The sequence below is a fragment of the Bacillus cereus group sp. MYBK139-1 genome (assembly GCF_051916915.1).
Classification (GTDB): domain Bacteria; phylum Bacillota; class Bacilli; order Bacillales; family Bacillaceae_G; genus Bacillus_A; species Bacillus_A pacificus.
Genome location: NZ_JBQAHO010000005.1, coordinates 57,672 through 173,014 on the forward strand (window position 1 = coordinate 57,672; position 115,343 = coordinate 173,014).

Below are 115,343 nucleotides of genomic sequence, written 5' to 3' on the forward strand. Positions count from 1 at the left end.
TTGAATATTTAGTCCAGTTGCTAGAAGAGAAGTGGGATTGGATTCAGGCAACACGTAAGGAAATGGCGGAGCGAGCGCGTGGACCACAGGAAAAGGATTATGATCAAGGAGAAGGCTTTTTGTATTTAGGAAGTACGTATCCGATACAAATTTCTCAAGATACAAATATTACGCAAGACAATGCAGTGTTTGAAGGAGATAAGCTACATATTTATGTGAAAGATCTTAAAGATGAGAAAATACAGCAAGCTTTAAAACGATTTTACTATAAGCAGTGTAAGTCATTAGTAGAGAAGAGTATTAAAGCGCATCAAAGTAACTTTAAAACAAAACCACGTTCTATTCGTATTACAGATAGTAGTCGCACGTGGGGTACTTGTGATTCGAATTTACAACTAACCTTCAATTGGAAGCTAGCGATGGCACCACAGCGAGTAATTGATTATGTAGTTGTTCATGAAATGTGTCATATGGTTCATTTAAATCATGATCGCTCTTTTTGGCGTCTTGTCGGGAAAATCATGCCTGATTATAAGGAAATGGAGAACTGGTTAGCGTTATCTAGTTGGAAGATGACGGTTTAGTGATGCACTTATTGTCAATCTTTGTCGGTAAGTCGATATATTTGGAAAACCGCTGATATATTTGGGGTTGCGGTCGATATGTTCAAGGAAGAGAAAGCAAAAGGAGATGTTACAGCAGACATCTCCTTTTTTCTGGTGTAGCAATTATCTTCCAAACTTCACAACAAAATCTCCATCCACCTTCTCCATTTCATACCCACGATACCCTTCCGAAAGCAACGCCTGTTGTCCACCAGCATTGTTCATTGGAATGCTCTTAATATCGGTCCAATCCCTTTCATTGTCCCCACACAATTCCTTCACAAAAACATACCGCATACTACCACCATACTTCTCCTTCAGTGCAGCAATCTCCATCCCTTGTGAGAACTTATCTTTTAAACTTGGAATGTTAAAAGGTGCAACAGTGCAGCACACATAATCATATTTGCCGTTTTCTTTTTGTAATTCGTCCATGATGACTGTCGCTAATATTTTTTGCATCCCATTTCCGCGGCAGTTCGGATGAACGTTTGAGATTTCTTGATAGATGACGCGGTGTAGTTCACTTTCTGGTAAGCCGATATCAAGTCCTAAATGTTCATCGTCGATAGGAGGGACGAGTAGGGCGCGAAATGCGATGAGTTCGTTTTTGATAAAAGCACCGATCATCATGCCATTTCCTTCTAGAATGTATTGAAATTCTTCTAACGATAGTGGTTGTAAGCGACTTTTATCCTCAAGCGTCTCAACTACAACGTTTTGTAGTGATAAGATTTGTTCGATGTTCTCTAGTGTGAGTAATGTAACGTGAAATTGCTCATTATTTTGTTTTAATCTGCCTTCGTATAGAACTGTCATGCGTTAGTCCTCCTTTAGCGTACAACGTCTTGAAAGACGGTAAGTTCTTGCAGGATATCCTCATTTATTTCAATGCCGAGTCCTGGCTTTTCGTTTAAGCGAATAAATGGTACGTCGTAATGTAAGTTTCCGATGTCTTTCGTGAACTTTAATGGACCTGTTAGCTCGACGCTCGTAATGATTTTTTTCGAGAAAGCGACATGGAATCCTGCGGAAGAGGCAACGGATGATTCGACCATAGATCCAACTTGGCATTCAATGCCTGCCATTTCAGCTTGATGAGCGAGTTTTACAGCGGGATATATGCCGCCGCATTTCATTAGTTTTATGTTTACTTTATCAGCAGCGTCTAATTTAATGATTTGGCGCATTTCACGAGAACCTTTTAATCCTTCATCAATCATAAGCGGAAGGTCTGTTTTCGAACGAATGTGAGCCATTGCGTCAATATCGTCTGCGACAACAGGCTGTTCAATCCAGTCGATGTTTACATGACCTAATGAACGAAGTGCTGTTAATGTGTTGGCGCTATTTTTCCACCCTTGGTTTACATCAACGCGAATCGCAATATCATTTCCTACACGTTCACGTACCGCTTCAATTCTTTTTACATCTTCTTTTACATTTGTACCGACTTTCATTTTGAAAGATTGGTAACCTTTTTGAATCATAGAGGCAGCTTCTTCAGCCATTTCTTCTGGATTTGCGATACTTAAGACGTGAGTGACAGGAAATTCTTCATGGTAGCGTCCGCCAATTAATTGATATATAGGTTGATTTAGTTTTTTGCCCATTATATCAAAACAAGCAATATCTATTGCAGCTTTTGCAGTAGGAACACCGTAAATTGTATTGTCCATCATATCGTGTATTTTCTCGATATTCATTGGATTTTGCCCGATAAGAGCAGGAGCTAGTGTATGCTTTAAAGTATGGAAAGTACTTTCCCACGATTCGCCTGTAACGTGATCATCAGCGACGCCTTCACCATAACCGATAATGCCTTCGTCTGTTTCCATTTTGACAATAATAGAAGGCATATCAGAATAAGAACCGTAACTAATAACAAACGGATCGCGAAGCGGTAAACGAATTGCATAAAGGTGAATAGCTGTAATTTTCATTGAATAAAGACCCCTTCCTGTTTACAATGGTTTTGTACATTTGATATAGTTGACGTTAAATAGTCGTTAATTAATGATAAGGAGTTAGAGAAATGATGATAAAAATTGCAGTTGTCGGTTCAAAAGAGTTTATGGAGACACTTTTACCTATTGCTCATAAAATAGAAGAAATAGAAATTGATCCATATATTTACCTTCATCCAGCAGAATCTTCTGAACTATTAAAGCGTTTAAAGCCTTGTGATTTCATCTTTTTCTCAGGTGCTTTACCTTATTATATGGCAAAAGAAATAAGAGAACAATTACGAATTCCGAGTACGTACTTACAGCAAGACGAGACAACCATCGCATCTTCCATTCTTTCTGTCATGTATCACCAAGGTATTCAACCACATCAAATCTCAATTGATTTAGTAGACCGCTCATTTATTGTAAATGTGCTCGAGGATATCGGTATAAAAGAAAGTCCACAAGTGTTTGATTATGAAAATATGCTGTGGAGTAAAGATGAAATAAATAGAGTTATTGATTTTCATGTAGCTAAATATCAATCTGGAGAAGCTCATTTAGCTTTAACTAGTATTCATGCTGTCTATGATGAACTTCAAAAAATAGGTATTCCTTCAGAACGTATGATAGATCCAAAGCAATCTATTATACATGGGTTAAAAGATGCAAAAATAAAAGCTGAGTTAGCAAGAAGCCATTCAGCTACTGTTGGTGCTTGTATTATTTCTTCTTTAGAATTACGAGATGTTTTGCTTGAGCAATTAAATGTCATTTCAAAAGAACTACGTGGTTCATTTAAAACAATTGATGAAATGACGTTCATTTTGTATACAACTCGTGGTGATATTGAATCCATTATAAAAACAAATATGATAAATAATTTATTTGCGAGTATAGAAGGAACGATAGCTATTGGATTTGGTTACGGAAAAACTGTGAAAGAAGCGGAGCAAAATGCTAAAATCGCCCAAGGTTTCGCGAAGAATAATCCAATAGACCACTGTTTTTATATACTAACAAGTGATAAAGAACTATTTGGTCCGTTCCCGAAAGAACAGAGAGTACAAAGTTTGAAGAACGACAACCCGGAACTAATGAAAATAGCGAAGGAAACGAAACTTAGCCCAGCAAATTTATCAAAGATTATTCAATTTAGTCAATCACATCCGTCATTGAAGTTTACAGCAGCAGATCTTTCTGAATACTTACAAGTGACTCGACGATCAACTGAAAGGTTATTAAAGAAACTAGTTGATTATGGGTATGTTCATATTTGCGGCGAGGAAATGCCTTATCAACAAGGGCGTCCTCGCGCAATATACGAACTGAATTTACCGTTATCTTTAAGCTTCTAATTGAGCTTTTTGTTTTTTTAGTAGTTCCGCTTTTTCAATGTCAGATAGTTTCGTAATTGTGAGACCAGTTATACCGTAAATAATCGAGATAATAGGTACGATGAAATTCAATATAGCATAAGGAGCATATTCGAAAGCACCTACGCCGAGTGTTGCGAGTATAAATACACCGCATGTATTCCAAGGTACAAAAACAGAAGTTAATGTTCCGCCATCTTCTAATGCTCTGGATAAATTTTTAGAATGTAGTCCTTTTTCTGTGTATGCATTCGCGTACATTCTTGAAGGAACAACAATCGAGATATATTGTTCAGAGCAAGTAAGGTTTGTTGCAAAGCAAGATGCGATAGTTGAAGCGATAAGTCCTTTTGCTGATGTCGCTAATTTTAAAATTTGATTTACAATGGAGCGAAGAATACCTGTATGTTCTAATACTCCTCCGAAAGTCATAGCGACAATGGTCATAGAGACGGTATTCATCATAGAGCTTAAACCACCACGATTAAATAGCTCGTCTACTAGCTTGTTGCCAGTGTCTATGACAAATCCACTTTGGAGTGCAGCAACAGCTGATGAGACAGAACCACCTTGAATAAAGACTTGTGATAAAAATCCTAAAATAATACCTACGAGAATAGCTGGTATAGCAGGAACTTTTTTAGCAACTAACACCATAACGACTACAGGTATGATTAGTAGGAAAGGCGAGATAACAAAGTTTTGCTGCAATACTTGTAACGTTTGCTCGATACTTTTTGCATCAATATTGTTAGCGCCGAAGCTTCTTCCTAAGAACGCATAAACGATAAGCGTAATAATTAAACCTGGAATTGTAGTAAATAACATATGACGAATATGTGTGAATAAATCTGTATTTGTTAATCCTGCGGCTAAGTTTGTTGTGTCTGAAAGCGGTGACATTTTATCGCCGAAATAAGAACCGGAAATGATAGCACCGGCAACCATTGGAGCTGGGATTCCCATACTAAGGCCAATGCCCATTCCTGCAACACCAATTGTTCCCATTGTAGACCAAGAGCTACCAATAGCTAATGCAACAATAGAACAAATAATTGTAATTGAAACTAAAAATAGTGATGGAGTTAATAGATTTAAACCGTAATAAATCATTGTTGCGACGATTCCACCACCAATCCAAGCACCGATCGTTAAACCTACTAGGATAATGATAACGATAGCGGGTAATGCGAGGCGAATTCCTTTATACATTGCTTCTTCAATGTCGTTCCATTTGTAACCGTAACGCCAAGCAACGATAGAAGCAACGGTTGTACCGATAATAAGTGGGACGTGAGGGCTTTGTTTTAATACAACAATTGTAACCATCATAACTGCAACTGTAATGATGATAGGGATCATGGCTACACCAAAAGGTATTTCTTTTTTCATAAATGTCCTCCTTGTTATATATTTTTGTTTGTATTTTTAGAATTGTCGTAAAATAGACGTTTATTAGGTTATGATAACTAAAAATATATGTAAGCGTCAACACAAAAGACAGAAAATAAGTAATATTCTAGTTGTTTGTTTAGTTTGTAATATAGATGTAGAGTAAGCTTTTTCAGTGTTTAAAAATAAATAATTGACTTTTTTCTTAAAATTCAATATGTTCATAAAAACATCTGTTTTTCATAAGTATAATTAACCTAAATGGTTTTGGAATTTGGGAAGGAGAATGTAGCTTTGAAAACATTAGAACTACAAGAGCGTTTAACTGAAATTTTTCAGCATTTACATGAAAACCCTGAAGTGAGTTGGAAAGAGTATGAAACGACAGCGTATATTACTAACTTTTTAAAAGAAGAAGGAATTTCATATAAAATATTTGATGATTGCCCAGGCGTGATTGCTGAAATTGGAAGCGGAAATCCTGTTATTGCGATTCGCGCTGATATGGATGCACTTTGGCAAGAAGTGAATGGAGAATTTAAAGCGAATCATTCGTGTGGTCACGATGCTCATATGACGATTGTAATGGGACTTATTTTACAATTAAAGAATATGAGATGGAAAAGTGGTACAGTTAGATTTATTTTTCAGCCAGCAGAAGAGAAAGGGAATGGTGCTTTAAAAATGGTAGAGAAAGGTGCTGTGGATGATGCGGATTTCCTATTCGGTGTTCATTTGCGCCCGATTGAAGAACTATCTTTGAAACAGGCTGCCCCATCAATTCGTCACGGAGCAGCAGGATTTTTAGAGGGTACGATTCACGGAGAAGATGCACATGGAGCACGCCCACATCAAGGGATAAATGCAATTGATGTTATTTCCATGATTAATATCGGTTTGAAAAACATATGGCTACCACCGCAAAGTTCCTATTCAGTAAAGATGACGAGGTGCCAAGCTGGTGCTGATAATTTAAATATTATTCCGGGTAACGGGCATTTTAGCTTAGATGTCAGAGCGGAGAGTAATACATTATTAGAAGAATTGAAGAAAAAAATAGAGCATGTCATAGAATCAGCTGCATCGATGGGATCGAAAACTTCATATGAGTGGATTGATCTCGCGCCAGGAGCTGAAGTTTCAGAAGAAGCTGAGCGATTTATGCGTAAAGGTATTCTTGAAGTGTATGGGGAAGATAAATGTACGGGGCCGCTTTATACGACAGGAAGCGATGATTTCCATTACTACACAGTGAAGAGACCACATTTAAAAGCTGTCATGCTTGGATTAGGAGCAGACCTACAACCTGGATTACACCATCCGTATATGAAGTTCGATCATAGTTGTATTATGGATGGGGTAGAAATATTAAAACAAACTGTATTGAAAGTGTTAGAAGACAGGGGCTAGGAAGCTCCTGTTTTTTTGTAGGAATTTGTCGTTAAGTCGATATATTGAGAAAATCGTCGATATAATTTCACGTACCTATTGACTTGATGAAAAATGAGTCTCCAGTACATGGTGTATAATAATAAGTACCATTTCTTAATAGGAGAAGTCGAATGAACGAACAATATTATGATGCAGTTTTAAATATAAAAACAGTCGGTGAGCAAAAAGGATTTAACAAGTCTATGCATTATCATCGTTATGAACCGACGCCGTATAGCGGATTAGATGAGTTATTGAATCAATATGAAATAAGAAGTAGTGACCAGATTGTAGACTTTGGATGTGGAAAAGGACGATTGAACTTTTATATGCACCATAAGTGCGGTGCTTCAGCGATTGGAATTGAAATGAATGAAGAGTTTTATAAAGAAGCGTTGGATAATCTTGATCGTTATGCACGCAAGGTAAGAAACAGTAAAGATAAAATTGGGTTTGAATGCTGTTTAGCGCAGGAATATGAGATTGATCCGCGTGATAACCGATTTTATTTCTTCAACCCATTTTCTGTACAAGTATTTATGAACGTAGTAAATAACATTTTACTTTCTGTAGAAGAAATGGGGAGAGAAGTGGATATTATTTTATATTATCCTTCTGAGGACTATATTTTCTTCTTAGAAAATCAGACTGCGTTTGAGCTGAAGAGGGAAGTAAGATTGCCTGGGGCTTATGAGAAGAATGGGAATGAGAGGTTTTTAGTGTATAGATTGGAGTGTTAATGTATGGGTGCTTGGGGAGTAGCAATATTATCAGACGATATTGCTGAAGATATTAAGTTACTATATAAGGATTTGTTAGCAAATGAATATTCAAATGAGGAAGCAAGTAGGATTGTAATTGAGGAGTACAAGAATGAATTAGATGATGAAGAAACTATTGCCTTTTGGTTAGTATTTGCTTCCATACAATGGAGGTTAGGGAGACTTCAAGAGAATGTTAAGCAGGAGGCATTGCAAATAATAGAGAGTGGTACAGATTTAGCTCGCTGGGAAGAAGAACCTAAATTACAGAAGAAACGTGAAGTAGTTTTAAATAAATTAAGAGAACAGTTAAATTCTCCGCAGCCAGAAGCGAAAAAAGTACCGAAGAGATTTATAGCTAATACTTCTTTAAAAGCAGGTGATGCTGTTAGTTATGAATTAGTATCGGGGAATTATATTATCCTTAAAGTCATTGAGATTGTTGAGGAATGGCATGGAGATCGATATCCTCTGTTCGAAATGTGTGATTGGGAAGGAAAAGAGATTCCTTCAAAAGAAGAAATAGACCAATTAGAATTGAAAATAAAGATTTATGAGGGTGGAAAACAGGAAGTTGTAAAAATTGCTATTTATCCGGCCGGAAAAAGAGACAGCACATTAAAAAGAATCAAAGTAGTGGCAGAGGATGTAAAAGTAGTATTGGATATAGGGTCGCCGTATACAATACTATGTTGGAAGGATTTTGACGACTACGTAGATACATTGTAATAAAAAAGACGCATTACCTAATTGGTAATGCGTCTTTTACTCACGTCTATATTAGTTACGGATTAAGTAATCAAATGCACCTAAAGCTGCGTTTGCACCTGAACCCATAGAGATGATGATTTGTTTGTACGGATTATTTGTACAGTCACCTGCAGCAAACACTCCTGGTACGTTTGTAGCGCCGTGCTTGTCTGTTACGATTTCACCGCGAACGCGTTCAACTGTTTCGCCTAACCAGTCTGTGTTTGGAACAAGACCGATTTGTACGAATACACCTTGTAATTCAACGTGATGAACTTCTTCAGTTTCACGATCGATGTAAGAAATACCGTTTACTTTATCAGTACCAGTAATTTCTTTCGTTTGAACGTTTTTCAGAACAGTTACGTTTGGTAAGCTGTTAAGACGTTCTTGTAATACAGCATCAGCTTTTAATTCTGGCATGAATTCAAGAACAGTTACGTGATTAACAATACCTGCTAAGTCGATAGCTGCTTCAATACCAGAGTTACCTCCGCCAATAACTGCTACGTCTTTTCCAGTGAATAATGGACCGTCACAGTGTGGGCAGTATGCTACACCTTTATTTTTGAACTCAGCTTCACCTGGTACGCCAACATTACGCCAGCGAGCACCTGTTGAAACGATTACGCTCTTACTTTTCAGAATAGCGCCGTTTTCAAGTTCCACTTCAATAAGTTCTTTTTTCTCTAAACGTTTCGCACGTTGTAGATTCATTACATCGATGTCGTATTCTTTAACGTGCTCTTCAAGACTTGCTACTAGCTTAGGACCTTCAGTGCGTTTTACGCTGATGAAGTTCTCAATACCCATAGTATCCATTACTTGACCACCGAAGCGTTCAGCAACGATACCAGTGCGGATTCCTTTACGTGCTGCATAAATTGCTGCACTTGCACCAGCAGGGCCGCCACCAACAACAAGAACATCGTATGGATCTTTATCAGAAAGCTCTGATGCATCTGGACCGTTACCCATTTTAGCTAAAATTTCTTCAAGTGTCATACGACCGCTTCCGAAAGATTCGCCGTTTAGGAAAACTGTTGGTACTGCCATGATGTCTTTGCTTTCTACTTCCTCTTTGAATGCAGCGCCATCAATCATAGTATGTGTAATACCAGAGTTAAGAACGCTCATTACGTTAAGAGCTTGTACAACATCAGGACAGTTATGACAACTTAGGCTGATATAAGATTCAAAATGATATTCGCCTTGAATGTTTTTAATTTGATCGATTAATTTTTGTTCAACTTTTGGAGCGCGTCCACTTACTTGTAGTAAAGCTAACACTAATGAAGTAAATTCGTGTCCTAATGGAATACCAGCGAATACGACACCAGTGTCTTCACCAGGGCGGTTTACGCTAAAGCTTGGTGTTCTCTCTAATTCAACTTTTTCTACTGTAATCTTAGATGACATAGTAGCTAATTCGTCTACTAGAGCTAACATATCTTTAGATACGTCATCGTCTCCTGCGCTTACTTTAAGTAAAATATCGTTCTCCATTAATTGAAGATATTGGGATAGTTGTGTTTTTATATCTGCATCTAGTATCATTTTGATCGAACTCCTTAGATTTTGCCTACAAGGTCAAGGCTTGGTTTAAGTGTTGCAGAACCCTCTTGCCATTTAGCTGGGCAAACTTCACCTGGGTTGTTACGTACGTATTGAGCTGCTTTAATTTTGTTAACAAGAATGCTTGCGTCACGGCCGATACCGTCAGCATTGATTTCCATAGATTGGATAACGCCGTCTGGATCGATGATGAATGTACCACGAGCAGCAAGACCTTCTTCTTCCATTAAAACGTTGAAGTTTGTAGTGATTGTGCGAGTTGGGTCACCAATCATGATGTACTCGATTTTACCGATAGTTTCTGAGCTATCATGCCATGCTTTGTGAGTGAAGTGAGTGTCTGTAGATACAGAGTATACTTCAACGCCTAACTCTTTAAGAGTTGCATATTGGTTTTGTAAGTCTTCAAGTTCAGTTGGGCAAACGAATGTGAAGTCAGCTGGGTAGAAACAAACTACACTCCATTTTCCTTTTAAACTTTCGTCAGTAACTTGGATAAATTCTCCATTATGGTAAGCGTTAGCTTTAAACGGTTTTACTTCTGTGCCGATTAATAACATATTAAAATTCCTCCTAAATGTTGGTTTTGAGCATCAAAAAATAGTGTGCTCATAAAATATATTTTTTAATTAACTATAATAATTCTAATTCGATATTAATTATCATATAGAAGTGGTTATTTTGTCAAGAGAATAAACGAACTTTATATCAATTTAATTAATATTTATTCTCAATTAAGGATAACAGGGAATTGAAAGGTAACTTTAAGTTTATAAATTTTCAATGATTGTTTGAAAGAGTAGTGTGTATGTTAGAGATATGGTGTAAGTGTAAATTGTTAGGAAGGAAATATTTCTTAGAAGTTGTCTTTTTGAAAAGGAACTGCTTATTTCTATTTTACAAAGAATTGTGTGATAAATAAAATAAAATGAACTAGAATCTTTTTGAACAATTTTTGTCCTCTCAAATATATAATTAGGAAGCATATTGCAATGATATAGAAACATTGACTCAAGATATTAACAAGATATAATAAAACCTAGATATACCTTTCAAAAAGAAGAAGATATAATATAGGATGAAAAAATTTCACCCTATTATTTTTTATAGTTTTTAGAAAACGCTTACAATTAGTGTGGAGGGGAAACCATGTCTAAGTTCACGAAGTATTTTTTAATGGAAGCTAATGATGTGATTGTATATGTGAAAGAGAAATTATGTAAGTTTGAGGATGCAAAGAGGTTACAGTGTAAAGAAATAGGTGATGGATTGGTTACAATCGACAATGGTAGAGGTCATTGATTTATTTAAGAAGAAGTTTTTAGACGCTTGGGATATTCATGTGACAGAGATTATGGCGAAGGAAGAAGGCTTTAACGAAATCTATTTACAATCTGTATTAGAGGATACAGCTGCGGTGACGGGTCTTGAGTTAATTCGTCGTATTGTTGGGCTAGCGAAAGTACAAGACATTACTTGTATTGAGAATGAGGAAGCACGTGCTAGAGCGGAACGTATTTGTCTTCAAGTTGCAAAGAAATTTATTTTACGAGCGAATCAATATAAAACAGGTACAAGCTTTGTAGAAACGTTAAAAGAACAGTCAATGCACTACGCGAAGTAAGGGGAGAAGATGATGGAAGAGCAATTAATACCAATCCAGTGGAAAGATGATGCTTTAGTTTTATTAGATCAAACATTATTACCGAATGAAGTTATCTATGAATCTTTTAAAACAGCTGAAAGTGTGTGGGATGCCATTCAAGTAATGAAAGTACGAGGAGCACCAGCGATTGGTGTTTCAGCAGCTTATGGTGTGTATTTAGGGGTAAAGGAATTTGTTGAAAGTACGGAAGCTGAATTTATTGATGAAGTAAAACGGGTATGTGCATATTTGGCCACATCACGACCGACAGCAGTAAACTTATTTTGGGCACTTGAAAGAATGGAGGCAGTAGCGCTAGAAAACGCTCACTTATCAATCGCACAGTTGAAAGATAGATTACTAGAAGAGGCAAAAGAGATTCATAGAGAAGATGAAGAAATTAATCGTCAAATTGGAGAACATGCTTTAACGTTATTCCATGACGGAATGGGAGTATTAACACATTGTAATGCTGGTGCGTTAGCGACGACTAAGTATGGTACTGCGACAGCCCCAATGTACTTAGCGAAAGAAAAAGGATGGGACTTAAAAATCTATTCCGATGAAACGCGCCCTAGATTACAAGGTTCAACGTTAACAGCATTAGAATTGCAGCGAGCGGGAATTGACGTCACTGTCATTACAGATAATATGGCAGCTATGGTCATGTCACAAGGGAAGATTGATGCGGTAATCGTTGGATGCGACCGTGTGGCAGCAAACGGTGATGTAGCAAATAAAATTGGAACATTAGGCGTATCTATTTTAGCGAAATACTACAACATTCCGTTTTATGTAGCGGCACCAACACCGACAATCGACTTGAAAACACCGACAGGAGAAGCAATTCCAATCGAGGAAAGAGATGCTTCTGAAGTGATCAATCGCTTCGGTCAATATTCTGCTCCGAAAGAAAGTAAAGTATATAATCCAGCATTTGATGTAACGCCACATGAAAATGTAACAGCGATTATTACGGAAAAAGGGATTGTAAAAGCACCGTTTACGGAGAACTTAAAAAAGCTATTTCAATAAGTATCTAGAGTTAAAAAGTCAGTCATCATAAGCTTCATACTTAGGGGGATGTATATGTTATTACAAAAAGAAAGAGAAGAAATTGTAGCGTATGGAAAGAAAATGATTTCTAGCGGTTTAACAAAGGGGACAGGCGGTAATATTAGTATTTTCAATCGCGAGCAAGGTCTTGTTGCCATTAGCCCAAGTGGTTTAGATTATTATGAAACGAAGCCTGAAGATGTAGTTATATTAAACTTAGATGGCGATGTAGTAGAGGGAGAGAGAAAACCATCGAGCGAACTCGATATGCACCTTATTTATTATAGAAAGCGTGAAGATATAAATGCGCTTGTGCATACACATTCTCCTTATGCGAAGACGATTGCATCATTAGGATGGGAACTGCCCGCAGTATCGTATTTAATTGCTTTCGCAGGCCCTAATGTTCGCTGTGCACCGTATGAAACATTTGGTACGAAGCAATTAGCAGAGGCAGCTTTCGAAGGGATGATTGATCGCCGTGCTGTTTTACTTGCGAATCACGGTTTAATTGCAGGTGCAAATAATATCAAAATGGCATTTACTGTTGCAGAAGAAATTGAGTTTTGTGCACAAATTTATTATCAAACGAAAAGCGTCGGAGAGCCTAAGTTATTGCCAGAAGATGAGATGGAGAATTTGGCGAAGAAGTTTGAAGGGTATGGACAGCAATAGAATGAAACAAGAAAGACCCTCAAGATTTGACTCTTGAGGGTCTTTCTATGCCTTCTTAAGCAACAAATACATAAAGTAAGGAGCACCAATTAAAGCGACAACAATACCTGCCGGAATACCGTTAGGCTCAACGATATTTCGTCCGATTGTGTCTGCTAATAGTAATAGCCATCCGCCAATTAAAAGGGCGATAGGCATGAAGATTTGATGCCTTGGACCTACTAAAGATTTTGCGATGTGAGGAGCCATTAGTCCAATAAAGCTAATTCCTCCTGTTACGGAAACAGCTGCAGCTGCAAGCGCAACGGCCGCCACTAATAAGTATCTGCGTTCTTTTTCAATTTCAATTCCAACGCCAATTGCGACCGGTTCGTTTAATGCTAGAATGTTTAATCGGTTTGCCTTATAGAAAACAAACGGAATGAATACGATTAACCATGGAAGCATTGCTAAAACAAAGATCCAGTCATCTCCCCAAATGTTACCGGCAATCCATTTGGCGATAAAGTCCACTTTCATACGATCTGCGGATGAAATAAGGACAATCATCATTCCGGATAATGCAAATGCAAAACCGATACCGGTTAATGTTAATCGCACCGGCTGAAGTCCAGTTGATTTACTATATGAAAATACGTAGATTAGAACAGCTGTTAGAAATGCTCCGATAAATCCAACGACAGGTAGTAAGTAAAGAAATGAACCTACATCTATTGGAAAGTATAAGAAGAAAATAGCAACAGCAACACCGGCCCCAGAGTTGATTCCGAGAATACCAGGTTCAGCTAAATCATTTCGGGTAAGTCCTTGCAGAATAGCTCCTGATAAAGCGAGAGCCATACCAGCTAATAATGTAATGACAATTCTAGGGAGTCTTAATGAGTATAAAACGAACTCCTCTTTAAAAGTTCCTTGTCCCATTAATGTTGGGAGTAGTCGATCATAAGATAAAGATGCTGAACCGAGCCCCATTCCAATTACAATAGTTGTAATGGTTAGGATAAGTAAAGCGAGTATAATAAGACGTTGTTTTCTTAGAATAGATGGGATCATGAGAACATTTTTCCTCCTTTACGTACAATGAATAGGAAGAATGGTAATCCTACAATTGCGACAATAGCAGCAACTGGTGTTTCGTACGGAGCATTAATGGTACGTCCGATTGTATCTGCAAGTAGCATAAAGGAAGCCCCAGCAATTGCTGACATCGGTATAACAAATCGGTAATCTGGACCGACAATTGGGCGTACCATGTGAGGTACCATTAAACCGATAAATGCCATATTTCCGACAAGTGCTACAGACGCACCTGCAAGTAAGATAATAATGATAAATAGAATGGTTTTAATAACAATAATTTTTTGACCTAGTCCAATAGCTACTTCTTCACTGAAACTAAGAACTGTCAATTTTTTTGCTAGTAAGATAGCGATAAAGATACTAATTGAAATGACTGGAATAATAATTTTTAATTGTCCCCAAGTTGTTCCAATTACGCCCCCAGCAGTCCAAAGTGATACCTCTTGTGAAATTTTAAAATAAATGCCGACACCTTCTGAAATTGCAAGCAAAAATGCTGAAACGGCAGCACCAGCTAATACAATTCGAAGAGGGGAGAGTCCACCTTTTTTCACCATGCCAATGCCAAATACCATAATTGCGCCAATTGCAGCACCGATAAAGCAAGCAAATGTTAAGTAAAGATAGCTGATGGAAGGGTTGAAGGCTAGCGTTAACGCAAGTGCAGCATTTGCTCCACCAGATAATCCTAATAATCCAGGGTCTGCAAGTGGATTTCGTGTTAATCCTTGCATAATTGCTCCAGAAACAGCAAGTCCAGCCCCTACAAAAATAGCAGCAACTTCACGGGGCAAACGTATTTCGCGAATAATAGATATTTTATCCCCTTTAGCGGAGGAAGTGAGTGCTAACCATACGTCTTTTATTGAAGTATCTGCAGCACCTAATACCATTGCCACCATAAAAATAAGAAAGAATGCAATTATGCTTAAAATTAATTTGTATGTAAAAGCTATAGAACGTGTATTGTCATGTTCTTTTGTCATTCGTTTCACATCTTTTCTTTTCATAGAATAAAGGAAGAGGAATTCTTAATTTAAGAATTCCTCATGTTTGTATTATTTACCAAGAAAGCTCTTCTTGAAGAAGTCCAGTTGGAAATCTAATGTAAGTGGATCATTGAAATAGAATTCCATCATGTTTGCTTCGTATACGCGATTATTTTTTACCGCTGGGATGTTTTTATATGATTCTGTCTCTTGGAATGAGTTATCAGTATCTTTGTTTTTACTTACGATTAAGTAATCACCAGCAAACTCAGGTAATACCTCAGTAGATAATGCGTAATAACCTTCTTTTAATGCTTTTTCTTTTACCTTTTCAGGCATTTTTAATTTCATTTCTTGGTACAGAATTTCTGTTCCACGGCCCCAGTTCTCGCCGTATACATAAAGCTGCTTGTTGAAGTTTTCTACAACAGAAACTGTAGCATCTTCACCGATTTTTGCTTTAATTTCTTTACCAGCTTCTTGTGCACGTTTCTTGAAGTCATCAACCCAAGTTTTTGCTTCTTTTTCTTTGTTTAATAACTTACCAATTTCTAAATGCTGTGTTAAGTAATCAACTTTTCCGTAAGTGTATGTTACAGTAGGAGCGATTTTCTTTAACTTATCAACATTTTTAATATTTGATAAACCGATGATTAAATCTGGATTTAGTTCAGCGATTTTTTCAACATTTTCATCTGATACTTCAGCAACATCTTTAAGTTTGCTATCAAAACGTGGGTTTTGTTTAGACCATGAATCTACCCCAACAAGATTTACACCTAATGACATTACGTTACCAGCGAATGATGATAAAACAACAACGCGTTTTGGATTTGCAGGAACTTCTACTTTACCATTTTCAGATTGGTATGTAATTGTTTCTGATTTACTACCTTTTGCATCATTCTTTTTGTCTGTAGAGCCATTGCTACAAGCGCTCATAACAAGGACGAAAAGAACGGTTAGTGAAATAAATAACTTTTTCATCGTCTGTCTCCTTTAAATAGATGATATGTGTATACAATAATTTGTTTAACTGCAATTTTTTTGAAAGAGTAGTGGTAATACAAAATGTTTATTAAAAATTTTGAATGTGAGATGTCACAATATAGTATTAACCATACTAATAAAAGAAGATGTAATCTCAAATTTTCTAATTATTAACAAATTGATAATGATTATCACTATTGATTCATTAAATAATATAATTTTATCTAGTTGTATTGTCAATAGTAATTTTAATTGTAAATTTTGCGGAAACAGGTTATATTTTATTGAGAATGATAATCAATGATTAGTAGCTGAGGAGTGAGCACGAATGAATCGAGAAGAATTGTTTGATGTAACTGTGATAGGCGGAGGACCTGCAGGGCTTTATTCAGCTTTTTATAGTGGACTCAGAGAAATGAAAACGAAAATAATAGAATTTCAACCACAGCTAGGTGGAAAAATACATGTTTATCCAGAGAAGATGATTTGGGATGTAGGTGGACTATTACCAGTTACAGGTGATAAATTAATTGAGCAACTTGTACAACAAGGGTTAACATTTCAGCCAGAAGTTGTATTAAATACAAAAGTAGAATCGATTATTCGTAATAAAGATGGCACTTTTACGTTAAAAGCAAACGATGGAAAAGAACACTTTTCAAAAACAGTTATTGTGGCAACTGGAAGTGGTATATTGAAACCACAAAAGTTATCAATTGAAGGTGCTGAGCGATTTGAAGTATCGAATTTAAATTATACAGTGAAATCTTTAAAGCGTTTCAAAGATAAAACGATCATTATTTCCGGCGGAGGAAATTCTGCCGTTGATTGGGCAAATGAATTAGAACCAATCGCGAAAAAAGTATATGTAACATATAGAAAAGAAGAATTATCTGGTCATGAAGCACAAGTGAAGCAACTGCTGAACAGCTCAGCTGAGTGTTTCTTTCATACATCGATTACAAAATTAATTGCTGGTGATAGTCATGAAGCGATTGAATATGTAGAATTAACGAATCATGAGACAGGTGAAGTTTCTCATTTACTTATTGATGAAGTTATTATTAATCATGGATATGAACGTGACATTACATTATTAGAAAATAGTGAGTTAGACGTTGCGATTATAGATAATTTTTATATTGCAGGGAATGCAAACAGTGAGTCTTCAGTAGACGGATTATATGCCGCTGGGGATATTTTAAAGCATGAAGGAAAATTACACTTAATTGCGGGAGCATTCCAAGATGCTGGAAATGCTGTAAATAAAGCGAAACAATTTATTCAGCCAAATGCAAGTGAGTATGGAATGGTTTCTTCGCATAATGAAGTATTTAAGAAGAGAAATCGTGAATTGATTAAGCAGATGATGAAATAGTAAAGGAACAAGTATACCCCCATTTACTTCTCTATTCGAATGACGAGAGAGGTAAATGGGGGTTTTCCTGTTTACTATATTTTCAATCATTATAATGACACCGGTTTCATCAGTTCATGTGAAATGAACGTTTTATTTGTAAATCCTCCTATAAAACAATGAATCTATGTTTTGCTGACGCAGAACAGTATTACATTATGCTGTTCCTTTAGCTCGTTCGTTAGGAAATGGCATGTTTAATATAGAAGCAATGTACTGTTTTCCATGCATTCGAGCTAATGATTCTAATATTTGGCGAACACGTTTTGTAAGATGACCTTGTTTTTTTATTTCCTCACAATATGCGTCATAGAAAACGTATTTAGCCCAAAGGAAATCATCTTGTTGGAATAAGAAATGATTTTTGTACCATTCTCCAATTGTATGGTAACAATTGTTTTCCTGTATTGCTACGCTTTGAGAAAGAATACGATCAGATAAAGATGCAGTCAAATGAGAAATTGTGTTTTCTGTTTCAATTTGTAATGTTTTTTCTAACATTGTAATGATGTGACGAGTAGCCATATGTTAACTCTCCTTTGTGTAAATGGGTAATACCATTCTATATTTAAAAAATTCTTACTATATACTATTATACAATATATGGAATGCATCTACCTGCTTTTTAGGTTGCATTTACAAAATCTTTTTTATTTGTTTACAAAAATAAAGTAAGATACAGTATATAGGAAAAAATAATAAAGGAATGAACGAGTTGTATATAACAGTAGAAGAAGCTGCGGAGTATTTGAATTTACCAAAGTCGTATATTGAAGAGTTAATTCAGCAAAAGAAAATTCGTGCACTATTTGATGGAGAGCAATATTTATTAAATAAAGAACAATTCAATACACATTTAGAACAAATGGAGAAATATAAGCAATTAGTGGAAGAAATATTGAACGAACCCATTCCAGAAGATATGGATGTTAAAGACGAAGATTAAACTATGGGAAATCCCTTATGAAGATATGCAGAAATGTATCTTCATAAGGGATTTTTTGTTTAAAGATATTAAAGCATAAGGAGTTGTTAGCCTTTCTTCAAATTTTGATAGGTAATAGTCTACCATGTTAAAAGCATATTTTTTTCTAGCTAGGACAAACATAGAGAACGTAACCTGTACAGATACATATACTATCAGTGCAAAAGCTTATAAATTAATGGAAGGGGTTTTCTCGTGAGTTTATTTCATTGTGATTTCTTGGAAGATTTAATTGGATCTTTTGTGAGAGTAAACAGGGGTGGTCCAGAATCTCAAAAAGGAACAATAGTCGCAGTATGTTCGGATTACTTTGTATTAAAGAATGAAAAAGGAGAGCTCTATTACTATCAGATTCGTCATCTGAAAAGCATTACAAAAAATGTGAAAGATTGTAAAGCAGATGATTGTGGATGGTTGGAATGTGAGTGTGAAGGTGACTTTGAAAAGCTACTTCAAAGCTTCAAATATCGTTGGGTGAAAATTAATCGTGGTGGCCCAGAGAAAGTTGAAGGTATCTTACAAGATGTTTCTTGTGAGTTTGTGACATTAATTGTAAAAGAAGAAGTTATATTAGTTGCAGTACCTCATATTAAGAGTGTCACAGTAGCGTGCGAAGAGAGCGAAGAAAGTAATAATGAAAGCTGTTGTTCAGGTCGAGAGCGCGCACAAAGACCATCAAGTAGAGGAAGATAATAAGAAAGGAGGATATGAATTTGGAGAGTGTATTATGCTGTGAGCAAATTAAGTGCTTAGTTGGTGAGACTGTAAAAGTAAATCTTCGTGGCCCAGAGAGTCGAGTGGGGGTACTTGTATCGTTAGGAAGAGATTACCTTACATTACAACTCCCTCTTGGTGAATTAGTATATTACCAATTGAAACACGTGAAGAGTCTAGTTAAGAAAGTGAAAGAAAGTAAATGTGACGATTGCTATGTTTCATGTTTCTGCTCTGATGATGATACTTTTGTCGATGTATTATGTGACTTGAAGTATAAGTGGGTAAAGATTAATCGTGGCGGCCCAGAGTGTGTAGAAGGCTTACTAAGTGAAGTGCATGAGGAATGTATTACACTAGTAAACTGTGATGAGGTCATTTATATCATTAATTATCATATTAAGAGTGTGAGTCAAGTAGTTAAATGTAAAAAGAATGAAGATGAATAATGTTTAATAAATAAGAGGGGCATTATGAGGGAAAGAGAAGAACAATTTCTTATTTCGATAGTATGAAAAGGAATTACTTACTATTAAGACAGAACTTTGCCCTGATTATTTTTTTACCGAAGACAGGAAAGAAGAAATTTATAGGAAGGAGGATATAGATGAATGAGTTGAATAAAAATATTGGAGAAAATATATATATTAAATTAATCGGTGAAAAAAGATTTAAAGGTGTATTAATAGACGTAGGAAATGATATCGTTGTTCTTTACAATGGACAAGACTACGTATATATATCTTTATATCATGTACAACATTATAAAATTTTACGACCACATGATGAAGAAGTAGCAAAACCAGATGTTGATTCTGTCATTAAGAGAGAATCTCCTTCAATTTCTTTGAGGAAAGTATTAAGTACCTCTAAAGGGATTTTTACAGAAATTTATGTAGCTGGAAATGCTCCAATACATGGATATGTTACAAGTGTAATGAACGATTATATCGTTTTTTATAGCCCGGTTTATAAAACAGTGTATATATCTTTAAAGCATTTGAAATGGTTAATTCCGTATAAAGAAAATCAAGTGCCTTATGCCCTCAATAAAAATGAACTCCCCGTGAATCCATTAAATATTACGTTAGCTCGAACTTTTGAAGAACAGCTTATTAAAATGGCTGGCAAAATCATGGTGTTCGATTTAGGTGAGGAATCTAATAAAATCGGAAAGATGGCAAAAATTGATGAAGGTCATATTGAAATATTAAAGGCGCGTGATGCGAAAATGTATGTAAATATTCAACATGTAAAATCTGTCCATTGTCCGTAAGTTAATTGAAAGGGCTGGCTTTTTCTTTTATATGTAGAAGAAAAGGTCGAGCCTATTTGTTTAGGTCGATTTGAATATGAGGGAAAAAATGAATTGAATATAAATATGTTAGTATGACTGTTGAAGAGGAAATTTTGTGCGAAATTATAAAGAATATGTACGAGCTATCTTTTGATGTATTCAATTTATTTTTTTGAGGGAGAACTGCTTAACTAATATATTAAAGGGGTTTTGTTGGTGGAGCAGTTTCCAAATTCGTTATCGATTACATTACTTGGCAGTGCTGGTGGAGCAGCAAAAGCAGTTTTAGCGATTTTAAATCAAGCGATAGTAAATGAAAAAGACCCGATTTATGAAGTCATAAAGAATGTTACATTTTATTTGGTTGATATAAAACAAAAAGATAGGACGTATTATGACGAGTTGTTTCCAAATTTGAAAGATCAATTGTTTTTATCCGAAATAGACCTCCAAGATGTAGTGACATTTAAAAAGCATTTAAAAGAAAGTAGTACGAGCGTTGTTATTGATGTTTCGGGGGCAGATACGATCAGAGTATTAAGCTGTTGTAATGAACTTGGAATTTGTTATATTAATTCAGCTTTGGAAAACGAGGCAGTAGATCAGGACGATAGTTTAATCGGCTTTCAGCTTACGGAAAGATATACGAGATTTGAGAAGGAAAAAGAGAAATTTACAAATACAAAAGCAATTATAGGCTCAGGTATGAATCCAGGTGTCGTTCAATGGATGGTTGTTGAACTTATGAAGGAACGCCCGAATGAAAAGCCAAGAGCATGCTATATAGTAGAACATGATACGTCATTTTTGAATGATACAGCACTGATAAAGCCTCATACACTGTATGCTTCATGGGCAGTAGAGCGATTTCTAGATGAAGCGATATGGAGTTATCCGATGTATATGAGTCATCATCGTCCTCTTTACTTTTATGAAGATGTATATGCTTCAGAGTATAAAGTAAAGTTGGGAGAGAAAGAGTTTTACGGTTGTTTGATGCCGCATGAGGAAGTTTTAATTTTAGGGAAAAACTTTAACATGGAAGTAGGGTTTCTTTACCGAATTAACGAGTATACAACAAATATAATTAGACAGAATTTAGATAAGGTAGAAGATCTATGGAATTGGAATCGTAAAGTATTTAATCCAGCCGAAGAAGAGATTGCGGGCGAGGATCTAGTCGGTGTATTACTCGTTTATGAAAATAGCGAGACCTATATGTATAACGTGATGAATAGCAGTCAAGTTTTTCATAAATATAAAACGAATGCGACATACTTCCAAGTAGGATGTGGCATTTATGCTGGCTTGTGTAGTTTACTGTTCGATAACTTTAAACAAGGTGCCTATTATGTAGAGGAATTATTATTAAATACAGAAAGTAAGTACGGAGAATATTTGAATTTATATATGAATGATTTTGTAGTTGGTGGAAATGACTTTACGGATGGATTGCTACATGATCGGGTAAGATGGATATAAGTTGTGACGAAAAGGAAGGGGAAATCTCCTTCCTTTTCCCGTTATAAGGTTACAGATTGCTCTGAAAGTAATTTCATACTTATAATTTAATGAGATAATATGTAGAGTTTTTGTATTGATCATGAGGAGTAGCAAGGAAGTATTGCGATTCAAAGTAGCGGAGAGCTAGGAATGAAAGTGGAGATTTTTTTACTGATAGTATAATGTGCTAGAAGAAAATATTTTTCAGAAAAGTGTTCTTGTTGCGTAAATATAAACATTTTATAAAATGTTTCGAGAAGGGTTTTTTTTATAAAATACTTCGTTTATAATGGAGGAAAATATCGACATGAGATTTGTTATTCATGTAACGGTTCGGTAGTGTTAGAAAAAGAAGGGGTGCACGCGCATCCTTTTTTCTATGCAGATATTATGAAAGAGGTGGTATGATGGAATTAACATTAAATTCGACTGTATGCTTGCACACAATTCAATTTCGAAAAGAGCAAAAGAATTATATTGTAAAAGATACAATTACAGGAGAAAAATATGAAATGCCGCCACTTTGGATTGATGCATTGGCAATGATGCGTGACGGTTTTTTATTAGGGGAAATTGAGGAGAAATTAAAAGAAGAGTATCCGGAAGAAGAAATAAATATGTTAGCATTTACGAGGCAACTGTTAGAGCTAGAGCTTGTCGGAATGGTCGATGGGGAAGAAATAGCTTGTACAAAGAAGAAAGAGAAAGATTATTTAGCTTGGTTACGTCCTCGCGTTGAGCAATTCTTTCTTAGTTTAAATAAAAGAAATAGAAGCAAAGGTCAATGATGATCTTTGCTTTTTTGTATAGTTTGTTTAAAAAATTACAGCGAATGCTCTTGCGAAAGCACCGTCGCTATTTTTAATTTTTAAAGGTGCTGCTGAGAAAAAGAAACGTTTCGCATTAATGGCATCTAAGTTTGTTAAGTTTTCGATTAAATAAATATTATTCCCAAGTAGTATGTGATGAATCGGTGATGTTTCTGTCGTTACCTCGTCGGGAGAAATGAAATCTAAACCGACAGATTTTACTTTTAATTGAACTAATTCTTCAGCTAATTCTTCGGAAAGATAAAAGGCTTCTTGTTCATACGCTTCTGTATTCCATTTATTAGATAGGTTGGAATGGAAAATGACAATATCACCTTCTTTTATGTCAGCATTGTGTAACACTTCTTTAGGTAGTTTTCGTTCTTGTACATGAGTTACATCAATAAGAACAGCTTCACCTACAAATTGATCTAGGGGCAATTGATCAATGGTCGTTGCGCCTGAAATGAAATGAGCAGGAGCATCACAATGTGTACCAACATGAACGACAGAATGAAAATCTGTAACTTGATATCCTGTCTCTTCAACACTTGTAATGGCTTCTAAATTGATTTTTGGTGTTCCAGGAAATTGAGACATATTGTTTTCAAATGTTTGGGATAGGTCAATTACTTTCACTTTAAATACCTCCAAGTATATATTTTGAAATATAAAAAACTCACCTTTCATAATCAAGAAAGATGAGTTTTGCACACAATAGTTACGTTTTATCTTTCAAAATGCAATGCATTTTGCAGGAATTAGCACCTATTCAGTTTGTATAAACTGAGGTTGCTGGGCTTCAAAGGGCCGGTCCCTCTGCCTCTCTTGATAAAGGTATATTCAATTTAAAGTTCGGAATTTTCGTGATAATAAAATTGTAATTCATTTCCTTTTTCTATGCAACACAAAATAGGTATTCACCCAAATAAAGTTGCTCGCATATTGTAGCTTATGTAAATAGAATGCTGCGAAGGAGTGAGTGCAGTGACAGGGAATGTATTGAATTATTATGCTGGTGGAAATACAGCTAGAGGATTTCATAATTTATATGAAGAGAATTTAAAAGGACTAAACAGATTATTTATTTTAAAGGGTGGACCTGGAACGGGAAAATCTTCTTTAATTAAGGCAATAGGTCGTGAATGGGTTGAAAAGGGATATGATATTGAATTTTTACACTGTTCTTCTGATAATAAATCGGTTGATGGTGTCATTATCCCGAAGTTAAAAGTAGGAATTGTTGATGGAACATCACCGCATGTTATTGAGCCAAAAATGCCAGGAGTTGTCGAGGAGTATATTAATTTAGGAATTGCTTGGGATTCAGATAAGTTAAGAAAGCAGAAAGTGGAAATTGAACGATTTGTTTCAGAAGCAAGCAAAGCTTTTCAAGCTGCTTACGCTCGTTTTAACGAGGCATTAGTTATACATGATGAGTGGGAGAAAATATATATTAGTAATATTGATTTTAATAAAGCGAATGAACTAACCGAGCAGCTCATTCAGAAATTATTTACAGATAAAGTTGGGAAACAATCGCTTGTGAAACATCGGTTTTTAGGAGCGGCTACACCGAAAGGAGCAGTTGATTTTGTTCCTAACTTAACAGAAGGATTGCCACATCGTTATTTTATAAAAGGACGCCCAGGTTCTGGAAAATCAACAATGCTCAAAAAATTAGCTAAGGCAGCAGAAGAAAAAGGGTTTGAAGTTGAAGTATATCATTGTGGGTTTGATCCAAATAGTCTTGATATGGTTATCGTAAGAGAATTAGGGTTTGCGATTTTCGATAGCACCGCACCACATGAATATTTTCCAAGCCGCGAAGGTGATGAAATTATAGATATGTATGCCCTTATTGTGACACCAGGGACGGATGAGAAGTATGCGGAGGAAATTCGTGACGTCTCTATTCAATATAAAGCAAAAATGAATGAGGCGATGTCTTTCTTAGCAAAGGCGAAATCAGTTCGTGATAAATTAGAACGAATTTATATTGCTGCTATGGATTTTTCAAAAGTAGATGCATACAAAGAGGAGATTCAAAAAGAGTTTGAACGAATTGCGGTTAGTGTAACTGAAAAGAACAAGTAAAAAATAACGAATTTTGACAGGCTGTCGGAAATTTTCTGACAGCTATTTTAGTATGTAGTAAACTTAGTAATATATTTGTCGAATTTCCAAGGAAATAATCAAAAAATGGAGAGGGTATGAAATGAGAGAGAAAATTAAGTTGGAGTTAGAACGAATTGAGAAAGAAAATGATGTGAAAATTTTATTCGCTGTGGAGTCAGGGAGTCGTGCATGGGGATTTCCATCAAAAGATAGTGATTATGATGTTAGATTCGTTTATATGCACCCGGTAGAATGGTATTTATCCATTCATGATAAACGAGATGTAATTGAGTATCCGATTAGTGATGATTTAGATATAAGCGGATGGGATATTAAAAAAGCGTTACAACTATTTGCAAAGTCAAACCCAGCTTTGCTCGAATGGATTCGATCACCCATTTTTTATTCGAAAAACTCTAATTTTCCAGAAAAGCTTCAGCAAATGAGTGAAAAGAATTTTGATCCAAAAGCAACGATATACCATTACCTACATATGGCTTCAAAAAATTATCGTGAATTTTTGCAAGGTGAGAATGTAAAATTGAAAAAGTACTTTTATGTATTGCGTCCTATTTTGGCTTGTAAGTGGCTAGAGGAGAAAACAACTTTGCCTCCTGTAGAATTCGATCGATTAATTACAGAATTATCAATAGAGCGTAGCGTATTAGATGAAATTGAACGGTTGTTAATAAAGAAAAAGGCAGGTACTGAATTAGATGTTGGATTGAAAATTGAGGTGTTGAATCAATTTTTAGAAGAACAAATTCATTACTATCAGCAATACGTAAAAGGAATTGAAAAGGGACCAGGGATCGATATTGAGAGTTTAAATACATTGTTTCGAGATATGTTGTTTGCGGTATACGAAAAAGAGCACAAGTAAGTTTGTGCTCTTTTTATTTTGTAGGAATAAAGAAAACAGATATAGCTGCAAGAAGACCTGCAAATGAGAATAAGTAAAAATTCCATGCTAAGTCATATTGCATTGTCATAATAATACCGACAAGAATAGGACCAGTAATTGCGCCAACTCGGCCAAGTCCAAGTCCCCAGCCTAAGGAAGTAGCTCGGATATGTGATGGGAAGTATTGTGTTACATATGCATTTAATATTTGAGTAATGCCAACTGACCCAATTCCAGCAAGACCAATTAAAAGATAGATGATTGTAACAGATGGTTTAATTGTTAATAGTCCAATACATATAGCTGCCATAAGATAGGAGATGCTAATAACAATTTTAGCTCCTATACGATCGGCGATTGCTCCAGCAAATAATGCACCGATAGCGGCAGTAATATTTAGCATAAGTAGGAATGATAGACTAGATCCAAGAGGGTATCCTGCCTGTCGCATCATCTGAGGTAACCAAGTATTTAAACCATATATTAAAAACATACCCATTATATAAGTGATCCAAAAAAGCAGCGTTGCTTTTCTGTATTCTTTTGAGAATAAAGTAAGAAATCCATTTCTCTTTCGCATATTAGATGAGGGTTGATGAGTTTCATCTTTCACATAGAATTCAATTTGAAAACGATTAAGGATTTGGTTAACTTCTTTTTGGCGATTACGTGATAATAAAAATTGAATGGATTCAGGTAAATAACGAATAATGAAAGGAATAAGGAGTAGTGGAATCATTCCGATGCCAAACATAGTTCTCCATCCGAAACCTTCTAACATAAACATAGACAAAATAGCGCCTAACACGATCCCTAAAGGATAGCCAGTAAACATAAGAGCATAAATAAAAGATTGTCGCTTTTTTGGTGAATATTCAACAGTAAGTGCTGAAGCTGTTGGAATAACACCACCTAATCCGATTCCTCCGATAAACCGAGATAAACCAAATAATTCGGGAGAAGGAGCAAGTGCAGCTAGGCCCATTGTGATAGAAAAAAGTGCTAAACAGCATATAAGCGTCCATTTCCGTCCAATTAGATCTGTAATGGTTCCAACTAGAATAGCGCCAATAAACATACCAAATAAAGCATAGCTAGCAATTGTACCAGCATGTGCCGGCGAAAGTGCCCAGCTTTTGTCTTCTAGGAGCTTTGGCAGAACGGCACCGTAAATACCTAAATCATATCCATCAGCTAGAATAGCTAGCCAACAAATAAAAACAACAAGTTTTGTAATAGAGCTCGAAAAGATAGTTTCTGTAGATTCTAGATGAGGTGGAGCTGAAGGTTGCATAGTATTCACCCCTTTTATTTGTAGATGAATATATTATTTTATTCCATGTTAATATTTCCCTCCTTGTGTCGAAATTTATCCCGCTTTAATGGGCAGTAAGACCCCCACCTCAAAATTCAGCGAAAGCAAAGAAGTTAGGTGGGGGCTGATTAAAGTTTCACTTTATCTGAAAAGGTTTTATAACAAATAAAGAAGCTCAACAGTCATTCTGTTGAACTTCTTTATTTGTTTACTCATTATCAACTCGTTTTAACGGTTGATCTGCCGGACCTTCAATAACATCTCCCTCAATTGAAAAGCGTGAACCGTGGCAAGGACAGTCCCAAGTACAATCACCATTATTCCATTCAACTTCGCAGCCGAGATGTGTACAAGTTGTATCGACAATATGTAATTTTCCATCTTTGTCCTTATAAGCACCTGCTCGTTTCCCGTTAACATGTACGACAGATCCTTCACCAACTTCGAGGTCTTCTGGTTTACGTAATGCAGTTTCAATCTTTCCTTCAATTAAATGTTTCGCAACATCAAGGTTTTGGGAGAGGAACGTTTTTATATCTGGATTTGCATGGAAGCGTGATGGTGCATACAGTTCTTTATATGGACTGTCTACTTTTAGAATGGAATCCTTCAGTAAATGAGCGGCAGCAGTTCCAGTTGTCATTCCCCATTTACGATATCCAGTTGCAACAAATATATTTGGATTGCTCTCGTTAATATGTCCGATATAAGGGAGCTTATCTAGTGTAATTAAATCTTGTGCTGACCATCTATAAGGAACTTCATCTATTCCAAACGTTGCTTCCGCAAAAGAATAAAGTGCTTCGTAATGAAGCATCGTGTTTATTCCTTGTCCTGTTTTATGACTTTCTCCGCCAATTAAAATTAATTTTTCCCCATTGCTTGTTGTGTAGCGTAAGGAGCGTTTTGGGTCATCAATACTTAAATACATGCCACCTGGATAATCTGTTTTTGCTTTAATAGCAAGAGCATAAGAGCGTTCTGCGTACATTCGCGTAAAGAAAAAGCTATTTGCATCATAAAAAGGAAAGTGTGAACAAGAGACAACATATTCACAAGTGATGCGATGTCCGCCCTTTGTAATGACTTGTGGAGAATCTCCTTTTTCTACATCCATAGCAGTCGTTTGTTCGTAAACTTTTCCGCCCATTTCCACAAACTTTTCTAAAAGTGTTTTCAAATAAAGAAGGGGATGAAACTGGGCTTGATTTTTCATGACAAGTGCAGATTGTACTGGAATTGGAATCGATAGAGATTGAACATAGTCACAAGGTATATTTAATTTTTGATAGGCTTCATATTCTTTCGATAAACTTCTTAATCCCTTATCGGTAGTTGTATATAAATATGAATCTTCATTTGAGAAATTACAGTCGATTTTATATGTTTGCACAGTTTCATTAATAAATTGTAGAGCATGATTATTTGATTCATAGTAAAGCCCGGCCTTTTCCATACCGAAATGATTGATTAATTCATCATAAATAAGATTATGTTGCGCTGTTATCTTTGCTGTTGTATGCCCAGTCGTCCCGTTTAAAATAAGCCCAGAATCAATTAACACAACATCGATGCCTTCTTTTGCAAGTAAATAGGCAGTAGTAATACCTGTAATACCAGCACCGATAACAGCAACTTTTGTCTTTATATTTTCAGATAAAGGGGGAAAAGTTGGGATTTGGGTAGATTCAATCCAATAAGATGATGGGAATTGTGGAAACGTATCGCTTGTCATTAAGGAAACCTCCTGATTTAGAACAATTTTCCTTTTAATATTTCCATATGATATGAAATTCATGTGTGTTGTTTTAGAGGTAGGCTATTTTTATCTCACTTTAATGGACAGTAAGACCCCCACCTCAAAATTCAGCGAAAGTAAAGAAGTTAGGTGGGGGGCGGGCTACCCATAAAAGTCCGATTGGTGAGGGCTAATAATCAGCGGGAGATGAAGCCCCCCACTGATTAAAGTTTCACTTTATTTAAAAGAAAGATAAAATTATCTCGATATAATTATTGGACGTTGTCGGTATGAAGAGGTAGGAGTTGTGTAAAGCTAGATTTAGATGAGTATATTTGTTGTTTAAACAGAGAGTTCTTGAATAAGATAGAGTCTATAGCATGGCAAAGTACGTATATGTATAATGAATGAAACCTTATAAAATCTATGTTTTTTCTTTAGTGAAATAAAGTATAATTATAAAAATATAACCAACTTTTATTACTAGGTCATAAAAGTTGTTGACAATGTGGAAATTCTATTGATATGATTCATCATGTGGAAAGGTTGATAGAGAGTAAAAAGATAAATGTTTTTCATTGATAATAAAAGCGAAAAATAAGTGACGATAGAGTGAGTATATTTTCCTTATAACAGATGCTTTTTAATCACCTAGTAAAATCAATCTGGAAGCAAGAATTGATATATGTAAGTTGCGCAAGGCGCGGCATAAGAAAGGGGCAAAAGGATGAAGGAGCTTCATACGTTTGGGTGGTATGCAGCACGTGTATCACCACATTTGCCGAAAAAAGCATTTAAACCAGTTCCTACTCGTTTATTTGGCGGACTGGCTTATTTACTTGTGGCATTGGCGGGGTTAATATCGATTGGTGTATTTGAATTGAATGTGTGGGCTAATCTAGGAATTGCGATCGTTCTTGGATTATGTTTTGCTTCACTTGGGTTTTTAGGGCATGAAATTTTACATGGAACTGTTGTAAGAAAGGCATGGCTTCGTGATTTCTTAGGAGCGATTGCATTTATGCCATTATCAACAGGTCCTAAACTTTGGCGAAAGTGGCATAATGCAACGCATCACGTTCATACACAACATGAAGAGAATGATCCAGATGCATGGCCTACACTTGAGAAGCTTAAAAAGAGTAAGTTTTTGAGCTGGGTATATCGCATGCCTCTTCATGTACGTTCATTCTTTAGTTTTCTGTCACTAACAATTCAATTTACATTGCATTCGACTCGAATGTTCTTTCATTTTATAAAAGAGTTTAAGTCATCCAATCAAAAATCTGTATGGCTTCAACTTCTTTTGCCTTGGACTGTTTGGATTAGTTTATTGTTTATTATGGGGCCTGGAAAATGGTTATTTGCATATGTGATTCCATTGTTAATTGCTAACTTTATTGTAATGGCATATATCGCAACAAATCACCGCTTAAATCCAATTGTTCCAGTAAATGATCCGTTAGCAAACTGTTTATCAGTAACAGTGCCGCGTTGGGTAGACATTTTACATTTCAATTTCTCATATCATACAGAACATCATTTGTTCCCTGCTATGAGCTCTAAATACTACCCGTTAGTAAAAGAGAAAATTAAAGAAATGTGGCCGGAACGCTATCATGAGATGCCGATGACAAAAGCTTTGGCAGCGCTATGGAATACACCACGTGTGTATTATCAAGGAAGTGAATTAGTGGATCCGCATAGAGAGCATTTCTATGGTTCTTTAGGAAATGGGCTAGATCCTCATAATATTTCATATCGTGAGGAACATATAGAGGAAGAAGAGAGTATTAAAAAAGTAAATCCGTAAAAATTGATATATGTTGCAGTGAAAAAGCAAGCCATCTCAGGCTTGCTTTTTCTTATAAAGAGACTTCCTTTTTGTTCTTTGTATGGAATTGGACGGAGTTAGTTTCTTTTCGTTGTAGTCGTTTTTCTAAAAGGTTAACAAGGTACGTGAATAGGAGAACAAGAACAAGATAATATAAACCAACAATTATGTATGTATCTAATTGTTGGAAGTTACCTGCAGCAATGGATAAACCTGATCCCCATAATTCGGACAATCCTACATATGCAACGAGGGAAGAGTCCTTTAATCCAATAATAAACTGATTTCCTAAAGGAGGAATAGATTGACGGAATGCTTGCGGTAATACAATACGGCGCATCGCTAAAGGATACGGCATACCTAGAGAGCGAGCAGCTTCCATTTGCCCACGATCGACAGATTGGATAGAGCCTCGGAAAATTTCAGTAATATATGCACCGTTATGAATTGCTAAAGCAATGGCTCCTGCCCAAAAAGGAGTAAAAACAACAACGGATGTAATCCCAAAATAGAGAATGGCGATTTGAACAATTAAAGGTGTACCACGAATAATGGCGATGTATATGTGAGCAATACTATTTAAAACTTTATTGTTAGAGATTCGAAAGAAAGCGAATAGTAATCCAATTAGTGAACCGAGTAATAGGGATGTTAGTGTTAATTGTAATGTGACAATAGTAGCTTTTAAGAGTGTGGGATAGGTAGAGATAAAAATTTCAAACATGCGTTTCACCTCATATTATATAGATTTTAGTAGAGAATGAAATGCCCCACACAAAGTGGGGCATAATTTATGGAAACTTTGAAGGGCTAAATTACTTCGTTTTTTCCTCTTCACCAAGAATATTACGCCCAAACCATTTTTTACTGATCTTTTCATACGTACCATCTTTAATAATTTCATCTAAAGCTTTATTTACTTTCTCGACCATTTCTTTATCATCTTTACGAATAGCAATTCCCATTTCATCAAGGTTTAGTGGTTTTCCAGCTTCTTTTATATTTGATTTACCTTCTTTGATCATGCGTAAACCAACCATTTGATCTGTAATTACTGCGTCAATACGTCCAGGCTCTAAGTCCATAAGTGCAGTAATATCGCTATCGTATTCTGTAATTTGATCTGTATGTTTTGCAACGAGGTCTTTAAAGGTACTAGCTTTTACAACACCAATTTTCTTACCCTTTAAATCTTCTGGAGAAGAGATAGATGTATTCTTTTTAGCTACAAAAATTTGGGCACCAGAACGATAATAAGGATTTGAGAAATTAACAGCTTTTAAGCGTTCTTCTGTAATTGCCATACTGCCCAGTATTACATCATACTTTTTCGCTTTGAGACCTTGGATTAGCGTTTCCCATGGATTTGTAATAGGGGTTGGTTTCATATTCATTTTTTTCGCGAGTGCTTCACCTAGTTCTACATCAAAACCGACAAGTTTTCCGTCATTTTCTTTATAGTTAAAAGGTTTATATAAGCCACTCATCGCATAACGAAATTCTTTTTCACCATTTGAAGAAGTAGTAGCACTTTCCTTACTACAGGCTCCTAGTATAAAGGATGTGCATAATGTAATACTCGCAACAATGGTTAATAGTTTTCTTTTCATAAAACCCCTCCTATATATTGATCATACGGATGGTTTTAAGTATGTTATTGAAATATTTTATTTAGGTGATTAGTTGTGCACCGTATGAATGTATTTCTTTTCGTTTGAGACAGAAGTTATATTATAAAACGTTGCGTAAAAATTGTTTCGCTCGTTCATGTGATGGAGCTGAAAAGAATTGTGCTGGCGGAGCATCTTCTACAATTTTTCCATCATCCATAAATATGACGCGATCAGCTACATCTCTTGCGAAATTCATTTCATGAGTAACAATAACCATGGTCATTCCTTCTTCAGCAAGTTCTTTCATAACTTGCAATACTTCTCCAACAAGTTCAGGGTCTAAAGCTGAGGTAGGTTCATCAAATAGCATAATTTTAGGATTCATAGCAAGAGCTCGTGCAATAGCAATACGCTGTTTTTGACCACCTGATAGGAGATGGGGCGTTACATCTGCTTTATCTTGTAGGCCGACTTTTTGCAGAAGCTGATTTCCGATTTTTTTTGCATTTGCTGCTTCTAATTTTTTTACATGAATAGGTGCTTCTATGATGTTTTCTAGTGAGGTCATATGAGGAAAGAGGTTAAAGTGCTGAAAAACCATACCGACATTTTCGCGGACTTTGTTTAAATTTGAATGCTTTGGATCAATTCGTTCACCTTGTAAGTGAATTTCACCTTCATCGTACATTTCTAAAAAGTTAAGACAGCGAAGTAATGTACTTTTACCGGAACCACTGGCACCAATTAAAACGACAACTTCTTTTTCTTGTACTTCTAAATCAATTCCTTTTAAAACGTCAAGTGAGCCAAATGATTTTACTAGATTTCGAACCTGAATCATACAAAACCCCCAGTCAAAAATATATTTTACAAATGTTGCCCCTTATTTCTGTTATTAGTCACAAATTGTCAGAATCCTTTATTTTTTTCGTGGATTTGATATTAAAGGAAATAATAATTTTTTGAAATCTCTATATCCTTCTATAATGAAAATATGGATAATAATATATAGGTAGTACTTATATTACTTATACAAAGGGGGAAAGAAGAGATGGAAAAAGAAAGGAAGACATTTTCCTTTGGCTTACGTACACAACTTATGCTATTCACTACAGTTTTAGCTTTAATTACATATTCAACAAGTATATTTTTTATTTATGTGATATATGATTATTTTCAAAGTTATGTAAGTCAAACTGCATATAATATTATCGTTATGTTATTAGGGGTAGTATGGTCTGGAATTTTAGCATATGGAGCAGCCATATTTTTAATTAAACCGCTTCGAAAGTTAGAGGAGGCGGCGAGAAAAGCGGCTGAAGGAGACATTCGTGAAGATGTTCCGTTACCGAAGACTGATGATGAAATTAAATCTTTAAGTGTTGCATTTAATATGATGCTAGGGAACTTAAGGGGCATGGTAAAAAATATTGATACAACATTTTCGTATACAAACAATCAAGTACAGCAAATTAGAAAACAAACAGGCGAAGCAACGAAACAAGCACAAGGTGTTTCTGAAACACTTGCAGAGATTTCTTCTGGCGCTGAACAATCAGCGGCATCCATTCAGGCAATTGTTTCTGCTGTTGATACAACAACTTCTATTGCAAGTGAAGTAGAAGAGAAAGCGAAACAGTCTGATGAGTTGTCTTCAGAAATGGTTCAAGCTTTAGGGCATAGTACTCGTGTCTTTACGTCTTTAATTCAAGGTATTCAAACATTGGCGAAAGAAAATGAAGATTCAATGCAAAATGTACAGAAGTTAGAGGAAAGAATGAAACAAGTAGAACACATTGTATCTGTTGTGAGTGAGATTGCTAGCCAAACTAATTTATTAGCACTAAACGCTTCTATTGAGGCTGCTCGTGCAGGAGAGCATGGAAGAGGCTTTGCGGTTGTTGCGGAAGAAGTACGAAAACTTGCTGATGAAAGTGATCATTCTGCAAGAAACATATCGCAGTTATTACGAAATATGCAAGAGGAAGTACAACAAGTTGCAATGAAAATGACAGAACAAGTGAAAATAGCTAAAGAAGAGGCGAAACGTGGGGAGGCTACGGAATTAATTTTAAAAGAAATGTCATCAAGTGTTATGGAAGTAGCGGATGCAACCAAGCAAATTAGTGGTTATATGAATGAACAAGTGAACCACATTCATCAAACAGGAGCACAAACAAAGGCCGTAGCAGCAATTGCTGAAGAAACGTCAGCTGGTTCACAAGAAGTAGCACGTGTGACGTTGCAACAATCTAAAAATATGATAGCAATCGATCAATTATTAAAGGATCTAGAGAAACAAGCAACAGAATTGAAACAAACAATTAAACGATTTTCAATGTAAAAGAGAAGAACAGAATACTGTTCTTCTCTTTTTTTAGCTAGATTTAATATCTATAGTTAAAAGATATAAACTATGAACGTTTCCGCAACATTCTTTTCTGTCCCTTTCGGATGAAATTTATAGCGAGCTATAATATTAAAAGGGGTGTCTTTTATGAAAAAAGAAAAAAGACAACGATTAATTAAACAATTTGTAAAAGAGTATGAAATAGAGAAGCAAGAAAGATTAGTAGAATTGTTAGCAAAAAAAGATGTATTAGTAACACAAGCTACGGTTTCTCGAGATATTCGTGAGTTAAACTTAACGAAGGTACCTTCTCAAGAAGGATTGATGATATATAAAATTTTCTCAGAAGAGCATTTACAAACTGATATAAAATTAAAGAAAAAATTACGAGAGGTTGTTGTGAAAATTGATTGTGTAGATCAATTAATGGTTATTAAAACATTACCTGGAAATGCACATGTTATTGGTGTTTTGTTTGATGAGTTAGATTGGAAAGAAAAAATAGGATGTATATGTGGAAATGATACATGCCTTATAATTTCTCAGTCGAAATCAGATAGGGAGATTTTAGAAGAACGATTAAATTTAATTCTTTAGATGCAAAATCCTGTTTTTAATTTTTATTAAAAACAGGATTTTTGTGTAAATACGGAAGTTAAATATTCAACATATATGCGTAATATATGTATTTTTTATTAAAAAATCGGGATGGATTATTATAAAAATACAAATTAATATGATTTTAAAAAAATAACTTGTTTAATATTTCACAATGATAATGTGGATGATTTCACAAAGGTGAAAGCGTGTAGCATTTATTATGTACTTGTAAGACATCAAACATATTTAAAAGGAGGTACAACAAATGAAGCATCCGATACATGTTACTTCAGAAATTGGGGAATTACAAACGGTTTTATTAAAACGACCGGGTAAAGAAGTGGAAAACTTAACACCAGATTATTTACAGCAATTATTATTTGACGATATTCCATACTTACCAATTATTCAAAAAGAGCATGATTATTTTGCACAAACGTTACGCAATCGGGGTGTTGAAGTTCTTTATTTAGAAAAACTAGCCGCTGAGGCGTTAGTAGATAAAAAACTTCGAGAAGAATTTGTTGATCGTATTTTAAAAGAAGGACAGGCCGACGTAAATGTTGCACATCAAACTTTAAAAGAATATTTACTTTCCTTTTCAAATGAAGAATTAATTCAAAAAATTATGGGCGGTGTACGGAAAAACGAAATTGAAACAAGTAAGAAGACACATTTATATGAATTAATGGAAGATCACTATCCGTTTTACTTAGATCCAATGCCTAATTTATATTTTACTCGTGATCCAGCAGCTAGCGTGGGCGATGGCTTAACGATAAATAAGATGAGAGAACCAGCGCGTAGACGTGAATCATTATTCATGGAGTACATCATTAAATATCATCCAAGATTTGAAAAACATAATGTACCAATCTGGTTAGATCGTGATTATAAATTTCCAATTGAAGGTGGCGACGAGCTAATTTTAAATGAAGAAACAATTGCGATTGGAGTATCTGCTCGTACTTCAGCTAAAGCAATTGAACGTTTAGCAAAAAATCTCTTTAGCCGACAAAATAAAATTAAGAAAGTGTTAGCAATAGAAATTCCAAAATGCCGAGCATTTATGCATTTAGATACAGTATTTACAATGGTTGATTATGACAAGTTTACAATTCACCCAGCTATTCAAGGGCCAAAAGGGAATATGAATATTTATATTTTAGAAAAAGGATCAGATGAGGAAACTCTTAAAATTACACATCGTACTTCTTTAATGGAAGCATTAAAAGAGGTATTAGGCTTAAGTGAATTAGTTCTTATTCCATGTGGAGGAGGAGATGTAATTGCTTCTGCTCGTGAACAATGGAATGATGGCTCGAACACATTAGCAATCGCGCCAGGTGTAGTTGTTACATATGATCGCAACTATGTATCCAATACGTTATTACGGGAACACGGTATAGAAGTGATTGAGGTGCTAAGTTCAGAATTATCTCGTGGTCGTGGGGGTCCACGTTGCATGAGTATGCCAATTGTTCGTAAAGATATTTAGTATAAATAACGGAGAAAGTAGGGATGAAGTATGTTAATGACTAGACCAAATTTAAAAGGAAGAAGCTTTCTAGCAGAAAAAGATTTTACACAAGAAGAATTGTTATATTTTCTAGATTTGGCAGCAGAATTAAAAGAGAAAAAGAAAAATGGTATCCCGCATCATTATTTAGAAGGTAAAAATGTAGCGCTCTTATTTGAAAAAACTTCTACTCGTACGCGTTGTGCATTTACAGTAGCATGTACAGATTTAGGGGCAAATCCTGAATATTTAGGGAAAGGTGATATTCAGCTTGGGAAAAAAGAATCTGTAGAGGATACAGCAAAAGTGTTAGGGCGTATGTTTGACGGAATTGAGTTTCGTGGATTTAATCATGAAACTGTAGAATCTTTAGCACAAAATTCTGGTGTGCCGGTTTGGAATGGATTAACAGATATGTGGCATCCAACACAAACACTAGCAGATTTATTAACAATTAGAGAACATGTAGGGAAACTGAAAAATGTGAAGCTCGTTTACGTTGGAGATGGACGAAATAATGTTGCTAATAGCTTACTAGTTGGTGGCGCAATCGTTGGAATGGATGTACGTATTTGTACACCGGAAACTTTATGGCCTGCACAAGAAGTAATAGATTTAGCAAAAAAATATAATGAACAGGTAATGATAACAAGTAATGTGGAAGAAGCAGTTGCGAATGCAGATGTAATTTATACAGATGTATGGGTGTCTATGGGGGAAGAAGAAAAATTTGCTGAACGTGTCAAGTTATTGAAACCTTATCAAGTAAATATGAAAATGATTAAAGAAACAGGAAATGAAAACGTGATTTTCTTACATTGTTTACCTGCATTTCATGATGTCGAAACGATGTATGGCGAAGAAGTTTATGAGAAATATGGGTTGAAAGAAATGGAGGTAACTGACGAAGTATTCCGCAGTAAACATTCAAAAGTATTTGATCAAGCTGAAAATAGAATGCATACAATTAAAGCGGTTATGGCAGCTACTTTAGGAAACATGGAGTAAAGAAGAAAGGGAGTCTTCCTTTCTTCTTTCTCCTCCTTTAGACACTATCATTCACTATTGCTTTTGTATTGTTATTGCAATTAAAGAGAGGTGAGTGGAATGGGTGAAGATAAGAAACTAGGGTTGTTTACATTAACGGCTCTTGTAGTGGGGTCTATGATTGGCGGTGGAGCCTTTAATTTAGCGAGTGATATGGCAAAAGGTGCTGGTGCTGGAGCCATTATTATTGGCTGGGTTATAACAGGAATTGGGATGATTGCACTTGGATTATCTTTTCAAAATCTAACTGTAAAACGGCCAGATTTAGATGGTGGTATTTTTAGCTATGCAAAAGCAGGGTTTGGTAATTTTATGGGGTTTAATAGTGCGTGGGGATACTGGCTATCTGCTTGGCTTGGGAATGTAGCTTACGGCACATTATTGTTTTCTTCATTAGGATATTTCTTCCCGATCTTTGAAGGCGGGCAAAACGTAGCGTCCATTGTTGGTGCAAGCGTATTATTATGGTGTGTTCACATGTTAATTTTACGTGGAGTTCAATCAGCGGCACTTGTGAATTTAGTAACTACAATCGCAAAATTAGTACCTGTATTTGTATTTATTGTCATAGGAATCTTCGCGTTTCATATTGATACGTTTTTAGATGGATTTTGGGGGCAAACTGGTTCTTTTTCATGGGGAGCAGTTGGCAGCCAAGTTAAAAGTACAATGCTTGTAACTTTATGGGTATTTATTGGGGTAGAAGGTGCTGTTGTTTTATCCAGTCGAGCAAAAAATAGAAGTGATGTAGGGAAAGCAACGGTTATTGGCTTAATTGGTACACTCATCATTTACATTTTAATCACATTATTGTCTCTTGGACTTATGCAACAAGCAGATATTGCTGGTTTGAAAAATCCGGCTATGGCTTATTTATTTGAAAGTGTTGTTGGAAAATGGGGTGCTATCTTTATTAATTTAGGTTTAGTCATCTCAGTATTAGGTGCTTGGTTAGGGTGGACTTTGCTCGCTTCTGAAATTCCATATTTAGCGGCTAAAGATGGAGTATTTCCAAAATGGTTCGCAAAAGAAAATAAAAATAAGGCTCCAGTAAATTCATTATGGATAACAAATGGTTTAATTCAAATGTTCTTGTTAACATTCGTCGTTTCTGATCAGGCGTATAACTTTGCATTCTCTTTAGCATCTTCAGCTATTTTAATTCCATATGCTTTTTCAGCATTTTATCAACTGAAGCATAGCTTAAAGTCTGAGGAAGTAGATCGAAATAAAAATATAGTAATTGGCTTGATAGCAAGTATTTATGGCGTTTGGTTAGTTTATGCAGCTGGTTTAGAGTATCTATTATTAACAATGACTTTATATGCGCCAGGTATTTTTATTTTTTACAATGTTCAAAAGCAAAAGAGTTCGAAGCAAATATTTACTCGAGTGGAATTAGCATCATCCGTAGCAATTGGTGCTTTAGCATTTTTTGCGATTTATGGATTAATTACAGGCAGCATTACTTTATAGAGCTCTGTGAAAACGAAATGAACTGGAGGGCTGAAATATGGCACGAAGAAAAATTGTAGTTGCACTAGGGGGAAATGCGATACAGTCTGGAAAAGCTACTGCGGGGGCGCAGCAAGAAGCGTTGGAAAAAACGGCGGAACAACTTGTGAAAATAATGGAAAATGATGTAGATATAGTAATTGCACATGGAAATGGCCCACAAGTGGGGAATATTTTATTGCAGCAAAAAGCTGCAGAAACGGAAAAGACACCTGCAATGCCATTAGATACTTGTGGGGCAATGAGTCAAGGAATGATTGGATATTGGATGGAAAATGCGATTGAAAAGGCATTGAAAAAACGGAATATAAAAAAAGATGTAGCAACGGTTATAACACGCGTTGTTGTGGATAAAAAAGATGAGGCATTTAAAAATCCAACTAAACCAATTGGTCCTTTTTATACAGAAGAAGAGGCCAGAAGATTAATGGACGAAACAAAAGCAGTGTTTAAAGAAGATGCGGGTAGAGGGTGGAGACGTGTTGTTCCATCACCGAAGCCTGTAAGTATTCATGAACATAAAGTGATTAATTCTTTGGTCGAAGATGGAAATATAGTGATAGCTGTTGGCGGTGGTGGAATTCCAGTAATTGATTCTGAAGAAGGGCTAAAAGGAACTGAAGCGGTTATCGATAAAGATTTCGCTGCGCAGAAATTAGCAGAATTAGTAGATGCCGATACGCTTGTTATTTTAACTGCAGTTGATCATGTGTATGTAAATTATAATCAACCGAATCAAAAAAAATTAGAGCATGTCACAGTGAATCAATTAGAAGAATACATTGAGGAACAGCAATTTGCTGCGGGAAGCATGCTTCCAAAAATTGAAGCTGCTATTAATTTTGTTAATACAAATACAAAAAGAAAAACAATTATTACGTCTTTAGAAAAAGTATATGAAGCACTAGAAGAAAAAGCCGGTACTATTATTTCAAAACAAAATGTATGCATGTATGTTTAAATACATTATGTACGCTACTTATTATTGAAAAAAGAATGAAGTTAGTAACTTCATTCTTTTTATTGATTCATATTTTTTGTACGTATTGTTCATAAAGTTTTCATGATGAAATCTGAATATATAAGTTAGTTATGATAAAATTCAAATTGAATACGCTTTCTTGATTTTTCGCTCCAACATACAGCAAGAGAGAGGGAATTTTATGAATAGACGGAACGTAGTTAAGGATTTAAAGCAGTTCGAATTATTTGCTCATTTAACAGAAAAGAAATTGAAAGGTTTGACGGAGTTTGTCTATTGGCGAACTTATAAAAAGGGTCAATTTTTATTTTTAGAAGGGGATTCAAGAGAAAGAATTTACTTCATGTTAGATGGATTTGTAAAGTTAGAGCGGGTAAATCAAAGTGGGAATTTATTATATGATGACTATGTAAAGAGGTATTCTATTTTTCCTTATGGTGGTATGTTTACAGACAGAGGATATAACTATACGGCAGAAGCGATGACAGATGTAGAGGTCTATTATATTCCGACAGTAATTTTCGAAGATATGGTGAAATCTAGTAGGACACAATTAATGTATGTTGTTCAGCAATTATCATCGATATTAAAGCTAAACGAAAATCGAGTACAAAATATTACAATTCCTAATGCACAAGATCGGGTCATTCAAACATTAAATTATTTAATGCAGGATTTAGGAGAACAGAGTGGCGAAACGATTGTAATTTCCTGCCCACTTACAACCATTGAAATATCGAAAATATCTGGTACGTCTCGAGAGACGGTTAGTAGCGTATTAAAACAATTAAAAAATGATAGTATTGTTACAATTTTAGATAAAAAAATTACAATACATAATCCAACATATTTTGAGGAAATCTCTATGTGAAAATTGTAGATTGATTTTTTAATTCATATTGTATATTAATAAGGTTCTTTATATATTTATAAGGAACTTTTTTACGTTATCCTCTATAAAAAGATTGTATAGTATAGTAATAATAGCTAAAATCGATAATAAAAACAAAGTGAAGGGGAGAAGGAATGATTCGCATTGAGTATGATCGATTAGTAGCTATTTTTTACAGTATAGGGGTTTTATTATTATTAAAAATTCCAAATGATAATGAATTAATAGGGGAAGAGCTATTTAATCTCTATAAGGTTCCGATACATACGGATATTTATATGAATTACAAAGTTTCAAATATATTGATTGTTTCTTTCGTACTACATGTAATTGCATTTATATTATTTTTGAAATGGCTAGGAAAAAAGGAGTCTAGTACATTTAGAAAAATGAATAAGATAAAAGTAGTAGGTATTAGTATTTTGATTTTAATGATGCCGTTTATTTTAAATAACATCCTTCATACATTGAATAAAACATGGTACTACGCAGGAAAAACAGGCGTAGAAGCAATAGAATATAAAAAAGATGATAGCCAGTGTAGGATGGAGAAAAATGGAGAGGATATCGAACGAAAGTGCATCGTTACTTTAAAAAATTATCGTAATCATTCACAAGCATTAAAAGTTGTTTTATATGAGGATTCAAAAAGTTATCCAATACCAAATCCAATCTATTTACAAAAACATGAGACAAAGCAAGTCGAATTTCAAATTCCTGTTGTTTATAGTAGCGGTATTGAAAAAGATGAAGTTCCAAATATTAAAATACATTCACTGCATGAAGATGATACGAAATAAAATTAATCCGTAAGTAAAAGTTTATGAGTAGGAGCAATAATTTGAAACGATATAGAAAATCAACTTGAATCATCCAACATGCTGCGAGGTAATAGCATATTGGATGATTTTTTATTGTATCCCTTTTCTTACGTATGAAAAGGAGGGATACTTTGTTGAAAACGAAAAACATTGCAAGGATCATATATGGTTTTCACTTTACGTAATCTTTGAAAGTTAGGGCCATAATAACTAGTTTGCCAATTTTTAATGTCGATATCGGGCCAATTGACATAGTCACCTAGTGTATAAGGGTCTAAGCTTTCTCGTAAATCTTTAACCCAGCGTATATTTCGATTTTCTTCACCATCACATTTCCAAGAGGTAATGTATTCTTGCGCAATAATTGCTTTGCGATGGAAATAAGCTGTTTCAGTAGGCGGAATATTTTCAACAGCACCTACGAGCGATTGGTGCCAAATACTCGCATCCTTATTTGGTGCATGTGAAAGAAAATACTGCATGATTTGAATTCCTTTAAGAGGAATAGGTTTATATACGTAGGAACCGGAGCGCTTGAAGTTTTCAGGGATGTTACCACTGTTAAAAAATTCAACAGCCTTTATATAAGGAACTTCATCTATAAAGAGAGAGGGGGTACCAGTTTCAAGAAGAGGAGATAATAAGGAATGGAGTTCAGAGGGAGAGCCAACAAATTCACCTTGTGCTTCAATTTTGTTTTGTTGTTTTGTGAATAATTCAATTGATGAAGTGAGACGTTCGTCTACATAAGGCGCCCAGTTTTGCCAAGCTTGAAAGGCAGCAATAAAATCTTCCCATTCCCATGTAATGGAGAAGATTGATACATTTTTTATAGGGTGTACGCGAAAAGTCAAAGAAGTAATAATTCCGAAGTTTCCACCACCACCACCGCGGCATGCCCAAAACAAGTTATGGTTTTCATGTTCGCTTGCACGAATGATTTTTGCTCCAAATTTACCACATGCTTGTACCATTTCAACTTCTATTAATTGATCACATGTTAATCCAAATAAGCGTGAAAGCATACCGATGCCCCCGCCAAGTGTTAATCCAACAATTCCAACGCTTGCACTTGTACCAGCCGGTATTGTCACACCATAATTCCAAAGCTCTTTATAAACAGTGCCAAGGTTTGCACCAGCTTCAATTGTTGCTGTTAATTTATCTGTATGAACAGTAATGCGATGCATTTCACTCACATCAATAATAAGTCCTCTATTTAAAAGAGAAAAATTTTCATAGCTATGACGTCCGCTTCTTAAGCGAAATGGTACATGACGCTCGCGTGCCCATTTTAAGGCGTTACATACATCAGTTTTATTTTGGCAAAAAACAATAATACAAGGGAGTTTTGGAATACTTAAATTTAAGTTCATTCGGGCTATGTCATAGTCAGGATCTGAAGGAACAACGATACGACCTGTTAATTTTGTTTGTTTCAATTTATCACTCCTTTCTAAAATAAGTAGTGCTTTTTATTAATATATGAAAAGCATATGTAACGTGCGTGGACAAGAGCAGATGAGGAATGAGATTTGCTCTTGTGAGAAATAAATAAAGCATAAGAATAAGGAATCTACATAGAGTTCAATGAAAACAGTTGCAAACTATTCATATTTTGTTATGATAGTGTTACGAAAACGTTTGCATAAAATTTCCGATGGGATGCAAAAGGAGAGAATGACTATGAATAAAACATGGTGGAAAGAAGCGGTTGCTTATCAAATTTATCCACGTAGCTTTATGGATTCAAATGGTGATGGTATTGGGGATTTACAAGGTATTATTGCAAAACTGGATTATTTAAAAGATTTAGGTATAGATGTAATTTGGATTTGTCCAATGTATAAGTCACCTAATGATGATAATGGTTATGACATTAGTGATTATCAAGATATTATGGATGAGTTTGGTACGATGGAAGACTTTGATGCTTTACTAGATGAAGTTCATAAGCGTGATATGAAGCTTATTATTGATTTAGTTATTAATCATACAAGTGATGAACATCCATGGTTTATTGAGTCTCGTTCATCTAAAGACAATCCGAAGCGTGATTGGTATATTTGGCATGATGGTAAAGATGGTGCGGAACCAAACAACTGGGAAAGTATTTTTAATGGTTCGGCATGGGAATACGATGAAGTAACAGGACAATATTATTTACACTTATTCTCACGTAAACAACCAGATTTAAACTGGGAGAATAAAGAAGTTCGCGAAGTGTTATACGATACAGTTAATTGGTGGCTTGATAAAGGAATTGATGGTTTCCGTGTGGATGCGATCAGCCATATTAAAAAAGAAGATGGCTTTAAAGATATGCCAAATCCAAAAGAACTAAAGTATGTACCATCTTTTGATAAACATATGAATGTGGATGGTATTCAACCTTTATTAGAAGAGTTAAAAGAAAATACATTTTCTAAGTACGATATTATGACTGTCGGTGAAGCGAATGGTGTTAAGATTGAAGATGCTGAGCTTTGGGTTGGAGAAGAACAAGGTAAGTTCAATATGGTATTCCAATTCGAACATTTAAGCTTATGGGATGCAGAAAAGAAGAAAGATCTTGATGTTGTAGGGTTGAAAAAAGTATTAACGAAATGGCAAAAAGGTCTAGAAAATAAAGGATGGAATGCTTTATATATTGAGAATCACGATAAGCCACGTATCGTTTCAACTTGGGGAGATGATAAACAATATTGGCGTGAAAGTGCAACAGCTCTAGGGGCAATGTATTTCTTTATGCATGGTACACCATTCATTTACCAAGGACAAGAAATTGGGATGACAAATGTTCAGTTCCCAAATATTGAAGATTACGATGATGTAGCAATTAAAAATTTATATCGCGAGAAAATTGCAGAGGGCGTATCACATCAAGATATGATGGAAATTATATGGGCGTCTTGCCGCGATAATTCACGTACACCTATGCAGTGGAACGATGAGATGAATGCTGGCTTCACAACAGGTACAACTTGGTTTGGGATGAATCCAAACTACAAAGAAATTAATGTTGAAAAGCAAAAGAATGAAGAGAACTCTATTTTCAATTTCTATAAGAAAATGATTGCCTTGAAAAAAGAGCACGATGTACTGAATTACGGTACGTACGATTTAATTTTAGAAGATGATCCGCAAATTTATGCATATACTCGTACTTTAAACGATGAAAAAATCATTGTAATTAGTAATATCTCAAAAGAGGAAGCTGTATATAATAAGGAGTCATTCGGACTAGAACGCAAACGTTTGCTTTTAAATAACTATGAAGTTGCGGAACATGAACAAGTAACTACAATCACGTTAAAGCCTTATGAAACAAGGGTTTATCGTATTTCATAATAAAAAAGGATGCTCTTAGAGCATCTTTTTTTATGAAAAAAAATAAATTTCTATTGCAAAGTGAAAACGCTTTTATTAAAATAGATTTATGAAAACGGTTGCGTAAAGGGATAAAAACAAATTAAAATGAGGAATCGTTTTCATAAAGGGAATAGAAATTATAATTTAAATCATTATGTTGTTATAAATAAAGGGGAGGAAGAACAGATGAAAATTACGTCTTTTGATTTTTGGCAAAAGTTCGGGAAAGCGTTATTAGTTGTTGTAGCTGTAATGCCAGCAGCTGGTTTAATGATTTCTATCGGTAAGTTAATTGGGATGTCTGCTGGGGATATTAACGCAGTTCATACGATCGCTCGCGTAATGGAAGACATCGGTTGGGCAATTATTACAAATCTGCACATTTTATTCGCGGTAGCAATTGGGGGATCTTGGGCAAAGGATCGCGCAGGTGGTGCATTTGCAGCGCTATTAGCATTTGTCTTAACGAATAGAATTACAGGAGCTATATTTGGCGTAAACGCTGAAATGTTAGCGGATTCAAAAGCGAAAGTTTCTTCAGTATTAGCAGGAGATTTAATTGTAAAAGATTACTTTACTTCTGTACTTGGTGCACCAGCATTAAACATGGGAGTTTTCGTAGGGATTATCACAGGTTTCTTAGGAGCTACTTTATATAACAAATATTATAACTATAACAAATTGCCACAGGCATTAGCATTCTTTAACGGAAAACGATTCGTACCATTCGTTGTAATTGTTTGGTCTACAGTAACTGCAATTGTATTATCACTTTTATGGCCATTCATTCAAAGTGGATTAAATGAATTTGGTCGCTGGATTGCAGCTTCAAAAGATAGTGCACCAGTTGTTGCACCATTTGTATATGGAACGTTAGAGCGTTTACTATTACCATTCGGTTTACACCATATGTTAACGATTCCGATGAACTACACAGAGCTGGGCGGAACATATACGATGTTAACTGGCTCAAAAATTGGACAAGTTGTAGCAGGACAAGATCCTTTATGGCTTGCATGGATTACAGATTTAAATAACTTATTAGCAAATGGAGATACAAAAGCATATAACGATCTACTAAATAATGTTGTACCAGCTCGTTTCAAAGCTGGACAAGTTATCGGTTCATCAGCAGCGTTAATGGGTATTGCATTCGCAATGTTCCGTAATGTTGATAAAGAAAAACGCGCAAAATATAAACCAATGTTCTTATCAGCAGCGTTAGCAGTATTCTTAACAGGTGTAACAGAACCAATTGAATTCATGTTCATGTTTATTGCTCCAGTATTATATGTTGTATATGCAATTACAACAGGACTTGCATTCGCATTAGCAGACTTAATTAACTTACGTGTTCACGCATTCGGATTTATTGAGCTAATCACTCGTACACCGATGATGGTGAATGCAGGACTAACTAGAGATTTAATCAATTTCGTTATCGTTTCATTAGTATTCTTCGGTCTGAACTTTACACTATTCAATTTCTTAATTAAAAAGTTCAACTTACCAACACCAGGACGTGCAGGTAACTATATTGATAACGAAGATGAGTCATCAGAAGGAACAGGAAATGTACAAGATGGTTCATTAGCAACAAAGGTTATTGATTTATTAGGTGGAAAAGAAAATATTGCTGACGTAGACGCTTGTATGACACGTTTACGTGTAACAGTAAAAGATTTAGATATTGTTGCACCAGAAGCACAGTGGAAACAAAATGGTGCTTTAGGACTTATCGTAAAAGATAAAGGTGTACAAGCTGTATATGGTCCGAAAGCTGACGTATTAAAGTCAGACATTCAAGATATGTTAGGTGCGTAATAATATGAAATTGCTAACTTTAAACTGTCACTCTTGGCAAGAAGAAAATCAAATAGAAAAGATAAAATATCTTGCTAAAGTCATTCAAGAAGAAGAGTACGATGTCATCGCATTGCAAGAAGTAAGTCAGTCGATAGGGGCTAAAAATGTATGCGGTAACAAGAAAGAAGATAATTTTGGACTTTTACTATTAGAAGAGTTAAAAGCGTTACATGTAAAAGATTACAATATTACTTGGGATTTCTCTCATATTGGTTATGATGTGTATGAAGAAGGATTAGCGATTATAACGAAGCATAATGTTGTAAAAGAAGATACGTTCTTTATTTCAGAAAATAAGGATACAACGTATTGGAAAACACGCAAAATTGTAAGTGCAACAATTGTTTATAATGGTAAGAACATCACGTTTTACTCTTGCCACCTCGGTTGGTGGGATGATGAAGAAGAATCATTTAAAGATCAAGTGAATCGTTTGATGGAGCGTGTAGATAGCAATGAACTTTCCTTCTTAATGGGTGATTTTAATAATAACGCTCGTTTGCAAGGGGAGGGTTATGAATATATGATGCAAAAAGGTTTGCACGACACATATGAACTAGCAATAGAGAAGGATGAAGGAACAACTGTTCAAGGTGAGATTGCTGGTTGGGATGAAAATAAACATAATTTGCGAATCGATCTAATATTGTGTAACCGAAGTGAAAAAGTTCGTTCTTCAAAAGTTATTTTTAATGGTACAAACCGAAATGTAATTTCAGATCATTTCGGTGTAGAAGTACAAGTAGATATATAATAGAAGAAATCCTCACAGATGATAAAAAGCTGTGAGGGTTTTTTTAGGAATACAAGTATTTCCAAGAGAAAATACTTGTATTTTTTATGACATTTCCTATATATTTGTTATTATTGAATGTAAAACCGATTTGGTCATTTTGTATTCATACTTTGACTGACTTCGTTATATAATGTAGTAAGTCAAAGTTAATGGGAAAAAATAGTTCGTTTTTGGTTAATCCACGATGTAGAAAGTGATATAATTGCAAAATGTATGTATCATTTTCTAAAGAAGGAAAAATATATAATTAGGTGATAACTTCTATGAAACAAATTTGGCGTATTTATAAGACAGATTTACGGAATGTAGCGAAACATTGGGCTGCAATTGTTATTGTTGTAGGGTTAATGATTTTACCATCGTTATATGCATGGTTTAACATTAAAGCTTCCTGGGATCCATACGGAAATACAAAAGAAGTTCCCATTGCAGTTTCTAACCAAGATGCAGGCTCTAATTTAAGAGGAAAAGATATCAATATCGGGAACGAGATTGTAGATTCTCTGAAGAAAAATAAAAATCTTGGCTGGAAATTTGTAGATGAAAAACAAGCAATTTACGGAGTTGAACGCGGGGATTACTATGCAAGCATTACAATCCCAAAAGATTTCTCTGAAAAGATTGCAACTGTTCTGGATGAAAATCCACAGAAACCAGAACTTGATTACTATGTAAATGAAAAGGTAAATGCGATTGCACCGAAAATTACAGCAAAAGGTGCATCAGGTATTACAGAAGAAATTAGTAAAAACTTTGTTAAAACAGCGAACGGTGAGATTTTTAAAATCTTCAATGACCTTGGAATCGATTTAGAAACAAACTTACCAAGTATCGAGAAAGTAAAAGATCTTGTATTTAAACTAGAAGCGCAGTTCCCAGAAATGAATACACTTATGGATAAGGCGTTAGATGATGCGACTCGAGCAGAGGATGTTGTGAAAGTAGCGCAGAAAGAATTGCCGGTTGTAGAGAGTGTTATTAATGATGGGCAGGATACACTTAAGAGTTTAGATGCGTTCTTTGCGAGAAATGATGAAACATTGAATCGTGCTCCGGGAACTATTAAGAATAATCTAATTGCAATGCAAACAGGTTTGAATGGTGCGGCGGCGATTACGGATTTCTTAAAAAATCCATCTGTTGATTTCAATCTGGTGCTTCCAGATCCGGCTACATTCCCGGTGTTGCCTGATATAACTATTCCACAGATACCAGAACTACCGCAGGTGAATGGTCAATTGTATAAAGATATTGCTAAAAATATTGATCAAACTGTAAATAATGTATTCGGCTCAATACGTGTTGGAACAACTTATGCACAAGGAGTTATAAACGGGTTACAAAATGGTAATTTTGACCCGGAAAAAGCGAAACAAGATCTTAATAAGGTTTCTGAGAATCTTCAAGGTCGTGTGGATAGTGTTTCATATTTAATTGATGTCTTTACTAAATTTAAAGAATCTGCACCAACTGATTCTGGAAAAGACTTCTTCCAAAAACGAATAGATAAATTAACGAATCTTAAATCAGCTATAGAAAATGCAAATGGCGGCGTTAAAGATATCGCTAATATTATAGGTACAGGGCAAGAAGTGAAACAAGATGTAAGGGATGCTACTAATAAAAAGTTAGATGCAATAAATAATTTGGTAAACCAAGCGGAGGCAGATTATAATGCAACGTTCGTAGCAGATTTTGAAAAAGCGGTAAGTACGGCTGAACAATTAAAAGATAAGGTTGGAAATGCGCAACAGAATTTAAATCAAGAAATAAACAAAACTAATCAGATATTAGACAATGGTAGAGAAAAATATGATAAGGCTGTAAATGATTACAGCAGATTAAAAACGGAGCTTGGAAAAGCGAGAGAAGACTTAAATAATAAAGGTGTCAACGGACTAGATTCGACAAAAGTAGCTTTAAATGATTTAAATGGGCAGTTCAAAGCGGGGCGAAATTTAGTTAACGATATGATTCCCGTTATGGAAAATGCGAATAAAGTTTTAGCAGATGCAAATAGTGATAAGAACATGAACAACATGATTTCTAAATTGAATAAAGTAAAAGATGGTTTTCAAAAAGGAATCGATTTAACAGATAAAGGAATTGACGCTATTAATAAAGGTCAAAAACCAGCGGCAGATGTTATTGAGAGTATTAATGAAGTATCTAAGAGCGTTTCGGGTCAAATTGGTGACATTTTAGCTAAATATGATTCAGAAATCACTCCAAATTTCAATGCGGCTATTGCTCGTACGAAAGAGATGTCTAAAAACACATCTCAAATTTTAAAAGAAGCAGACAAAAAGCTTCCGGATGTTAAAAAAATACTAGAAGATTCATCAAAAGGCTTAGTAGATGGTAAAAAGAAATTAGCAGATATTAAAGCTGAAATGCCAGCTACTGAGAAAAAGATTAAAGAATTGGCAGATAAAATTCGTGATTTTGAATCTGAAGAGGATTTAAAAGATATCATACGCTTATTGAAAAACGATGTTGAGAAGCAAAGTGATTACTTCGCGAATCCAGTCAATTTAAAAGAGAATAAGTTATTTGCGATGCCAAACTACGGTTCAGCGATGTCACCATTCTATACAGTGCTTGCATTATGGGTAGGCGCATTATTAATGGTTTCATTATTAACAGTAGAAGTACACGAAGAAGGCGCGAATTATAAGAGCCATGAAATTTACTTCGGACGTTTATTAACATTCTTAACGATAGGTCTTTCACAAGCGTTTATCGTATCAATGGGAGATATATTCTTACTCGGTACGTACGTAGTCGATAAGTTCTGGTTTGTATTATTTAGTTTATTTATTGGTGGAGTCTTCGTTTGTATCGTATACTCACTCGTTTCTATTTTCGGAAACGTTGGGAAATCGATGGCGATTATTTTACTTGTACTGCAAGTAGCAGGATCGGGCGGAACATTCCCAATTCAAATGACACCAGCGTTCTTCCAAGCAATTTATCCGTTCTTACCGTTCACATACGCAATTAGTGCAATTCGTGAAACAGTAGGCGGAATGCTTTGGGATATCGTAACGCGAGATTTACTTGTGTTAAGTGCTTTCGTAGTAGTTATGATTGTTGCTGCGTTATTATTGAAAACACCAATTAACAAATCAAGTGAAAAATTTGTTGAGAATGCAAAAGGAAGTAAAATTATTCATTAATAATAAAAGGTTCCTACCGATAGAGGTAGGAACCTTTTTTATTTAATCAAATTTTAATTTTTTTAATGCTTCTGCGAATGGGTTATTTAATGGTTCTTCTTCTTTTTTCTGCTGTTTCATATATTTTTGAACGTCGCGCTTATCAGCTTTGTTTCCAGATTCCTTTTTACGTCTCTCTTGGAATGTCGATAATTTCTCGCGATAGCCACATTTACATGCGAAGATTTGTCCAGCACCTTCACCACGTAATTCTAATTTTTTCTTACATTGCGGACAACGAGCGTTTGTTGTACGAGATACATTTTTACGATGACCACATTCACGGTCTTGGCAAACGAGCATCTTTCCTTTTTTGCCGTTTACCTCTAGCATTGGTTTACCGCAATCTGGACAAGACTTTGTTGAAATATTGTCATGTTTATATTTTTTATCACTCGATTTAATTTCAGAAACAATTTCTTTCGTATAGTTTTTCATTTCGGAAATGAATACTTCTTTTTTCAGTTTACCCTTTGCAATTGCCTCTAGCTTTTGTTCCCACTCACCAGTTAATGTAGGTGATTTTAACTCTTCTGGTACTAAATCAAGTAACTGACGGCCTTTTGATGTAATGTGAATATCTTTACCGCGTTTTTCAATTAAGAACGAATTGAATAGCTTGTCAATAATATCAGCACGCGTTGCTACAGTACCTAATCCACCAGTCGATTTTAACGTATCAGCAAGTTGTTTATTTTGCGTATCCATATATTTTGTAGGATTCTCCATTGCTGAAAGTAAAGTTGCTTCATTAAAGCGTGCAGGTGCTTTCGTTTGGCCTGATGTTTGCATAAGTAACTTTACAGTTAATGTATCGCCCTTTTCAATGTGAGGTAGAATCTGCTCTTTTACGTCATCAGTTACATCATCATCTTCAAAGCGATTTTCATATACTTCCTTCCAACCGGCATGTAAAATTGTTTTACCGCGTGCAATGAACGTTTCATGGCCGACTTTTGTGCGTAATGTTAGTTGTTCGTATTCGAATGCCGGGAATAAAACAGCTAAGAAACGTTTTACAACTAAATCATAAATTTTACGTTCTTTATCTGTGAAGGCGGAGAAGTTAACGTATCCTTCTGTCGGAATAATTGCGTGATGATCACTTACTTTACTATCATCAACAAATGATTTATTAGCCTTGATAGGCTTTTGTAATACTTTATGTGCTAAGGAACGGTACTCTCCAACACCGCATGCTTTTAGACGTTCTGGAAGTGTTCCAACGATATCAGATGAAATATAGCGTGAATCTGTACGAGGGTATGTTAGCACTTTATGTTGTTCATACAATTTCTGCATAATGTTTAATGTTTCTTTCGCAGAGTAACCGAACTTTTTATTGGCATCACGTTGTAATTCAGTTAAATCGTAAAGACCAGGAGAGAATGATTTCTTCTGTTTTTTATCAATTTCCATAACAGTAGCATTATGTTTATCTAAACCTTTTACAATACCATCAATTTTTTCTTTATTAAAACTGCGGCTATTGCCATTTGCATCTTGCCACGTTAGTTTTAATTGATTTGTTGTTTGAGCTTCAATGCCGTAGTAAGTTTGAGCTTTGAAGTTCTTTATTTCATCTTCGCGATTAGCAATCATAGCGACAGTAGGTGTTTGCACACGGCCGCAATTCAGCTGGGCATTAAAGCGAGTTGTTAAAGCGCGAGTCGCGTTAAGACCGATATACCAGTCAGCTTCTGAACGTGCAACTGCTGAAGCGTATAAATTGTCATATGCTTTACCTGGTTTTAAATTTGCGAAACCATCTTTAATTGCTTTATCAGTAACAGATGAAATCCATAGACGTTTAATTGGTTTGTTAATTCGAACCTTATCAATAATCCAACGAGCGACTAATTCTCCTTCACGCCCAGCGTCTGTTGCTACAATAATTTCATTTACATCTTTTCTAAGTAGCTGACTTTTTACAGCATTAAATTGTTTCCCTGTTTGTTTAATAACAGTTAATTTCAAACGCTCAGGTAGCATAGGTAAATCTTCTAAATTCCACTTTTTATATTTCACATCATAGCTTTCTGGATCTGCTAATGTAACAAGATGACCTAAAGCCCAAGTTACAATATATTTACTACCTTCAAGGTAGCCATTTCCTTTTTTATCACACTTAAGTACACGTGCAATATCTCGTGCAACGGAAGGCTTTTCAGCGATTACAACGCTTTTTGACATATTTAAAACATCCTTTCAAATTTCCATACGTTAACTATAGCATACATCTTCTTGAGATTCAGTTTCGCTCCAGATTTGAACGTTTTTTAATGGGATAACATCTGTTTGAAAGTGAATGATCGTGACAGAACATAATATGCACCATGATGAGACTGTGAGAAATAGATAGTTATTATGCGTATTGTTTTATTAGTTGCTTCTATATTAAATAGAAAAGTAAAGAACTTGTTATTTTACTAGAATAAGAGTAGACTTTGAAGTAGAAGAATACTAAACACATGGGAGTTTGTGGATACAAACTGAGAGTATGACTAGTCCGTCATTGACCATTTGAACCTGTTGGATAATGCCAGCGTAGGGAGAGTGTAAAAGCACATGTTCAGGCACTTTGCGTACGCGCAAAGTGCCTTTTTGTGTATCTCCCATAACTATAGTTAGGAGATGAGAAGGATGAATATGAAAGAAATTAGTAAAGTAGTGGATTTGGTGAGAGAATCTAATCCGCTCGTTCATAATATTACAAATGTTGTTGTAACAAATTTTACAGCTAACGGTTTGTTAGCGTTAGGGGCATCGCCTGTAATGGCGTATGCAAAAGAAGAAGTGGCAGAAATGGCTAGCATTGCTGGAGCGTTAGTATTAAATATGGGGACGCTTCGTCCTGAAGAAGTAGAAGCGATGTTACTTGCTGGTAAATCAGCAAATGTGAACAATGTACCAGTACTGTTTGATCCAGTTGGCGCAGGAGCAACGTCGTATCGAACAGAAGTTGCGAGACATATTCCGGCTGAAATCGAATTAGCAATTATTCGCGGAAATGCAGCTGAAATAGCGAACGTTATTAATGAGAGATGGGAAATTAAAGGGGTAGACGCTGGTGCTGGAAATGGTAATGTCGTAAGTATTGCAAAGCAGGCAGCGGATGAATTGAATACAGTTGCAGTAATTACTGGAGAAGAAGATGTTGTTACAGATGGAGAGCGAACGATTGTTATTCAAAATGGTCACTCTATTTTAACGAAAGTTACGGGAACTGGTTGTTTGCTAACTTCTGTAATAGGAGCATTTGTAGCGGTAGAAAAGGATTATGTAAAGGCAGCGGTAGCGGCATTAACGTTTTATGGTGTAGCCGCGGAACTAGCAGCTGCTAAGACAGTAGAAAAAGGACCTGGTAGTTTCCAAATTGAATTTTTAAATCAGTTAGCGAATACCACTTCGGGTGATATAGAGAAGTATGGGAAGATTGAGGTTATATAGTAAGGAGGGAAAATAAATGTCGCGTATTTCAAAGGCAGAAATGTCTAGGTTGTTATCCGTATATTTTATTATGGGAAGTAACAATTGTACGAAGGATCCACTACAAATATTGAGAGATGCACTTGAAGGCGGTATAACAATTTTTCAATTTCGTGAAAAGGGGGAAGGCGCTTTAACGGGAGAGAAACGTATTTGTTTCGCAAAAGAACTACAAGTAATTTGTAAGGAGTATGGTGTACCATTCATCGTAAATGATGATGTGGAATTAGCTCTCGAGTTAGATGCAGATGGCGTGCATGTTGGACAAGATGATGAAGGAATTACTTCTGTTCGTGAAAAAATGGGGGATAAAATTGTTGGTGTATCTACACATACAATTGAAGAAGCACACTGGGCAATTGAAAATGGAGCGGATTATTTAGGTGTTGGCCCTATTTTCCCAACGAGTACGAAAAAAGATACGAAAGCGGTGCAAGGAACGAAAGGTTTAGCTCATTTTAGAGAACAAGGAATTACAATACCGATTGTCGGGATAGGTGGCATTTCAATTGAAAATACCGCTTCGGTTATAGAAGCAGGTGCGGACGGTATTTCTGTTATTTCTGCGATTAGTTTAGCGGAATCTGCGTATGAAAGTACGAAGAAGTTAGTTGAGGAAGTAAATAAGAGTTTGTAGGAAAAAGAAACTTCACAAAAATAGTAAAGAACATAATGGAAGAATGGACAGTTAAAAATATTTAAACAAACGTTTGATTAAAAAAGCACAAACCCTTTAAAACTTTGGGTTTGTGCTTTTTCTTTAAAACATAATTGATATTAAGAGCATTCCAATTCCGATAGAAGTGAATGTTGCGATTAGGCCTGGAATCATAAAGCTATGATTTAAAACATATTTACCAATGCCAGTTGTACCAGTACGATCAAAGTTAATGGCAGCAACGATTGTTCCGTAGTTTGGAATGAAGAAGTATCCATTTACTGCAGGGAACATCGCGATTAGTAGTGCTGGTGGAATACCGAGTGATAATCCAAGGGGCATTAAAGCGCGTACTGTTGCAGCTTGGCTATATAGTAAAATAGATAGAATGAATAATGCGATGGCAAATAGCCATGGTGCACTTGTTACTAGGTGCTGAATGGATCCTTGAATCATATTTAAGTTTCCGTTAAAGAAAGTATCTCCCATCCAAGCGATCCCGAAAATAGCAACAACTGCTGTTGCCCCTGCTTTAAAGACGTTACCAGACACGATGCTTTCTACATTTGGTTTACAGAAAATAATAATAAGAGCTGCAATCGTTAACATAACCATTTCAATTGTGTTTGGCATGGAAAGACGGGCTAACTTCCCATCAACTATCCATCCTGGACGAAGTGCTTCAAATGAACCGAGAAGTACGACAAGAAAAGTTCCTACTAGGAAAAGGATAACTGATAATTTAGCGCCTTTTACACCAACAAATTCTTTTTTCTCTTCAATCTTAGGGATCATTCCTTCTTTTAATCGTTTTAAGTACTCAGGGTCTTCATTTAATTCTTTCCCCATTTTGCTAGCAACAAATGCAGCTACCATACAAGCGATGAAAGTAGAAGGGATACTTACTTTTAAAATATCTAATAAGGTGATTTTATAGTCAGCTAACATTGCTAAAAGTGCAACTGTTGCAGCTGAGATAGGACTAGCTGTAATTGCTTGTTGGGAAGCAATTACGGCGATTGACATTGGTCGTTCTGGTCTAATCCCAGATTCGCGAGAGACTTCTGCGATAACAGGAAGTACAGAATAAGCAACGTGACCAGTTCCTGCACAAAGTGTAAATAAATAAGTAACAATTGGAGCAAAGAATGTAATGCGTTTTGGATTTTTTCGTAATGCTTTCTCAGCCAGATGAACAAGGTAGTCCATTCCTCCAGCGGCTTGGAGTGCACCAGCAGCTGTAATTACAGCTAAAATCATAAGCATTACATCAATAGGAGGAGCTGTAGGTTGTAAGTGGAAGACGAAAACAAGTATTGCCATACCAACGCCACCCATTACCCCTAGACCAACTCCGCCTAGGCGTGCGCCAATAAAAATGCAGAGTAGTAACGTAAGAAATTGTAGCCAAAACATGATAAACTACCTCCGAAATTCATTAGTTAAGATATATTCGAATAATTTAATTTAAATGAAAATTAAAATAAATACTCAAAACAATCCTTGTATTATATACATTTTTTATTATATAACACAAGAAATGTAACATTCACGTACTTTGTTAAATTATTTCGAAAAAATAATACATTAAAACTTTGCATTTGCATCTCTAAATAGGTGGACATTTTAATTTTTATGTTGTAATCTTTGATAGAGAATAATGTAATTCTCATAGAACTCCCATATCGTTCAACTCGTTCAGCGAGAAAGGCAAACTGGTGGAAACATTAGGACGCAAAACTACAGGAGCTAAGGCCGAAAGGCTACGCTAGCCAGTTACCGGACGGATAGGGTTGGTCTTGACCAATGCTTTTTCATTGGTCTTTTTTTTATTTGCGAATAAATGAGAAACCTTATCAGCTGTTGATAAGGTTTCTATTTTAATAGTTTTCCTTTATATTAAGTTAATTAAGAAAGGTGATGTTGATGAAAAAATATTGGCACAAGCTATCATTTCTTCAAAAGAATGTATTGTTAACTGTGCTAGTTATTTTGACGCTTGTTGGTACTATGGGAGCGTTAAGTTTTAACATGTTTCAAAATAGCATGATGTCTATATTTGAAAGGCATTCTTTTGAAACAGGAGATACGGTATTACATAAATTAGACGAAGAAATAGTGAGAGATGTTACAAAGGATCCAGTGGCACAAAGAGAAAAGAGAGAGAAGTTAACAGAGAAATTAGATGAAGCAACGGAAGAATTGAATAGCGTTGGACAAATCTATATTGTTGGAGCAAAAGAAAACGAAAAAGGTGAGTTACTAATCGTCGATTTGTCTACAGAGTTAGCAAATGTTGTTGAAGTAAGGCCGGGAGAATATTATAAACAACCAGATCTTTGGATGAAAGCATACGATAAGGTAATGAGCACGAAAAAGGCAAATATGACAGTAGTATATGAAGATCTATTAGGATCATGGGTAACGATATTAGAGCCAATTAAAGATGGAGACGGAAATATTGTGGCAATTGTTGCAGCCGATGTAGATGCTTCTATTGTTCCTATTACAAAGGAAAAGTTCATTATACAAGGTTTAATGTTTATTTGTATTTCTGTTTTAATTGCAACTGTTATTCAATTCTTAATCGTACGTAACGCACTTGCTCCATTGCGGGATTTACGTGAAGGATTGCGCAGAGTTGGTGAAGGTGATTTAAGTATTAAATTAGAGGAAAGACCAGATGATATTGGTATTATTAATGCGTATTTTAATAATACCATCGAGAAGTTTAAAGGAATTATAGATAAAGTGAAGCAGACGGCAGAACAGGTTTCCTCATCTTCACAAGAATTGTCAGTGAGTACGAAAGAAAATAGCATGGCAGTCCAAGGAATCGTAAGTTCTATAGTTGAGTTAAGGGCTGGCGTTCAATTGCAAGAAACGTCAGTACCAAAGTATTTAGATATTGTATATGAAATGGAAGATAGGATGGAAGAGATAAATAATATTGCAAAACAAATGACGAAAGAGTCTGAAGGTACAAAGCATCATTCAGAAAAAGGAAATGGTATTATTGACCAGACGATGAATCAAATGAACATAATACAAAATGCAGTACAAGATTTATCTTCTATCATTTATTCTTTGGAAGTAAGATCAAAAGAAATTAGTGATATTGTAACTGTAATTACAAGTATTTCAAATCAAGCGAATTCGCTAGCTTTACATGCTACTATTGAAGCTTCACGTGCTGAGGAAACTGGAGAGGGATTTGCTGTTGTTGCTGATGAAGTGCGTAAATTAGCAGAGCAGACGGAAGCATCAGCAAAAGATATAGCAAAATTAATAGGGGAAACACAAGCCGGAACGGAAGAAGCTGTTGTTTCAATGCAAAAAACCTCAAAAGAAGTAGAGTCTGGAATGAAACTTGTTGAAAGTAGTGGTGCTTTCTTTGAAAAAATTTCGAAATCAGCACAAACTGTTACCAATCAAGTTGGAGTTGTTTCTAGCAATTCAAATAATATATTGCAAAATAGCCAAAATATTGTTCGTGTTGTAAATGAACTATCAATTATTGCAAATAAGTATGCGAATAGTAGTAGTAATGTTGAAGAAAGTATGAAAGAACAGGAAATGTCTGTACAGGATATTGCTGAATTAGCCAGTTCTTTAAGCTGGCTCTCACAGGAGCTACAAGAGTTAATTGGGGAATTCAAAAGTTAAATGAAATGATTATACATGCTTTTGTTTGTTCAATAAAATAAATCATGCTACAATGAAAACGAATTAAGGACCGGGGAGCCAATTGGCTGAGAGGATGTGAGCAAACATCGACCCTCAACCTGATCTGGATAATGCCAGCGTAGGGAGTTACTTAAAGTGATGTAGCATATGTTATTCTATAATAACTTGCATACAAGGCTTTCCTACGTAGTAGGAAAGCCTTTTCTTGTTTTAAAATTTAATTTCATAAGGGGGATTTTACTATGTCACAACAAGTTACAATTTCGTTTTCAGTAGTACCACAGGCAAAGAACAAAGATGTGTATTCTGTTGTTGATAAAGCAATTGAGGTTGTACAACAATCGGGAGTTCGTTATGAAGTAGGGGCAATGGAAACAACGCTGGAAGGAGAATTAGATGTACTTCTTGATATCATTAAACGTGCACAACAAGCTTGTGTGGATGCTGGAGCAGAAGAAGTGATTACTTCTATTAAAATCCATTATCGTCCAAGCACTGGTGTAACGATAGATGAAAAAGTTTGGAAGTACCGTGATGAATATGCAAAACCAGAAGCAATCTAAAATAATTACAGCAATTTGGCTTATCCTTCTCATTGTGATATGGGAAGGATCTGTTTCATTATTTAAAATTGAACCGTGGATTTTACCGAAGCCTTCTGCCATTGTTCAAGAATTAATTGGAATGAAAGATTTACTATTACCGAATACGCTGCAGACGTTGCAGGAGGTTATAATTGGACTTTTCTTTGCGATTTTAATTGGAACAAGCATTGCAATTCTTATGGACGTTATCCCTTTATTTCGTATTTTAATAAATCCGTTGCTTGTTATTTCACAAACGATTCCAATCGTTGTACTTGCACCGTTATTTATTATTTGGTTTGGATATGGAATGCTACCGAAAGTAATGGTAGTCATACTCGTTTGTTTCTTCCCGATTGCGCTTAGCATTTTAGAAGGTTTTCAAACGGTAGATAAAAATATGTTGAAGTTGTTGCAAACGATGAAGGCAACGAAATGGCAAGTTTACCAGAAAGTAAAGTTTCCAGCAGTGCTTCCATACTTTTTCTCCGGTTTGAAAATTGCAGTTACATATAGCGTAATGGGAGCGATTATTGGAGAATGGCTCGGTGCCAGTGAAGGATTAGGAGTTATGCTTACAAGGGCTACGAAATCCTTTTTAACAGCCCGAGTATTTGGTGTTGCAGCAATTATTGTTATGGTGACATTATGTCTGTATTTTATCGTAGAGTTTATGGCAAGAATAACAGCACCATGGATATATAGAAAGGACGGCAGGAAATGAAAAAAGGTTTAAAAGTTATGTTGGCTGCCTTATTAGCGGTAAGTGTGGCTGGATGTAATCCGGCGAAGAAAGAAGAAAGTGTAAGTAAAGATCAAAAAGTAAAAGTCGTATTAGATTGGTTTCCGAATACGAATCATACTGGCTTATATGTAGCGCAAGCGAAAGATTATTATAAAAAGCAAGGCTTAGATGTAGAAATTATTCAGCCTGGTGATAATGTGACAGCGGAGCAAATGATAGCTTCAGGAAAAGCTGACTTCGCAATAAGTGCACAAGAAAATGTAACATTGGCTCGTGTGGAAGGTATTCCCGTTGTATCGGTAGGAGCGATTATTCAGCATAACACTTCAGCTTTTGCATCGCTTAAGAAAGATAACATGATTTCACCGAAAGATTTTGAAGGTAAACGTTATGGAGGCTGGGGAGGACCAGCAGAAGAAGCTACATTAAAGACAATTATGGAGAAACATCAAGCTGATTTTAATAAAGTTGAAAAAATTATCTTAGGACAAACAGATTTCTTTAAATCAATTGGTCGTGATGCAGACTTTGAATGGATTTATTACGGATGGGATGGAATTGAAGCGAAGCGCCAAGGAAAAGAGTTAAATACGATTATGGTGAAAGACTTAGACCCAGCGCTTGATTTCTATAGTCCTGTTATTATTACGAGTGAAAAACATACGAAGCAAGATAAAGACTTTGTGAAAAAGTTTATGAGTGCAACGACAGAGGGGTATAATTTTGCAATTAAAGAACCAAAAGAAGCTGCTGATATTTTAATTAAGGCTGTTCCAGATGTAAATAAAGAGTTAGTACAAGAAAGTCAAAAATGGTTAAGTACGAAGTATCAAGATGATGCAAAAGCGTGGGGAGTACAGAAGGAAGAAGTTTGGACGAATTACATGAATTTCTTATATGATAACAAAGTTATTAAGAAGAAAATTGATGTGAAAGATGCCTTTACAAATGAGTTCCTTCCAAGTGAAAAATGAGTGGATTACAAATAAAAGATATTGTGAAATCTTTCGATGGAAAGAATGTATTAGCAAATATTAGTGCTTCTATACGAGAGGGAGAGTTCGTTTCTTTTGTAGGACCGAGTGGTTGCGGGAAAAGTACACTATTAAATATGATTGCAAATGTTGAAAATCCAACAAGTGGAAATGTAACGTATAACGATAAGCAAATACAAGAGCAAGATGTTGTAAGTTATATGCCGCAGCAGGATTTATTACTACCGTGGCGATCAGCTTTGCAAAATATCGTTCTTCCGTTAGAAATTGAAGGAAAGCCAAAAAAACAAAGGCTGACAGAAGGAATGGAAGCATTAAAGCAGTTTGAACTAGATGAATATGCAGATCATTATCCAGATGAATTGTCTGGTGGTATGCGTCAAAGAATTAGTTTTCTGCGCACATATTTATGTGAAAAGCCAATTATGTTACTTGATGAGCCTTTTGGTAAATTAGATGCTTTTACAAAAATGGAAGTACATAGCTGGCTTTTAAACTCTTGGCACCAAGAGAAGCAAACAATCGTTATGGTTACACACGACTTAGATGAGGCAATCTTGCTTTCGGATCGCGTATTTATTTTATCTCAAAGACCAGCATCAATAGTTGGTGAGGTACAAGTGAAATTACCTAGGCCGAGAACGATGGATATGTTAACATCACTTGAGTTAAAGAAGGATAAGGAAGAAATTTTGAGAGTATTAGCACCTTATATGAAAAAATAGAAAAAGTCTTTTAACAGTTTTTAGTATAATTACTGTTAAGAGGCTTTTTTATATAGGGGGAGAAAGATGAAATCTATAGAGCAAATAGTGGATGAATTAACAGCAGATAATCTCGAAGAAGGAAAATCTTTATTAAAAAATCATATTTTATTAATGAAGTATGGTATGGAACATCATGAATTAAACGAAGAAGAAATGACAGAAATTTTAAAGTGGGTTCAAGGCCGGGATCAATTGAGAAAAGATGTTCCGGAATTACGTGATTTACATTTAATTAAAAAGTTTCAAGCGGTATTAGATGAATTTATTCATTCAATAATTTTAAATGGTTATGTAGAAGACGCGGTAGAAATTCTAGAGAGTGTATTAAAAGGTATGGGGGCAGTCGCTCATATTGTAAAAATTATGTTTGTTGGCAAAATGAAAGTTAATAGAAATTTTTTAGAAATGGTAGAAGAGTTAAAACGAGAGTGCTACAACTTAATGGAACAGCGTGCTGCTGTCGGGTTGCATGCTCAAATCTTTCACGTTTTAGGTTTCATTCATTCGATTCAGTTTGATTTAGAAGAAAGGTCACAGGAACATGGGCGAAGTGTAATAGGATTTTTAACAGATTTTAAAACGAATGAATTGAAGTCTGTGCAACAATTTCAAACTGAAGATCATATCCCAGAAGTGAAAAATATAGTGAGTAAAGAGTATGGGATAGAATTACAAAGAAGAATTTATATGTGGAAATCGTTAACAATTATCTTTACAAGTCCATATGCATTAGAAAAGATGTATAAAGAAATTTATGCAGAGAACGATAAAACGGAGAAGGAACAAAAAGAACAATAGAGAATAGAATATAAAAGAGTAGTTTATACTCTTAATATAACGAATGTTAAAGGAGTGAAAGGATAAAATGACTTTATCAACTGTTCTTCAAATGGTTTTAGCTTGATAAGGGAGAAGTCTGCCCATTTTTATCGATTAAGCTAAATTGAAGACAGCAGGTAAAGAACCTTAATCCTTTTTTACGATAATATGTAATGGGTAAGGTGTATTCACCTTACCCATTTTTTATATGTACAATTAAATAAGGCTTTATACTGTTGCTCTCTCTATTTAGCTTATGAACCATAAGTAAAGGAGAGAAAATAATGAGTATATTAACAGTAGAAAATGTAAGTCATTCGTACGGTGAGAAAACCATTTTATATAATGCATGTTTTCGATTATTGAAGGGCGAGCATGTTGGGTTAGTAGGGGAAAATGGAATTGGAAAATCAACATTGTTAAAGATTTTAACAGGAGAACTTATACATGATGAGGGGGATATTGAATGGTTTCCTCATATGAAGGTAGGTTTTTTACAGCAGCATATAGATTTACAAGAAGGGATGACAATTGAGGGATACTTGCAAAGTGCATTTGCTGATTTGTATGCGATTGAATGTGAGATGTTAAAAATTGCTGAAGAAATGAATGGAGCAGGAGAAGTAGAAAAACTGTTAGTAAAGTATGGAGAATTACAAACTATATTGGAAAGCTCTAATTTCTATCACATTCATACAGAAGTTGAAGAAGTAGCAATCGGTTTAGGTTTATTTGAAATAGGGTTAAAAAAGGATGTATCGAAGTTAAGTGGGGGACAGCGAACAAAGTTATTACTTGGGAAGCTTCTTTTAGAAAAAGCTGATGTTTTATTACTAGATGAACCAACAAATTATTTAGACACAGCCCATATAGAATGGTTGCAATCGTATTTGAGACTATATGAAAAAGCTTATGTAATCATTTCACATGACGAATTATTTTTGAACAGTATTACAAATGTTATTTTTCATCTAGAAGGAGGGAAAGTGAAGCGATACGTAGGAAACTATGAAAAGTTTGTACAAAGTTATCAAGTGCAAAAGAAACAATTACAATCGGCGTATGTGAAACAACAAAAGGAAATCTCTCAGTTAGAAACATTTATTCAAAAAAATAAAATTCGTAAAGCGAAACAGGCTAAAAGTCGAGAGAAAGTATTGGAGAAAATGCAAAGGATTGAAAAGATTCATCCTGTACCTCGATCCCGTTTTGATTTCAATGTTTATGAGGAGCCGGTGAGTCGTATATTGCAAGCTGAGAAACTAAGGATAGGTTATAGTGATCCGTTATGTCCAGAGTTGAATTTACAAGTGAAAAAAGGAGAAAAGATAGCGATTGTTGGTCATAATGGAATTGGAAAAACGACGATGTTAAAAACTTTATTAGGTCAAATAAAGCCGCTAAGTGGTTTCATTTCTGTTGGAGAACGAGTAAATCCTGCGTATTTTGCCCAGGAAGAGTTTGCTTCAGAAACAACACCGTTAGAGAAAGTTTGGGCAGAGCGACCAGATATGACAAAGAAAGAAGTGCGCCAAGCGTTAGCAAAGTGTGGATTAAAAGAAGAACACGTATTGAAACCTATTCGTTTATTAAGCGGTGGAGAACAAACGAAAGTGCGTTTATGTGAACTTATCGTAACGAAAAGCAATGTTTTAATTTTAGATGAACCGACTAATCATTTGGATATAGAAACAAAGAAGTCTTTGCAGGAAGCGTTACAACAATATACAGGAACAGTTTTACTTGTCTCACATGAGCCTTCTTTCTATGAAGCGTGGATCACAAAAGTATGGAATATAGAAGAATGGAACGCTGAACAATATGAATAAAGAAAAGGCATTAGCTTATATAAGCTAATGCCTTTTCTTTGTGATTAACATGATTTTCGAGAACTCTTACATGAGAATTGTATGAAGAAGCACTCTTATGGTGCGCTTATAAGCGTGCTTTTTCTTTTGTTATGTTTATATTTATAATAATACTAGATGCCTTTCCCTAATAGGCGACTATCTTTCTTTATATATATAGATAGTTTGAAATGGAATAAAAATAATTCCTATATGTAAAGGATAATGTGATTAGTATAGGAAGACAATAGAGCTTAAAGGAAATTCATGTAAAATTCAGATGAACTTCACACGAACTTCATATTGTAAACTAAATATAATTATAATAGGTTATTATAATGTTTATTTGTGATTTTTCATAAAATTAAAAGTTTGAATTTAGGAGAGAGGAATCAAACCTAAATTCAAACTTTAGTGAAATAATTAGTGGAAGTTACGTTTAGTTTTCGCTAATGGATGCATTTGTAAGTTCAGCAGGAGTGCCTGTTCCTGCTCCTCCGATTGTAATCGATCCACCAGGAGGAATTTGACCATTCCATCCTGCATTCGTAATTACGTAATGATTATTTATTTTACTACTAATTTTAGAATCCCAAACTTGTGTTAAATTGCCGTTATAATCAAATTCTAATTTCCAGTTTTTAATAGGGGTCGTTCCACTATTTTTAATTACAATCGAGAAGTTGTAACCACTTCCCCAATTTGAAGTGACTGAAAAGGTAGCATTGTTATTTCCACCAGGAGGTGTTGTGCTAGCATCGTCTGTTTTTACAATAATAGAAGTAGGCTGTGATTTATTCCCAGCGGCATCTTTTGCTATTATTGAAAATTTGTATTCTGTATTAGATTTTAAGTTTTTAATTGTAATGCTATTTGTTGTTGTACTCCATTTCTCTTCCCCAGCAGTAATTTCATATTCCGTAACTCCTACGTTATCAGTAGATGCAGTCCAGTTTAATTGAACTGAGTTTGAATTTTTATTTGTAACAGCAATATTTTTTACGTTTGTTGGTGGCTCAGTATCTTTTTGAGTAATAGGTCCACCTAGTAATTCTTTTACTAACGTATCAAGTAATTTTGGCCCACTACAACTATATTTTGGACTTGTACGGCAATCTCCGCTAAGCTCCCAAAACATTGCGCCACTTAAACCTTTTGTTTTTATATAGTCTGTTTTATATTTCATAGATTCATTATCATCGTAGCTAATAAATGTACCTGTAGTCGCATTATATAAATAAGGTACTTTCGCTATATCGTTCCATCCGCGAACAAAACCATTTTTATTAACATAATTAGCCGCTAAATCACCATAATCGTATACACCTGTATCACCGGTAGAATAATCATCCCAAGTACCTTTAGAAGCGAGTTTTCCATCACTACCTGGCTTACAAGGTTGGTATTGGCCGTTATTTTCTTTTCCGCAACTTTTCCATCCACGTCCGTAAAAAGGTACACCTAATACGAGTTTATCTGCTGGAACCCCTTCATTTGTATAAATGTCTATCGCACCATCTACGTAAAATTTCGTATCCGCTGCTGGGTCATTTGGATCTTTGTATAGAGCTGCATTATGGTTAGAAGTAGCTTCCCATCCACCATGGAAATCATATGTCATAATATTAATCCAATCCAGTATTTGAGAGATTTTCTTTAGCTCTGTATGATCGGCATAACGTTGGCTTGCACCTGATGCGATTGTTAGTAAATATTGTTTGCCATCTTCTGCACCAGCTTTCGTTAATGCATTTCGAACTTCTTGAAGGAGTAGGGTGAAGTTTTGCTTATCTTCAGGACGATAACTACCACCAGGAATCGTTTCTACGCCCGGATATTCCCAATCTAAATCAACGCCGTCAAATCCATATTCGCGTAGGAAATCGACTGTAGATTCAGCGAATACTTTTCTTGTTTTTTCATCAGCGGCCATGTCAGAAAAGCGGTTAGACCAAGTCCAGCCACCAACAGAAATAATTGTTTTTAAGTGAGGATACTTAGCTTTTAATCGTTTCAGTTCGCCGAAATTTCCGCAGCGTGCGTATTTATCACAATCTTCCCAAGTTGTACCTGAGCCAGGATAAGATTTTGTGACATCGGCCCATGGTTCACCGAGTACGAGAGTACCATTAGGGACTTCTTTATTTTGCAGTGGTACACCAGATTCTTTACAGTTCCACGTTTGTTTATTTGGGTTATCGGGGTGAGTAGAAGGGTTTCCATGTTTTCCATTCCAGCAAATATCAGCGAAAGCGTAGTTTAAATGAGTTAGCTTTGATGCATCAATGTCTGCAACTTGATAATTACGTCCGTAAATGCCCCATGAAGGAAAATACCCAACAACTTTTTGACCTTGCTTTGGTGAATCTGCTAATGCGAAATTTGGAGTAATAAAGTTTGTGAGAAAAAGAGGTAAGAAGAGTAGTAGGGATAGTAATAGCAGTGTGAACTTTTTTGATTTCATAGTCATTTCTCCTTTCAAAATAAAAAATATATTTAAAGGCATGCGCCAATAAACCAAAATGAATCTAGACGTATGAAACGTCTAGATAGAAAATGATCAGACATCACGAAGTCTATACAAGGGAGCTGGGGGTGATTAAATCGTAGCAAATGTAAGATTTGGTGTAAACGCTTTATTGGACTCGAAAAGACTTTCTCAATATGAAGTGGCTCTAATACGGATTACACATGAAAATAAAATATTGATTAGGGGGGAAAAGGCTTCTTGTAATTAAATTTGAGAAAAAATTGTATGAAGTCAATTTGTAATAGCGTAGCGAGATGAGAAAATATCATGTAAAATAATAGTAAAAATATGTAAAGGAGCGAGTGGTGTGGATGTCTTTTTGAACATTGCTGAAGAAAAAATTCGACAAGCAATACGGAATGGAGACCTTGATCATATTCCAGGAAAAGGAAAACCACTACAATTAGAAGACCTTTCAATGGTACCTCCAGAACTTAGAATGAGTTATAAAATTTTAAAAAATGCGGGTATGATTCCACCAGAAATGGAACTACAAAAAGATATATTAAAAATAGAAGACTTAATTGCGTGCTGTTATGATGAAGCAGAGAGAAAAGAATTACAAGAAGAGTTAACAGCAAAAATGCTTCGTTTTCAGCAGGTAATGGAAAAGAGAAAGATTAAAGATAGTTCAGCTTTTCGTATGTATCAAGATAAAGTATTTCGTAAATTACGCTAAGAGAGATAAGATGAATACATTTGAAACGATAGAAGAATTAGCGACATATATTGAAGAACAACAATTAGTACTTCTGTTTATTAAAACAGAAAATTGTGGTGTTTGTGATGTTATGTTAAGGAAAGTAAATTACGTATTAGAGAATTATGATTACGTAGAGAAAATAGAGATATTGCTACAAGACATGCAAGAGATTGCGGGGCGATATGCTGTATTTACAGGTCCAACAGTTTTATTATTTTATAATGGAAAAGAAATTCTTCGTGAATCACGCTTCATTTCGCTTGAAAATCTAGAGAGAACCATTCAATTATTCGAGGAATAAGGGAGGCTTTTATATGGAATTTATTATTTTCATACTATTATTTGTTGTAGTTGGAACAATCTTAACAGCAGTTCGATCAAACAAAAAGAAGGTAAATCTTACAAAACAAAATAACATTCATAACTCATCTAACAACTCATCACCATTATTTTTCTTTGCGGGATCTGATAATGATAGCTCGCATGGAGGTTCACATGATTGTGGAGGATCTTTCGGTGGAGATAGCGGAGGCAGCGGTGATTGATGAGAATACGCCCTATAAGGGGCGTATTTCTTTTTAAACAAACGTTTGATTAGTTGGTTTACATATGCATAAAAACAGTTAAACAAATGTTTGTTTAACTGTTTTTAATATACTAAGGGGAATGGAAATGGAACCGAAAGTGAAAAATAAGGGGAAAGTAATGTTATTTTTATTAGCTGCGGGAGGCGTATTTCTTGTTAAATTAGGATGTGAACTACCCACCACTTAGTATCTCTTACGAGCTTACCCCAAAGTGGGGGCTTCTCGGTTTATCGCTACTTTTGATAGCTAACGAATTTGTCCCAGGACAGCCGAGCTAACTCCCTTGTTCCAAAGGTTATTTTGTTACTATTTATGCCAACGCTAGTAAGCGTATGGCTTCTTTTTTGATATTGATAGCTGCGTTATAATCACGGCCGATTGTGAGTCCACACGAACACGCATACATGCGTTCACATAATGGCATTTCTTTTTTATTTCTACAACGACTACACATCTTTGTAGAAGGAAACCATTTATCTATTTTTACAAGCTGTTTTCCTTGTTCTTGTAGCTTATATGCTAAAAATGTCGTGAACATCCTCCAACCGTTGTCCGCTACACTTTTACCAAAGCGAAGTGCTCGTGACATACCTTTCATATGTAAGTCTTCGATTGCTACAACGTCAAAACTCGTAGCTAATTCTTTAGACTTGTGATGAAGGAAATTTTTACGTTGATTGGCGACCTTTTCATGTAATTTCGCTACACGAATGCGTTGTTTATTCCAGCGCTCTGAACCTTTCATACGTCGTGCTAATACCCGTTGTGCTTTTGCTAATTTGTCTAACATCTGACGATAAAAGCGAGGATAATTGGCTTTCTCATCATCGCTACTCACGTACAATTCAGCCATTGCGAAGTCTAATCCAACTACATGTTCTACTTCTTTTGGAGTGATTTCTTTTTCATATTCGGTCAAAATAGACACGTAATACTTACCAGTTGGTGTCATCGAAATCGTACATGATTTGATGATATGATTTGGTGGGATCTCTCTATGTTGCTTCAGTTTCACCATTTTCAATTTTGGTAATTTGATATAACCATGAAATGACATAATATTTCCGTTTACTCGATTCGTTGTATAGGATTTTCTACTCTTTTTATTTTTGAATGTAGGAAACTCACTTTGACCACAAAAAAAATTCTTATACGCAGTTTGCAAGTTTAATTGAGCGTTGGCCAATGCCAATGAATCAACTTCTTTCAACCATTCATACTCTACTTTGTATTTCGCAGGAGTAGGGAATTTTTGTTTCTTTAGTTCTTCCTTGTTCTCTTTGTATGTTTCATATAGTTCTTTCCGCTCAGCCAGCATTTTATTATACACAAAGCGTACACATCCGAACGTTTTACGTATGAGATGCGCTTGTTCTTCTGTTGGATACAGGCGAAATTTGTACGCCTTATTATGCTTTGCCATATCCATTCACCTCATTTTTCGCTTTATTTCCCATAAGCTATGACGGTGATCATACAATCTGAACACTACAAGATTATTATCTACTTTCATTATTATACCAAACTTTACTTTCTATAAGACTGATTATATCAGAGGTGAAATAAGTAGGAAAATCAAATGTTTGGCTACGCCGAACCGAAATGCATCTTCCACCTATCGCTAGACTATCGTCTTTCACATGCTAGGGGAAGGAGGCTTTTTTTGGATAATACATTAAATTAGGAACAATACACATGATTCGAACGTGGTTTGAAAGTACGTTTTCTTAAATAAGGAGTATAGCCTCTTGCGATAGAGGTTTTTTATTTGTTATTATTAGACTGAACGGTCGGTTTAAAGAGGTGTGAATATGAGAAGAAGTGCAGAAGAGATAAAGAAAGAAATTGCATATAAAGCAGAAAGTTTGTTTTCACAGCAGGGCTATGCAGCTACATCTATGGAAGAGATTTGTGAAATTACAGAGCGAAGTAAAGGAAGCATTTATTATCACTTTAAAAGTAAAGAAGAATTATTTTTATTTGTAGTAAAACAGCATACGTATGATTGGCTTGAAAAATGGAATGAAAAAGAGAAGTCGTATAGTACGAATACTGAAAAATTATATGGTCTCGCGGAATATCATGTAGAGGACATACAGCAACCAATTTCAAATGCAATAGAGGAATTCTCTATGAGCCAAGTTGTAAGTAAAGAGATTTTGGATGAACTATTAGCTTTAACTAGAGAATCGTATGTTATGTTTGAGAAACTAATTGAAGCAGGCATACAGTCTGGAGAGTTTCGTGAAGATAATACGCGCGATCTTATGTATATTGTGAATGGGTTATTGTCAGGGCTTGGAGTACTTTACTACGAGTTAGATTATAAAGAGCTGAAACGTATTTATAAAAAGGCAATAGATGTATTGTTAAAAGGAATGGCAGCTGAATAATAAGTCAGTTGCTTTTCTATAAAAAAAATTAGACCGAACGGTCGGTTTATGAAAGGGGAATGAAAATGAACGCTTTATTTAAAAACCGAGCATTTATGCTCGTTATGGCGTCTGATATTTTACAACAATTTGCAATTTGGATTAGAAATATGGCTCTTTTGTATTTCATAATGGAGCGAACGAATAATGATCCGGTTTCTGTTTCGTTGTTATCAGTTATGGAATATGCACCTATTTTTATTTTCTCGTTTATCGGTGGTGCGCTAGCTGATCGCTGGAATCCGAAAAGAACAATGGTCGCTGGAGATGTATTAAGTGTCCTGTCTATTATAGGAATTGTCCTGTTGTTAAAACTGGATTATTGGCAGGCTATATTTTTTGCAACACTCATTTCTGCGATTGTAGGTCAGTTTTCTCAGCCATCATCTTCGCGTATATTTAAGCGCTATGTAAAAGAAGAACAGGTAGCAAATGCGATTGCATTTAACCAAACATTACAGTCATTATTTCTGATTTTTGGACCAGTGGTAGGATCGCTTGTGTATACACAACTTGGTTTAATTACGTCGCTATATAGTTTAATCATTTTATTTTTGTTATCTGCTATCGCCCTTTCATTCTTACCAAAATGGGTTGAAAAAGAGCAAGTGGCGAGAGAGTCATTAAAAAATGATATAAAAGAAGGGTGGAAATATGTTCTTCATACGAAAAATTTACGTATGATTACGATCACTTTCACCATTATAGGCTTAGCTGTTGGATTAACAACTCCATTAGAGGTATTCCTTGTAATAGAACGCCTTGGAATGGAAAAGGAAGCAGTTCAATATTTAGCTGCAGCTGATGGAATAGGTATGTTAATTGGTGGTATTGTTGCTGCGATTTTCGCTTCAAAAGTGAACCCGAAAAAGATGTTCGTATTCGGTATGGGCATATTAGCGATATCGTTTTTAGTAGAAGGGGTATCTACATCATTTTGGATTACTAGTTTCATGAGATTTGGAACAGGTATTTGTTTAGCCTGTGTTAATATCGTTGTCGGTACGCTTATGATTCAACTTGTACCAGAAAATATGATTGGAAGAGTAAATGGAACAATTTTACCACTGTTTATGGGGGCAATGTTAATCGGAACTTCACTAGCGGGAGGATTGAAGGAGATGACCTCATTAGTTACTGTATTTTGTATAGCGATGGCACTTATTTTATTTGCGATAGGGCCAGTTCTACGCATGCAAATAAATAAAGAAGATGTCGCCAATAAAGAGGAACTAACAAATTCATTAGCCTCGAAATAACCATTGTAAGGGAGCAGAATAGCTCCCTTTTCTTGTGACAGTCTTTTGACAATGAAATGTACCGACTATATACTAATGTTGTAAAAACGATTTTACATGTTAGGAGAAAAGATGTGAAAAATCAAATTTATGAATTACGCACTGAGAATAATATTTCACAAGGTGCATTAGCTGATAAGTGTAAAGTTTCAAGACAGACGATAAATGCAATTGAGAATAATAAATATGATCCAAGCTTAGCATTAGCTTTTCGTTTAGCGGAAGTATTAGGAACAACTGTTGATAAACTATTTTTGTACAAGCAGTAGGGGGAGTAGTTGTTGGGGGAAGAGAAAATAAGCTTTTTCGTTACGGTATTAGTAGCTATAAGTACGTTAGTGTTCGCACTTTATTATTGGTTAACTGAACTTCAAGTAAACTGGTATGCACTATTCATTTGTAGCATCGCTTTACATTATCTATTTAAAAGTTTGGCATCACATAGTGTTGAAGGGGATACTGAGGAGAAAGAGGATTTAGAAAAACATGTATTAAAAACAAGTGCCAATGTTACATATTATGTACTCGTTGTATTAATTTTTGGCTTGTTTTTCGCATCGGTAGGGTTTAATAGATGGATTGATTTTCATAACATACCGCTTTTGTTTGCGTTATGCGCTGCGATCGTTGTAAAGCCAGCTGTTGAGTTTTTAATTGTAAGACGTTATCGATAAAAAAGATCCTCTTCTTGCATGAAGAGGATCTTTTTCTTATAGCGTTTTAGTTTTCGGATTAGGTGGTGTAACAGATGTATTATTTTCAGGGACCTTAGTTAATAAAAATCCACCGATAATAAACAATACAATAATACTAAGGACACCAGCGTTTGTTTTTCCTGTTAATTGCGTTGTAACACCGACTAATACTGGACCCATAATCGCGGCAAACTTGCCAAATATATTATAAAATCCGAAGAATTCATTCGCAGATTCTTTAGGTACTAGTTTTGCAAAATAGGAACGACTAAGTGCTTGAATACCACCTTGAGAAGTGGCAACTAACATTGCTAAAATCCAGAAATCGAGTGTCGTTTTTAAGAAATAAGCATATGTGCAGATAATGATATAAATAATAATACCGACATATAGCATTTTTTTACCTGTAAATGTTTCTGATAATTTTCCGTATAATAAAGCGAATGGACAAGCAACAATTTGTGTGACAAATAAGATGATTAATAGATTCGTTGCACTAATACCGAGGTCTGTTCCGTAAGCGGTGGACATAGTAATAATTGTATCGACCCCATCAATATAGAAAAAGTAAGCGATTAAGAACATAAAGACTGTTTTATATTCTTTAATATTTTTAAAAGTATCAGCAAGGCGTTTGAAGCTCATTGTAATTGGTCTTGGGTGACGTTCAATATAGTGCGTTTGTTCTACGTTTTTTAGCATTGGAATTGTGAATAATCCCCACCAAAGAGCTGTGATCGCAAATGAAATTTGACTAGCAATGCCAACTGATAAAGGGATAGTTCCTTTTTGAGCAAGAATGATAAGAGCGATACAACCGATAAATGGAATAGTACTCCCAATATAGCCTAAAGCGAAACCTCTCGTAGAAATTCGATCCATTCTATCTTCAGAAGTGACATCTACTAAAAATGCATCATAAAAAATGTTTGCTCCAGCAAAACCGACTAATGCGAGCATATAGCATCCTAGTAATAAGTACCACTGAGATGTTGGGACGACTGCTAGCATACTTGTAAAGACGATACCAAGTCCAAAGAAGAATGTGAAAAATCGTTTTTTAAATCCTTTATAATCAGCAACTGTGCCGAGAATAGGAGCAAGTATAGAAATTAAAAGTGTTGCGAACGAGTTTGCATATCCCCAATATGCTGTTGAAGTTGCACCAGATAACCCGGCTTCCTTTGCAGCTGCTTTAAAGTAAATTGGGAATAATGCGGTTGTAATGACGAGCGAATATACGGAGTTCGCCCAATCGTATAATATCCAGCTTTTTTCTTGTCTGGACATTTTTTTCATATAATGTTCCCCCTCAAATTTGTTCTACTAACAGTGTACAAAAATAAAAATTATAAAAAGAGAAACAATGATGAATTTTACATAACTTTTACATATATACACAGTTCTTTACAATTGGAGTAAATCCTCTACAATTGATCCGTCTGTTTCACCTAAGTGTAAACCGAGTAGTCTAGCGATAGTTGGGCCTTCATCAATAAGTCTCATATACGGTATGGTAATGCCGCTTTGTACCCCTTTCCCGGCAGCTATAAAAATTGTTTCATAGTTAGGTTTTGTCGGAGAGTATCCATGCGTACCAAATGTATACTTTTTACTAGGCGTAACATCTTTTTCAGTAATTTCTTTTATAAAATCTCCTGTATAGTTTTCAGTGAAATAATACCCTTCTCGTGCTTCCAACATAAATAAACAATTGCCATCTGCACCGCATTCCTTCGCATCCTCATCATGAAGTATAAATTCAATTCCGTTTTGTTTATTTTGAAGTAGTTCTTCAAGGAGTAGTTGTACTTCTCGAATCGTATCTGTATCGTTTTTGTCTTTCACATATACATAGGCGGACCCATCGCAACTTTGGCAATAAGCATTCCAGTCTACTAATTTTCCTTTTGAATTTATAGAGATAAGCCCTTTTTGATGAAATAGTACATTTAATTGAATAGCTTTGTTTTCACTTAAAGCGCTATGATCACCAAGAGCGATAATGGTGCTCTCTTCGTATAGTCTACTGTCTTTTAAAGCTTGAATAATTTTCCCTAGTCGCTCATCATGTCTATGAATTGCCGCTATTGTTTCTTTTGATTCAAAGCCGTGATAGTGTCTTTGGGTGTCTAAATCGGTGAAATGTACAAACATGACATTAGGCTTTTTCGTCTGGATTGTATGCACAGCAGAAGCAAGTACGAAATCATCGAGTTCAGGTTGTGACAATCCATTTCGTATATGGCCGAAACGACGATTTAAATCTAATTGGTATAGCGGACTACCGCTAAATAATGAAACTAAAACTTGATTTTGCCACGGTCTATTTGGAAAGATTTCTGGTAAATTGTAATCAATATTTGCTCTGCCGGTAACAGGCCATAGAAGGGCAGCTGTCGTTAAATTTGCTTTATGTGCTTCATCATATAATGTTGTTCCTTGTATTGATTTTCGGTACCAATGCCAATCGGGTGATTCACGTCCAGGTTGAAGTAACGTATTGCTAACAACACCATGTTTATTAGGGTAATTACCAGTTACGATTGTTGAGTGACTTGGATAGGTTACAGAAGGATAGATGGGCTCTACTTTTTCGACAACCGTACCCTTTTTGATTAGAGATTGGAAGTGAGGTAATTTTTGTAGTATAGGAAAATCTAAAGCTGATAAACAGTCGAATGATAAAATGATGACACGATTCGTTAATGCTTTATCCATAAAGTAATCCTCCTAATTATATGAAACCTATTACTATATATTACTATTAATATCTAGTGATAAAAATATGTTTTTAAATAAAATTTATTATTTATTTTCAGAAAAGTTAAACATATAATTAAGTATAAGGGAATGAATGAAAGGAGGGAATACTGTGGATCTGCTAGATGGATTTGGTATTTTTTACATCATTGGCGGAGTTACGATTATTCTTGTATTTGCTATTTCGTATTTACTAAAGAAACGGTTTCCAGACAAGCAGTTCGATATTATATTTGCACTTAGTTTAATACTTCTTTGCTTAGCGTCCTTTCCCGTTACAATGATGGTTATTGGTGGATGGGAAGGAATGGGATATGGATTTATTGGTTTCTTCGTCCTACTTGGTACACTTATCGGTATGATTGCACATCAACTTGTGAAAATTACGAGAAAAAGCTACGTATAAAACTGTAAAAAATGAAAAGAATATATAAAAAATAAGAAAATTCACTCTTGTTTTAGGGTGAAATTTATATTATGATATTCAACAAATTTACTTCGTTATAACGATGAAAAAGGACTAGTACATGTTCAACCTTTTTAGCAGAGAGAGAATCCGTCAGGCTGAAAGATTCTTAAAAAGGCGATATGGAACCTACCTTTGCGTTCTGCATATGCAGCGGGAATTTCCCGTTATCAAAAAGAGAGCATGCACAATTTTTGTGCATGAATCAGGGTGGTAACGCCGGCAAAGCTCGGTCCCTATTTAGGGGCGCGGGCTTTTTTGTATTTTCTAGAAGGAGGAAGACTGACTATGGCAAAAGAACAAGTACAAGCGATTACGAAGATGGAAGAGGACTTTGCACAGTGGTACACAGATATTGTAAAAAAAGCAGAACTTGTTGATTATTCAAGTGTAAAAGGATGTATGATTCTACGCCCGTACGGCTATGCCTTATGGGAAAATATGCAGAAAGTGATGGATGAGAAGTTAAAAGCAACTGGTCATGAAAATGTGTATATGCCAATGTTTATCCCAGAGAGCTTATTACAAAAAGAGAAGGATCATGTAGAAGGATTTGCTCCTGAAGTAGCATGGGTGACACATGGTGGGGATGAAAAGTTAGCAGAAAGACTTTGTATACGCCCTACATCCGAAACTTTATTCTGTGAGCATTTTTCAAAAATTGTGCAATCCTATAATGATTTGCCAAAGTTATATAATCAGTGGTGTTCAGTAGTTCGTTGGGAAAAGACAACGAGGCCATTTCTTCGTACAACGGAATTCTTATGGCAAGAGGGTCATACAATTCATGAAACAGCAGAAGAATCTCAAGCTGAAACATTAAATATTTTAAATCTATATGCTTCTTTCTGTGAAGACTACTTAGCGATACCAGTAATTAAAGGACAAAAAACAGAAAAAGAAAAATTTGCGGGCGCAAAGGCGACTTATACGATTGAAAGCCTAATGCATGATGGGAAAGCACTTCAAACAGGAACATCCCATAACTTTGGAACGAATTTCTCTGAAGCATTTGATATTAAGTTTTTAGATCGTAACGGTAAGTGGCAATATGTACACCAAACATCTTGGGGCGTATCAACAAGAATGATAGGTGGACTGATTATGGTTCATAGTGATAATAATGGGCTTGTAATGCCTCCTAAAGTCGCACCAGTGCAAGTTGTTATTGTACCGATTGCTCAGCATAAAGAAGGCGTTTTAGCGAAAGCAACAGAGTTACAAGAACATATTCAAAAGGTTGCACGAGTAAAAATAGATGCTAGCAATAAAACACCTGGTTGGAAATTTAATGAGTATGAAATGAAGGGAATTCCAATTCGATTAGAAGTTGGTCCGAAAGATATTGAAAAGAATCAAGTTGTACTTGTAAGAAGAGATACGAAAGAAAAAGAGTTTATAGCAATGGATCAATTAGAAGAACGCATTCCAGCACTACTTGAGGAAATTCATCATTCTTTATTTAATAAGGCAAAAGTATTTCGCAATGAGAATACGTATAGTGTGACGAGTTTTGAAGAGATGAAAAAAGTAGCTGATGAAAAGCAAGGATTTATTAAGGCAATGTGGTGCGGAGAATTAGCTTGTGAAGAGAAACTAAAAGAAGAAGTTGGAGTATCTTCACGCTGTATGCCTTTTGAGCAAGAACATTTAGCTGACGAATGTATTTGTTGCGGTAAAGAAGCTAAACAAATGGTGTATTGGGGAAAAGCGTATTAATACTTTTTCTGATAGGTGATAAAAAGGACTTTGGGCTGCATAATAAAATGCAATCCAAAGTCCTTTTTAGTTTTACAATTTGTTTCATGTATTTTTAAGATGGAAGGATACGTTTTTATTTTGCTTTTTTACGGCGAATGAATAGTAACATACCAATTAGGAATGTTGAAAGTCCCATTAAAATAGATGCAGGATAATGCGTTGCAGTATTAGGTAATTTATCACCTTGTTTTTTCACGTTATCTTTTACGTTACCACCTTTGGAACCATTTCCGCCTTGAGAACTGCTATCGCCTTTAACACGATTGCCGTCAGAGCCGTTACCACCAGAGCCGTTACCACCAGAACCGTTACCGCCAGAACCGTTACCGCCAGAACCGTTACCACCAGAACCGTTACCACCAGAACCGTTACCGCCAGAACCGCTACCACCAGAGCCGTTACCGCCAGAACCACTGCCACCAGAGCCGTTGTCACCAGAACCGCTACCATCAGAACCACTGCCACCAGAGCCGTTGCCACCAGAACCACTGCCGCCAGAACCACTGCCACCAGAGCCGTTGCCACCAGAACCGCTACCATCAGAACCACTGCCACCAGAGCCGTTGCCACCAGAACCGCTACCATCAGAACCACTGCCACCAGAACCACTGCCACCAGAGTCGTTGCCACCAGAACCACTGCCGCCAGAACCGTTGCCACCAGAGCCGTTGCCACCAGAACCGTTGCCGCCAGAGCCATTGCCACCAGAGTCGTTGCCACCAGAACCACTGCCGCCAGAACCGTTGCCACCAGAGCCGTTGCCACCAGAACCGTTGCCGCCAGAGCCATTGCCACCAGAGCCACTGCCATCAGAACCGTTGCCGCCAGAGCCATTGCCGCCAGAATCATTGCCACCAGAACCACTATCGTCCTGAGAACCACCGTTTCCTGGTGGTTTATTATTATCTTTGGAGTTACCTTCTGCGAAATGATCGTTATTTTGTACAATCGCATTTGTTACTGGAGAGAAGTTTTCTGTTGCTGCATTACCGATATTTAAACCACTAAAAAAAGATAAAGAGAGTGTTGATGCTAAAATGAAGATTTTCGTCATTGTTTTCCTCCTAAGAAATTAATATTCCATCTAAAATACATCCCTTTGTAATATTTCATAGGAAAAAGAGTTTTATGCAAAAAAAACTATATATAGAAAAAGGTGGTGTATTTATGAAGAGAGAAAAGGGTTAGTGTAAATTCTTTATAATAGTAGATTGGGGGAACTTTACACTCATTACAGTAGAGGAAGTGACAGCGGATGAAAGAATATATTGCATTTGATATTGGTGGTACGCAAATTAAATATGGGATTGTTTCAGAAACAGGGACGGTATTAAAGCATAAAACAGTTTTAACAGAAATTCATTTGGGTGGGGAACAAATCATTCAAAAACTTATTCTTCTATCCAAACAATTAATGAATGAACATACGATTTCGGGAATTGGCATTAGTACTGCGGGAATTGTTAATATTCATAAAGGGATTGTAACGGGAGGGGTGGAGCATATTCGGAACTACGCGACTATTCCTATTATTGATAGATTGCAAGAAGTATTACAAGTTCCTGTGTCCGTTGAAAATGATGTGAATTGTGCAGCGTTTGGAGAAAAGTGGAATGGTAGTGGAAGAGAGAAAGGAAACTTTATTATGCTCACCCTTGGAACTGGCATTGGAGGAGCAATTTTTATAGATGGAGAGTTATATAGAGGGCATTCGTTTAGTGCTGGTGAGTGGGGAAATATGTTAATAGAAGGAAAAGCGTTTGAAGAGGTGGCTTCCATTTCGGGGTTAATTCGTCTTGTGCGAAATTATAAAGGAGAAGGTAGTTGGAATGGGAAAACGATTTTCGAACTGTATGATAAAGGAGATAGGGAAGTTACGCAAGTAGTTGAGGTGTTCTTTAAACATTTAGCGATTGGAATTAGTAATCTTGCTTATATTTTTAATCCAGAAACAATTATTATTGGTGGAGGAATTACCGCTAGAGGAAATGAGTTTTTAAAAGAAGTAAAAGAAGAGGTCAGTAAATACTTAAATAAAGAGATTTATAGTAATTGTGAGATTGAACTTGCGCAAAACGGTAATTGTGCAGGAATGGTTGGTGCGATTTACCACTTCTTACATCATCATAAGTAAATTATATGAATGTTTTCATATAACTGAGAATTTATCCTTTTTATCACTAGGTAAATAATGCTACAATATAAGGGAAGAATACAATATTTTCCGATTTGGAAAATGCTTTGTAGAAAGGGAGAAACTGCATGCCTATTATTTTAGAAAAAGGTCAAAAGATCGATTTAACGAAAGGACAACCAAAAGTAGCAAAACTACAGGTTGGCTTAGGCTGGGATCCAATTGGGCAATCAGGTGGATTTCTGTCTTCATTATTTGGAAGTAAACCAAATGTAGATTGTGATGCATCTGTTGTTATGTTAGAAGGGGATCGTTTTTTAAATAAAAACGATTTAGTTTACTTCGGAAACAAGCTTTCTACTTGTGGTAGTATTATTCATTCAGGAGATAATTTAACAGGCGAAGGCGCTGGTGATGACGAAACAGTTTTCGTAGAATTACATAAAGTTCCGAGCCGTATTAATCGTTTAGTATTCGTTGTAAATATTTATGACTGTGTAAATCGTCGTCAAGATTTCGGGATGATTCGTAATGCATATATTCGTATTCAAAACCCGCAAACAGGCGAAGAATTAGCACGCTATAATTTATCGGATAATTATGCTGGCAAAACGACTCTAATTGCAGGTGAAATGTATCGCTACGGAAGTGAATGGAAGTTTTCAGCTGTTGGAGAAGGCACGCAAGATAAAAACTTAAGTGAGATTGTATCACGTTATCAATAATATAAACTGAGGAGGAATTGTATATGGCGTCAATTTCATTGAAAAAAGGACAAAAGGTAGACTTAACAAAAACGAATCCAGGTCTTTCAAAAGTTCTTGTAGGACTTGGTTGGGATACAAATCGTTATGATGGACAAGCTGATTTTGATTTAGATGTTAGTATCTTTTTAGTAGGTGCTAACGGTAAAGTTTCAGGAGCAGAGGATTTTGTCTTCTATAATAACCCAAAAGGTGCGAATGGTGCTGTAGAGCATTTAGGAGATAACAGAACAGGCGAAGGTGAAGGTGATGACGAATCAATCAAAGTAGATTTGAAAAACGTACCTGCACATATTGAACGTATTTGCTTCACAATCACAATTTACGATGGAGAAGGACGCAGCCAAAACTTTGGACAAGTTTCTAACTCTTTCGTACGTATTCTAGATGAAGAAAAGAATGCAGAATTAATTCGTTACGATTTAGGAGAAGATTTCTCTATTGAAACAGCGGTAGTAGTAGGTGAACTATACCGTCATGCAGGTGAATGGAAGTTCAATGCAATCGGAAGTGGATTCCAAGGTGGATTAGCGTCTCTATGTAATAATTTCGGTTTAGATGTAGAGTAATAGATTGATATATCCGTCGGTAAAACAGATGTTTACTGATGGATATATTTTTTAAGATAAAAATATAGAGGTGAACATAAATGGCTATTCAGTTACAAAAAGGACAGAAGATTGATTTAGGTAAGACAAGCCCTGGTTTAACAAAGGCGGTAATTGGTCTTGGGTGGGATATTAAGTCTTATGATGGTGGAGCTGATTTCGATTTAGATGCATCTGCCTTTTTATTAGATGTGAACGGAAAATGTACGAAGGAAACTGATTTTATCTTCTATAACAATTTACAGTCTCCTTGTGGATCTGTTCTACATACAGGAGATAATCGTACAGGTGAAGGTGAAGGCGACGATGAGCAACTTGTTGTAGATTTGAAGAAAGTTCCAGCAGATGTGCACAAAATTGCTATTACAGTTACGATTTATGATGCGGAAGGCCGTAGTCAAAACTTTGGACAAGTAGGAAATGCTTTCGTTCGTTTAGCAAACGAAGAAACGAATGAAGAAGTTCTTCGCTTCGATTTAGGGGAAGATTTCTCTATCGAAACAGCAGTTGTCTTTTGTGAATTATACCGTCATAATGGACAGTGGAAGTTTAATGCAGTAGGAAGTGGATTCCAAGGTGGTTTAGGTGCGCTTGTAAGAGCGTATGGCTTGGATGCATAGAAAGGAAACGATATTCGTTTCCTTTTTTTGACCTTTCTATAAATCTAGCAAAGAATAGGGGATATAGGTAAGATGAGTATTTTGCAAGGAATCCTTGATACGTATGCTCAGTTTTTCGACTTGGACATGTGGATTAAAGTGTTGCAGGATCCAGTATCTTGGGGATTAATTGGTACACTTGTTGTACTTGAGGGGTTATTATCTGCTGATAACGCACTTGTGTTAGCAGTAATGGTAAAACACCTTCCGGAAGAAAAACGTAAAAAAGCATTATTCTATGGACTTATTGGAGCTTATGTATTCCGATTTATTGCAATTGGAATTGGAATGTTCTTAATTAAATTAGCATGGGTAAAAGTGTTAGGTGCACTTTACTTAGCGTGGCTTTCAGTTAAATACTTCATTGATAAAAGAAAAGGTAATGCAGAAGAAGAGGAAGCTCATGGTATGAACCAAAACAGTATTCTCTTCAGAATGTTTGGTGTCTTCTGGGGAACAGTTGCGATGGTTGAATTAATGGATATCGCATTCTCTGTAGATAGCGTACTTGCTGCATTTGGTGTATCCAATGAAGTTTGGATTCTATTATTAGGTGGAATGCTCGGTATTTTAATGATGCGCGGTATCGCTGGTGTATTCTTAAAATTGTTAGAGCGTATTGCAGAACTTGAAACGACAGCATATATTTTAATTTTAATTATTGCAGCAAAAATGTTACTGTCTGTTATTCATATTGAAGTAAGTCATACATTGTTCTTCATTATTTTAGTTGTAGCATTTGGAGCAACATTTATACTTCACTACATGAAGAATTCTGGACAAGCTAAAGAAGAAGTTGCAGCTACTAAGGAAGACAATAAATAATTGAAATGGGTTTGCTCGTTTTACGAGCGCCCATTTTTTATAACCAAAAATAGTTTATAATAGAAGGAAGACTTAGAAAAAAGTAAATGTTTTTGGAGGTGAACTGTTGTGTTTTCACGTTTTACACTTCAACCATATGCATTAAAAGATGAATCAGATTTAAAGCAATTTGAAACACTTTTAGAAAAACGCCCACAATATGAGCTGACAGAGAATGAGATGAAATTTAGTTATATAGCATGTCGAATCCTTGGCGTTCCAAACGATGTAGATGAATATTTTAATGAACTGTTTGATTATAGTGAAGCGAAAGGAATTGAAGTTTTACACGAACAAAATTTAAATAAAGTGATTGATTCAGAAAAGCTTCGTCACATTCAAGAAGTGTTCGGATTACATCAAGAAGCACCAAATGGTCTAACAGTAAATAGGCTAGTGGCACACTTATCTGGGAAACAACTTTTACCGAAAGTAGACAATCCTGATTTACAGCATTATATACATACAACATTTATTTCTGTATTGAAATTATATGAGAAACAACATAATCAATCTCTAAAGACAGAAGGCTTCCGTCGTTTCTTAATCGACATGATTAAATTAAGCGAAAATTACGTAGCGAAGTGGTTCTCTACGATTAACTATAAGAAACAAATGCCGCGTATTGTTTGGTACGGTGATGCACAGGAAAGCCGTATATATTTCTTATACTTTCTTATTATGCTCGGCTGCGATGTACTTTATTATCACCCAGAAGGAAAAGATGGATTTGAGAATGTTGATGAGGAAGGAAGAAGTTTTATTGTGTCTCATCCAAGTCGTATTTCTCTTGAGCCATTTCCAGATCGCCGCCGCGAGCGTGTTGCAACAGTGGCATATCAAGCTTCAAAAGAAATTGAACAAGTACTTCACCACGATAATTCACTATTATACAAGCCGTGGCAATTCCGTTCATATACACCTGTAGCACGTACATTAAAAACAACATACGATGAACTATTTTTAATTACGAAAGAAAAGGCGTTTGTACGCCCGACATTCTTTGTTGAAAATAAACACATTTATATTCCATCCCTATTTGCGAAAATATCAGGTGTTTCAAAGAATGATAAAGAGTATTTTCAGCGATTAAAGGCTGTTACATCATTTGATAACAGTTTATTAATTAATACATTTCCGTTTACGAAAGAACAAAAAGCAAATTTCCAATACCATTATCGAGATGCATTAGACCGCGGGGGAAAATTGCATCCAGATTTAATTATGAACAGTCATTGGTGGCCGCACAAACGATTGCCGGAAGGATTACAACATGGTATTGCAGAAGCGATTATCCATACGTGTGAAAGTGAAATGTGTAAACCAATTGCAAAAGAGACGAAACAAGATGTAGCGCTATATGTTTTCGCGCAACTTTCTCAAATACCACCGAATATTTTAGAACAGCTTGAGAAATTTGATTATTCACAAGATGTACCGAAAATTGTTATATTTAATAATGAGAAGAGTGGAGAGTTAACTCGTTCTGATGCTGTTTTATTACTATTTTTAAATCAAATTGGAGTAGATGTATTCCATTTCAATCCAACGGGAAGAAACGATATTGAACCGTATATTGAAGCGGGGGCATTTGATTCACATTGGCTTGAAGAGGTTAATTTCGATCTTGAGTTTCATGGTTCATCAGCCTATAAAAATTTATCACAAACAATAAAAGGACTATTTCGTCCATTTTTATAAGGAAAGGGAGAATACCATATGAATAACCCAGTCGTACTAGATTCGAAAACAGAATTAAATGAGCAAACAGCACAAGATGTTCGCTTGCAACTTAGACAAGATGCGGATGTACAACGTATTTATAATGCGGTAGATATTAAAGATCAATTAGAATTAATTGAACTTGGAAAAGAACCTTCTATGGAAATTTCACGTTTTGCTGATCAAATTTTACATACGATGTCATTATCAAAGATAGAAGATTCTGGTGAATTATTAAAACAGCTTGGTAAAATTATGGACCGATTCGATAGCAAAGACTTTGCGGAAGAGAAAAGTGGTTTCTTCTCACGTATGTTCAAAAAAGCGGATAAAATGATTGAACAAATCTTTAGCAAGTATCAAACGATGGGCCGTGAAATTGATAAAGTGTATGTGGAAATTACGAAGTATCAAGATGAAATGAAAAAATCAATTGGTACGTTAGATGGTTTATATGAGCAAAACTTAAAATATTATTTAGACTTAGAAAAATACGTAGTAGCAGGAGAAATGTTATTAGAGCGTTTAAATACAGAGTTAGTTCCCATGTATGAAGAGCGTGTACGTAATAACGATCAATTAGCAGGTATTGAATTAGAGTCGCTTAAAAACTCTGTTGAAATTTTAGAACAGCGTATTGATGATTTAGAAAAAGCGCGTATGGTTGCGTTACTTACAGCACCACAAATTCGAATGATACAACGTGGTAATAATAAGTTAATTGGTAAAATCAATACGGCATTTATTACGACGATTCCTATCTTTAAAAATGGTATCATTCAAGCGGTAAATGCGAAGCGTCAAAAGCTTGTTGCAGATTCTATGGCTGAACTGGATCGCCGTACAAATGAATTACTTAAGAAAAATGCACAAAATATCGCAACGCAAAGTGTGGAAGTAGCGAGATTATCCGGTTCTTCTAGTATTAAGATGGAAACACTTGAGGAAACTTGGAACATTATTTCAAGAGGTATGCAAGAAACACAACAAATTGAAGAGCAAAACAAACGTGAGCGTGAAGAAAGTCGCAAACGTATGGCTACATTAACTGAGAACATTAAAAAAGAATTACAAGGATAAAGTGAAACTTTAATCAGTGGGGTTTTGTTCATTCCCGCTGATTATTAGCCTTCACCGATCGGATGTTTACTGCCCGGTGAATAGAGGGATAAATGAAAAGGCAATGAGGAATAGTTCTCATTGCCTTTTAGTTTTTCTTCGCTAATTTAATGATTTCATTTACAACAAGCGGAATGATACTTAATAAGAGAACAAATCCCCAATCTCGCAGCGTTAATGCATGCACACCGAATATATTTGCAAGGGGCGGAATGGAGATGATACAAACTTGCATAAGAACACCGATAAGAAGGGAGAAGACTAAATATTTATTTGTAAAAATCCCAATTGAAAAAATTGATTTCGTTCTTGAACGCAAGTTAAATGAATGAACGAGCTGAGAAAAACTAAGAACGACAAATGCCATCGTTTGAGCGTGTAATAGAGCATCCTCATCAATTCGCTCTGGGAAAAGAGGGAATAAATTTGTATCTCCAGTATAGAACTTTGCTCCGGCGATAAAGGCTATTAGCGTTAAAAGTCCAATGACAACTCCATTGAAAATAAGGAAAGGAACGCTACCGCTAAATAAGCTTTCTTTCGCATGTCGTGGTTTTTCCTTCATCACATCAGGATCTTCAGGATCAACCCCAAGTGATAATGCGGGCAGCGTATCTGTAATTAAATTTACCCACAAAATGTGAATAGGTCGTAGTGGTGTTGCCCAGCCGAGTAAAATGGCTAAAAATAAAGTGATAATTTCTCCGAAGTTACAAGAGAGTAGGAAGAGGATTGATTTTTTTATGTTACGATAAATGTTTCTACCTTCCTCAACAGCTTTCACGATAGATGAGAAATTATCATCTGTTAATACGACATCCGCTGCCCCTTTTGCAACGTCTGTTCCTGTAATGCCCATCGCTACGCCAACATCTGCTTGTTTTAAAGATGGAGCGTCATTGACGCCATCACCAGTCATAGAAACGATATTGCCTTTTGCACGTAATGCTTTTACGATCTTTACTTTATGTTCTGGAGAGACTCTAGCGAATACATGTAAGTGATCAATTTTGCTTGCTAGTTCTGTATCTGAAATGTTATCTAATTCAGTTCCAATCATAATTTCACATATGTCTTCAGCAATACCAAGTTCTTTGGCAATGGCGAAGGCAGTATCTTTATGGTCACCAGTAATCATAACTGTGCGAATACCGGCTTTTTTACATTCTGTAATGGAATCTTTTACTTCAGTTCGCGGTGGATCAATCATACCGACAAGACCAATAAAGATGAGGTTTTCTTCAAGATGATTTATATCGACATCGCTTGAATTGTATTGTTTAAATGCGAATGAAAGTACTCTTAAAGCTTCTTGAGACATTGCCCCGGCAGCTTTTAATATTTGATTTTTATCAGTATCTGTTAGAACCTCGATTTTACCGTTTTTCAATATGTGGGTACATCGAGGTAAGAGTTTATCGATAGCACCTTTCGTCATGCTATAGTAGCTTTCATCGAATGTATGTACAGTTGACATCATTTTACGATCTGAATCGAAAGGTAGCTCATTAACACGTTCATGTATTTTTTCTAAATGATCTTTTTGCATGTTAAAAGTGCTTCCGGCAACGAGAAGAGCAATTTCAGTCGGGTCTCCTGTTTGTGACTCATTGTTGTAAGACGCATCGTTACATAGCACCATGTTTTCTAACAATAGACGTTGCACATCATTATTTACATTTAAATTTTCTAATTGATCGTATGTGTTATCACTATAAAAGTGAGTAACGGTCATTTTATTTTGTGTTAACGTACCTGTTTTATCTGAACAAATAATTGTGACAGAACCGAGAGCTTCGACAGCTGGTAGTTTCCGAATGATAACATTTTGTTTAATCATACGCTGCACACCAATTGCAAGAACGATGGAAACGATAGCTGGCAAACCTTCTGGAATAGCTGCAACGGCTAAACTAATAGCAGTCATAAACATTTCTAGTGTATCTCGTCCTTGTAAAAAGCCGATGAGAAACATCACGATACAAATAGCTACAGCAACAAAGCCTAAATACTTTCCGACTTGTGCTAAGCTTTTTTGAAGTGGTGTCATATCATCGTCTGCTTCATGTAACAGGGTAGCAATCTTACCAATTTGTGAGTTCATTCCAGTTTCAACAGCAACACCGACGCCTCTTCCGTATGTTACAAGGGTAGACATAAAGGCCATGTTTTTTTGATCACCGAGTGGTACTTGTTCATCACTTTGCATGAAAGGGTGGTAGATTGCATCTTTATCAACAGGGACAGATTCACCAGTTAGAGCAGATTCTTCAACTTTTAAATTTGCGGTTTCGATAAGGCGTAAATCGCATGGGATATATCTTCCAGCGTCGAGCATAACGATATCACCTGGAACGACGTGCTCAGATGGAATTTCTTTTAGTTCACCATCTCGCTTGACGATAGCTTTAGGTGTCGCCATCTTTTTCAATGCCTCTAAAGCTTGTTCTGCTTTCGATTCTTGGACGACACCGATAACAGCATTTAAAACTACAACGAGTGCAATAATACTTGCATCAGCCCATTCACCTACAAAGGCTGAAATAAGAGCAGCAATAATAAGGACATATACGAGGACGTCATTAATTTGGGCGAAAATACGTTGCCATAAAGTGCGTTTTTGTTTTGTAGCTAATTCATTAAAACCATATTGCTTTAAACGTTCATTTACGATTTCATCTGTTAAACCGTGTTGTTCATTTGTTTCTAAGTCGATTAATGTTTGATTTTTCGTCTTACTGTACCAATTGCTCATAAGTAAGCACCTCCAGTAAAAACAGTTAGCAATGGTAGTGTTGCTATTATTTGTGAGTAGTATGTATGGAGAAAAAATCTAAGGTGAGGTTCTGCTTCTATTGTACAATATTTTACAGTTGGTTGAGAGAAAGAGAAGAGTTGTCATGAATTTGTTGGAAATAAAAAAGAGCCTCATAAGGAGGCTTTTTACTTTTTAATTAATGTACCTAATTCTTCTGTAATAGCTTGCATTTCACTAATACTGAATGTTTCACGTTTCATAACATGCTCATAAATGTCACGTAAGTCTTCGTACATTTCTTCATTAAAGCTAGCAGCTCTCATCGCTCCAGCATTAACCATACGTAATTTTTCTTTAATAGCTTCGACCATATATTCAACGTTTTCTTCTGACTTTACGGATAAATCCACCGAAGTGTCCCCCTTTAAAATAACATAAGGTTATCTTAACATTTTTTATCATTTTCGTTAATGAATCTTTTCAATCCTATTAAATTAGTAGGGATTTCCTTTATATTTAATAATTGGTTGTTTATACTATAAGTATATATAAAGAAATGCACCAAGAAGGGAAGAAACAAAATATGGTTCAAGTATTGTTTGTTTGTCTTGGGAACATTTGCCGTTCTCCGATGGCAGAAGCGATTTTTCGAGATCTTGTCGTAAAAGAGGGACTCGAAGAGAAAATTGTCATTGATTCTGCAGGAACTGGAGATTGGCATGTTGGCCATCCGCCACATAAAGGAACACAAAAAATTTTAAAAGAAAATGCAGTCACTTTTGAAGGAATTAAAGCAAGGCAAGTAGAAAAAGAAGACTTAACAAAGTTTGATTATATTATTGCCATGGACAACAAGAATATAGCAGATTTAAAAAGTTTAGGTAAAACTGGAGGCTATATTGGTAGGCTGTCCGATTTTGTTCCAGACGGTGGCTGGACAGACGTTCCCGACCCTTACTATACAGGGAATTTCCAAGAAGTATATGACCTTGTAACAGAAGGGTGTGCAAAGCTATTAGCTTTCATTCGAAATGAACAAGGAATATGAGGAAGCTTAGAAAGAAATACTTTCTAACATATGAAATGAAAGGGTGAAGGAATATGGCAAAGAAAAATAACATTGCTCGAAACATTGCGATTGGTGTAGCTGCAGGTGTAGCTGTATCTATGTTGAAGAAAGAAAACCGTGAAAAAGTAAAAAATACTGCAGAAAAAGCAAAAACTAAAATGATTGAAATTGGTGAAAATGCAAAGATCAAAGAAAAAGTACAAACTGTTACAGATAAAGGGCGCGAACTTGCTGATTTAAATGTAGTGAAAGCGAAAGTTGCAGAAATTAAAAAATTGACGCCATCTGTTGTAGAGACGTTAAAAGAAACGAAAGAAATTTTTAGTAAGAAAAAAGTTGAGCCAGCAGAGAAGCCAGAAACGATTGAAATTCAAGCTGTATCTCCAAAAGTAGATGAACTGAAAGCAGAAGAAGAGCCAGTAGTTGCTGAAGATGGCGGTATGAAAGAAGCGCGTGAACTATTTATGAAAGACTCTAATGTAGAGGAAAAAAAAACTGAAGCGTACATTGAGTTGAAGCAAGATAAAGAAGAGAAGAAAAGCGTTTAAACATATATGAGAAAAATTTTAGAAAAGGTGAGAAGAAATCGTACTTATTCGTTTGGTAAAGATTTGTATGACCGGACGATGCGCGATGATGTAGCGGGCTTGGCAGCACAGCTCGCTTATTTCTTCTTGCTTGCGATTTTTCCTGGGCTTGTTTTCTTAATTACGCTTCTTGGATTCATTGACCTTCAAACAGAAAGTGTGCTCAACTTATTAGAACCGTACGTACCCGAAGATGCAATGTCTTTAATTGAAGTAAACGTTGATAAAGTTGTAAATGAGCAAAATGGTGGTTTATTATCATTTGGTTTATTATCAATGCTATGGTTTGCTTCAAATGGTGTAAATGCGGTGATGAATGCTTTTAACCGTGCGTATGATGTAACGGAAACACGTTCTTTTATTAAAACGAGGGCGTTATCAATTGTATTTACATTAGCGATTATTTTTATGATTGTGTTTGCACTAATTGTTCCAGTGTTTGGACAAGTCATTGGGGCAGCTGTATTTAAAGCAATTGGTTTATCGGATAGTTTTTCTTACGTGTGGAGTATTACACGTTTAGTAGCGAGTTTCTTCGTGTTATTTGCATTGTTTAGTTTTTTATATACATTTGCACCAGATCGAAAATTAAAAAGAAGAGAAGTCATTTCAGGAGCAACATTTGCTACTGTAGGATGGATTGTGGTATCGTACTCATTTGCTTATTATGTAGATAAGTTTGCGAATTACGCCAATACATATGGTGGTCTCGGTGGTATTATTATTTTAATGTTATGGTTTTACTTGACTGGGTGGGTAATTTTACTTGGCGGTGAAATTAATGGTTTACTCCATCATTATAGGACGGGTGACAATAATTCCCGTAATGAAAAGTGAGCTCTTGTTCCATAATAATAGGGAACAGGGGGGATATTTCATGAGTAATAATAAAAAGAATCACAACAATAAAAATAACAATAAACAAAAGAGTAGTTCGCATCCAAAGCATAAAACGAGTGGTAGTGCGAACGGGCATAATAGCTACCATTAGAAAAAAATGGGTCCTCTATGAGGGACCCGTTTTTATTTATTTCCTTTTAATAATCGTAAGCCATTCAGAATAACAAGAATCGTACTTCCTTCATGCCCGATAACACCGAATGGAAGAGCTAAAAATTGTAAGAAGTTTGAACAAATGAGCATTGTAATTACAGCTAGTGAAAAGATTACGTTTTGCTTTACAATACGGTTCATTCGTTTTGATAAGCGGATTGCTTGTGAAAGTCGAGATAACTCGTTCTTCATAAGTACAACGTCTGCAGTTTCTAAAGCTACGTCTGTTCCTTCTCCCATCGCTACACCGATGCTAGCAGTAGCGAGTGCAGGGGCATCATTTATACCATCTCCGACCATTGCTACTGTCCCGTATTTTTCTTTTAGCTTTTTAATCGTTTCAACCTTTGTTTCTGGTAAGCATGATGCGTAATACTCCTTTATGTTACTTTCAGAGGCAATAGCCTTTGCTGTTTCTTCATTATCTCCAGTAATCATAATGGCCTCGACACCGATGCTTTGTAATTCGCGAATAGCAGCTATTGTCTCTTGGCGAAGAGTATCTTTTAAAGCGATAAGTCCAAGGATGCCATCCTCATCACTAATATAAACGACAGTTTTACCTTCTTTTTCAAGTGAGGCAGAAATACCGTTATGAAATGTCTTTGTTTCTTCACCGATAAAATCAGCTTTACCTATTTTATAAGCTTTGTTTTCGAATATTCCTTTTAGCCCAAAACCAGTTACATCTTCGACGTTTTCTGGTTTTTTTAATGTAATGTCATACGCATGTTTTGCATATTTCACAATAGATTCAGCTAAAGGGTGTGTAGAGTGACTTTCAATTGCTGCTGTAATAGAAAGTACTTCTTTTTCTGTCATATTTTCTCGAACATATACATCTGTTACAGTAGGTTTTCCTTCTGTTAATGTTCCTGTTTTATCAAAGGCAATTGCTTTTACTGAAGCGAGACGTTCTAAATGTATGCCACCTTTAAAGAGAATTCCGTTTCTTGCGCCGTTAGAAATAGCAGATAACGTTGCTGGTGTAATGGCAGCAACGAGTGCACAAGGAGATGCGACTACAAGTAAAATCATAGCGCGATAAAACGTTTCATTCCAGCTCCAATCCAGTAAGAAATGAGGGACGAACATCATAAGCGCAACAACGAGTAGTACACCTTTTACATATGTTCCTTCAAACTTTTCGATGAATAGTTGTGATGGTGATTTTTCACTCTGTGCACTTTGAACGAGACGGATAATCTTTTGGAATAATGTTTGATCGCTCGGCTTCGTAATTGTAACTTCGATAGCACCGCGTAAATTTACAGTACCAGCAAATACTTCATCACCATATTTTTTTTCATTTGGAATAGGTTCACCAGTAATCGCTGCCTCATCGATATTTGTTTCACCGCTATGAATCGTACCGTCAGCAGGAACGCGCTCACCTGGTTTAATTAGAATAATGTCGTTAATTTGTAATCGTCCAACAGGAACACGTTCTTCAGTTCCGTTTGAAATACGTAATGCTTCTTCAGGTTGTAGATCAAGAAGCGCTGAAATTTCTTTTTGACTTTTACTTAATGTATAAGATTCCATCGCACCGCTTAGTGCGAAGATAAAGATTAAAATCGCGCCTTCTGCCCAATAGCCAATGATTGCAGCGCCGATAGCAGCAAAGAGCATAAGCATTTCGACATTTAGCTCTTTCTCCTCAATTGTATCTTCAATACCTTCTTTTGCTTTTGCATATCCACCAACTATATAAGCAAGGATATAGCAAGTAATGCCTACATTCATTACATCGTTCTTTGTGAATAACCAACCAGCTAAAATGAAAATACCAGATGCGATTGCAAATATAAGTTCATAATGTTTCTTTAATGTATCCCATAAAGAGGGATGAGAAATAGACTTTTGTACTTGTAATGTTTTTACTTCTGAGTTCATTACTACTCGCTCCTTCCAAATTCTTATTGAGAAAAATAATCAAAATCGAAACCCCTATAAAACGACGAAAGCTGCCATCCGTAATGGATAGCAGCATTTCTGTTGAAACTGATTTTAATAGTTATTATGTTATAATTATTCTATAGTATAGCATATGTTTTCGTTAGATGATATGTTTTTGTTTGTTTAGAAACTGAAAACTTGTGTTTTCTCAATTCCTTTGGTATATATGAATACTGTTCATAAAAAGGTCGGAAAGGAAGACAACAAGTGAAGACAGAGAAATTTTTTACCCATCCGATTGGCGTATTTATCGCTGCAATAGTAGCAACTTTTTTATGGGGAAGTGCATTTCCTTTTATTAAATTAAGTTATGCTGAACTTGGAATTCAGCCACAAGAAGTTGGAGAGCAAATATTATTTGCTGGCTATCGTTTCTTTTTATCTGGGGTTATGCTTTTATTCTTCTTTAAAGCGTTAGGAAAAGATATGAATTTCAAAAAAGGAACGGGGAAGCAGTTAGTACAAATTGGTTTATTTCAAACATTTCTTCAATATATATGTTTTTATATTGGAATGAGCTATAGTTCTGGTATTGAAGGAGCTATCATTTCAGGAACATCATCATTCTTTCAAATTTTACTCGCGCACTTCTTATATAAAGACGATGCGCTCAATATGAGAAAAATAATTGGAGTCTCTATCGGATTTTGTGGTGTCATTTTAGTAAATGTGCCGAGTGATGGTAGTTTGTCATTCCATTTCGGAATCGGTAGCTTATTACTTCTGAGTGCAGCAATGTTGTATTCATATGGGAATATATTGGCGAAAGAAGGTAGTAAAACATTAGATATTGGCTATATGACAGCCTACCAAATGATTTTTGGTTCTATCGGACTATTATGTATAGGGGCTTTGCAAGTTGGAGTTATGCCATTTACATTTAGTATACATGCAATACTAATGCTTATCTATTTATCTTTCTTATCCGCAGCAGGATTTTGCATTTGGAATACAATTATGAAGTACAACAAGGTTGGAAAAGTATCAATGTACATGTTCTTTATACCTGTATTTGGTGTGTTATTATCGAGCATGATTTTAGGCGAAGCAATTCATTCGTTTGTATTATTCGGTTTAGCGTGTGTAGCTGTGGGAATTATTGTGGTGAATCGGGTGCCAGCTAAGCAGAAAATAGAGAAAGAAAAACAAGTAGCATAGATAACGAGAAAACGATTACAATGGAAGAACAGTGCTGTTCTTCTTTTTTTATATAGAAAAAGGATAATAGACTAGGTGTCACGAAAAAAGATACAAAAAGTATTTATTGAGGAGAACATATTATGAATCTACTTTATATGGTGTTAATTGCACAAATCATTCTTTTTTTAATTGGTGCAATGTACGCAGTAGGACAGACAAAAAAGACAAGAAATAATATGCCGTTACCTTTAGCGGTGCGCCTTATTCTTAGTTTTTCGTTAACAGCAAGTGCAATTTGGATATGGTTACAAGATCCATCAGTAGATTATAGTACGTGGGTTGCACTAGGTATGACGTTATCAACTGTAGGGGATTTATTTATGGCAGGTTTAATTCCAATTGGTCACAGGCTAATTGGAGGGATGATTACTTTCGCGCTTGCGCATTGTTTTTATGTAAAGGCATTTTTGCAAACAGGCATTTCATGGAATGGTTTTTGGATTGGTTTACTCGTATACGGACTCTTTCTCATTATAGGATGGTTCTTCTTTATTCGAAATGAGAAACAAGATAAATTGTTTACGATAGGAGCGCTAATTTACGGATTGTGGGTTGGAGGAATGGCTTGCTTTGCGTTCGCCTTATACTATGAGAATACAGGAATATGGTGGATACCAGCTTTTGGTGGCTTACTATTTGTCATTTCTGATTTTATTATTGGCGTGACAGATATTGGAGGGCGCAAATTAAAGTATGAACCACTTTGGATTTGGTTTACATATGTAGCGGCTCAAATGTGTATTGTATATGTGGGAATATAAAAAGATACTCTTCGAATAGTGGATAGACTATTTGAAGGGTATCTTTTTTGTTACTATGCTACAATATTTTTTTGTTGTAGAGCAGAAAGGCTGTATTCATCTGCTGCTTTATAACCTTGGGATAATAAATCATTGATGTAAAGCTTGTTGTAAATAAAGCAGAAGACTAAGTTAGAGAATCCGAATGTAAACATACTAGCGACTAAAATAATTAAAAACCATTTCCAGTCTCCACGGAATATAGCAGGGAAGAAACCAAAGAAAAATACAGTCCAACTAAAACCAATTTTTGCTTGTTTAATTTGACCGGTATTTTCATTTTTAAGCATAACTTTCATAGAAAAAGTCCTCCTAAGTAACTAAAAATATAATGATAAATGCAAGATATATTATATCAAAATAATACTTGAATATTATTATTTGTATTTTTGTAATATTAGAATTGTATAATTCAGAATTTTGTGGAAAATACATAGTTGAAGTCTTTATAATAAAAGTAAAAAGATGATGAGATGGTGGAATGATGCAAAAGAAAAAACGTTTGCGTGAATTCTTTGGAACAATTGCAATTGCTTTTTTGCTCGTGTTTTTGGCGAAAATTTTCGTGTTTTTTCCTACGACTGTAAAAGGGGCGTCTATGAAGCCAACATTACAAGATGGGGATAAGGTGATTGTGAATAAGTTGGCAAAGCAATTTGAAAGTTATGGGAGAGAAGATATTATTGTTGTAAAGACAGATAATTTTTATGTGAAAAGGGTTATTGGTTTGCCTGGCGATGTTATTGAGGTGAGAAATGATCAATTATATGTGAATCATGAAGTAATAGAGGAAGCGTATTTGTATAGTAATAAAAAACAAGCTGAAAAAAAACTTATGAATTTAACGGAGGACTTTGGACCGATTACAGTTCCTAAAAATAAGATTTTTGTTATGGGAGATAATCGCTTAATAAGCAGAGATAGTAGAAATGGTTTAGGACTCATTGATAAAGCAGATGTATTAGGAGAATTAGCGGCAATTTATTATCCATTTGGACATATGAAAATAATGAATTAAAGTAAAAAACCAAGCAAATTTCAGTTTGCTTGGTTTTTATGTTAAATCGTAGGAGACTCATTAAATTCATAGACGTCTTCATTGTTTTTGTTCGTACTTAAAACGAATTTGTGCTGCAATAGTTGTAGTTTAAAGAATGCTAACGGATCGTGATAAGTTTCTGGGTTGCTTCTTAACGTTGCTAATGTTTGCTCGTCTTCCTGTATTTCAAGTTGAGCGGTTTCTACATTTTGCTTCAATATGCTAAGTGGATCTTTAAAGAACATCATGATATCTCGTTCTAATGCGCCTTCAAATACTTCAAATTGAAGGAAGAATTGTTTTGAGATTGTTTGAGCAATTTCCGTATAATCTTCCGTTTCAATGTATTGTTTATATTTGTTTGCAAGCATAGATTGATTTTTTTGCATGTTACCAAACAGTTTTCCTGCACTCTTTAAGAAAAATTGTGTCGGTGTAAAGCGTAATAAAATATTGATGTTCGATACTGTAATTCTATTTGTCATACGTACAACATCTCGATGCCAATCATCTAGTAATTTGAAATCGCAAGGAAGTTTCATACGTTCTTCTTTATATAATTTATTAAATGTTTCACTCATTTCATCTAAATAAGATTGAGCTTGAATAAATTCATTATGCGCTGTTTCAATCCACTCTTGAATAAATCCAGTAAATTTAGGGAGAAGCACTTGCTGTACATGTTTTTGAATTCGTTCGTTCATGGCAGTATTTAATTCTTCATGAACTAATTTGAAATCACTATCTTCTTGAACAAGGTCAGAGCAGCTCTGTAATAATTCAGGAATTTGAGAATGGATATCTCGTGTGATTTCTTCTTTCGTTAAAAGATAAGATTCTGTAATAGAACGAATTTTATCTTTTTCAAGAGCGGTAAGATTGTTAATAAATCCGTTTAGTTTTACTGAGATATGTTTATTCCAACGTACTGATTTGACTAATGTATTTTCTAATTCCACACGTTCATTTACAAGGTATGCGATGGTCTTTTGAGTAAACCATATTAGTTTTTCGATACGTTCTTGTTCTATATCGCGTTCTGCTAGATTAGAAAGAATAGACTCTGTCACGTCCCCAAGTTGTTGGCTTCCCTCTTGTGAAGGAGAGTATGGGAAGAACTGCGCATTTGGGAAATGGACTTTCATCTTACTCATTAGTTTTTCATTCGTATCCGCACTATTTGTGTGTAATACGAAATGAATTTGTAAGTTTGGTACTTGTTCACTTAAATAAAGTAATGTATCGAGTTCTTCACCATGTAACGATGAAGCAGAATTTAATACGTAAATAAGGCTATCTGCGGCTTGTAAGTATTCAAAATATGAGCTGTTTTTATCCACTTGTCCTTGAACAGATGGTGTAACAAGAAATGCAAATTTATTCTTTCTCAAAAATCTACTTGGTAATTTAATTTCTATACATTTGTTCTCAAGTTCTGATTGTTCAGGTGTAGCCATTATTTGATGGAATTCATCAAAGTTCGGTATATTGTGCACATCTAGCTCAGTGAATTCTGTTATTTCAGTTTGGCTATCATCCTTAAATAGAATAGGAGTTGTTATAGTTTCAGTTAAGATGTTCTCTCCTAATATTGAATTGACGAATGATAATTTATCATGGTCACTAGTTCCCGCAATTAGTAATTTTGTAACATTTAAATCACATAGTTCATGAACGAGTAACGTAAATTGATGACTTAAATCTACATCATTTTTTTCAGCCCATACAGCAATTGTTTCGAATAAATGAGAAACAGTTTCCATATTTACATTTGTTTCAGCTGTTGAATTAGAGAGTAGGGCTCCCGCACTTTTTACGAGTAATGACTCTAAAGTTGTAGGTGAAACTTCATTCCACGCTAACACTGCAGCAGAGACGAATAGAGCGTCTTTTGCTCTCGTTAAACTAAACCAATTTGTTAATAAGTCAGGTACAAGTCCTTGCATTTCATGCATGAAATGTTCACCAGTAATTAATTCAAAGTACGTATCTTGATAGCGTTCAACAATTTCATGCCAATCGTCATTGTTGTCTGTTTCAATATGTAAGAATAAATGATTTATTGTTTGAATCCAAGCTAGATGCGATTTTTCATTTTGATAGCTGTTCCAAAGAGCGATAACAAGTTCCTTAAATTGGACTTGATCAATTGCATATAAAGCTTTTAAAGATTCATAGAAATATTCTGGTTTGATTTGTTTCGTAAATCCTTGATTCACATAATTAATTAAAGTATCGAACCAGTGTAATGATTTTGTTCGAATTCCTTCTTGAACGGCAAGTTCGATGGCGTTATTCCAATCTTCTTGTTTTTCATAGAACGAGCGAGCAATTGAAGTAATATTTGGATAGTCAGGTTGAAATGCAACAGCTTCACTAATCGTCTTAAATGCTAGACCTAAACGATCTTGTTCGATATAAAGAGAAAGAAGTTGTAAGGAAACCTCCATTGTAAGAGTTGTATCTTCCGTTTGGATAGATTGATACATTTCTTCTGCTTTTGGTAAGAATCCTAGTTCAAAATAAGCATCTGCAATATTTTTGGTTGCCCAAAGTGCAAGCTCATTATTTACTTTCTCCCATTTAAATATCGCTGCTTCAAAGTCTTTATTTTGGTAATACAATTCACCTTGAGCAAAGCGAATATTAGAAATGTTGGAGAATTCATTTGTAGATTCATTTATATATGCTTCACCGAGTACTTCTGATACTGGAGTAGAAGTTTCTTCTGTTAAAAATGTTTTATAGTAAACCTTTTGGATAAATTGATTTTCAATGGTCATGTTCGTTCCCCCTGTATAATTTAGAAAAATGATGTTGTATGTAAAGGGTGCATGTTCTTTTAATAGGTAGAAGTTGCATTATATCGACCAAACTATGTTTTTGCTAGGTATATCATTTTTCCTGAGAGTTAAACCGTTGCGAAAAGTAACTTTCCTTTATTGTAACAAAAAAACAAGCATATGAATTTTTATTTTTTAATCCCGGTATTGGTGGATAGTAAGATTAGCCCTTCAAGAAGAGATAGATATAAGGGAAGAAGGCGGGAGTCTAGCGCATGATTGATGTGTACTAAGAATGAGCGAGGTCACTGATTAATAGTTCAATTTCCTCCTGCTAAAGGAATGGATAGAAGTAGAGTTCATTATAAAAACAATGTATAGTGAATATGTATACCATGTTTGTCTGAAAGATAGAAAGGGCACAATATGGAATAACGATCGTGTATAGGATGTGTCTTCCGAATGGAACAACATATTGGCGAGTTAATCGCACATTATGGGTATTTTGGAATTATTATAGCTTTGGCCGGTGGGATTGTTGGATTACCGATACCAGACGAGTTTTTATTGACTTTCGTTGGTTATAACGTTTCAAAAGGAGTTATGTCAGGAACTGCTGCTTTTTTAAGTGGGATGGCTGGTGCGATGTTAGGCATTACATTAAGCTACATATTAGGTTTAAAACTTGGACTCCCTGTTTTAAAAAAGTATGGACCGAAAATTAGAATTAAGGAACATCACATTGAAAAAACACATATTTTATTTGAAAAATATGGCCCATTTCTTTTAATAGTTGGTTATTTTATCCCAGGAGTACGTCATTTAACAGCATATTTTGCTGGGATGTCGAATTTAACACTTTGGCGTTTTTGTTTGTACGCTTACGGTGGTGCGTTTATTTGGATAAGTGTTTTTATTGGACTTGGCTGGAAGTTAGGAGAGAAGTGGCGTTTCGTTGAGTATAGTTTGCATCATTATGGAATATGGATTTTATCCATTTCAGTAGTTGTTACATGTGTCGTATGGTTTTACATAAAGAAAAAGAAAAACCGCGAGTAGCGGTTTTTTAGCTGAAAGCAATAAATAGTACACCAGCTGTAATAAAGACAACACCAATACCAGTCATAAAGTTTAATTTTTCGCCGAGTATAATCATAGCGAGAATGATAGAAAATACGACGCTTAATTTATCGACAGGAGCTACTTGTGAAACTTTTCCTGTTTTAAGGGCAAGAAAATAAAATAGCCATGACGAAGCACCTGCAACTCCACTTAATGTGATAAAAAGCAGTGCTTTTTTATTTAGAAGTACGTCGCCAATATTTTGAAATTTACCTTGTATAATAATAACGCCTACCATAAATAATGCCATGATAATAGAACGAACTGTCGTAGCAACATTGGCATCGATTCCATCTAAACCAATCTTACCGAAAATAGATACAAGGGCAGCAGCAATTGCTGATAATAGTGCGAATAAGAGCCATGAACTCATAGTAAAATTCCTCCAATCTTACATTATTATACATGAAAATCATTCTCACGTATAAAGTGAATGGGGTTTTACCGCCTCGCAAAGAGCTGGATAGATAACGAAATAATCCCCACCTTATATTTTTCATAAGGTGGGGATTATTATACTACTCTGCAATTTCTTCATATAAAAAGTACGTTACATTATAAATATGTTCTACTTCATCATCTGTCATAAACAATAATTCGTCACGCTCAATCCCTTTTTTCTTTTCAATAAACTCAATCATGTTTTTACGTTCTTCTCTTTTCATCAATTTTATTTCTCCTCTCAATCTGTTTTAATACAGTTTATTTAAGTTACTGCTATTATATAACAGAATCTTTAGAAAGTTCCACCTATTTTATTGTTTTTTTCAGAAGAACTTTTCGACAAAACAAGCCCACCTAAAGGGGGGCTTGTTTCACTTTATAGTCGTAAAAACTCGGGCTCCGTCGTACCGGCACCATCGATGTAATAAATTGTATCGGGGTTGATTTTAATTAGTATATAATTAGGGTCTTCAGGACCGAGTAACCAACGCTTTAAGCTATTATTCCAAAACTTGTTTTTTAATGTGGAGTCTTCCTCGATGGAGGCTAAGCCTTCCACTTCGATATAATCTTCATCTAATTTTTTTCCTTCACGACCAAGTAGTACATGTACATTTGGATTGTTTTCAATATCTGTTATCTTTTTTGATTGTCGATCTGTTGCAACATACAGTACAAAATCTTCATGGAAAAACATCATAAAGGCGCTATGAGGTTTCTCATTTCGTACTGTAGATAATACACCGGTACGTTGACCTTGAATAATAGTTGCGATTTTTTCTTTTAAGTGCATAATTTTAACCCCTTTTCATAATTTATAATTCTGTCTGTTTCAACAAGATAATTTAAATATCTTTCATACTGTTTTCTTCAATCCGATTTTTTAAACGCAATTGTGATGAAATCGGACAAGTTAGGAGAAGAATAATAATAATAATATCGAGGAGAAATACATACGATGGAAGGATGAAAAGCATGTTTAATAAAATATTTCTTATAGTAGCGCTTATAGGTGTACCACTGTCTGTACTTGGGAAAACACTTCATTGGCCTCAAACAATTATGTTCGCTGTGTATTGTATTACGATTATCGCATTAGCGGGTTTTATGGGGAGAGCGACAGAAAGTTTGGCAATTGTATCTGGTCCTAGAATAGGTGGATTATTAAATGCTACTTTCGGTAACGCTGTTGAACTAATCATTTCAATTTTTGCACTTCAGGCAGGATTAATTGAGGTAGTGTTAGCTTCTTTAACGGGTTCTGTACTTGGAAATTTATTATTAGTAGGAGGGCTATCCTTCTTTGTGGGAGGGCTTAAATATAAAAGACAAAGTTTTAATGTGTATGATGCAAGGCATAATTCAGCTTTATTAATCTTTGCTGTAGTAGTAGCATTTGTTATTCCAGAGATTTTTTCAATGAAGATGGACGCTGGAAAGACGTATCAGTTAAGTATTGGTGTTTCGATTATTATGATTATTATGTACCTTGCTGCATTGCTATTTAAGTTAGTTACGCACCGTGGTGTATATCAGCATAAAAGTGATGAAGTCGCTCATGAGGAAGAACCAGAGTGGTCGAAAGGGAAAGCACTACTCATTTTAGCGATAGCAACAATTGCGGTAGCGTATGTATCAGAGGCGCTCGTGCATACATTTGAGACAGTTGCAAAATCATTTGGTTGGTCAGAACTATTTATAGGGGTTATTATCGTCGCAATTGTTGGGAATGCAGCGGAACATGCATCTGCAATTATTATGGCGTATAAAAATAAAGTAAATATTGCAGTTGAGATTGCAATAGGTTCTACATTACAAATTGCCATGTTTGTTGCTCCTGTATTAGTACTGCTTTCTATGTTCTTCACGCAAAGGATGCCTTTAGTATTTACGATACCAGAACTTGTTTCTATGATTACAGCTGTTTTCTTAACGATTGCGATTTCAAATGATGGAGATACAAATTGGTTTGAAGGCGGTACTTTATTAGCAGCGTATGTCATTATGGGAATTGGTTTTTATTTATTATGAAAAAATAGGCATAACAATTGTGCCCAGAGAAAACAATAAACAAAGTAGTATATACCTTTACGTAGGAAGGAGCCAGACAGGTGAAACGAGTATACAGCATATGTCTTTCAACTATGGTCTCGTTTATTCTATTATTTCCTAACATGAGTTTTGCAAAGACAACGGTAGAAACAAAAATGCCTTCATCTGTTTTAAATATTTCTAAAGACAATACGTTTCCAAACGATGCACAAGATTTACCGCGTTTGCAGCCGAGTAAGTTTGCTCAAGAACTATTGAAAACAGCGAATATTAAAATTGAAAACCCAGACTTAATTCGAATGTTTAATGAAACGACAATTTCGAATGCGCCGCTTGCGGTAGGATACCGAGCGAAGATTTATTTAGGTCAATGGGCTTTGCATTATGAATCGGTTGATACATCGATTAATTGGGAATATAAACAAATAAATCGCAATGTGTATGATAATCGAGGAGGAGATCGCCTATATCCGCTACGCTATAAGCAAGAAACGCAAAAGACGGTTGAAGGCGATTTAACAGCAGATATGAAAGATGCTGCAGATGTGAAGAAAATGATGCTTCTCAAAGCACTTGAAAAGGTACAATTGCCGCTTTCATTTAAAACGACCATTGGTTATGGTACCGGACATGAGCGTGTGTATAATATTAGTCCGAGTCAACTTGGATATTTATATGCTTATACACCAGCTGTAAATGAAAAAGGGAAAGTAACATTTGGAGAAGTATACCTTGTACTAAAGGGAAATCAAAAAAGGCTTGTTGTAAAAAATATTACTTCTCAAGGAATTGGAGCGGCTATTCCAATTCATGATCATTTATTCTTTAAATTCATTTCTTCTTCTCACTCGCAATAACATAAAAAACGTCAGCTTATAAGCTGACGTTTTTTTATAATGTAATATTTGCTGTTTTTGATAAGAAATCTTCTGTCGGATAGTAGCTGTTTTTTACAAGAACATTCGGTCCAAGACACTTTACTGCAGGACAGTGACAGCTTAATGATTTTGCTGTTTTTGAAGCGCTCCATTTTTCATACGCTTCTTGTAACGTATTTGTTTGTATGTTTCCTAGAAGTGGAACATCACCAAAGTCCGTTACAATAATATTTCCATCGAAAATATTTACATTTAAACGAGAACGGCCATCTGGATCATTACGAACTGTGACATTTTTGCTCTCTTGTAATTTTTTAAATGTGGCAATGTCTCGCTCGTCATTGCTACAAGCATAGAAAGGTAAAGTTCCAAATAACATCCATACATTTTCATCGCGAATTTCTAGTAAATGCTCAATTGCATCACGAATTTCAGCTTTTGTTAAAATCTCTAGATTACTCGCGAAGTCACTTGGATACATTGGGTGAACCTCATGACGTTTACATCCCATTTCGTCAACGATTTGACGATGAATATGTTCAATGTGTGGTAGAGTTCGTTTATTCAGCATCGTTTCAGCAGATACAAGTACACCTGCATCTGATAGAGCTTTACTATTTGTAATCATTCGTTCAAATAACTTTGCACGTTGTTCATACGTAGGTTTACGCTCCATCATTGCAAATCCACCTTCAACGAAGTCATCAATTGTTCCCCAGTTATGAGATATATGCAATACGTCTAAATAAGGAATAATTTGCTCGTAACGTGCTAAATCTATAGTTAAGTTTGAGTTGATTTGAGTGCGAACGCCTCGTTCATGGGCATATTTTAAGAGTGGTGTTACATAGTTGTCGACGGATTTTTTTGAAAGCATAGGTTCTCCGCCAGTAATACTTAAAGAACGTAAATGAGGAATCTCATCTAATCGTTTTAATAAAAGATCCATCGGAAGCGGATTCGGGTCTTTCGGCTGTAACGTGTAACCAACAGCGCAATGCTCACAGCGCATATTGCATAACGTCGTCGTTGTAAACTCAACATTTGTTAATAGTAGTTTGCCGTACTCTTCAAGGTCCATATACGCTTCCCATGGATCGTAAGAAGGAGTAATCGGCTTCATTTTTTGTGATATCGTCATATGAAATACTCCTTTGACTATTGAAATAACAATTTGTCCATTCTCTATAATAGAAGAATATGTACTTTTTATAAAGTGAAACTTTTTAGAGGAAAAAGAGAGAGGGCTTACATTATAGTGAATAACCGTGACAAAATTGATGAAATTACATACCCATTGTAATCATTTTTGCGGTATAATAAAAGCAACTCGAATTAAAAGGAGAGTGCCTTCATGGGAAAAGCAATTCAAGATAAAGATACACAATTAGTATATTTAAAGGAACGTTTAAATATGTTCATTGAAGTAATTGATACAATTGAACCTGAAGAAGTAGAATTAGAGGATGTAGATCGTCTTCTTGCAATGTTAGATGAATTAGAATTAAAATGTGAGCAATTTAAAAAAGACGAATAATATATTAAAAAGGCTGCCAATTCCAATTTGGTAGCCTTTTTCTGTACGGATAATAGAAGGACGATAGAAAAAGAGGTATAATCAAGTTGTGAAAAATTTCATTTATGCTTTAATGGCGTGAAAGAAATAAAAAGCTGAAGAGCATAACAATGAAATTTTCAGCTCATAACGTTTTGGTAGCGTTCACAATTGAGGGGGAAGTAACAATGGAAAAGCTTCAAGAAAGCATGTATCAACTAATTGTTGAAACGTCAACGAACTTACCGAAAGATGTTCGTCGTGCGATTCAACAAGCGAAAGAACGAGAAAATGCAGGGACTCGTTCTGCGATGGCACTTGGCACAATTACAAATAATATTAAAATGGCTGATGATAACATCTCGCCAATTTGCCAAGATACAGGGATGCCAACGTTTAAAATTTATACACCAGTTGGTGTGAATCAATTAAAGTTGAAGGAAGCTATCTATAATGCGCTTGAGCGGGCGACAAAAGATGGTAAACTTCGTCCAAATTCTGTTGATTCTCTTTTTGGAGACAATAGTGGAAATAATTTAGGACCAGGTACACCGGTAATTAAGTTTGAACAATGGGAAAAAGATTATATTGATGCACGTTTAATCCTAAAGGGTGGTGGCTGTGAGAATAAAAATATTCAGTATAGCTTACCATGCGAACTAGAAGGACTTGGACGAGCTGGCCGTGATTTAGAAGGGATTCGTAAATGCCTTCTTCATGCAGTATATCAAGCGCAAGGTCAAGGATGTAGTGCAGGTGTAATTGGTGTTGGTATCGGGGGAGACCGCACATCAGGTTACGAATTAGCAAAAAATCAATTATTCCGTACATTAGATGATGTTAATCCAATCCCAGAATTACAACAACTTGAAGAGTACGTATTAGAAAATGCGAATAAGCTTGGCATTGGTACGATGGGATTTGGCGGAGAAACAACTTTACTTGGCTGTAAAATTGGCGTGTATAACCGTCTGCCAGCTAGTTTCTACGTATCTGTGGCGTATAATTGCTGGGCATATCGTCGCCTTGGCGTAACAATCCATCCTGAAACAGGTGAAATTATGGATTGGTTATATCAAGAAGGTGAAGATACACTGGAGCAAGAAGTACAAGAAAAAACAGAGCAACGTGAAATTGTATTACAAGCACCAATTACAGAAGAGCAAATTCGTGAACTTCGCGTTGGTGATGTTGTAACAATTAATGGCATGATGTATACAGGGCGTGACGCAATTCATAAGCATTTAATGGATAACGATTGTCCAGTAGATTTAAATGGACAAATTATTTACCACTGTGGTCCAGTTGTTGTGAAAGATGAAAATGACAATTGGCAAATTAAAGCGGCAGGTCCAACGACAAGTATTCGTGAAGAACCGTACCAAGGTGATATTATGAAGAAATTCGGTATTAGAGCTGTCATTGGAAAAGGCGGTATGGGTGCGAAAACATTAGCAGCTTTAGAAGAACACGGCGGTGTATATTTAAATGCAATCGGTGGTGCAGCGCAATATTATGCTGAATGTATTAAAGAAGTGAAAGATGTTGATTTCTTACAATTCGGTATTCCAGAGGCAATGTGGCATTTACGTATCGATGGATTTAAAGCAGTTGTAACAATGGATTCTCACGGTAATAGCTTACATGCAGATGTTGATAAAACATCACTTGAAAAATTAGCTAGCTTTAAAGAGCCAGTATTTAAGTAAATAAAAAATGCATCTCGAATCATTCGAGATGCATTTTTTTGGTATATATAGAAAAACATGTTCAGCATGAAAGAATGCGTAGCAACAGAAACTACAAGTACGATTATATATGGAAAGGAGACTATTTATGAAACATAAATGGTTATATATCGGTCTCATTTTTTCAATTATGATGGCACTTGTTCCAGTTTCGGCATTAGCTTATACAAATACTCCACATAACTGGGGAATCCCGCGCCCTAAAAATGAAACAGTACCAGATGCAGGAAAGTTATATACAGATTTACTACAAAAAAATGGTGGTTTTTATTTAGGGGATACGAAGAAAAAAGATATTTATTTAACATTTGATAATGGTTATGAGAATGGATACACAGGGAAAATCTTAGACGTATTAAAAGAGAAAAAAGTACCAGCAACTTTCTTTGTAACGGGGCATTACATTAAAACACAAAAAGATTTATTGTTAAGAATGAAGAATGAAGGACACATTATTGGAAACCATTCTTGGAGTCATCCTGATTTCACAGCGGTAAACGATGAGAAACTTCGTGAAGAATTAACGAGTGTAACGGAAGAAATTAAAAAAGTAACTGGGCAAAAAGAAGTGAAATATGTACGTCCCCCGCGCGGCGTATTTAGTGAAAGAACGTTAGCTCTTACGAAAGAAATGGGCTACTATAATGTATTTTGGTCACTTGCATTTTTGGATTGGAAAGTAGATCAGCAAAGAGGATGGCAATATGCGCATAATAATGTTATGACGATGATTCATCCAGGATCTATTTTATTACTTCATGCCATATCAAAAGATAATGCAGAAGCACTTGCAAAAATCATTGATGATTTGCGCGAGAAAGGGTATCATTTTAAAAGTCTAGATGACTTAGTAAAAAGCAATCAACCGTAAGCATGTATGCTTGCGGTTTTCTCATGCTATAATGATGTGTAAAAAGGATGGGGAAACGTATGTGGAGCGAACATGTTACGTTAGAGTATCCGTATCATTTTGAAGAAGTGTTAAAACGTTTATCTTTTGATCCTCTTAACGTCATTCAATTAGATGAGAAAGTTATTTATGTCCCGCTTTGTATAGACGAGGAACAGATTGTTGTTCGCCTGCAAGGGATTGGTACTGTTCAAAATCCACAGTTTTGGATTTCTAGTCAGACAGGAGATTCAGAGAAAGTCATGAAACGAATGAGGGCCATTTTTCATTGGAATGAACCGTTTCAAGATATACAAAATCATTTTTTAAACACATCATTACGTCCACTATTTGAAACATATGCTTATACTCCAATTATTTTAGAATTTGATTATTTTGCTTGTCTTCTTCGCTGTATCATTCATCAACAAATAAATTTGAAATTTGCTACTGTGTTAACAGAACAGTTTGTGAAACGATATGGAACAGAGAAGAACGGTGTATTCTTTTTCCCCACTCCAGAAATAGTAGCAAATATTTCAATAGAGGAATTGAGAGAGCAGAAGTTTAGTCAGCGAAAGGCTGAATATATGGTAGGATTAGCAAAGTGTATTATAGGTGGTAAGTTAGATTTAGCTAGAATAGAAAACGAAACAGAAGAAGGGGTTGCAGCACAATTGTTACCAATTAGGGGGATTGGTGCATGGACAGTGCAAAACTTTTTAATGTTTGGGCTTGGACGGAAAAATATGTTTCCGAAAGCAGACATTGGGATTCAGCGTGCAGTACAAGGTGTATTTCAATTAGATGATAAACCTGATGATGCATTTTTAGAAAACGTGAAACAAGAGTGTGAACCATACTGCAGTTATGCAGCGTTATATTTATGGAAAAGTATAGAGTAGAGGTGTAATAATGATACAAAAGCAACATGAGAGTAAGTTGGAAGTTGGTCAAACGTTTCCTGTGACAATTAAACGTCTTGGGATTAACGGAGAAGGCGTTGGTTATTTTAAGAGACAAGTTGTCTTCATTCCAGGGGCATTACCAGGAGAAGAAGTTGTTGCTGAAACGACGAAAATTCAGCGTGGCTTCGCTGAAGCGAAAGTGAAAAAGGTTCGTAAAGCTTCACCACATCGCGTGAAAGCGCCATGTCCCGTATATGAAGAGTGCGGCGGTTGCCAATTGCAACATTTAGACTATAAAGAACAATTAAATCAAAAGCGTGATATCGTTGTACAAGCATTCCAGAAGTATATGAACAACGGTTTGGAAGAGAAAATTCGTCCGACGCTTGGCATGGAAAATCCATGGCATTATCGTAATAAGAGTCAACTACAAGTGGGGCGTAAAGACGAAAAGGTTATTACAGGACTGTATAAACAAAATTCACATCAGTTAATTGATATTGCTCATTGTATGATTCAACATAAAGCAACGAATGAAGCGACAAAAGTTGTAAGACGTATTTTAGAAAAATTAAATGTTTCTATTTACAATGAGAAAAAACAAAAAGGTTTAGTACGTACAATTGTGACACGTACTGCAGTTCAAACAGGGGAAGTACAAGTTACACTTATTACAACAAAAGAAGAGTTGCCAAATAAAGAACAATTTATTGCAGAAGTACAAAAACAGATGCCAGCTGTTAAATCAATTATGCAAAATGTAAACTGGCGTAAAACATCTGTTATTTTTGGTGATAAAACATTTAAATTAGCTGGAAAAGAAGTAATTCAAGAAACACTTGGTGATTTATCATTTGAATTATCAGCACGTGCATTCTTCCAGTTGAATCCAGAACAAACGGTTGTTTTATATAATGAAGCGAAAAAAGCCGCTGCCTTAACTGGCAATGAGAAAATTGTAGATGCGTATTGTGGTGTTGGTACAATTGGACTTTGGCTTGCAAATGATGTAGCGGAAGTACGCGGTATGGATGTAATTCCAGAAGCAATTGCAGATGCAAGAAAAAATGCGAAGCGTCACGGATTTACAAATACGAAATATGAAGCAGGTAAAGCTGAACAATGGTTACCGAAATGGGTAAAAGAAGGATGGCGTCCAGATGTAATTGTTGTTGATCCACCACGTACAGGTTGCGATGATAAATTACTGGAAACAATTTTAAAAGTGAAGCCGAAACAAGTTGTGTACGTATCTTGTAACCCTTCTTCATTAGCACGTGATGTACAAGCGTTAATGGAGAGCTATGAAGTGGAATATGTACAACCAGTTGATATGTTCCCGCATACAGCTCATGTAGAAAATGTAGTGAAGCTTGTTAGAAAGTAAAGTTTATTAATATTCCCTCATGGTATGAGGGAATATTTTCTATGAAGGAGAATATTATGCATAATTATAAATTAACGATTCAGTACGACGGTGCACGTTTTAAAGGATGGCAACGTCTCGGCAATAACGATAATACGATTCAAGGAAAAATCGAGAGTGTCATTTCTGAAATGGTCGGAAAAGAAACTGAAATTATCGGTTGTAGTAGAACAGACGCTGGTGTACATGCTTTGAATCAAGTTGCTAACTTTCAAAGTGATGAGAAGTTAGTGGCACATAAAGTGAAAAAATATTTAAATCAATATTTACCTAATGATATTAGCATTACGAATGTAGAAGAAGTACATGATCGATTCCATGCCCGTTACAATTCTAAAGCAAAAACATACCTTTATAAAATTTGGAATGAAGAGCACACGAACCCATTTATGCGTAAATACAGCATGCATGTGAATAAAAAATTAAATGTGAAAAGCATGAAAGAGGCTGCAAAACATTTAGTTGGTTCACATGACTTTACTGCTTTTTCAAATGCAAAATCAAAGAAAAAGTCTATGGTGCGAGAAGTATATACACTTGAAGTGATGGAAGAAGCAGGATTTGTACAAATTAGAGTAAGTGGTAACGGATTCCTTCATAACATGGTCCGAAAAATTGTTGGAGCATTAATTGAAGTTGGATTAGGACAATTAGATGCCGAGGCGATTCCTCAAATTTTAGAGGCGAAACAACGTAATCAAATTAATTGTCTTGCTGAGGCGAGTGGTTTGTATTTGGAGAATGTTGAGTTTTAATAATCAGTAAAAAAATCGAGCTGTGTAGGCTCGATTTTTTATGTTTTGGCGTTAAGAAGATTTCTCTTTCTTCATACGTATCTTCAAATTCCAAAAAGTAGCAAGCATAATAGCTGCAAAAGAGCCGCTAATTGTTGTTAGTAGTTTTGCATAAGGATAGGCATTCATATCAATGAGTAACATCATACATACAAGGGTAGGGAAGAAGGCTAAGTATTGTAATAACTTTAATTTGTTATCATTACTCATATATATCGTTCCTTTCTAGTATGTTATATGTTTATTGTAGCATATTTTACCAAATATTTATTTGTACTTGGAAAAAAGATTAATCCCGTTTTAGTAGGAAATAAAAATGGGGCTAGTAATCAGTGGAAGATGGACAAAACCTCCACTGATTCAAGTTTCATTTTATATGTGTAAATGCAGTTTTTTAATTCGATATTGTAAGTTTTGCCTACTTAATCCTAAAAATTTTGCAGCTTGTGAAATATTACCGTGATACTCTTTCAAAATTTGATTGATGTAGTTCTTTTCCATTTCTGCTATTGTGTGCTTTAACGTTTTTGGCGCATCAGTATCGTTATTAGTTAGGAGAGGTTGCATATTGAATTCTTTTTTTATTCGTTCGCGAAAGCGAGTGGGAAGGTGAAACGCTGTAATGATATTTTCATCTTCAACTAAATTCATTGAACCTTCAATGACATGTTCCAATTCTCGTACGTTTCCAGGCCAATCATATGCATATAAGAATTCTCTTACATGTACATCTACATCTGTTACGCCCAGTCCAAATTGAATGTTGTACTTTTCGATAAAGTGTTGAACAAGAGCAGGAATATCTTCTTTTCGTTCACGTAAAGGCGGGAGACATAAAGTAACGACACTTAATCGGTAATATAAGTCTTCCCGCAATCGATTGTGTGTCATAGCTTCAAGAGGGTCTTCATTAATAGTTGCTATAATACGAACATCAATTTCTTTTTCTTGTGTGCCTCCGATTCTTCGTATTGTTTTTTCTTGTATAGCTCGCAGTAACTTCGCTTGAAGTGCTGGACTTAACGAATTGATCTCATCTAATAACAAAGTTCCTCCGTTTGCTTCTTCAAATAAACCGGCTTTATCGATAGCTCCTGTAAATGCACCGCGGTTCGTACCAAATAATAAGCTTTCCATGAGTGTATCAGGTATAGCGGCACAGTTTTGCGAAATAAATGGTTTGCCTGAACGTTGACTTTCATTATGGATACTTTGTGCAAATAGTTCTTTTCCAGTTCCTGTTTCTCCTACGAGAAGTATGGAGGATGATGTGCGAATTACCCTTTTTCCTTCCGCAATGGTGGATTGAATGGCTTCAGAATCACCAATTATGTGATCAAAGGTAAATTTAGTGTTTTGTTTTCGGGAAGAGTCCATTTTTATTGTTTGCTTTAAGTGATTCATCTCTTTTGAAATTTCAATAGCGCCTTTAATTTTTCCGTTTTCTATTATAGGGAAAGTATCGTTAATCGTCGTAATTTCTTGCCCTTTATTGTTAAAATAAGTTTGTTTTATATTTTTGTTTGTTTTTCCTAATTTTAATGCTTCTATAAGAGTACTATTTTTATTTTCTTCAAATGCGAATACTTCTAAAGGACTTTTATATAGCACATCTGAGCGCTCCATTGATTCAATTTCCATCATTTTGCGGTTATAGATAATCGTTTTACTTTCCTCATTAATAATATGAATCCCGATATCGAGTTCATTGAGCAAAGTTTCATATAGCATATTCATTTCAATGATCTGTTTAAAATTAATGTCTTCTGTACGCATAGATTATCTTCTCCTCATTTCACCCTATGAAGACTGACTTTTTATAATTTTATTAAAATTCTTATAAAATCGCAAAATTTTTTTGCTATTTTTCTTTTAAAATCTCTTAAATGATAGAAAAATTTTGCGGTTAGGAAGATTTTTTGGTGAGGAATCCTCATTTTAAATAGGAATTGGAGATTGGTATGTTTTTTGCATAAATAATAGTAGAAATCTTTAAAGGAGGGATATGCAACGTTTCAGTACCAGTTAATAAGAAGGAGGAGTTTATAAAGTGAAGACGGTTATAGAAGGCGTGTATAGTCCTTGTTACGGGAAAGTAGAGAAGTTATTTGTTACAGAAAGTTCTTACGTATACGAATGGGAGAAATTAGCGTTAATTGAAACGACAGATAAACAGAAAGTAGAAATTAAGGTAGGAATAAGTGGGTATATTGAATCATTAGAAGTAGTAGAAGGACAAGCTATCGCTGATCAAAAGTTATTAATAACAATGAGGGATGATCTTTTAATAACAGGTAGTGATTAATAGCATTATATGTATTTTGCACTTTTTAATAATTTATTTTACGATAAAGAATTTTTAAAACGCTTACATTTAATAGGTTTACAAAATGAAAAGGGGGGATTTATATGATGAATCAAAATCAAGGACTAAAAAGAGAATTGAAAAGCAGGCACATATTTATGATTGCACTTGGAGGAGTTATTGGTACTGGTCTTTTTTTAGGATCTGGGTATACAATTCATGAAGCTGGACCAGGAGGAGCGATTGTAGCGTACCTTGTCGGAGGATTTGTTATGTATTTAACGATGCTCTGTCTTGGAGAGTTAGCTGTTGCAATGCCTGACGCAGGATCTTATCAAACTTATGCTACGAAGCACATTTCCCCTGCAGCTGGTTATGTAGTCGGATGGATGTCGTGGTTAAACTGGTCAGCTACGATAGGGATTGAACTCATTGCAGTTAGCATTTTAATGAAACGATGGTTTCCTGATGTACCTTCATGGATTTGGTGCGTAGTGTTTGCGGTACTGCTTTTTGCTATCAACGCGTTATCTTCAAGAAGTTTTGCAGAAGTTGAATTTTGGTTTGCAAGTATTAAGGTAATTACGATCATTGCATTTATTATTTTGGGCGGGGCAGCAATGTTTGGTTTTCTAGATATGAAAGGAAATGAACCAGCACCGATGTTCTCTAGCTTTACTGATTACGGTGGGCTGTTTCCGAATGGTTTATCAGCTATTTTAGTTACGATGATTGCAGTTAATTTTTCTTTCCAAGGAACAGAACTAGTCGGCATTGCAGCAGGTGAGAGTGAAAATCCAGAGAAAACGATCCCGAAGGCAATTAATAATACAGTTTGGCGTATACTGGTGTTCTTTGTATTATCTATTTTTATTCTTGCGGGGTTATTCCCTTGGCAGCAAGCAGGCGTGATAGAAAGCCCATTTGTTGTTGTATTTGATAAAATTGGTATTCCTTATGCAGCCGATATTATCAATTTCGTTATTATTACAGCAGTTCTATCCGTTGCAAATTCAGGGTTATATGCAACTTCTCGTATGCTATGGTCTATGTCTAATCAAGGAATGATTAGTCCGATTTTTAGTAAGTTATCTAAAAGCGGCGTTCCTATTTATGCATTAATTGTAAGTACGATTGTAGGGTGTCTCTCATTACTATCCGGCATTTATGCGGAAGACACAGTCTATTTATGGTTACTATCTATTGCTGGATTTGGGGCGATATTAGTTTGGGCATCTATTGCTCTATCTAACTTATTAGCTAGAAGGGCGTATATAAAGCAGGGCGGGGATGTGAAAGACTTGAAATTTAAAACACCGCTATATCCATTCGTACCACTGCTTGCATTATTATTAAATGTAACAGTAATTGTTGCTATGGCCTTTATTCCAGAGCAAAGAATGGCGTTATATTGTGGTATTCCATTTATGATTGTTTGCTTACTGTTTTACCGTGCGACAAGAAATAAGGCACGTAAAGTAGAACATATTGAAAAGACAAATACAACAGAAGTAGAAAGTTTATAATATTGAGTAATTCGGAGACTGTAAAATTGTAAACAGTCTCTTTTTTTGTGAAAATAAAGCTGGAAACATACTACGTATGCAAAGGGGAATTTAGTGATGAATCCAGAAGTTTCGCAGTTGCTAAAACAAATAGATGTAAGGAAAGAGGAATTGCTAGAACTTACAAAAACATTAATCCGTTTTGAAACACCAGCACCGCCGGCGAGAAACACAAATGAGGCGCAAGAATTTGTTGCAGAGTTTTTAAGAAAAC

Annotated in this window: 107 protein-coding genes, 3 pseudogenes, 4 riboswitches and 1 other annotated feature (2 of these 115 cut by a window edge); of the genes and pseudogenes, 76 read left to right on the top strand and 34 right to left on the bottom strand. The window is 35.5% G+C overall.

What is annotated here, in order from left to right; all coding sequences use genetic code 11:
* Nucleotides 1–584: the 3' portion of a M48 family metallopeptidase gene (locus ACTFRS_RS22960; protein ID WP_139869449.1), read on the top strand. 124 nt of this gene lie to the left of the window's left edge; 584 of the gene's 708 nt are visible here — the last part of the coding sequence; its start codon lies off the left edge, out of view; the stop codon is at nt 582–584.
* A 144-nt stretch (nt 585–728) separates the two neighbouring features.
* On the opposite strand, the gene ACTFRS_RS22965 is transcribed toward ACTFRS_RS22960, so the two are convergent.
* Together ACTFRS_RS22965 and ACTFRS_RS22970 are read right to left on the bottom strand one after the other, a co-directional pair.
* Nucleotides 729–1,424, bottom strand: a complete 696-nt coding sequence (locus ACTFRS_RS22965) for a GNAT family N-acetyltransferase (RefSeq protein WP_242294478.1) — start codon at nt 1,422–1,424, stop codon at nt 729–731.
* A gap of 14 nt (nt 1,425–1,438) precedes the next feature.
* Nucleotides 1,439–2,548: a mandelate racemase/muconate lactonizing enzyme family protein gene (locus tag ACTFRS_RS22970; RefSeq protein WP_431085124.1), complete on the bottom strand. Its 1,110-nt coding sequence runs from the start codon at nt 2,546–2,548 to the stop codon at nt 1,439–1,441.
* Between the two features lie 92 nt (nt 2,549–2,640).
* On the opposite strand from ACTFRS_RS22970, the gene ACTFRS_RS22975 reads away from it, so the two are divergent.
* Nucleotides 2,641–3,912 carry a hypothetical protein gene (locus ACTFRS_RS22975; RefSeq protein ID WP_000972831.1) on the top strand — a complete coding sequence of 424 codons (1,272 nt, stop codon included), beginning with the start codon at nt 2,641–2,643 and terminating at the stop codon, nt 3,910–3,912.
* Here ACTFRS_RS22975 and nhaC read toward each other — a convergent pair.
* The gene (gene nhaC, locus ACTFRS_RS22980; RefSeq protein WP_000711544.1) at nt 3,901–5,322 is read right to left on the bottom strand and encodes a Na+/H+ antiporter NhaC; all 1,422 of its coding nucleotides are present in this window, start codon (nt 5,320–5,322) and stop codon (nt 3,901–3,903) included. The genes ACTFRS_RS22975 and nhaC overlap by 12 nt on opposite strands.
* Before the next feature lie 294 nt (nt 5,323–5,616).
* On the opposite strand from nhaC, the gene ACTFRS_RS22985 reads away from it, so the two are divergent.
* The 3 genes from ACTFRS_RS22985 to ACTFRS_RS22995 all read left to right on the top strand — a co-directional run bounded on the left by ACTFRS_RS22985 (nt 5,617) and on the right by ACTFRS_RS22995 (nt 8,243).
* Nucleotides 5,617–6,732: a M20 peptidase aminoacylase family protein gene (locus tag ACTFRS_RS22985; protein WP_431085125.1), complete on the top strand. Its 1,116-nt coding sequence runs from the start codon at nt 5,617–5,619 to the stop codon at nt 6,730–6,732.
* A gap of 152 nt (nt 6,733–6,884) precedes the next feature.
* On the top strand, nt 6,885–7,493 hold the full coding sequence (locus ACTFRS_RS22990) for an SAM-dependent methyltransferase (protein WP_001005654.1): 609 nt from the start codon (nt 6,885–6,887) through the stop codon (nt 7,491–7,493).
* 3 nt (nt 7,494–7,496) lie between these two features.
* Nucleotides 7,497–8,243, top strand: coding sequence for a hypothetical protein (locus tag ACTFRS_RS22995; protein ID WP_000501504.1), 747 nt, complete (start codon nt 7,497–7,499; stop codon nt 8,241–8,243).
* A gap of 51 nt (nt 8,244–8,294) precedes the next feature.
* Here ACTFRS_RS22995 and ahpF read toward each other — a convergent pair whose 3' ends face one another.
* Together ahpF and ahpC are read right to left on the bottom strand one after the other, a co-directional pair.
* Nucleotides 8,295–9,821, bottom strand: a complete 1,527-nt coding sequence (ahpF, locus tag ACTFRS_RS23000) for an alkyl hydroperoxide reductase subunit F (protein ID WP_000599493.1) — start codon at nt 9,819–9,821, stop codon at nt 8,295–8,297.
* A 14-nt stretch (nt 9,822–9,835) separates the two neighbouring features.
* On the bottom strand, nt 9,836–10,399 hold the full coding sequence (gene ahpC / locus ACTFRS_RS23005) for an alkyl hydroperoxide reductase subunit C (protein WP_000924422.1): 564 nt from the start codon (nt 10,397–10,399) through the stop codon (nt 9,836–9,838).
* A gap of 589 nt (nt 10,400–10,988) precedes the next feature.
* On the opposite strand from ahpC, the gene ACTFRS_RS23010 reads away from it, so the two are divergent.
* The 4 genes and pseudogenes from ACTFRS_RS23010 to ACTFRS_RS23025 all read left to right on the top strand — a co-directional run bounded on the left by ACTFRS_RS23010 (nt 10,989) and on the right by ACTFRS_RS23025 (nt 13,215).
* A complete protein-coding gene (locus ACTFRS_RS23010) occupies nt 10,989–11,141 on the top strand; it encodes a 5-methylthioribose kinase (protein WP_139869456.1) in 153 nt (50 codons plus the stop codon).
* Nucleotides 11,104–11,463, top strand: a pseudogene (locus tag ACTFRS_RS23015) (S-methyl-5-thioribose kinase); the annotation flags it as partial. The gene ACTFRS_RS23010 and the pseudogene ACTFRS_RS23015, both read left to right, overlap by 38 nt.
* Nucleotides 11,464–11,472: 9 nt before the next feature.
* Nucleotides 11,473–12,519, top strand: a complete 1,047-nt coding sequence (mtnA, locus tag ACTFRS_RS23020; protein ID WP_440025183.1) for an S-methyl-5-thioribose-1-phosphate isomerase — start codon at nt 11,473–11,475, stop codon at nt 12,517–12,519.
* 54 nt (nt 12,520–12,573) lie between these two features.
* Nucleotides 12,574–13,215: an L-fuculose-phosphate aldolase gene (locus tag ACTFRS_RS23025; protein ID WP_000926547.1), complete on the top strand. Its 642-nt coding sequence runs from the start codon at nt 12,574–12,576 to the stop codon at nt 13,213–13,215.
* Nucleotides 13,216–13,260: 45 nt separating this feature from the next.
* On the opposite strand, the gene ACTFRS_RS23030 is transcribed toward ACTFRS_RS23025, so the two are convergent.
* From ACTFRS_RS23030 to ACTFRS_RS23040, 3 genes are read right to left on the bottom strand one after another with little or no spacing between them, the layout of a single operon-like run.
* A complete protein-coding gene (locus ACTFRS_RS23030) occupies nt 13,261–14,268 on the bottom strand; it encodes a FecCD family ABC transporter permease (RefSeq protein ID WP_000613093.1) in 1,008 nt (335 codons plus the stop codon).
* Entirely contained in the window at nt 14,265–15,305 is a 1,041-nt protein-coding gene (locus tag ACTFRS_RS23035) for a FecCD family ABC transporter permease (RefSeq protein WP_242294474.1), read from the bottom strand. Before ACTFRS_RS23035 ends, ACTFRS_RS23030 begins: the two co-directional genes overlap by 4 nt.
* Before the next feature lie 48 nt (nt 15,306–15,353).
* Nucleotides 15,354–16,271, bottom strand: coding sequence for an iron-hydroxamate ABC transporter substrate-binding protein (locus tag ACTFRS_RS23040; RefSeq protein ID WP_000732578.1), 918 nt, complete (start codon nt 16,269–16,271; stop codon nt 15,354–15,356).
* A gap of 331 nt (nt 16,272–16,602) precedes the next feature.
* On the opposite strand from ACTFRS_RS23040, the gene ACTFRS_RS23045 reads away from it, so the two are divergent.
* Nucleotides 16,603–17,652, top strand: a complete 1,050-nt coding sequence (locus ACTFRS_RS23045; protein ID WP_139869462.1) for an NAD(P)/FAD-dependent oxidoreductase — start codon at nt 16,603–16,605, stop codon at nt 17,650–17,652.
* 195 nt (nt 17,653–17,847) lie between these two features.
* On the opposite strand, the gene ACTFRS_RS23050 is transcribed toward ACTFRS_RS23045, so the two are convergent.
* The gene (locus tag ACTFRS_RS23050; protein ID WP_000235473.1) at nt 17,848–18,216 is read right to left on the bottom strand and encodes a hypothetical protein; all 369 of its coding nucleotides are present in this window, start codon (nt 18,214–18,216) and stop codon (nt 17,848–17,850) included.
* Between the two features lie 181 nt (nt 18,217–18,397).
* Here ACTFRS_RS23050 and ACTFRS_RS23055 point away from each other — a divergent pair, with 181 nt between their 5' ends.
* The 6 genes from ACTFRS_RS23055 (at nt 18,398) to ACTFRS_RS23080 (ending at nt 22,978) form a co-directional block, all read left to right on the top strand.
* Entirely contained in the window at nt 18,398–18,637 is a 240-nt protein-coding gene (locus ACTFRS_RS23055) for a helix-turn-helix domain-containing protein (RefSeq protein WP_001004507.1), read from the top strand.
* A gap of 234 nt (nt 18,638–18,871) precedes the next feature.
* On the top strand, nt 18,872–19,369 hold the full coding sequence (locus tag ACTFRS_RS23060; RefSeq protein WP_139869463.1) for a spore coat protein: 498 nt from the start codon (nt 18,872–18,874) through the stop codon (nt 19,367–19,369).
* A 20-nt stretch (nt 19,370–19,389) separates the two neighbouring features.
* The gene (locus tag ACTFRS_RS23065; RefSeq protein WP_000446703.1) at nt 19,390–19,839 is read left to right on the top strand and encodes a hypothetical protein; all 450 of its coding nucleotides are present in this window, start codon (nt 19,390–19,392) and stop codon (nt 19,837–19,839) included.
* Nucleotides 19,840–19,997: 158 nt separating this feature from the next.
* Nucleotides 19,998–20,666: a hypothetical protein gene (locus tag ACTFRS_RS23070; RefSeq protein WP_001004262.1), complete on the top strand. Its 669-nt coding sequence runs from the start codon at nt 19,998–20,000 to the stop codon at nt 20,664–20,666.
* Between the two features lie 237 nt (nt 20,667–20,903).
* On the top strand, nt 20,904–22,169 hold the full coding sequence (locus ACTFRS_RS23075; RefSeq protein ID WP_139869464.1) for an S-adenosylmethionine decarboxylase related protein: 1,266 nt from the start codon (nt 20,904–20,906) through the stop codon (nt 22,167–22,169).
* Nucleotides 22,170–22,597: 428 nt separating this feature from the next.
* Nucleotides 22,598–22,978: a hypothetical protein gene (locus ACTFRS_RS23080; protein ID WP_000424113.1), complete on the top strand. Its 381-nt coding sequence runs from the start codon at nt 22,598–22,600 to the stop codon at nt 22,976–22,978.
* A gap of 27 nt (nt 22,979–23,005) precedes the next feature.
* Here the strand turns inward: ACTFRS_RS23080 and ACTFRS_RS23085 are convergent, their stop codons facing one another.
* Nucleotides 23,006–23,638: a cyclase family protein gene (locus tag ACTFRS_RS23085; RefSeq protein WP_000862960.1), complete on the bottom strand. Its 633-nt coding sequence runs from the start codon at nt 23,636–23,638 to the stop codon at nt 23,006–23,008.
* 86 nt (nt 23,639–23,724) lie between these two features.
* Nucleotides 23,725–23,837, bottom strand: a riboswitch (SAM riboswitch).
* A gap of 149 nt (nt 23,838–23,986) precedes the next feature.
* Between ACTFRS_RS23085 and ACTFRS_RS23090 the strand changes: the two genes are divergently transcribed.
* Both ACTFRS_RS23090 and ACTFRS_RS23095 read left to right on the top strand, forming a co-directional pair.
* On the top strand, nt 23,987–25,096 hold the full coding sequence (locus tag ACTFRS_RS23090) for a PRK06851 family protein (protein WP_000147491.1): 1,110 nt from the start codon (nt 23,987–23,989) through the stop codon (nt 25,094–25,096).
* Between the two features lie 121 nt (nt 25,097–25,217).
* Nucleotides 25,218–26,000, top strand: a complete 783-nt coding sequence (locus ACTFRS_RS23095; RefSeq protein WP_318160956.1) for a nucleotidyltransferase domain-containing protein — start codon at nt 25,218–25,220, stop codon at nt 25,998–26,000.
* 13 nt (nt 26,001–26,013) lie between these two features.
* Here ACTFRS_RS23095 and ACTFRS_RS23100 read toward each other — a convergent pair whose 3' ends face one another.
* Complete coding sequence (locus ACTFRS_RS23100; RefSeq protein ID WP_139869466.1) at nt 26,014–27,315, bottom strand: MFS transporter; 1,302 nt, start codon at nt 27,313–27,315, stop codon at nt 26,014–26,016.
* Between the two features lie 229 nt (nt 27,316–27,544).
* Nucleotides 27,545–29,071 (bottom strand): FAD-dependent oxidoreductase, encoded by a 1,527-nt coding sequence (locus ACTFRS_RS23105; RefSeq protein WP_440025179.1) that lies wholly within the window; start codon nt 29,069–29,071, stop codon nt 27,545–27,547.
* A gap of 730 nt (nt 29,072–29,801) precedes the next feature.
* On the opposite strand from ACTFRS_RS23105, the gene ACTFRS_RS23110 reads away from it, so the two are divergent.
* Nucleotides 29,802–30,887 (top strand): fatty acid desaturase family protein, encoded by a 1,086-nt coding sequence (locus ACTFRS_RS23110; protein WP_440025177.1) that lies wholly within the window; start codon nt 29,802–29,804, stop codon nt 30,885–30,887.
* A gap of 52 nt (nt 30,888–30,939) precedes the next feature.
* Here the strand turns inward: ACTFRS_RS23110 and ACTFRS_RS23115 are convergent, their stop codons facing one another.
* From ACTFRS_RS23115 to ACTFRS_RS23125, 3 genes are all read right to left on the bottom strand, one after another.
* Entirely contained in the window at nt 30,940–31,632 is a 693-nt protein-coding gene (locus ACTFRS_RS23115) for an amino acid ABC transporter permease (protein ID WP_242294346.1), read from the bottom strand.
* A 91-nt stretch (nt 31,633–31,723) separates the two neighbouring features.
* Nucleotides 31,724–32,518 (bottom strand): ABC transporter substrate-binding protein, encoded by a 795-nt coding sequence (locus tag ACTFRS_RS23120; RefSeq protein WP_000823737.1) that lies wholly within the window; start codon nt 32,516–32,518, stop codon nt 31,724–31,726.
* Nucleotides 32,519–32,639: 121 nt separating this feature from the next.
* Nucleotides 32,640–33,362 (bottom strand): amino acid ABC transporter ATP-binding protein, encoded by a 723-nt coding sequence (locus tag ACTFRS_RS23125; RefSeq protein ID WP_016716340.1) that lies wholly within the window; start codon nt 33,360–33,362, stop codon nt 32,640–32,642.
* A gap of 375 nt (nt 33,363–33,737) precedes the next feature.
* Here ACTFRS_RS23125 and ACTFRS_RS23130 point away from each other — a divergent pair.
* The 9 genes and pseudogenes from ACTFRS_RS23130 to ACTFRS_RS23170 form a co-directional block, all read left to right on the top strand.
* Nucleotides 33,738–33,923: pseudogene (locus tag ACTFRS_RS23130) on the top strand (HAMP domain-containing protein); the annotation flags it as partial.
* A 15-nt stretch (nt 33,924–33,938) separates the two neighbouring features.
* Nucleotides 33,939–34,865: a methyl-accepting chemotaxis protein gene (locus ACTFRS_RS23135; RefSeq protein ID WP_406565725.1), complete on the top strand. Its 927-nt coding sequence runs from the start codon at nt 33,939–33,941 to the stop codon at nt 34,863–34,865.
* 153 nt (nt 34,866–35,018) lie between these two features.
* Complete coding sequence (gene argR, locus ACTFRS_RS23140) at nt 35,019–35,468, top strand: arginine repressor (protein ID WP_000711840.1); 450 nt, start codon at nt 35,019–35,021, stop codon at nt 35,466–35,468.
* 268 nt (nt 35,469–35,736) lie between these two features.
* Nucleotides 35,737–36,969 (top strand): arginine deiminase, encoded by a 1,233-nt coding sequence (arcA, locus tag ACTFRS_RS23145; RefSeq protein WP_000682337.1) that lies wholly within the window; start codon nt 35,737–35,739, stop codon nt 36,967–36,969.
* Nucleotides 36,970–36,999: 30 nt separating this feature from the next.
* Entirely contained in the window at nt 37,000–37,998 is a 999-nt protein-coding gene (argF, locus tag ACTFRS_RS23150) for an ornithine carbamoyltransferase (protein ID WP_002163765.1), read from the top strand.
* A gap of 99 nt (nt 37,999–38,097) precedes the next feature.
* Nucleotides 38,098–39,513: an arginine-ornithine antiporter gene (gene arcD / locus ACTFRS_RS23155; RefSeq protein ID WP_000503408.1), complete on the top strand. Its 1,416-nt coding sequence runs from the start codon at nt 38,098–38,100 to the stop codon at nt 39,511–39,513.
* Between the two features lie 37 nt (nt 39,514–39,550).
* The gene (gene arcC, locus ACTFRS_RS23160; RefSeq protein WP_139869470.1) at nt 39,551–40,513 is read left to right on the top strand and encodes a carbamate kinase; all 963 of its coding nucleotides are present in this window, start codon (nt 39,551–39,553) and stop codon (nt 40,511–40,513) included.
* Between the two features lie 202 nt (nt 40,514–40,715).
* Nucleotides 40,716–41,405, top strand: coding sequence for a Crp/Fnr family transcriptional regulator (locus ACTFRS_RS23165; RefSeq protein WP_001081912.1), 690 nt, complete (start codon nt 40,716–40,718; stop codon nt 41,403–41,405).
* Between the two features lie 155 nt (nt 41,406–41,560).
* A complete protein-coding gene (locus ACTFRS_RS23170) occupies nt 41,561–42,226 on the top strand; it encodes an ABC transporter permease (RefSeq protein ID WP_242294344.1) in 666 nt (221 codons plus the stop codon).
* A 128-nt stretch (nt 42,227–42,354) separates the two neighbouring features.
* On the opposite strand, the gene ACTFRS_RS23175 is transcribed toward ACTFRS_RS23170, so the two are convergent.
* Entirely contained in the window at nt 42,355–43,689 is a 1,335-nt protein-coding gene (locus tag ACTFRS_RS23175; protein WP_242294343.1) for an FAD-binding oxidoreductase, read from the bottom strand.
* A 244-nt stretch (nt 43,690–43,933) separates the two neighbouring features.
* Here ACTFRS_RS23175 and ACTFRS_RS23180 point away from each other — a divergent pair, with 244 nt between their 5' ends.
* From ACTFRS_RS23180 to ACTFRS_RS23195, 4 genes are all read left to right on the top strand, one after another.
* Nucleotides 43,934–45,598 (top strand): glycoside hydrolase family 13 protein, encoded by a 1,665-nt coding sequence (locus ACTFRS_RS23180; protein WP_318160948.1) that lies wholly within the window; start codon nt 43,934–43,936, stop codon nt 45,596–45,598.
* Between the two features lie 207 nt (nt 45,599–45,805).
* On the top strand, nt 45,806–47,443 hold the full coding sequence (locus ACTFRS_RS23185) for a PTS transporter subunit IIBC (RefSeq protein ID WP_113760207.1): 1,638 nt from the start codon (nt 45,806–45,808) through the stop codon (nt 47,441–47,443).
* A gap of 4 nt (nt 47,444–47,447) precedes the next feature.
* Nucleotides 47,448–48,239 (top strand): endonuclease/exonuclease/phosphatase family protein, encoded by a 792-nt coding sequence (locus ACTFRS_RS23190; RefSeq protein WP_139869474.1) that lies wholly within the window; start codon nt 47,448–47,450, stop codon nt 48,237–48,239.
* Between the two features lie 305 nt (nt 48,240–48,544).
* Nucleotides 48,545–51,460, top strand: coding sequence for a YhgE/Pip domain-containing protein (locus ACTFRS_RS23195; protein WP_318160947.1), 2,916 nt, complete (start codon nt 48,545–48,547; stop codon nt 51,458–51,460).
* 42 nt (nt 51,461–51,502) lie between these two features.
* Here ACTFRS_RS23195 and topB read toward each other — a convergent pair whose 3' ends face one another.
* Nucleotides 51,503–53,692: a DNA topoisomerase III gene (gene topB / locus ACTFRS_RS23200; RefSeq protein ID WP_139869476.1), complete on the bottom strand. Its 2,190-nt coding sequence runs from the start codon at nt 53,690–53,692 to the stop codon at nt 51,503–51,505.
* A 268-nt stretch (nt 53,693–53,960) separates the two neighbouring features.
* Nucleotides 53,961–54,070, top strand: a riboswitch (TPP riboswitch).
* A gap of 63 nt (nt 54,071–54,133) precedes the next feature.
* Between topB and thiM the strand changes: the two genes are divergently transcribed.
* Nucleotides 54,134–54,949, top strand: coding sequence for a hydroxyethylthiazole kinase (gene thiM / locus ACTFRS_RS23205; protein ID WP_338134337.1), 816 nt, complete (start codon nt 54,134–54,136; stop codon nt 54,947–54,949).
* 16 nt (nt 54,950–54,965) lie between these two features.
* Nucleotides 54,966–55,625 (top strand): thiamine phosphate synthase, encoded by a 660-nt coding sequence (thiE, locus tag ACTFRS_RS23210; RefSeq protein ID WP_139869478.1) that lies wholly within the window; start codon nt 54,966–54,968, stop codon nt 55,623–55,625.
* A 123-nt stretch (nt 55,626–55,748) separates the two neighbouring features.
* Here thiE and ACTFRS_RS23215 read toward each other — a convergent pair whose 3' ends face one another.
* The gene (locus ACTFRS_RS23215) at nt 55,749–57,062 is read right to left on the bottom strand and encodes an anaerobic C4-dicarboxylate transporter family protein (protein WP_000498715.1); all 1,314 of its coding nucleotides are present in this window, start codon (nt 57,060–57,062) and stop codon (nt 55,749–55,751) included.
* Nucleotides 57,063–57,345: 283 nt separating this feature from the next.
* A riboswitch (cyclic di-GMP riboswitch) is annotated at nt 57,346–57,430 on the top strand.
* Nucleotides 57,431–57,572: 142 nt separating this feature from the next.
* Between ACTFRS_RS23215 and ACTFRS_RS23220 the strand changes: the two genes are divergently transcribed.
* The 7 genes from ACTFRS_RS23220 to ACTFRS_RS23250 all read left to right on the top strand — a co-directional run bounded on the left by ACTFRS_RS23220 (nt 57,573) and on the right by ACTFRS_RS23250 (nt 65,072).
* Nucleotides 57,573–59,312 (top strand): methyl-accepting chemotaxis protein, encoded by a 1,740-nt coding sequence (locus tag ACTFRS_RS23220; protein WP_242294341.1) that lies wholly within the window; start codon nt 57,573–57,575, stop codon nt 59,310–59,312.
* A 61-nt stretch (nt 59,313–59,373) separates the two neighbouring features.
* Nucleotides 59,374–59,475: riboswitch (TPP riboswitch) on the top strand.
* 100 nt (nt 59,476–59,575) lie between these two features.
* Complete coding sequence (locus tag ACTFRS_RS23225; RefSeq protein ID WP_000082897.1) at nt 59,576–59,896, top strand: MTH1187 family thiamine-binding protein; 321 nt, start codon at nt 59,576–59,578, stop codon at nt 59,894–59,896.
* The gene (locus tag ACTFRS_RS23230) at nt 59,868–60,641 is read left to right on the top strand and encodes an ABC transporter permease (RefSeq protein WP_139869480.1); all 774 of its coding nucleotides are present in this window, start codon (nt 59,868–59,870) and stop codon (nt 60,639–60,641) included. The genes ACTFRS_RS23225 and ACTFRS_RS23230 overlap by 29 nt, the downstream gene beginning before the upstream one ends.
* Nucleotides 60,638–61,636 carry an ABC transporter substrate-binding protein gene (locus ACTFRS_RS23235; RefSeq protein WP_139869481.1) on the top strand — a complete coding sequence of 333 codons (999 nt, stop codon included), beginning with the start codon at nt 60,638–60,640 and terminating at the stop codon, nt 61,634–61,636. Before ACTFRS_RS23230 ends, ACTFRS_RS23235 begins: the two co-directional genes overlap by 4 nt.
* Nucleotides 61,633–62,382 carry an ABC transporter ATP-binding protein gene (locus ACTFRS_RS23240; RefSeq protein WP_139869482.1) on the top strand — a complete coding sequence of 250 codons (750 nt, stop codon included), beginning with the start codon at nt 61,633–61,635 and terminating at the stop codon, nt 62,380–62,382. The genes ACTFRS_RS23235 and ACTFRS_RS23240 overlap by 4 nt, the downstream gene beginning before the upstream one ends.
* A 66-nt stretch (nt 62,383–62,448) precedes the next feature.
* A complete protein-coding gene (locus ACTFRS_RS23245; protein ID WP_242294340.1) occupies nt 62,449–63,222 on the top strand; it encodes a hypothetical protein in 774 nt (257 codons plus the stop codon).
* A gap of 305 nt (nt 63,223–63,527) precedes the next feature.
* Entirely contained in the window at nt 63,528–65,072 is a 1,545-nt protein-coding gene (locus ACTFRS_RS23250; RefSeq protein WP_318160946.1) for an ABC-F family ATP-binding cassette domain-containing protein, read from the top strand.
* A 457-nt stretch (nt 65,073–65,529) separates the two neighbouring features.
* On the opposite strand, the gene ACTFRS_RS23255 is transcribed toward ACTFRS_RS23250, so the two are convergent.
* Nucleotides 65,530–67,554, bottom strand: a complete 2,025-nt coding sequence (locus tag ACTFRS_RS23255) for a glycosyl hydrolase family 18 protein (protein ID WP_242295043.1) — start codon at nt 67,552–67,554, stop codon at nt 65,530–65,532.
* A gap of 373 nt (nt 67,555–67,927) precedes the next feature.
* Between ACTFRS_RS23255 and ACTFRS_RS23260 the strand changes: the two genes are divergently transcribed.
* The 4 genes and pseudogenes from ACTFRS_RS23260 to ACTFRS_RS23275 form a co-directional block, all read left to right on the top strand.
* Entirely contained in the window at nt 67,928–68,299 is a 372-nt protein-coding gene (locus ACTFRS_RS23260) for a DnaJ family domain-containing protein (protein ID WP_242295042.1), read from the top strand.
* A gap of 10 nt (nt 68,300–68,309) precedes the next feature.
* Nucleotides 68,310–68,624, top strand: coding sequence for a thioredoxin family protein (locus tag ACTFRS_RS23265; protein ID WP_100633954.1), 315 nt, complete (start codon nt 68,310–68,312; stop codon nt 68,622–68,624).
* Nucleotides 68,625–68,637: 13 nt separating this feature from the next.
* The gene (locus ACTFRS_RS23270; RefSeq protein ID WP_431085133.1) at nt 68,638–68,868 is read left to right on the top strand and encodes a hypothetical protein; all 231 of its coding nucleotides are present in this window, start codon (nt 68,638–68,640) and stop codon (nt 68,866–68,868) included.
* Between the two features lie 121 nt (nt 68,869–68,989).
* Nucleotides 68,990–69,085: pseudogene (locus ACTFRS_RS23275) on the top strand (histidine kinase); the annotation flags it as partial.
* Between the two features lie 135 nt (nt 69,086–69,220).
* On the opposite strand, the gene ACTFRS_RS23280 reads toward ACTFRS_RS23275, so the two are convergent.
* Nucleotides 69,221–70,333, bottom strand: coding sequence for an RNA-guided endonuclease TnpB family protein (locus ACTFRS_RS23280; RefSeq protein WP_440025168.1), 1,113 nt, complete (start codon nt 70,331–70,333; stop codon nt 69,221–69,223).
* Between the two features lie 388 nt (nt 70,334–70,721).
* On the opposite strand from ACTFRS_RS23280, the gene ACTFRS_RS23285 reads away from it, so the two are divergent.
* From ACTFRS_RS23285 to ACTFRS_RS23300, 4 genes are all read left to right on the top strand, one after another.
* The gene (locus ACTFRS_RS23285; protein ID WP_431085134.1) at nt 70,722–71,303 is read left to right on the top strand and encodes a TetR/AcrR family transcriptional regulator; all 582 of its coding nucleotides are present in this window, start codon (nt 70,722–70,724) and stop codon (nt 71,301–71,303) included.
* Nucleotides 71,304–71,368: 65 nt separating this feature from the next.
* Complete coding sequence (locus ACTFRS_RS23290; RefSeq protein WP_242294558.1) at nt 71,369–72,601, top strand: MFS transporter; 1,233 nt, start codon at nt 71,369–71,371, stop codon at nt 72,599–72,601.
* Between the two features lie 56 nt (nt 72,602–72,657).
* Nucleotides 72,658–72,909: a helix-turn-helix transcriptional regulator gene (locus ACTFRS_RS23295; protein ID WP_001974760.1), complete on the top strand. Its 252-nt coding sequence runs from the start codon at nt 72,658–72,660 to the stop codon at nt 72,907–72,909.
* A gap of 12 nt (nt 72,910–72,921) precedes the next feature.
* Nucleotides 72,922–73,314, top strand: coding sequence for a hypothetical protein (locus tag ACTFRS_RS23300; protein ID WP_139869489.1), 393 nt, complete (start codon nt 72,922–72,924; stop codon nt 73,312–73,314).
* Between the two features lie 36 nt (nt 73,315–73,350).
* On the opposite strand, the gene ACTFRS_RS23305 is transcribed toward ACTFRS_RS23300, so the two are convergent.
* Nucleotides 73,351–74,634, bottom strand: a complete 1,284-nt coding sequence (locus tag ACTFRS_RS23305) for an MFS transporter (RefSeq protein ID WP_001974766.1) — start codon at nt 74,632–74,634, stop codon at nt 73,351–73,353.
* Nucleotides 74,635–74,742: 108 nt separating this feature from the next.
* Nucleotides 74,743–76,056 (bottom strand): ectonucleotide pyrophosphatase/phosphodiesterase, encoded by a 1,314-nt coding sequence (locus ACTFRS_RS23310; RefSeq protein WP_431085135.1) that lies wholly within the window; start codon nt 76,054–76,056, stop codon nt 74,743–74,745.
* A gap of 154 nt (nt 76,057–76,210) precedes the next feature.
* Here ACTFRS_RS23310 and ACTFRS_RS23315 point away from each other — a divergent pair, with 154 nt between their 5' ends.
* On the top strand, nt 76,211–76,504 hold the full coding sequence (locus ACTFRS_RS23315) for a YesK-like family protein (RefSeq protein ID WP_242294555.1): 294 nt from the start codon (nt 76,211–76,213) through the stop codon (nt 76,502–76,504).
* 94 nt (nt 76,505–76,598) lie between these two features.
* Nucleotides 76,599–76,805, top strand: a binding site (T-box leader).
* Between the two features lie 47 nt (nt 76,806–76,852).
* Complete coding sequence (proS, locus tag ACTFRS_RS23320) at nt 76,853–78,283, top strand: proline--tRNA ligase (protein WP_139869491.1); 1,431 nt, start codon at nt 76,853–76,855, stop codon at nt 78,281–78,283.
* 115 nt (nt 78,284–78,398) lie between these two features.
* Here proS and ACTFRS_RS23325 read toward each other — a convergent pair whose 3' ends face one another.
* Complete coding sequence (locus ACTFRS_RS23325; RefSeq protein WP_440025165.1) at nt 78,399–79,379, bottom strand: LPXTG cell wall anchor domain-containing protein; 981 nt, start codon at nt 79,377–79,379, stop codon at nt 78,399–78,401.
* A gap of 201 nt (nt 79,380–79,580) precedes the next feature.
* Between ACTFRS_RS23325 and ACTFRS_RS23330 the strand changes: the two genes are divergently transcribed.
* The 7 genes from ACTFRS_RS23330 (at nt 79,581) to ACTFRS_RS23360 (ending at nt 86,156) form a co-directional block, all read left to right on the top strand.
* Complete coding sequence (locus ACTFRS_RS23330) at nt 79,581–80,459, top strand: ROK family protein (RefSeq protein WP_139869493.1); 879 nt, start codon at nt 79,581–79,583, stop codon at nt 80,457–80,459.
* A gap of 128 nt (nt 80,460–80,587) precedes the next feature.
* Nucleotides 80,588–81,184, top strand: coding sequence for a TerD family protein (locus ACTFRS_RS23335; RefSeq protein WP_001121591.1), 597 nt, complete (start codon nt 80,588–80,590; stop codon nt 81,182–81,184).
* A gap of 23 nt (nt 81,185–81,207) precedes the next feature.
* Nucleotides 81,208–81,792 (top strand): TerD family protein, encoded by a 585-nt coding sequence (locus tag ACTFRS_RS23340; protein ID WP_000146723.1) that lies wholly within the window; start codon nt 81,208–81,210, stop codon nt 81,790–81,792.
* 80 nt (nt 81,793–81,872) lie between these two features.
* Nucleotides 81,873–82,451: a TerD family protein gene (locus tag ACTFRS_RS23345; protein WP_001007531.1), complete on the top strand. Its 579-nt coding sequence runs from the start codon at nt 81,873–81,875 to the stop codon at nt 82,449–82,451.
* Nucleotides 82,452–82,523: 72 nt separating this feature from the next.
* Entirely contained in the window at nt 82,524–83,315 is a 792-nt protein-coding gene (locus ACTFRS_RS23350) for a TerC family protein (RefSeq protein WP_440025162.1), read from the top strand.
* Between the two features lie 108 nt (nt 83,316–83,423).
* Nucleotides 83,424–85,055 (top strand): YceG family protein, encoded by a 1,632-nt coding sequence (locus ACTFRS_RS23355; protein ID WP_014893340.1) that lies wholly within the window; start codon nt 83,424–83,426, stop codon nt 85,053–85,055.
* 18 nt (nt 85,056–85,073) lie between these two features.
* Nucleotides 85,074–86,156, top strand: a complete 1,083-nt coding sequence (locus tag ACTFRS_RS23360) for a toxic anion resistance protein (protein ID WP_001064413.1) — start codon at nt 85,074–85,076, stop codon at nt 86,154–86,156.
* Nucleotides 86,157–86,283: 127 nt separating this feature from the next.
* On the opposite strand, the gene ACTFRS_RS23365 is transcribed toward ACTFRS_RS23360, so the two are convergent.
* Together ACTFRS_RS23365 and ACTFRS_RS23370 are read right to left on the bottom strand one after the other, a co-directional pair.
* Nucleotides 86,284–88,950 (bottom strand): cation-translocating P-type ATPase, encoded by a 2,667-nt coding sequence (locus tag ACTFRS_RS23365; RefSeq protein ID WP_440025160.1) that lies wholly within the window; start codon nt 88,948–88,950, stop codon nt 86,284–86,286.
* Between the two features lie 188 nt (nt 88,951–89,138).
* Nucleotides 89,139–89,363, bottom strand: a complete 225-nt coding sequence (locus tag ACTFRS_RS23370; RefSeq protein WP_000366197.1) for a DUF1128 domain-containing protein — start codon at nt 89,361–89,363, stop codon at nt 89,139–89,141.
* Between the two features lie 173 nt (nt 89,364–89,536).
* Here ACTFRS_RS23370 and ACTFRS_RS23375 point away from each other — a divergent pair, with 173 nt between their 5' ends.
* The 3 genes from ACTFRS_RS23375 to ACTFRS_RS23385 are packed head-to-tail and all read left to right on the top strand — an operon-like array spanning nt 89,537 to nt 91,446.
* The gene (locus ACTFRS_RS23375; protein WP_000250910.1) at nt 89,537–90,001 is read left to right on the top strand and encodes a low molecular weight protein-tyrosine-phosphatase; all 465 of its coding nucleotides are present in this window, start codon (nt 89,537–89,539) and stop codon (nt 89,999–90,001) included.
* Between the two features lie 53 nt (nt 90,002–90,054).
* Entirely contained in the window at nt 90,055–90,570 is a 516-nt protein-coding gene (locus ACTFRS_RS23380; protein WP_001085393.1) for a DUF4075 domain-containing protein, read from the top strand.
* Nucleotides 90,571–90,576: 6 nt separating this feature from the next.
* A complete protein-coding gene (locus ACTFRS_RS23385) occupies nt 90,577–91,446 on the top strand; it encodes a YihY/virulence factor BrkB family protein (RefSeq protein WP_001226530.1) in 870 nt (289 codons plus the stop codon).
* Between the two features lie 186 nt (nt 91,447–91,632).
* On the opposite strand, the gene ACTFRS_RS23390 is transcribed toward ACTFRS_RS23385, so the two are convergent.
* Nucleotides 91,633–93,558 carry a heavy metal translocating P-type ATPase gene (locus tag ACTFRS_RS23390; protein WP_139869496.1) on the bottom strand — a complete coding sequence of 642 codons (1,926 nt, stop codon included), beginning with the start codon at nt 93,556–93,558 and terminating at the stop codon, nt 91,633–91,635.
* A gap of 270 nt (nt 93,559–93,828) precedes the next feature.
* On the opposite strand from ACTFRS_RS23390, the gene ACTFRS_RS23395 reads away from it, so the two are divergent.
* Both ACTFRS_RS23395 and ACTFRS_RS23400 read left to right on the top strand, forming a co-directional pair.
* Complete coding sequence (locus tag ACTFRS_RS23395; RefSeq protein WP_139869497.1) at nt 93,829–94,779, top strand: DMT family transporter; 951 nt, start codon at nt 93,829–93,831, stop codon at nt 94,777–94,779.
* A gap of 122 nt (nt 94,780–94,901) precedes the next feature.
* Nucleotides 94,902–95,582 (top strand): lysoplasmalogenase, encoded by a 681-nt coding sequence (locus tag ACTFRS_RS23400; protein WP_139869498.1) that lies wholly within the window; start codon nt 94,902–94,904, stop codon nt 95,580–95,582.
* A 53-nt stretch (nt 95,583–95,635) separates the two neighbouring features.
* On the opposite strand, the gene ACTFRS_RS23405 is transcribed toward ACTFRS_RS23400, so the two are convergent.
* Nucleotides 95,636–95,920 carry a hypothetical protein gene (locus ACTFRS_RS23405; RefSeq protein WP_000867043.1) on the bottom strand — a complete coding sequence of 95 codons (285 nt, stop codon included), beginning with the start codon at nt 95,918–95,920 and terminating at the stop codon, nt 95,636–95,638.
* Between the two features lie 182 nt (nt 95,921–96,102).
* Between ACTFRS_RS23405 and lepB the strand changes: the two genes are divergently transcribed.
* The gene (gene lepB / locus ACTFRS_RS23410; RefSeq protein WP_074615177.1) at nt 96,103–96,639 is read left to right on the top strand and encodes a signal peptidase I; all 537 of its coding nucleotides are present in this window, start codon (nt 96,103–96,105) and stop codon (nt 96,637–96,639) included.
* A 41-nt stretch (nt 96,640–96,680) separates the two neighbouring features.
* Here the strand turns inward: lepB and ACTFRS_RS23415 are convergent, their stop codons facing one another.
* Nucleotides 96,681–99,443: a tetratricopeptide repeat protein gene (locus tag ACTFRS_RS23415; protein ID WP_074615178.1), complete on the bottom strand. Its 2,763-nt coding sequence runs from the start codon at nt 99,441–99,443 to the stop codon at nt 96,681–96,683.
* Nucleotides 99,444–99,905: 462 nt separating this feature from the next.
* On the opposite strand from ACTFRS_RS23415, the gene ACTFRS_RS23420 reads away from it, so the two are divergent.
* On the top strand, nt 99,906–100,502 hold the full coding sequence (locus tag ACTFRS_RS23420) for a DedA family protein (protein ID WP_016716373.1): 597 nt from the start codon (nt 99,906–99,908) through the stop codon (nt 100,500–100,502).
* A 7-nt stretch (nt 100,503–100,509) separates the two neighbouring features.
* On the opposite strand, the gene ACTFRS_RS23425 is transcribed toward ACTFRS_RS23420, so the two are convergent.
* The 3 genes from ACTFRS_RS23425 to ACTFRS_RS23435 form a co-directional block, all read right to left on the bottom strand.
* On the bottom strand, nt 100,510–100,938 hold the full coding sequence (locus tag ACTFRS_RS23425) for an EamA family transporter (RefSeq protein ID WP_000100306.1): 429 nt from the start codon (nt 100,936–100,938) through the stop codon (nt 100,510–100,512).
* A gap of 145 nt (nt 100,939–101,083) precedes the next feature.
* A complete protein-coding gene (locus ACTFRS_RS23430) occupies nt 101,084–101,230 on the bottom strand; it encodes a BH0509 family protein (RefSeq protein WP_000817786.1) in 147 nt (48 codons plus the stop codon).
* A gap of 155 nt (nt 101,231–101,385) precedes the next feature.
* Complete coding sequence (locus ACTFRS_RS23435) at nt 101,386–101,802, bottom strand: pyridoxamine 5'-phosphate oxidase family protein (RefSeq protein WP_139869499.1); 417 nt, start codon at nt 101,800–101,802, stop codon at nt 101,386–101,388.
* A 182-nt stretch (nt 101,803–101,984) separates the two neighbouring features.
* On the opposite strand from ACTFRS_RS23435, the gene cax reads away from it, so the two are divergent.
* Together cax and ACTFRS_RS23445 are read left to right on the top strand one after the other, a co-directional pair.
* Nucleotides 101,985–103,040 carry a calcium/proton exchanger gene (cax, locus tag ACTFRS_RS23440; RefSeq protein WP_000482144.1) on the top strand — a complete coding sequence of 352 codons (1,056 nt, stop codon included), beginning with the start codon at nt 101,985–101,987 and terminating at the stop codon, nt 103,038–103,040.
* Between the two features lie 80 nt (nt 103,041–103,120).
* Nucleotides 103,121–103,918: a YfkD family protein gene (locus ACTFRS_RS23445; RefSeq protein ID WP_440025156.1), complete on the top strand. Its 798-nt coding sequence runs from the start codon at nt 103,121–103,123 to the stop codon at nt 103,916–103,918.
* Nucleotides 103,919–103,952: 34 nt separating this feature from the next.
* On the opposite strand, the gene yfkAB is transcribed toward ACTFRS_RS23445, so the two are convergent.
* Nucleotides 103,953–105,080 carry a radical SAM/CxCxxxxC motif protein YfkAB gene (gene yfkAB, locus ACTFRS_RS23450; RefSeq protein WP_139869500.1) on the bottom strand — a complete coding sequence of 376 codons (1,128 nt, stop codon included), beginning with the start codon at nt 105,078–105,080 and terminating at the stop codon, nt 103,953–103,955.
* Between the two features lie 213 nt (nt 105,081–105,293).
* Between yfkAB and ACTFRS_RS23455 the strand changes: the two genes are divergently transcribed.
* The 6 genes from ACTFRS_RS23455 (at nt 105,294) to truA (ending at nt 111,220) form a co-directional block, all read left to right on the top strand.
* Nucleotides 105,294–105,476, top strand: coding sequence for an SE1561 family protein (locus ACTFRS_RS23455; protein ID WP_000513558.1), 183 nt, complete (start codon nt 105,294–105,296; stop codon nt 105,474–105,476).
* A 206-nt stretch (nt 105,477–105,682) separates the two neighbouring features.
* Nucleotides 105,683–107,203, top strand: a complete 1,521-nt coding sequence (gene fumA / locus ACTFRS_RS23460; RefSeq protein WP_000413517.1) for a class I fumarate hydratase — start codon at nt 105,683–105,685, stop codon at nt 107,201–107,203.
* A gap of 127 nt (nt 107,204–107,330) precedes the next feature.
* On the top strand, nt 107,331–108,113 hold the full coding sequence (pdaA, locus tag ACTFRS_RS23465) for a delta-lactam-biosynthetic de-N-acetylase (RefSeq protein WP_000681212.1): 783 nt from the start codon (nt 107,331–107,333) through the stop codon (nt 108,111–108,113).
* A gap of 59 nt (nt 108,114–108,172) precedes the next feature.
* Nucleotides 108,173–109,036 carry a DNA-3-methyladenine glycosylase family protein gene (locus ACTFRS_RS23470; protein WP_139869501.1) on the top strand — a complete coding sequence of 288 codons (864 nt, stop codon included), beginning with the start codon at nt 108,173–108,175 and terminating at the stop codon, nt 109,034–109,036.
* Between the two features lie 10 nt (nt 109,037–109,046).
* On the top strand, nt 109,047–110,426 hold the full coding sequence (gene rlmD / locus ACTFRS_RS23475) for a 23S rRNA (uracil(1939)-C(5))-methyltransferase RlmD (protein WP_440025153.1): 1,380 nt from the start codon (nt 109,047–109,049) through the stop codon (nt 110,424–110,426).
* A 56-nt stretch (nt 110,427–110,482) separates the two neighbouring features.
* Nucleotides 110,483–111,220, top strand: a complete 738-nt coding sequence (gene truA, locus ACTFRS_RS23480; protein ID WP_139869503.1) for a tRNA pseudouridine(38-40) synthase TruA — start codon at nt 110,483–110,485, stop codon at nt 111,218–111,220.
* Nucleotides 111,221–111,271: 51 nt separating this feature from the next.
* Here truA and ACTFRS_RS23485 read toward each other — a convergent pair whose 3' ends face one another.
* On the bottom strand, nt 111,272–111,469 hold the full coding sequence (locus ACTFRS_RS23485) for a hypothetical protein (RefSeq protein WP_139869504.1): 198 nt from the start codon (nt 111,467–111,469) through the stop codon (nt 111,272–111,274).
* A 162-nt stretch (nt 111,470–111,631) separates the two neighbouring features.
* Entirely contained in the window at nt 111,632–113,035 is a 1,404-nt protein-coding gene (locus tag ACTFRS_RS23490) for a sigma-54 interaction domain-containing protein (RefSeq protein ID WP_139869505.1), read from the bottom strand.
* A gap of 274 nt (nt 113,036–113,309) precedes the next feature.
* On the opposite strand from ACTFRS_RS23490, the gene ACTFRS_RS23495 reads away from it, so the two are divergent.
* The 3 genes from ACTFRS_RS23495 to ACTFRS_RS23505 form a co-directional block, all read left to right on the top strand.
* A complete protein-coding gene (locus ACTFRS_RS23495; protein ID WP_139869506.1) occupies nt 113,310–113,564 on the top strand; it encodes a biotin/lipoyl-containing protein in 255 nt (84 codons plus the stop codon).
* Nucleotides 113,565–113,668: 104 nt separating this feature from the next.
* Nucleotides 113,669–115,090 carry an amino acid permease gene (locus tag ACTFRS_RS23500; RefSeq protein WP_139869507.1) on the top strand — a complete coding sequence of 474 codons (1,422 nt, stop codon included), beginning with the start codon at nt 113,669–113,671 and terminating at the stop codon, nt 115,088–115,090.
* Nucleotides 115,091–115,186: 96 nt separating this feature from the next.
* Nucleotides 115,187–115,343 carry the beginning of an acetylornithine deacetylase gene (locus tag ACTFRS_RS23505; RefSeq protein WP_318160938.1) on the top strand. It continues 1,118 nt past the right edge of the window, so 157 of the gene's 1,275 nt are visible here — the first part of the coding sequence; it begins with the start codon at nt 115,187–115,189; the stop codon falls past the right edge of the window.

What these genes read in the sequence shown, in the direction of transcription:
- ACTFRS_RS23280 (WP_440025168.1), bottom strand. Translation starts at nt 70,333, where the DNA reads ATGGCAAAGCATAATAAGGCGTACAAATTTCGCCTGTATCCAACAGAA.
- arcD (WP_000503408.1), top strand. Translation starts at nt 38,098, where the DNA reads ATGGGTGAAGATAAGAAACTAGGGTTGTTTACATTAACGGCTCTTGTA.
- fumA (WP_000413517.1), top strand. Translation starts at nt 105,683, where the DNA reads ATGGAAAAGCTTCAAGAAAGCATGTATCAACTAATTGTTGAAACGTCA.
- ACTFRS_RS22970 (WP_431085124.1), bottom strand. Translation starts at nt 2,548, where the DNA reads ATGAAAATTACAGCTATTCACCTTTATGCAATTCGTTTACCGCTTCGC.
- ACTFRS_RS23195 (WP_318160947.1), top strand. Translation starts at nt 48,545, where the DNA reads ATGAAACAAATTTGGCGTATTTATAAGACAGATTTACGGAATGTAGCG.
- ACTFRS_RS23305 (WP_001974766.1), bottom strand. Translation starts at nt 74,634, where the DNA reads ATGAAAAAAATGTCCAGACAAGAAAAAAGCTGGATATTATACGATTGG.
- ACTFRS_RS23500 (WP_139869507.1), top strand. Translation starts at nt 113,669, where the DNA reads ATGATGAATCAAAATCAAGGACTAAAAAGAGAATTGAAAAGCAGGCAC.
- ACTFRS_RS23220 (WP_242294341.1), top strand. Translation starts at nt 57,573, where the DNA reads ATGAAAAAATATTGGCACAAGCTATCATTTCTTCAAAAGAATGTATTG.
- arcC (WP_139869470.1), top strand. Translation starts at nt 39,551, where the DNA reads ATGGCACGAAGAAAAATTGTAGTTGCACTAGGGGGAAATGCGATACAG.
- arcA (WP_000682337.1), top strand. Translation starts at nt 35,737, where the DNA reads ATGAAGCATCCGATACATGTTACTTCAGAAATTGGGGAATTACAAACG.
- ACTFRS_RS23265 (WP_100633954.1), top strand. Translation starts at nt 68,310, where the DNA reads ATGAATACATTTGAAACGATAGAAGAATTAGCGACATATATTGAAGAA.
- ahpC (WP_000924422.1), bottom strand. Translation starts at nt 10,399, where the DNA reads ATGTTATTAATCGGCACAGAAGTAAAACCGTTTAAAGCTAACGCTTAC.
- ACTFRS_RS23435 (WP_139869499.1), bottom strand. Translation starts at nt 101,802, where the DNA reads ATGCACTTAAAAGAAAAAATCGCAACTATTATTCAAGGTCAACGTACC.
- ahpF (WP_000599493.1), bottom strand. Translation starts at nt 9,821, where the DNA reads ATGATACTAGATGCAGATATAAAAACACAACTATCCCAATATCTTCAA.
- ACTFRS_RS23245 (WP_242294340.1), top strand. Translation starts at nt 62,449, where the DNA reads ATGAAATCTATAGAGCAAATAGTGGATGAATTAACAGCAGATAATCTC.
- ACTFRS_RS23165 (WP_001081912.1), top strand. Translation starts at nt 40,716, where the DNA reads ATGAATAGACGGAACGTAGTTAAGGATTTAAAGCAGTTCGAATTATTT.
- ACTFRS_RS23055 (WP_001004507.1), top strand. Translation starts at nt 18,398, where the DNA reads ATGAACGAGTTGTATATAACAGTAGAAGAAGCTGCGGAGTATTTGAAT.
- yfkAB (WP_139869500.1), bottom strand. Translation starts at nt 105,080, where the DNA reads ATGACGATATCACAAAAAATGAAGCCGATTACTCCTTCTTACGATCCA.
- ACTFRS_RS23180 (WP_318160948.1), top strand. Translation starts at nt 43,934, where the DNA reads ATGAATAAAACATGGTGGAAAGAAGCGGTTGCTTATCAAATTTATCCA.
- ACTFRS_RS22995 (WP_000501504.1), top strand. Translation starts at nt 7,497, where the DNA reads ATGGGTGCTTGGGGAGTAGCAATATTATCAGACGATATTGCTGAAGAT.
- ACTFRS_RS23010 (WP_139869456.1), top strand. Translation starts at nt 10,989, where the DNA reads ATGTCTAAGTTCACGAAGTATTTTTTAATGGAAGCTAATGATGTGATT.
- ACTFRS_RS23185 (WP_113760207.1), top strand. Translation starts at nt 45,806, where the DNA reads ATGAAAATTACGTCTTTTGATTTTTGGCAAAAGTTCGGGAAAGCGTTA.
- ACTFRS_RS23380 (WP_001085393.1), top strand. Translation starts at nt 90,055, where the DNA reads ATGGCAAAGAAAAATAACATTGCTCGAAACATTGCGATTGGTGTAGCT.
- pdaA (WP_000681212.1), top strand. Translation starts at nt 107,331, where the DNA reads ATGAAACATAAATGGTTATATATCGGTCTCATTTTTTCAATTATGATG.
- cax (WP_000482144.1), top strand. Translation starts at nt 101,985, where the DNA reads ATGTTTAATAAAATATTTCTTATAGTAGCGCTTATAGGTGTACCACTG.
- ACTFRS_RS23335 (WP_001121591.1), top strand. Translation starts at nt 80,588, where the DNA reads ATGCCTATTATTTTAGAAAAAGGTCAAAAGATCGATTTAACGAAAGGA.
- argF (WP_002163765.1), top strand. Translation starts at nt 37,000, where the DNA reads ATGTTAATGACTAGACCAAATTTAAAAGGAAGAAGCTTTCTAGCAGAA.
- ACTFRS_RS23350 (WP_440025162.1), top strand. Translation starts at nt 82,524, where the DNA reads ATGAGTATTTTGCAAGGAATCCTTGATACGTATGCTCAGTTTTTCGAC.
- ACTFRS_RS23170 (WP_242294344.1), top strand. Translation starts at nt 41,561, where the DNA reads ATGATTCGCATTGAGTATGATCGATTAGTAGCTATTTTTTACAGTATA.
- ACTFRS_RS23420 (WP_016716373.1), top strand. Translation starts at nt 99,906, where the DNA reads ATGGAACAACATATTGGCGAGTTAATCGCACATTATGGGTATTTTGGA.
- ACTFRS_RS23330 (WP_139869493.1), top strand. Translation starts at nt 79,581, where the DNA reads ATGAAAGAATATATTGCATTTGATATTGGTGGTACGCAAATTAAATAT.
- ACTFRS_RS23115 (WP_242294346.1), bottom strand. Translation starts at nt 31,632, where the DNA reads ATGTTTGAAATTTTTATCTCTACCTATCCCACACTCTTAAAAGCTACT.
- rlmD (WP_440025153.1), top strand. Translation starts at nt 109,047, where the DNA reads ATGATACAAAAGCAACATGAGAGTAAGTTGGAAGTTGGTCAAACGTTT.
- ACTFRS_RS23295 (WP_001974760.1), top strand. Translation starts at nt 72,658, where the DNA reads ATGTACCGACTATATACTAATGTTGTAAAAACGATTTTACATGTTAGG.
- ACTFRS_RS23100 (WP_139869466.1), bottom strand. Translation starts at nt 27,315, where the DNA reads ATGCAACCTTCAGCTCCACCTCATCTAGAATCTACAGAAACTATCTTT.
- ACTFRS_RS23135 (WP_406565725.1), top strand. Translation starts at nt 33,939, where the DNA reads ATGGTAAAAAATATTGATACAACATTTTCGTATACAAACAATCAAGTA.
- ACTFRS_RS23240 (WP_139869482.1), top strand. Translation starts at nt 61,633, where the DNA reads ATGAGTGGATTACAAATAAAAGATATTGTGAAATCTTTCGATGGAAAG.
- thiE (WP_139869478.1), top strand. Translation starts at nt 54,966, where the DNA reads ATGTCGCGTATTTCAAAGGCAGAAATGTCTAGGTTGTTATCCGTATAT.
- ACTFRS_RS22975 (WP_000972831.1), top strand. Translation starts at nt 2,641, where the DNA reads ATGATGATAAAAATTGCAGTTGTCGGTTCAAAAGAGTTTATGGAGACA.
- nhaC (WP_000711544.1), bottom strand. Translation starts at nt 5,322, where the DNA reads ATGAAAAAAGAAATACCTTTTGGTGTAGCCATGATCCCTATCATCATT.
- lepB (WP_074615177.1), top strand. Translation starts at nt 96,103, where the DNA reads ATGATGCAAAAGAAAAAACGTTTGCGTGAATTCTTTGGAACAATTGCA.
- ACTFRS_RS23400 (WP_139869498.1), top strand. Translation starts at nt 94,902, where the DNA reads ATGAATCTACTTTATATGGTGTTAATTGCACAAATCATTCTTTTTTTA.
- ACTFRS_RS23070 (WP_001004262.1), top strand. Translation starts at nt 19,998, where the DNA reads ATGAATGAGTTGAATAAAAATATTGGAGAAAATATATATATTAAATTA.
- truA (WP_139869503.1), top strand. Translation starts at nt 110,483, where the DNA reads ATGCATAATTATAAATTAACGATTCAGTACGACGGTGCACGTTTTAAA.
- ACTFRS_RS22965 (WP_242294478.1), bottom strand. Translation starts at nt 1,424, where the DNA reads ATGACAGTTCTATACGAAGGCAGATTAAAACAAAATAATGAGCAATTT.
- ACTFRS_RS23120 (WP_000823737.1), bottom strand. Translation starts at nt 32,518, where the DNA reads ATGAAAAGAAAACTATTAACCATTGTTGCGAGTATTACATTATGCACA.
- ACTFRS_RS23325 (WP_440025165.1), bottom strand. Translation starts at nt 79,379, where the DNA reads ATGACGAAAATCTTCATTTTAGCATCAACACTCTCTTTATCTTTTTTT.
- ACTFRS_RS23385 (WP_001226530.1), top strand. Translation starts at nt 90,577, where the DNA reads ATGAGAAAAATTTTAGAAAAGGTGAGAAGAAATCGTACTTATTCGTTT.
- ACTFRS_RS23375 (WP_000250910.1), top strand. Translation starts at nt 89,537, where the DNA reads ATGGTTCAAGTATTGTTTGTTTGTCTTGGGAACATTTGCCGTTCTCCG.
- ACTFRS_RS23425 (WP_000100306.1), bottom strand. Translation starts at nt 100,938, where the DNA reads ATGAGTTCATGGCTCTTATTCGCACTATTATCAGCAATTGCTGCTGCC.
- ACTFRS_RS23285 (WP_431085134.1), top strand. Translation starts at nt 70,722, where the DNA reads ATGAGAAGAAGTGCAGAAGAGATAAAGAAAGAAATTGCATATAAAGCA.
- ACTFRS_RS23235 (WP_139869481.1), top strand. Translation starts at nt 60,638, where the DNA reads ATGAAAAAAGGTTTAAAAGTTATGTTGGCTGCCTTATTAGCGGTAAGT.
- ACTFRS_RS23025 (WP_000926547.1), top strand. Translation starts at nt 12,574, where the DNA reads ATGTTATTACAAAAAGAAAGAGAAGAAATTGTAGCGTATGGAAAGAAA.
- ACTFRS_RS23290 (WP_242294558.1), top strand. Translation starts at nt 71,369, where the DNA reads ATGAACGCTTTATTTAAAAACCGAGCATTTATGCTCGTTATGGCGTCT.
- ACTFRS_RS23230 (WP_139869480.1), top strand. Translation starts at nt 59,868, where the DNA reads ATGAATATGCAAAACCAGAAGCAATCTAAAATAATTACAGCAATTTGG.
- ACTFRS_RS23105 (WP_440025179.1), bottom strand. Translation starts at nt 29,071, where the DNA reads ATGACAAGCGATACGTTTCCACAATTCCCATCATCTTATTGGATTGAA.
- ACTFRS_RS23485 (WP_139869504.1), bottom strand. Translation starts at nt 111,469, where the DNA reads ATGAGTAATGATAACAAATTAAAGTTATTACAATACTTAGCCTTCTTC.
- ACTFRS_RS23080 (WP_000424113.1), top strand. Translation starts at nt 22,598, where the DNA reads ATGGAATTAACATTAAATTCGACTGTATGCTTGCACACAATTCAATTT.
- ACTFRS_RS23470 (WP_139869501.1), top strand. Translation starts at nt 108,173, where the DNA reads ATGTGGAGCGAACATGTTACGTTAGAGTATCCGTATCATTTTGAAGAA.
- ACTFRS_RS23430 (WP_000817786.1), bottom strand. Translation starts at nt 101,230, where the DNA reads ATGAAAAGAGAAGAACGTAAAAACATGATTGAGTTTATTGAAAAGAAA.
- ACTFRS_RS23035 (WP_242294474.1), bottom strand. Translation starts at nt 15,305, where the DNA reads ATGAAAAGAAAAGATGTGAAACGAATGACAAAAGAACATGACAATACA.
- ACTFRS_RS23215 (WP_000498715.1), bottom strand. Translation starts at nt 57,062, where the DNA reads ATGTTTTGGCTACAATTTCTTACGTTACTACTCTGCATTTTTATTGGC.
- ACTFRS_RS23270 (WP_431085133.1), top strand. Translation starts at nt 68,638, where the DNA reads ATGGAATTTATTATTTTCATACTATTATTTGTTGTAGTTGGAACAATC.
- ACTFRS_RS23250 (WP_318160946.1), top strand. Translation starts at nt 63,528, where the DNA reads ATGAGTATATTAACAGTAGAAAATGTAAGTCATTCGTACGGTGAGAAA.
- ACTFRS_RS23050 (WP_000235473.1), bottom strand. Translation starts at nt 18,216, where the DNA reads ATGGCTACTCGTCACATCATTACAATGTTAGAAAAAACATTACAAATT.
- ACTFRS_RS23390 (WP_139869496.1), bottom strand. Translation starts at nt 93,558, where the DNA reads ATGAACTCAGAAGTAAAAACATTACAAGTACAAAAGTCTATTTCTCAT.
- ACTFRS_RS23365 (WP_440025160.1), bottom strand. Translation starts at nt 88,950, where the DNA reads ATGAGCAATTGGTACAGTAAGACGAAAAATCAAACATTAATCGACTTA.
- ACTFRS_RS23345 (WP_001007531.1), top strand. Translation starts at nt 81,873, where the DNA reads ATGGCTATTCAGTTACAAAAAGGACAGAAGATTGATTTAGGTAAGACA.
- ACTFRS_RS23045 (WP_139869462.1), top strand. Translation starts at nt 16,603, where the DNA reads ATGAATCGAGAAGAATTGTTTGATGTAACTGTGATAGGCGGAGGACCT.
- ACTFRS_RS23110 (WP_440025177.1), top strand. Translation starts at nt 29,802, where the DNA reads ATGAAGGAGCTTCATACGTTTGGGTGGTATGCAGCACGTGTATCACCA.
- ACTFRS_RS23340 (WP_000146723.1), top strand. Translation starts at nt 81,208, where the DNA reads ATGGCGTCAATTTCATTGAAAAAAGGACAAAAGGTAGACTTAACAAAA.
- topB (WP_139869476.1), bottom strand. Translation starts at nt 53,692, where the DNA reads ATGTCAAAAAGCGTTGTAATCGCTGAAAAGCCTTCCGTTGCACGAGAT.
- ACTFRS_RS23190 (WP_139869474.1), top strand. Translation starts at nt 47,448, where the DNA reads ATGAAATTGCTAACTTTAAACTGTCACTCTTGGCAAGAAGAAAATCAA.
- ACTFRS_RS23415 (WP_074615178.1), bottom strand. Translation starts at nt 99,443, where the DNA reads ATGACCATTGAAAATCAATTTATCCAAAAGGTTTACTATAAAACATTT.
- mtnA (WP_440025183.1), top strand. Translation starts at nt 11,473, where the DNA reads ATGATGGAAGAGCAATTAATACCAATCCAGTGGAAAGATGATGCTTTA.
- ACTFRS_RS23405 (WP_000867043.1), bottom strand. Translation starts at nt 95,920, where the DNA reads ATGAAAGTTATGCTTAAAAATGAAAATACCGGTCAAATTAAACAAGCA.
- thiM (WP_338134337.1), top strand. Translation starts at nt 54,134, where the DNA reads ATGAGAAGGATGAATATGAAAGAAATTAGTAAAGTAGTGGATTTGGTG.
- ACTFRS_RS23095 (WP_318160956.1), top strand. Translation starts at nt 25,218, where the DNA reads ATGAGAGAGAAAATTAAGTTGGAGTTAGAACGAATTGAGAAAGAAAAT.
- proS (WP_139869491.1), top strand. Translation starts at nt 76,853, where the DNA reads ATGGCAAAAGAACAAGTACAAGCGATTACGAAGATGGAAGAGGACTTT.
- ACTFRS_RS23360 (WP_001064413.1), top strand. Translation starts at nt 85,074, where the DNA reads ATGAATAACCCAGTCGTACTAGATTCGAAAACAGAATTAAATGAGCAA.
- ACTFRS_RS23455 (WP_000513558.1), top strand. Translation starts at nt 105,294, where the DNA reads ATGGGAAAAGCAATTCAAGATAAAGATACACAATTAGTATATTTAAAG.
- ACTFRS_RS23040 (WP_000732578.1), bottom strand. Translation starts at nt 16,271, where the DNA reads ATGAAAAAGTTATTTATTTCACTAACCGTTCTTTTCGTCCTTGTTATG.
- ACTFRS_RS23030 (WP_000613093.1), bottom strand. Translation starts at nt 14,268, where the DNA reads ATGATCCCATCTATTCTAAGAAAACAACGTCTTATTATACTCGCTTTA.
- argR (WP_000711840.1), top strand. Translation starts at nt 35,019, where the DNA reads ATGAAAAAAGAAAAAAGACAACGATTAATTAAACAATTTGTAAAAGAG.
- ACTFRS_RS23310 (WP_431085135.1), bottom strand. Translation starts at nt 76,056, where the DNA reads ATGGATAAAGCATTAACGAATCGTGTCATCATTTTATCATTCGACTGT.
- ACTFRS_RS23225 (WP_000082897.1), top strand. Translation starts at nt 59,576, where the DNA reads ATGTCACAACAAGTTACAATTTCGTTTTCAGTAGTACCACAGGCAAAG.
- ACTFRS_RS23125 (WP_016716340.1), bottom strand. Translation starts at nt 33,362, where the DNA reads ATGATTCAGGTTCGAAATCTAGTAAAATCATTTGGCTCACTTGACGTT.
- ACTFRS_RS23255 (WP_242295043.1), bottom strand. Translation starts at nt 67,554, where the DNA reads ATGAAATCAAAAAAGTTCACACTGCTATTACTATCCCTACTACTCTTC.
- ACTFRS_RS22990 (WP_001005654.1), top strand. Translation starts at nt 6,885, where the DNA reads ATGAACGAACAATATTATGATGCAGTTTTAAATATAAAAACAGTCGGT.
- ACTFRS_RS23490 (WP_139869505.1), bottom strand. Translation starts at nt 113,035, where the DNA reads ATGCGTACAGAAGACATTAATTTTAAACAGATCATTGAAATGAATATG.